This is a genomic window from Luteimonas rhizosphaericola, from assembly GCF_029888045.1.
Classification (GTDB): domain Bacteria; phylum Pseudomonadota; class Gammaproteobacteria; order Xanthomonadales; family Xanthomonadaceae; genus Luteimonas; species Luteimonas rhizosphaericola.
On record NZ_JARXRN010000020.1, the window covers coordinates 354,721 to 470,063 of the forward strand.

Consider the following 115,343-nt stretch of genomic DNA (forward strand, 5'->3'; position numbering starts at 1 on the left):
GCTGTGGGAGTCGCAGGGGTGCCAGGTCAGCCGGCTCAAGCGCATCCGCTACGGCCAGGTGTCGCTGCCGCAGACGCTGCTGCGCGGCCAGTCGCAGGAGCTTCCCGATGCGCAGGTCGAGGAACTGCGCAGGGAACTCAAGCTCGAGGAAGGTCCGCCGCCCGCGCTCACGCTGCTGCCGGTGATCGGCCAGCGCAAGGCGTCCAAGTCCACGGTGCACCTGACCGGCGACCGCCGCCCGCAGGGCTACGTCAACGGCCACAACACCGCCGACGAAGGCCGCGAACTGCGCCGGTTCGACCACGTGCGCGAGGATCGTCGCGGCCGCGGCGGCAAGAAGCCGCACGGCGGGCTCACCGTCAGCGGCGAGCAGGCGGCGAACCAGTCGCAGAAGCCGTTCAAGCAGCGCAAGACCAAGGGCCCCAAGCCGCTGCCAGACGGCAACCCGGCCGCGTTCCGCACCTGGTATGTGCCCGAGGGCGTGGACACCGGCCCGTCCGGGCATCGCAACGCCGATGGCCGCGGCCCGAAGAAGCCGTTCAACAAGGCAGGGAAGCGCGGCCCCGGCCAGGGCGCGGGCGGCCAGGGACAGGGTCAGGGCCGCAACCGCAGCGCACACCCCTACGGGCATCCGGCCGGCGCGCCGAGCTTTCCTTCGGACCACGCCTCGCCCGGCGCCTACAAGCCGGCCGGTGCACGGCCGCGCGGTCCACGCCCAGCCGGTCCACGCCCGGCCGGTCCGCGTCCGGGCGGCAACCAGCGGCCGAAGGGTCCGCGCCCCGGCGGTGGCAACCGCGGTCCCCGTGGCGGTGGTGGCGCCGGTCGCTGAGTCCATCGGCGCGACCGCGGGCGCGAATGCGCCCGCTTCCCGGCGTCGTGCAGAGCGCACGCGGCACACGTCGGCATGGCGCACACCCGAAGCCGGCGGCGACGCAGCGCAGGCGTCGGGTATCGTGGCGAGTCGCGCGCGCCACGACGCGCGCTCCCTTTGCGAGGCCACTGCCCCATGCCCCTTCGCCGTGACGTCCTGCGCCTGCTCGGCCTGACCGCCGCCCTTCCCGCGCTGCCGGCTGCCGGCGCGGCGCAAGCGTCACCCGGCGAACTGCCGGTCGTGGTGTCCACCTGGGACTTCGGCGACGCGGCGAATGCCGCGGCGTGGAACGTGCTTGCCGGCGAAGGCAGCGCGCTCGACGCGGTCGAGGCCGGTGCGAAGGTGCCCGAGGCCGATCCGGACAACCACACCGTCGGCCTGGGCGGCTATCCCGATCGCGATGGCCACGTGACCCTCGACGCCTGCATCATGGATCACGGCGGCCGCCTCGGCGCGGTCGCGTGCCTGGAAGACATCGTGCATGCGGTGTCGGTCGCGCGAAGGGTCATGGAGCACACGCCGCACGTGCTGCTGGTGGGCGAAGGCGCCCTGCAGTTCGCGCTGGCGCAGGGATTCCCGCGCCAGAACCTGCTGACCCCGGTGGCCGAACAGGCCTGGCGGGAATGGCTCAAGACGGCCGAGTACCGGCCGCAACCCAACATCGAACGCAGCAACCGGTACCGCATGCCGGACGAGCTGCCGGGCGGCGCCAGCAACCACGACACCATCGGCATCCTCGCGCTCGACGCGGGCGGCCAGCTGGCGGGCGCCTGCACCACCAGCGGCATGGCCTTCAAGATGCGCGGCCGGGTCGGCGACTCGCCGATCAGCGGCGCGGGGCTGTTCGTCGATGGCGAGGTCGGCGCCGCCACCGCCACCGGCGTGGGCGAAGAGTGCCTGCGGATCTGCGGTTCGCACACCGTGGTGGAGCTGATGCGCCATGGACGCTCGCCCGAGCAGGCCTGCCGCGAAGCGGTGGAGCGAATCGCGCGCCGCCATCCGGCGGGGCGCGACGATCTGCAGATGGCTTTCGTCGCCTTGCGCAGCGATGGCGCGGTGGGCGCGTATTCGCTGCAGCCCGGCTTCAACTACGCGATCCGCACCGCCACCGGTTCGCGCGTGGTGGAGGCGCCCAGCCTCCGCTGAGGCCCCATCCCGTCCGGCCGGGAACGCCCCGGCCGCGAACACCGTGCAGGGATCAGCGCGCGCGGCGCCCGGGCGGCGCCGCGCCGGACGCGATTCACGCGGGCCGTTCGCCCGACACGCTGGCGGCGGAGCCGCGGCGCGCGCTCACCAGCGCAGCGTGTCCGGATCCGTGGCGCATGCCGCGGGCGGAAGATCCTCGGCCCGGGCACCCCAGGCCGCGGCGGGCGCATCGCCGGTGAGCGAGAACGCGAGCTCGCCACCCTCGCGCAGCTGCTCCCAGTCCAGCCACACCCGCGACTGCGGCTGGCCGTCGAAGCTCGCGGACGCGACGAACCGCAGCTTTCCGTCTCCGGCGCCAGGGGCCTGGATGCGCAGCGTGCGGCCTTCGCCCAGGTCCAGTTCGACGCGTTCGAACCGCGGCGCGTGCAGCACGAACTGGCCCGTGCCCGGCGTCACCGGATACAGCCCGAGCGCGCTGAACAGGTACCAGGCGGACATCGTGCCGAGGTCGTCGTTCCCGGTCACGCCGTTGGGCGCGTTGGTGAACAGCGTCTGCGCCGCGTGCACCACGGTCGCGGTCTTCGCCGGCTCGCCGAGCAGGGTGTAGATCCACGGCGCATGCAGGTCGGGCTCGTTGTTGGGGTTGTAGCGGAACTGGTTGTAGTAGCTGTACGGGCCGACCACCCAGTCCTTGCGTGCGGCGGCAGCGGGGTCGGCGCGCAGCGCGTCGATCGCGAAGAACGCGTCGAGCCGGCGCAGCGCCTGTTCGCGGCCGTGCATCGCCTGCGCCAGGCCCGGCACGTCCTGCTGCACCAGCCACTGGTACTGCCAGGCCGTGCCCTCGTGGAAGCCGTGGTGCGAACGCGGGCTGTAGTGGTCGTCGGCCGGCTGGTACCAGCTGCCGTCGTCGATGCGCGGGCGCGGGAAACCGGTGAAGCCCGTCTCCGCATCGCGCACGTCGGGGTCCCACACCTTGCGCCAGTTGCCGCCACGCTGCAACAGCACCCGCGCATCCTCCGGTTTGCCCAACGCCTTGGCCATCTGCGCCAGTGAGCAGTCGGCGAGCGCGTACTCGAGCGTGGCCGAACCGCCGTGGTGTGGGTCGACGTCCATGCCCTTCGACGGCACCGTGCGGTCGTATTGCACGAAACCGTCGGCGAGATAGCGCGCGTTGCCCGAGCGGCCGGCGTGCCGCGAGTTCAGCGGCGGCTCGCCGAAGGCATTCTCGCGCAGGGCCGCGTACGCCTGCGACTCGCGCCCCTCCAGCGCGCCCAGGCGCCACAGGTCGACCAGGAACGGAGTGACCGGGTCGCCGGTCATGATGTTGGTCTCGAAGTTCGCATAGCCCCAGCGCGGCAGCCAGCCGCCCTGCTCGTGGACGGCGAGCACGGAGCGCGCGATGTCGCGCGCCTGCCGCGGGCGCAGCAGGGCGAGCAGCTGGTTCTGGCTGCGGTAGGTGTCCCACAGCGACAGGTACTCGTGGTAGGTCCAGCCGTCGGCGCGATGGATGCGGTTGTCGTAGCCGCGGTAGCGGCCGTCGGCGTCGCTGCCGGTCATCGGCTGCAGCAGCGCGTGGTAGAGCGCGGTGTAGAACACCGTGGCGTCGTCGTCGCTGGCGCCGGTGACGCGCACGCTGGCGAGTTCCTCGTTCCATGTCCGCGTGGCGCGCTCGTGCATCGCGTCAAAACCGAGCAGGCGACCGTCGTCCATGCCTTCGCTGCGCAGGTTGTTGCGCGCGCCCTCGGCGTCGACGTGCGAGATCGCCGACACCAGCGTGACCGCGCGTCCGGCAGCGGTATCGAAGCTGAGCCAGGCGCCGTTCGGCTTGGCCTCGCCCTCCATGTTGTGGCGCGCGCCCGGCAGCCCGCCGGCCTCGCCCCAGACCCCGTGGGCCTGGAACGGGCGGTCGAACTCCAGCCGGAACCAGGTCGTGTACTGGTGCCCGCCGCAGAAACTCTTGGTGGTGACGCGGCTTTCCACGGTCCGGTCGCCGACGATCTCGATCGCGCTGCCGATCACCGCGTGGCGCTCGTTCGCCTGGCCGACGTTGACCAGCACATGGCCCTGCCGCACGCCGGCGGGGAAGGTGTAGCGCTCGGCCGCCGCACGCACGCCCGCGGTGGCTTCGGCATCGATGCCGCCGTAATCGGTCAGGCGCACGCGGTAGTAGCCGGCCTGCCCGACCTCGCCCTCGTGGGTGTAGCGCGCGCCGTACTCGCGGTGGTCGAAGGCCTTCGGATTGCGGGTGTCGAAATCGCCTCCGGGCCCGATCGTGCCCGTCACCGGCAGCACCGACACCTGCCCGCCCTGCTCCCAGCAGCCGGCGCCGGAGATGAAGGAGTGGCCGAAGCCGCGGATCTTCGGGTCGTCGTAGCGCCAGCCCGAATAGTGCGATCCGATCGGACTGACCTGGATCTTGCCGAACGGCGCGGACGCGCCGGGGAAGGTGTTGCCGTCGTCCTTCGTGCCGATGAAGGTGTTCACCAGCGCGGCGCGGTCGGGCTCGTCCGCCCTGGCGACGCCCGTCGACAACGCGCCCATGAGCGCGACCGCCGCGGCGGCGAGGGCGACGGCCCGCTGGAAGAAAGAAGGCCCGGCGGGGACCGGGCCAAGAACGCCGCACGCACGCGCGGCGGCTGCCCCGGGAGAACCGGAACGGGGCGGCGGGAGAAGGGCGGAACGCGGTGCTGCAGTCATCGGTGCATCCCCTGAAACTGGATTTGGATCGATTGAATGCGCTGCATTCACGATTTGGAACGATCTAAATTGAACATATCCACGATTGGATTTCATGCTGCCCTGCAGCATCGAGCCGCCCCTTGCAGGGGTCCGGCGGATGCCGCAGGATGCCGTGCTTGGATCGATCTAAACGCAGTGGGGAGCGGTTTGGACAAGCGTCGTCGGATCACCCTGAACGACATCGCGCGCGCCTGCGGCGTCTCACGCGCCACGGTGTCGCTGGTGCTGCGCGGCAGTCCGCTGGTGCATGCCGACACGCGTCGCCTGGTCGAGGCCGAGATGCAGCGGCAGGGCTATGTCTACAACCGGGCCGCGGCCAACCTGCGGCAGCGCGTGTCCAGCGCCGTGGCGCTGGTGATCAACGACCTGTCCAACCCGTTCTTCGCCGAATTCGCCACCGGGGTGGACGAGGCGCTCGGCGCCAAGGGCTATGTGACCCTCCTCGGCAGCAGCAACGAATCCCCCGCGCGGCAACGGCAGGTGCTCGCCTCGCTGATGGAACACCATCCGGCGGGCATCATCCTCTCGCCCGCCGAATCGAGCATGGCCAGCGACGTGGCGCTCGCGATCGGCCGGCATACCCCGCTGCTGGTGTTCAACCGGCAGCTGACGGGCGATCCGGAGCCCGGCTTCGAATACGACTTCCTCGGCCTGGACAACCGCGCCGGCGCGCGTGCCGCCACCGCGCGCCTGATCGCGCTGGGCCATCGCCGGATCGCGTTCTACGGCGGACATGCCGGGTCGAGCTCCTGCCGCGAGCGGCGGATCGGCTACCAGGAGGCGCTGCGCGAGGCCGGCCTCGCGCCCGACGAGCGCTGGCTGATCGAGACCGCGCCCACGCGACTGGAGGCGAACGCCCGTGCGGACGCGCTGCTCGCGCTCGAACCCGCGCCAACCGCCGCGGTCTGCTACAACGATGCCGTCGCGCTCGGCCTGATGCTGGGCCTGGTGCGGCTCGGCCGCCGCCCCGGCGAGGACTTCGCCGTCACCGGCTTCGACGACATCCCCGAGGCCGCGGTCGGCATCCCGCCGCTGACCACGGTGAGCGTGGCACCGCGCGAACGCGGCCGCCAGGCCGCCGAACTGCTGCTGCAGCGCGCCGCCTCGCCCACCCTCCCCGGGCGCTCGGTGATCGCCGAGGTGCACCTCACCGAACGCGACAGCGCGCCGGCGCCCGCGCCCTGACCGGCCGACACCATGCCCGACCCGCTTCCTCCTGCACGGACCCTCCCCTTGACCCACGGACACACCGTCGTCTGCTTCGGCGAAGCGCTGATCGATTTCCTCGCCGCCCCCCTCGTCGAAGGCGAGGCTCGCGCCTTCCGCCAGTTCGCGGGCGGCGCGCCGGCCAACGCCGCGGTCGCGGTGGCCAGGCTCGGGGGACGCAGCGAATTCGTCGGCATGCTGGGCGAGGACATGTTCGGCGACTTCCTGCTCGACAGCCTGCGCGCCGCCGGCGCCGGCGTGCGCTACGTGCGTCGCACCGCGGCGGCGAAGACGGCGCTGGCGTTCGTGTCGCTCGACGCGGATGGCGAGCGCAGTTTCAGCTTCTACCGGCCGCCGGCGGCGGACCTGCTGTTCCGCAGCAGCGACTTCGACCCGCTGTGCCTGTCCGAATGCAGCATCTTCCACGCCTGCAGCAACAGCCTGACCGATCCCGACATCGCCGCCGCCACGCTGGCCGGCATGGCGCTGGCGCGCGCGGCCGGCGCGCTGGTGAGCATCGACCTCAACCTGCGCCCGGCCCTGTGGCCGCGCGCCACGCCGTTGCTGCCGCTGCTGTGGCAGGCCCTGGAAGCGGCCGACCTGGTGAAGCTGGCGCGCGAGGAACTGGAGTACCTCGAACAGGGACGGCGCAGCGGCGACCAGGACATCGTCGCGCGGCTGCTGCGTACCGCGCGCCTGGTGGTCGTGACCGACGGCAGCGCGCCGGTGCGCTGGTGGACGCGCCACGACCGCGGCGAACTCGCGGCGATCGCGGTGCAGGCGGTGGACACCACCGCCGCGGGCGACGCCTTCATCGGCGGCCTGCTGTCGCGCCTGCAGCAGGCGGAGGTGGATGCGCGCCGCTTCGATGATGTCCTCGGCGATCGCGACGCCCTTGCCCGCTGCCTGCGCTACGCCTCGGCCTGCGGCGCACTGGCGGTGACCCGGCACGGCGCGTTCGCGGCGTTGCCGACGCATGCCGAAGCGTGCGCGCTGCTGGAAGCCTCGGCCGCGAACGCATCGCCGCGCGCGATGGCATGAGCGCGTGGGCCTGACCCCGTCACCGGGGAAGACGTCAGGGACACCGCGCCCAGCGCAGCCGGAACGCTAGCCGCGCTGCAGGAACCAGCTTGCCGCGCCGATCAGTCCGACCGCAGGATCCTCGATCAACCGTACCGGGATTCGCTCGAGCACCGGACGCATCACGTCCTTGTCGACCATCCGCCGGCCGAAGCTGCTGTCGAGCAGCCAGCTGCGTACCTTCGATGGCACGCCGCCGGCCACGAACACGCGCGTGGAAGCCGTCATCATCGCGAGGTCGCCGACGATGCTGCCGAGCAGCCCGCAGAACATGCCGATGGCCTCGACCGCATGCGCATCCGCGTGTGCGTCGGCACCCGCCACCACCTCGTCCGCGGACGTCCAGCGTGGCGTCGCGCCGTCGATCGCGCACAGCGCACGGTAGAGGTTCACGAGTCCCGGCCCGGACACCGCGTGGCCGACGCCGACGTGGCTCGCACCGCCGCGCATCCAGTGGCCGAGCACGGCCAGCTCGCGCAGGTTGCCCGGCGCGAGCGAGACCTGCTGCGGCTCGCACGGCAGCACCAGCGCACGGCCCTCGCGGACCACGCGCAGCGCGCCGCCCAGTCCCGTGCCGGGACCGAGCAGCAGGCTGGTGCCCGGCTCGGGCGGCGCGTCCACGCCCGGCGTGAGCAGCGTCGTGACGGTGTCGTCCATGCACTGCCAGGCGTGCGCCACCGCGACGAAGTCGTTGACCGCCGCCACCTCGGCGACCCCGGCCGCGCGCAGGTCCGCGATGTCGACCGGCCACGGCAGGTTGCGGCTGATGATGCGATCGCCCTCGACGATCCCGGCCACCGCCAGCGCCAGCGCTGGCGCGCCCCGGGCAGCGCCCATGAAGTCCGCCAGGATCGAGCCCAGCGAGGGATGCTCGGCGCACAGGTAGCGCCGCTGCTCGAGCACTTCGATACGGCGATCGATGCGCGCCCGCACCCAGGCCAGGCGTGCGTTGGTGCCGCCGATGTCGGCGGCGAGAAAGGCATCCTTCATGCGCTGACGGCCGTACGCAGGGAGGCGACCATCGCGCGGATGCGTTCGCCATCCGCGCGCAGTTCGCCCTCGGCCATTCCCAGCTCCGGGTCGACCTGGATCCGCATGCGCGTGGCCAGCGGAACCTTGGCGGACGCGTGGAATTCGCGCGCGCGTGTGCGGGCCGCCAGCAGGGCGATGTTGTCCGGCGAGACGCCGGCCCCGGGCATCACCACGAGGCGCCCGGCGGCCTGCTCGACCAGGCGGCGCAGCATGTCGGCGCCGGCCATGGCGTCGATCGCACCGCCGGAACTGAGCACCCGCCGGAACCCGAGCGCGATGACCGCCTCCAGCGCCGCGGGCATGTCGGGGCACAGGTCGATCGCGCGATGGAAGGTGGTGTCCATCGCGCCGGCCGCATCCACCAGCTCCCGGCAGCGTGCGGTATCGACCTTCCCGTCGGGCGTCAGCGCGCCGATCACCACGCCGTCGCAGCCGCTGGCGGCGCAATGCGCGATATCCGCGAGCATGGTCCGGTGCTCGGCATCGCTGTAGCAGAAGTCCCCCGCGCGCGGACGGATCAGCACGTGCACCGGCAGGGCGACCCGCTCGCGCACCCGCGCGATCATGCCGGCCGACGGCGTCAGGCCACTGGCCTCCAGCGCCGTGCACAGTTCCACCCGCGCCGCGCCGGCGGCCTGCGCGGCCTGGGCGGATTCCAGCGAATTCGCGGCGATCTCGAGCGTCAGGGTCATGGTCGCAGGGTTCTCGGGTCCAGGTCCCTGTCGCGCCGGCACGCGCACGATTCACGAAGCGCGCGGAACAGCGCCGGATGGGAGTGGCCGATCATGCAGGTGCGGGCCGACGACGTGGGCCGGCAACGATCCGCGGCCGGGCGCAGGCGGTCAAGCAAGCGCCTCCTGCGGCTTGGGGACGGGGAAAATTGGGGAAGATCGACACGGGCGAGATCTTTCCTTGTCCTTCAAACGGTTGCGTCGGACCGCAGTCCCAACGGAGGGAGTGGAAGGCGTTTCCTGCTGCAGGGCAGCATGCGTCCCGGAGCGCGGCATGTTACATCTTCGCCCGCCGAATTAGATCGATCCAAACCGGAATGTGGGACGTCCCGGGCTCCCGGCTTGAACGGCGGGGGACCTGTTGTCGCAGCTTCCAGCCCGTCGGCCGGGCCGTGTTTTGGATCGATCCAACCACATAGACGCGCATCGTCCATCCGTGCTTTGGAGAGGGAGACAGTGATGAAGTTGATGCCACACACACCGGGCCGGACCTCGCTGTCCGCCGCCATTGCGTTCGCCCTGACCGCGATGGCCGCCCTGCCTGCCACGTCGTTCGCGCAGGAGGCCGCCGGTACCCCCGTCGACACGGAGGAGGCGACACCCGCCACCCCCGATGCCGCCACCCTCGACACGGTCCAGGTCACCGGCTACCGCTACGCGATCGAGCAGAGCCTCGAGCAGAAGCGCAACGCCAACGCGATCGTCGAGGTGATCACGGCCGAGGACGTGAGCAAGTTTCCCGACAAGAACGTCGCAGACGCATTGCAGCGGGTGCCCGGCGTCGTCATCGAGCGCAGCGGCGGCGAAGGCAAGACCGTCAGCGTACGTGGGCTGCAACCCGGCCTCACCCTGACCCAGTTGAACGGCAACTACATCGCGTCTTCGGAGACCAATAACGAAGCCACGCGCGCATTCAACTTCGTGCTCATGCCGTCCAACCTGCTGGCCAGTTCAGAACTGTACAAGACGCCCGAAGCGCGGCTCGAAGAGGGTGGAATCGGCGGCACGGTGATTCTGAATACGCGCCGGCCGCTCGACCTACCGTCCGATACGGGCTTCATGTCGATCGAGTACACACGCTCCGACGCAAGCGATACCACCGATCCCCAGGCTTCGGCGATGTATTCCTGGCACAGCGAGGACGAGCGTTTCGGACTTCTCGTCGGCGTAACGCAGCAGAACCGTACCAACCGCGCGATGGACGTCAGCACGGAAAGCTGGAACTGGTACGGCGACGACTACACCGCGAATCCTGCGACTGACGTCAACGGCACGCCCCTCGCCCAGGACGGCATCGGCTACTGGTGGGGCGAGTCAGGCCACTACGATCAGAACGGAAACTACTACACCGATTTCTTCCTGCCGACCTCGGTCAACTTCGGCATCCGCAACGAAAAGCGGGAGCGGACCGGCGCACAACTGACGGCCCAGTTCCGGCCGATCGATCAGCTGACGCTGACCGGCAACTACTTCCGCTTCGAGTTGCAGGGCGACTACGTCTACAACCAGCTCAAGATTCCGGAATGGAACATCGCCCGGTTCTCCGGAGACGGCAACTGGCCGACGGGCCGGCTGCTCAACGGTTACACGTTCGATGCGAGTGGGACGATCGTCACCGGAGCAGCCTTCGAGCGGCTCTCGGGGCGCGCCTATTATTGCAGCGAGGACGAAGCGGCAGCCGCTGGGCTCCCGCCAGGAGGGTGGGGTCCCGACGACTGTACGGTTCCGACGCCGCAGATCAGCGGTGGCTACAGCCGGGAGCAGGCGCTGTCCCAGAGCTTCGATTTGAGCGCCGACTGGGCGATCAGCGATCTTTGGAAGGCGACATTCCGCGGCGGACGAACCTGGTCGGAGGGCGGGCCCTCGATGAACTTCCGCGTCTCGGCCAAGCCCCGGCGCCGCGACGCTTCGGGCATCTGGATTCCGGGCAACACCTACAGCGCGTGGGATCTTACCGGGACGCCGTCGGCGACCTTCTCGCCGAATCTACAGGACGTGCTGATGGCCGGCATCGCGGAGATCGACACTGGCTCCACCGACTCGTCCTGGATGGAAACGGAAGTCGAACAGAAGTTTTTCCAGGCTGATGTCACCAAGCAGTTCCTCGAAGGCTGGCTCGACTCGATCCAGTTCGGCGCCAAGTACACGGATGGCAGCGTCCATCGCAACACGGGCAATACCTATTGGGTCTGCCAGGGCGCTGATCCGGCGGATTACGACCAGCGCTACCAAGCCGGTTGTGATCCTCAGGCCGGCGTGGCACAGCCAGGGTTCTTCTACGCGCAGCCTCTGGACAATATCGCCGGTGGCTTCAACGCCAATGTGTTTCCCGGGATCGATTTCCCCGCGTACATCGACTATCTGAACGATCGTTACGGTGCAATGCAGAATCGGCGCGAGCCTGATTTCATCTACAACGTCGGCGAGAAGGTTTCGGCCGGCTACATGCAGGTGAATTTCCGTACCGATCGCCTGCGTGGGAACGTCGGCGTGCGTGTCGCGCGTACGCGGCAGCGTGCCGAATCGACAGATGCGGTCGAGCGCTTCCTCGACTATTTCATGGATGGCCCCGACGGCAATCCGATGCCGTGTCCGGCTGATGGGGTGCCCGCGGGCACCACCTGCGAATCGGGGTTCGTGCGGCTGCCCGACAGCGACCCGACGGTGCGGGAGAAGACCTTCGCCCTGGCCGTCCTGGATCGTAGCTACACCGACGTGCTCCCCAGCTTCAACATCGCCTGGGACTTGACGGATACGCTCGTGCTACGCGGAGCGGCGTCGAAAGTGATATCCCGTCCTGCGTATACCCAGATCGCCTATCCCGGTGCGCTGAACTTCATCTCGGAGGAGTACAGCAACGACCGGCGTGTCGCCGGCGGAACCACTGAGCCGGGCTGGTACGGCAGCGGCAGCAACAAGTCACTGGAACCCTTCGAAGCGACGCAGTACGACATGGGGCTGGAATGGTATTACCAACCTGGTTCGGTCCTGGGCGTGGGGCTGTTTCGCAAGAACATCGAGAACTTCGTGATTCCCGTCGTGCAGGATCAGCAGATCGAGGTGGGGGGAGAACTGGTGACGGTCCAGGATTACAGCACCAATGCCAACGGCCGCGACGGCGTATCGCAGGGTGCTGAACTTTACGCCCAGCACAGCTTCGACAGTGGCTTCGGTTTCCAGGCCAACTACACCTACAACGACACCAATCTGGCTTCGGTCGTCATCGATGGCGAGGAACTCGCCGAATCGCCCTTGGTGGGAAGTGCAAAGAACCAGGCCAACCTGACGTTCTTCTACGAGAACGAGCAGTTCCTGGCACGGGCATCCTACAACCGGCGTGGCGAAATGGTGGGCGGTCTTGTCAACGGGTTCAACGTGTACTCGGAGCCCTATGATCAGGTCGACGTCAACCTGGGCTACAACTTCAGCAATGGCCTGACGCTCACCGGATCCGTGCTCAACCTGACGCGGTCGGAACAGCGCGTTCACCTGGGCAATGACACCAGGGACCGGTTTTATTCCAACGCGTACGCAGGACGGCAGTACTACCTCGGCCTGACCTACAAGTTCTAGCCTCGCCGCCCCGCGCTTCGGCGCGGGGGCTTCCATCCGCGCCGCCGGCCCNCGTGTGCCGGGCCGGCGGCGCGGCTTTTCCAGCGGCTGCGCGCCGCGTCGGCGCATCGCTGCCAGACGGTCCCCGGATGAACCAGCCCTTCCCTGCCCGCCCATGCCTGTCGCGCCGCACGGAGAAGTGACCGGCCACGACGCCCGCATCCGCCGCATCGTCGTCGTCGGCGGCGGCAGCGCCGGCTGGATGGCCGCCGCCACGCTCGCGACCTACCTCGGACGCGGTTCGTCGGTGCGACTGGTGGAATCGGAAGAGATCGGCATCGTCGGCGTGGGCGAGGCCAGCGTGCCCCACCTGAAGACCTTCAACGGCGAGGTCCTCGGGATCGACGAGGCCGAATTCCTCACCGCCACGCAGGGCACGTTCAAGCTCGGGATCGAATTCCGCGACTGGGGACGCATCGGCGACGCGTACATGCACGGCTTCGGGCGGATCGGCCGCTCGATGGGGCCGCTGCCGTTCCACCAGTTCTGGCTGAAGCGGTTCCTCGCGGGCCACGCGCCCGGCATCGGCGCATATACGCTGCAGACGGTCGCCGCGCCGCAGGGCCGGTTCACGGTTGGCGGATCCGATGCGTCCGCCGGCTCGCCGCTGGCGGACTTCGCCTACGCCTACCATTTCGATGCCGGTCGCTATGCACGCTTCCTGCGCACGCTGGCGGAGCGGCGCGGCGCAACCAGGACCGAAGGCCGCATCGTCGATGTGGTACGGCGGGCCGCGGACGGCTTCGTCGAAGCCGTGGTACTGGAAAGCGGCGAGCGCATCGAGGGAGATCTGTTCATCGACTGCTCGGGCTTCCGGGCGCTGCTGATCGGACAGGCGCTGGAGATCGACTACGTCGATTGGCGCCAGTGGCTGCCCTGCGATCGCGCGATGGCGGTGCCCAGCGCCAACGCCGGGCCGCCGACGCCGTATACGCGAGCCACGGCGCGTGCCGCGGGCTGGCAGTGGCGCATTCCGCTGCAGCACCGCACCGGCAACGGCTACGTCTACGCCAGCGAGCACCTGAGCGACGACGAAGCCGCCGCCACGCTGCTCGCCCACCTCGATGGCGAAGCCCTCGCCGAGCCGCGAGCGCTGCGTTTCACCACCGGCATGCGGCGCGAGTTCTGGAGCGCGAACGTCGTGGCGCTCGGCCTGGCCAGCGGATTCATGGAGCCGCTGGAGTCGACCAGCATCTACCTCGTGCAGTCGGGGCTGCAGCGCCTGCTCGGGCTGTTCCCCGACCTCGGCTTCGAGCCGCAGCTGGCCAGGCGCTACAACGCCGACACCACGTTCGAATACGAGCGTATCCGCGACTTCCTCGTGCTGCACTACCACGCCACCGCGCGCGACGACAGCCCGTTCTGGACCCACTGCCGCACGATGCCGGTTCCCGAGGCCTTGCGCGAGACGATCACGATGTTCCAGCGCGACGGGCGCTACTTCCGCCACGGCGACGACTTCTTCGCCCTGCCCAGCTGGGTGCAGGTCATGCTGGGGCAAGGCATCGTGCCGGCGGGCTACCATCCGGTCGTGGACGAGATGCCCGAAGCGCACCTGGACGCGTTCCTGGCCCGCGTGCGCGAAGACATCGCCCGCGCGGCCGCGGCCATGCCGACGCACCAGCAGTTCATCGACCGCTATTGCAAGGCGCCGCCGGCATGAGCGCTGCCCCCACCCTGTCCGATACAAGCCTCCCGACCCGATGAATTTCCAGTCCTCCCCGACGCCCGACGCCCCCGCGCATGCCGACTTCCGCAGCGAAGCCTTCCTGCGCGAGCACATCCGCCACACCATGGCCTTCTACCATCCGCGCTGCATCGACCCGGCCGGCGGCTTCTTCCACTACTTCAAGGACGACGGGCGCGTCTACGACGCCTCGCACCGGCACCTGGTCAGCAGCACCCGCTTCGTCTTCAACTACGCCACCGCCGCACTCGAGTTCGGGGGCGAGGATCCGGCGCTGCGCGAGGCGTACATGGCCGCGGTCCGCCACGGCCTGGCGTTCCTGCGCGAGCGCCATTTCGATCCCGCCAGCGGCGGCTACGCCTGGACCCTGCGCGACGGCGTGGCCGAGGACACCACCCAGCACTGCTACGGCGCGGCCTTCGTGCTGCTCGCGTATTCGATCGCGCTGAAGGCCGGCGTCGAAGAGTGCCGCGGCTGGATGGATGCGCACTGGAACCTGCTGGAGACGCGCTACTGGGAGCCGAAGCACGGCCTGTATCGCGACGAGGCCACGCGCGACTGGCGGTTCAGCGACTATCGCGGCCAGAACGCCAACATGCACATGTGCGAGGCGATGCTGGCGGCGTTCGAGGCCAGCCGCGAGCCGCGCTACCTGGAGCGCGCACTGACCCTGGCCGACCACATGACCCGGCGCCAGGCCGCCCAGTGCGACGGCCTGGTGTGGGAACACTACGACGCCGACTGGCAGGTGGACACCGACTACCACCGCGACGATCCGAAGCACCTGTTCCGCCCCTGGGGCTTCCAGCCGGGGCACCAGACCGAATGGTCCAAGCTGCTGCTGATCCTCGATGGCCACCTGCGCGACGCCGGCACGCCGCAGACGTGGTTGGTGCCGCGCGCGCGGGAGCTGTTCGACCGCTCGGTGCAGGCGGCGTGGGATCCGGAGTTCGGCGGCCTGATGTACGGCTTCGCGCCGGAGTCGCTGCGCAGGGACGTGCCCGGGCCGTCGCTGCCCGACGGCCGCCACTTCATCTGCGACGACGACAAGTACTTCTGGGTGCAGGCCGAGTCGCTGGCGTGCGCGGCGCGTCTGGCGTCGGCCACCGGCGACGCGCGCTACTGGGAGTGGTACGACCGCCTCTGGGATTACGCATGGCGACACATGGTGGACCACCGGTACGGCGCCTGGTTCCGCATCCTCGATCGGGAGAACCGCAAGCATGACGACGACAAGAGCCCGGCCGGCAAGACCGACTACCACACGATGGGCGCCTGCCACGACGTGCTCGCGGTGCTGCGCGGCCGTGGCTGAGCGCATGCGCGATCTTCCCGCCCTCCTGGCGCTGCCGCTGCTGGCGCTCGCGACCGCCGCATCGATCGCAGGCGAGCCGGCCTTCTCCACGTCGTTCGAACGCGACGACCCCGCGCCGGTCCAGCGCGGCGACGACGGGGCGCGGGTGCGCCTCGGCACCGGTCCCGAGACGCCCTACGCCGCCCGCGCCGGCATGGGCTACAGCGGCCTGGCCGCGCTGCGCTTCGAGGGCACGGGGGGGCGCGCGCGATTGTTCGAGGTCGACATCCCGGTGCGGGCCGACACCCGCCTGTCGTGGCTGGTGCTGCCGGAGATCGTCGGCGAGGACACGGTCGCCTCCACCGGTGTCTCGCTCGATCTGGTCTTCGACGACGGCCGCCGCCTGTCGGAGACCGGCGCACGCGACCACCACGGCGCCGCCATCGGCGCGCAGGCGCAGGCCGACTCGGAGACGCTCTACCCGCAGCAGTGGGCGCGCAAGGAGGTCCGGCTCGGCGACGTGGCCGGCCTGTCCGGCCGCCGCATCCGCGCGATCGAGATCGAACTGGCGCCGGGCGAGGGCGCCGTGGCCCGCGGCTGGATCGACGACATCGCAATCGACGCGGCAACGCCCGCCGGCGAGCTTCGGCCCAGCGATCGCGTGCCCACCACCCGCGGCACCCAGTCCAACGGCACCTTCTCGCGCGGCAACAACATCCCGGCCACCGCGATGCCGCACGGCTTCAACTTCTGGGTGCCGGTGACCGACGCCGGCACCCTGTCGTGGCTGTACCGCTGGAACGAGCACAACGGCGACGACAACCGCCCGCGCCTGCAGGCGCTGTCGATCAGCCACCAGCCCAGCCCCTGGATGGGCGACCGGCAGACGTTCCAGGTGATGCCGTCCGCGGCCGCCGGCGTACCCGACGCCGATCGCGAGCGGCGTGCGCTGTCGTTCTCGCACGATCGCGAACTCGCCCGCCCGCACACCTACCGCGTCGACTTCGACAACGGCATCCGCGCCGAACTCGCGCCCAGCGGACGCGCGGCGATCTTCCGCTTCCGCTTTCCGCAGGGCGCCGACGCCAACCTGCTGTTCGACAACGTCGACGACCGCGGCGGGCTGACGCTCGACGCGCAGGCGCAGGCGCTGCACGGCTACACCGACACCCGCAGCGGCCTGTCCAACGGCGCCACCCGGATGTTCGTCTACGCGCGCTTCGACCAGCCCTGGCGCGACAGCGGCATGCTCGACACCGGCCGGCCTACCGGCTACGTGAAGTTCGCGCCCGGCGCGGACGGCGAGGTGCGCATGCGCATCGCCACCTCGCTGGTCTCGGTCGACCAGGCGCGGCGCAACCTCGAGCTGGAGATCGGCGACGACGGCTTCGAAGCCGTGCGCGCCCGGGCGCAGGACGCCTGGGACGCCCTGCTCGGCCGCGTGCAGGTGGCAGGCGCCAGCGACGACGAGCTGACGACCGTCTATTCCAACCTGTACCGGCTGTTCCTGTATCCGAACGTCGCGCACGAGAACTTCGGGACGAACGAGCGCCCGGACTGGCAGCACGCCGACCAGAGCAGCTGGTCGGAGGACGTGCCAGGCGGCGATGCCACGCGCACGTCCGCGCGGATCCTGCCCGGCAAGGTTTACGTCAACAACGGGTTCTGGGACACCTTCCGCACCAGCTGGCCGGCCTACGCGCTGTTCGCGCCCACCCGCGCGGGCGAGATGGTCGACGGCTTCCTGCAGCAGTACCGCGACGGCGGCTGGGTGGCGCGTTGGTCGTCTCCCGGCTATGCGGACCTGATGGTGGGCACCAGTTCCGACGTCGCCTTCGCCGACGCCTGGCACAAGGGCGTGCGCGGATTCGATCCGCACGAGGCCTACGAGGCCGCGCTGCGCAACGCCACCGTCGTGCCGCCGGTCTCCAATGTCGGTCGCAAGGGGCTGGCGCAGTCGATGTACCGCGGCTACGCCGACGCCTCGGTGCACGAGGGGATGTCGTGGACGCTGGAGGGCGCGCTCAACGACTATGGCCTCGCCACGCTGGCCGAGGCGCTGGCCGCCGAGGACGGGGACTCCGACCGGGCCAGGCGCTACCGCGAGGAAGCCGCGTACTTCCGCGCCCGCGCCACGGACTACGTGCACGTCTACGACGCCGGCACCGGCTTCTTCCGCGGCCGCGATGCCGACGGCGACTGGCGCGAGCCGGCGTCCCGCTTCGATCCGCGCGTCTGGGGCCACGACTACACCGAATCCAATGCCTGGACCTTCGCCTTCACCGCACCGCACGACGCCGAAGGCCTGGCGGCCCTGATGGGCGGGCGCGCGGCGCTGGCGCAGCGGCTGGACGCGTTCTTCGCCACCCCGGAAACCGCGCACGCGCGCTTCGCGGGCAGCTACGGCCGCGTGATCCACGAGATGACCGAGGCGCGCGACGTGCGCATGGGCATGTACGCGCACAGCAACCAGCCCTCGCACCACATCCCGTGGATGTACGTGGCCGCCGGTCAGCCGTGGAAGGCACAGCGGATCTCGCGCGAGGTGATGCGGCGCCTGTACCTGGGCAGCGAGATCGGCCAGGGCTATCCCGGCGACGAGGACAACGGCGAGATGTCGGCCTGGTACCTGTTCTCGATGATGGGCCTGTACCCGCTGCGCATGGGCGCCCCGGAATACGTGATCGGCTCGCCCGCGTTCGATCGCGTCGACCTGCGGCTCGACAACGGCCGCACGCTCAGCGTGGTCGCGCGCGACAACGGCCCCGGCAACGTCTACGTGCAGTCGCTGACGCTGAACGGCCGCCAGTGGGACAAGGCCTGGCTGCGGCACGCGGATATCGCCGGGGGCGGTACGCTCGAGTTCACCATGGGTCCGGAGCCGTCCGCCTGGGGCAGCGGCGAGGATGCGCTGCCGCCGTCGCTGACGCGGGCGGGCGCGAGGCCGGAGCAACGCGTCGATCACGGCGGTGACGCACGCGTGCGCATCGAGGGCGTGGACACGCGCGCCGACGCACTCGTCGACGACGATGCCGCGACCTCGCTGCAGCTGCCGGCCGGCGCAGCGGTGGTCGCGCGCTTCGATGCGCCCACTCGCATCGCCCATTACACGCTCACGAGCGGGGACGATTCGCTCCCGCCCATCGGCTGGGTGCTCGAGGGTCGCAGCGGATCCGGCCCGTGGACGGCGCTGGACGAGCGCCGCGACGAGGCGTTCCGCTGGGCGCGCCAGTTGCGCCCGTTCGATATCGCCTCGCCGGGCGCCTACAGCGAATACCGCCTGCGCTTCACCCCGGACACCCCGGTGGAGCTGGCGGAGCTCGAACTGCAGCGGTCGCGGCCGGCGGAGGTGGGTGCAGCCGCGTCGGCGCGGTGATCCGGATGCGGTCCGGGCGCGCCGCGCGGGCGCCTGGACCGGCTTCAGGCGGGTGCGGGCGCCGTGCGGACGCCGGGTCCAGGCCATGGGCGTGGACGCGGCGCAGGGAGGTGCGCGCTGCAGCGCGTCCCTCTCGCACTGCGCACCGGGATCGGCTCAGACCGCGTCGCGCGCCACTTCGCGCAGCTTGCCTTCGTGCAGTTCGACCACGCGGTCGAGCCGTCGCGCCAGGCGGCGGTCGTGCGTCACCAGCACCAGGCTGGTGCGCTGCGCGCGGTTGAGGTCGAGCATCAGCGCGAACACCGTCTCGGCGGTCTTCTCGTCGAGGTTGCCGGTGGGCTCGTCGCCCAGCACGCAGGCCGGCCGGTTGACCAGCGCCCGCGCCACCGCCGCGCGCTGGCGTTCGCCGCCCGACAGCTCGCCCGGCTTGTGTTCGAGCCGGTGGCCCAGCCCGACCGATTCGAGCAGCGCGCGCGCGCGCGCGGACGCATCGTCCATCGCGCAGCCACCCAGCAGCACCGGCAGCATCACGTTTTCCAGCGCCGTGAACTCCGGCAGCAGGTGGTGGAACTGGTACACGAAGCCCAGCGCGCGGTTGCGCAGCTGCCCGCGCGCGGCATCGGACAGCGCGCTCATCTTCTGCCCGGCGACGTAGACCTCGCCGGCGGTCGGCGTGTCCAGGCCGCCGAGCAGGTGCAGCAGCGTGCTCTTGCCCGCGCCCGACGCGCCGAGGATCGCCACCGTCTCGCCAGGCGCGACCGCGAAGTCCAGCCCGTCGAACACCGGCGTGTGCATCTTGCCTTCGGCGTAGGTCTTGCCCAGCGCGTCGGCACGGATGACGGGCTCGGGCGGCGCGCCGTCCGTCGCGACCGCCGGCCGCGGATGCATCGACTCACTCATAGCGCAACGCCTCCGCCGGCGCGGTGCGCGCCGCGCGCCAGGCCGGGTAGATGGTGGCCATCAATGCCAGCAGCAGCGCCACCAGCGCGATCACCACCACGTCGCCGGGCTGCAGGTCGATCGGCAGGCCGGTCACGTAGTACACGTCCTCGGGCATCAGCACCACGTCGAAGGCGCGTTCGATCGCGCGCAGGATGTGCTCGAGGTTGAAGGTCAGCAGCAGCCCGCCCACCACGCCCAGCACCGTGCCGATCACGCCGATCAGGGTGCCCTGCACCACGAACACCGCCATCACTCCGCGCGGGGTGAGGCCCAGCGTGCGCAGGATGGCGATGTCGGCAAGCTTGTCGGTCACCAGCATCACCTGCGAGTTGAGCAGCGAGAACGCGCCCATCAGGATGATCAGCGACAGCAGGATGCCGATCATCGTCTTCTCGAGCTTGAGCGCGCGGAACATGTTCGCGTTCTCCATGCTCCAGTCGCTGACCAGGTAGTAGCTGCGGTTCTCGCGCGCCAGCGCCTCGGCCAGGTCGCGGGCGACGTTCCAGGCCTGGTCCATGTCGTGCAGCTTCAGGCGCACGCCGGTCACGCCCTCGCCCATGCGCATCACGCGCTGGGCGTCGGCCATGTGCACGACGGCCAGGCGCCGGTCGAAATCCTGGTAACCCGCCTCGAAGATGCCGCTGACGGTGAAGCGCTTGAGCTGCGGCACCGCGCCCATGGGCGTGACCTGGAAGTCGGTGGTGACGACCACCTTGTCGCCCACGCGCGCCCCCAGCCACTGCGCCAGCTCCTTGCCGAGCACGATGTTGAACTCGCCCGGCCGCAGGTCCGACAGCTGGCCCTGCACCATCCACGCCGCCAGTTCCGACACCTGCGATTCGTCCTCCGGCACCACGCCGCGGATCGCCGCCGGCTCCTGCCGGCTCGCGCGCAGCAGCGCCTGGGTATCGATGTAGGGCGCGGCCCCGGAAACGCGCGCATCGCGCTTGGCGACGTCGATCGCGTGCTCCCAGCCGATCATCGCCTCGCCCTGCGCGGTGACGGTGGCGTGGGCCACCATGCCCAGCATGCGGTCCTTGATTTCGCGCTGGAACCCGCTCATCACCGCCAGCGTGGTGATCAGGACCATCACGCCGATGGCGATGCCCAGGATCGAGGCCAGCGACACGAAGGAGATGAAGCCGTTGCGGCGCTTCGCGCGCAGGTAGCGCAGGCCGATGGCGACGGGAACCGGTTTGAACATGGGCCGCGGCGCTCAGCGTGCGCGCGGGGCGCGGAGGGCATGCGGCGCGCACGTCGGCGCGGACATGCCTCGCGGGAAACGCAGGAGTGTCGCCATGGGCGGCATCGGACCGGTCGTCGGGAGCGGGCTATGGTGCCATCGAAGGCCCCCGGCGCGCAGCCCGAGGGGTCGGCGCGGCCAGTCGCAGTTCACGTCGTCGCGCCGGCGGCAGCGTGTCGGGCCACCAGGCCAGGCGCTGCCGACGGCCGCGTGCATCGCGCCAGGCCGCGAACGCCAGCGGCCCGCGCCACTGCAGCGAGAAGTCCGTGACCGGTTCGCCATCCGCCTCCACCCGGTCCGCGTCGCCGGCCAGCACCAGGCTGCGGACCGGTCGCCCGACCTCGCGACGCGCCAGCCACGGCCCGTAGCCTGCCGCCGCCAGCGCGAGCGGCCACGCCGCCGGCGCCGGCATTTCCGAAGCGAGCACGGCGGCGGCCGCCAGCGGTCCGGACACCGCCAGCCAGCCGCACAGCCAGCGCGACGGCCGCCAGTCGATGCGGACGACGGTGGCCTCAGCGCGGCGGGAGTGCGCGGATGCGCTGGACGAGTGCGTCGAGTTCGGCATCGGTGGCGGCCTCGTGCCCCATGAACCAGTGCCAGAGCCTATCGTCCTCGCAGTCCAGCAGGCGTAGGAAAACCCCGCGCTCGGCGTCGGACGCCTGCGGCCATGCGTGGTCGAGCCAGCGTTCGAACAGCTGGTCGAGTTCGCGCATGCCGCGCCGGCAGCGCCAGCGCAGACGCCGTAGTTCGGTCTCATCGGTGTCGCTCATCGCCCCGCTCCCGTCGCCGCCCGGCGACCCGTGTGCACCGCCAGCGATGGCGGTTCGCCGGGAGGTCGTTCTCCAGGTCCATGGATCTCCGCCTTCGCGGGCATTGGGATCCTGCCGCGCCCTTGCCGCGACTCGCAGCTGTGCAGGAGATCCGGCCGACCGGTCAGGACGGCCAGCCCGGCCTCGTGTCGCGGATCAGCCCCGGCGCGCCAGCATCAGCTGCTTGATCTGCCCGATCGCCTTCGCCGGGTTCAGGCCCTTGGGGCAGGTGCGCGCGCAGTTCATGATCGTGTGGCAGCGGTAGAGCCGGAACGGATCTTCCAGATCGTCCAGGCGCGTGCCGGTGTCCTCGTCGCGGCTGTCGACGATCCAGCGGTAGGCCTGCAGCAGCACCGCCGGGCCCAGGTAGCGCTCGCCGTTCCACCAGTAACTCGGGCAGCTGGTGGTGCAGCAGGCGCACAGGATGCACTCGTACAGGCCGTCGAGCTTGGCGCGGTCCTCCTTCGACTGCAGGCGCTCGCGGTCCGGCGGCGCCGCGCTCTGGGTGCGGATCCAGGGCTGGATCGACGCGTACTGCGCGTAGAAGTGGGTCAGGTCCGGCACCAGGTCCTTCACCACCGGCATGTGCGGCAGCGGGTAGATCGGCACCTCGTCCTTCTCGCAGTCCTCGATCGCGCGCGTGCAGGCCAGCGTATTGGTGCCGTCGATGTTCATCGCGCACGAGCCGCAGATGCCCTCGCGGCAGGACCGGCGGAAGGTCAGCGTCGGATCGATCTCGTTCTTGATCTTGATCAGCGCGTCCAGGACCATCGGCCCGCACTTGTCCAGGTCCACCTCGTAGGTGTCGGTGCGCGGATTCTCGGTGTCGTCCGGGCTCCAGCGGTACACCTTGAAGGTGCGCACGCGCTTGCCGCCCGGGGGCGCGGAGAAATGCCGGCCCTTGTGGACCTTGGAGTTCTTGGGAAGGGTGAATTCGGCCATCTCTCGGATTCCTGCGTGTAGGAGCGGGTCGTGCCCGCGACGCCTGCCGCGCCCGTGGGCGCTCCTACAGGGTCAGTAGACGCGTGCCTTGGGCGGCACGACCTCGACCTCGTCGTCGAGGGTGTACATGTGCACCGGGCGGTAGTCGATCCGGGTGTTGCCCGCGTCGTCCGCCCAGCACAGGGTGTGCTTGTGCCAGGTGGCGTCGTCGCGGTCCGGGAAGTCCTCGCGCGCGTGGGCGCCGCGCGATTCCTTGCGGTTCTCGGCCGACACGATCGTGGTCAGCGCCTGGCCCAGCAGGTTCTGCAGTTCCAGGGTCTCGATCAGGTCCGAGTTCCACACCAGCGAACGGTCGCTGACCTTCACGTCGGCGAACGAGGCGTGGATCTCGCGCACCTGCCGTACGCCCTCTTCCAGCGTTTCCCGGGTGCGGAACACCGCGGCGTGGTCCTGCATCGAGCGCTGCATGCGGTCGCGGATCACGGCCGTCGGGGTGCTGCCGTTGGAATGACGCAGGCGGTCGAGGTTGGCGACGGCGCGGTCGGTGGCATCGGACGGCAGCCGCTTGTGGCCCTGGCCCGGCCGGATGGTCTCGGCGCAGCGGTTGGCCACCGCGCGGCCGAACACCACCAGGTCGAGCAGCGAGTTCGAGCCCAGGCGGTTGGCGCCGTGCACAGACACGCAGGCCGCCTCGCCGATGGCGTACAGGCCCGGCACCACGGCATCGGGGTTGCCGTCCTTCAGCTGCACCACTTCGCCGTGGTAGTTGGTCGGGATGCCGCCCATGTTGTAGTGCACGGTCGGCAGCACCGGGATCGGCTCCTTCTCCACGTCCACGCCGGCGAAGATCCGCGCGCTCTCGGCGATGCCGGGGAGCTTCTCGTGGATGTCCTTGGGGTCGAGATGGGTCAGGTCGAGGTGGATGTGGTCCTTGTGCTCGCCCACGCCGCGGCCTTCGCGGATCTCGATCGTCATCGAGCGGCTGACCACGTCGCGCGAGGCCAGGTCCTTCGCATTGGGCGCGTAGCGCTCCATGAAGCGCTCGCCGGCGCTGTTGCGCAGGATGCCGCCTTCGCCGCGCACGCCCTCGGTGATCAGGCAGCCCGCGCCGTAGATGCCGGTCGGATGGAACTGCACGAACTCCATGTCCTGCAGGCCCAGCCCGGCGCGCAGCGCCATGCCGCCGCCGTCGCCGGTGCAGGTGTGCGCCGAAGTCGCGGAGAAATACGCGCGGCCGTAGCCGCCGGTGGCCAGCACCACGCCGTGGGCGCGGAACAGGTGCAGCGTGCCCTCGGCCATGTCGATCGCCAGCACGCCGCGGCAGGCGCCGTCGGCGTCCATGATCAGGTCGAGCGCGAAGTACTCGATGAAGAAGCGCGCGTCGTGCTTGAGCGACTGCTGGTACAGCGTGTGCAGGATCGCGTGGCCGGTGCGGTCGGCCGCGGCGCAGGTGCGCTGGGCGATGCCCTTGCCGTAGTGGGTGGTCATGCCGCCGAACGGGCGCTGGTAGATCTTGCCCTCGTCGGTGCGCGAGAACGGCACGCCCTGGTGCTCGAGCTCGATGATCGCCGGGATCGCCTCGCGGCACATGTACTGGATCGCGTCCTGGTCGCCCAGCCAGTCCGACCCCTTGATGGTGTCGTAGAAGTGGAAGCGCCAGTCGTCCTCGCCCATGTTGCCCAGCGCCGCCGAAATGCCGCCCTGGGCGGCGACGGTATGCGAGCGGGTCGGGAAGACCTTCGTCAGGCATGCGGTCTGCAGGCCCTTGTGCGCGAGGCCGAAGGTGGCCCGCAGGCCGGCGCCGCCGGCGCCGACGACGATCATGTCGTAGTGGTGTTCGGTGATCTTGTAGGCGGTGGTCATGGAAGGCTCGTTGGGAGGCGGCTCAGCCCAGCATCGCGATGCGGGCGATCGCGTACAGCGACGCGAGGGCGCCGACGGCGCAGGCGAAGGTCACGAGCAGTTGCAGCGCGATCTCGAGCGCGCGCTCGTGCACGTAGTCCTCGATGATCACCTGCAGGCCCAGCTTGGCGTGCCAGAACATCGCGATGGCGAAGACCGCGAACAGGATCGCCGTCCACGGCCGCGACAGCGTCGCGTACACGGTGGCCAGGTCGGCGCCGACCAGCGACAGCACGGTGCCGATGAACCAGGCCACCAGCGGCACCAGCGCCACGGCGGTGACGCGCTGCCACCAGAAATGCCCGGTGCCGGTCTTGCCCGAGCCCAGGCCGCGCGCGCGCGCGATCGGCGTGCGGTAGTCGGGCGGGGTGGAGGCGTTGGGATCGCTGCTCATGCCCCACCCCACAGTGCGACGAACCAGATCAGCGCGGTCAGCGCCACCGACAGCGCCGCCACGGCATAGCCGGAGCGGTAGACGTCGGGAATCTCGAAGCCCATGCCCGCGTCCCACGCCAGGTGGCGGATGCCGTTGAGCAGGTGGTAGACCAGCGACAGCGACACCAGGAACAGCCCGAGCTTGCCCAGCGGCGAGGCCAGGCATTCGGCGGCGCGCAGGTAGGCCTCGCCGCCCTGCGCGACGGCGAGCAGCCACCACGCCAGCACGAAGGCGCCGATCGAGGCGACGATGCCGGTGGCGCGATGCAGGAACGACATTACCGAGGTGATCTGGAAGCGGTAGGTCTGCCCCAGCATGAACGGCGACAGGGGTCTTTCTTGGCGTGCCATCGCTGGTCAGCTCTCCTCGCTGGCGGCCCGGGCCGCGTGGCTGGAACATGGCCGGACGCAGCCGGCCGCGCAATCATTCAGAAGTCGATGCAGCGACCGTTCTTTTCCCAGTCGCCGTAGCGTGTCGGATCGGGGCCTTCGCGGCCCCCGACTTCGGCGACGGGCGCGCCATCGGCAGCGCCTGCAACAGGGCTTTCCGCCTGCGACGGGACCGGCTGCGGGGATGTGTCGCCTATCATGTCGCGATCTTTCACGAACGAAAGTTTAGTTCCGGGGCCCATGTCCGACAAGCAGCCAGGGCCGCAAGGCCGCTATTCCGCCCTTCCCAGCATCGCCTCGGTGACCCTGGAGGGCCGCGATGCGCTCGCCTTCGCGCAGGCGCAGTTCATGAGCGACGTGGCCGCGCTGACGCCCGGACACTGGCACTGGAGCGGCTGGCTGACGCCCAAGGGCCGCGTGATCGCGCTGTTCGCGCTGCTGCGGCACTCCGAGCAGCACCTGCAGGCACTGGTGCTGGACGCGGACGCCGCCGAATTCGCCGCACGGCTGCAACGCTTCGTCTTCCGCAGCAAGGTGACGCTGCGGGTGGACGGGGAGGCTGCGGCCGTGTCCGGCGCCTTCTCGGCCCCGACCGGGGCCGCCGCTGCCCGTTTCGCGATCCTGGGCGACGGCACGCTCGAGTGCGACATGGGCACGCCCGACGCGCCGCGTACGCTGCGCGTCGGCACGCCGGGCGAACCGGACGACGCGGCCGCGCTGGCCTGGCGCCTGGCCGACCTGGCCCACGGCCTGCCGCGCCTGCCGGCGACACAGGCGGAGGCATGGACGCCGCAGCAGCTGTCGCTGGAGCGCCTGAAGGCCTACAGCGTGAAGAAGGGCTGCTACCCCGGGCAGGAAATCGTGGCGCGCACCCACTTCCTCGGCCAGGCCAAGCGCGGCCTGGTCCGCCTGGTCGCCGACGCGGACATGTCCGAAGGCGACGTGTTCGCAGCCGCGGCGCCCGATCGCGCACTTGGGCAGGTGGTGAGCCGCGCCGGACGCGAGGCGCTGGCGGTGATGCCGCTGGATGCCGGCGAAGGCCCGTTCGAAGTCTCCGGCGTGTCGTGCACGTCCCTGTCGCTGCTGGATGGGCTGGCACGCTGAGACCTTCGCACCCGCTCCCCCGCCTGGCATGTCATCAACGCGCCCCTTGCCAATTGCTATGATCGGCACGCACGTGGCGTTCCGCGGAATCCGGCGGTTGCGCCGGCACAGGGAAAGCAGGAACTTGTTCGTGATTCCACTCGCACGCTTTCACGGGGATGCCATGAACAGAATTGTCCGCGCGCCGGTCGTCGGCCTCGTCGTGGTCGCTCTCACGTTGCTGCTCGGCGGTTGCGCGACCACCCGGCCGCCGCCATCGCCCGAACCCGCGGCAGAGGCGACGCTTCCGCCGCGTGCGTATATCGAGAAGCTGTCCGCGGACGGCCTGTTCGGCTTCGGCAGCGCCAGTCTGGGCGACGCCGCCGGCAGCGAGGCGCTTGCCGGACTCGACGCCCTAGCCGCGAAACTCTCTGACGGCCGCAGCCTGCGCGCGGTTCACGTGATCGGACACAGTGACCGCATCGGCAGCGACCAGGCCAACTTGGCCCTCTCCACGCGCCGCGCGGAGGCCGTGCGCGACTACCTGATCGAGCGCGGGGTCACGGCCGGACGGATCACCGCGGTCGGGCGCGGCAGCGTCGAACCCGTGGTCGTGTGTGCAACCGAGCGGGGGGATGCCTTGGTCGAGTGCCTGGCGCCCAATCGTCGGGTCGAGGTGCGGGTCAGCTACGGCGACTGAGGTCGTCAGCTGCTTCCAGGCGGCGATCGGTCCACAACGTCAGCCGGTGCCCCTCCTTGCGATGGGCCCGCCCGCGGCGCGTGTTTACGAAACGTGGCGTCCGAGCGCGTCGGGACTTCATCGCGCCTGCGATTCCTCTGCAAGCGCATCCGCCGCGGCCACGATCTGCTCGTCCGACGGAATCACCAGGAACGCCGCCCCCGCGAGCGGCGTGAACGTATCGGCGCCGACCACGCGCCGGAACGGACGGCCGCGGTAGCCGGCCTCGGCGATCGCGGTGATGATGCCCTCGCCCACGCCGGCGCTGCGGCGCCCCTCGTCGACCACCAGGATGCGCTCGCACTCGCCGGCGTGGAGCGCGATCGCCGCCTCGTTGAGCGGCGCCAGCCAGCGCAGGTCCACCACCCGCACCTTCCACCCGTGCGCGGCCTCGATCGCCCGCGCCGCGCGCAGGCTCATCGGCACGCCGTTGCCGAAGGTGAACACCACCAGGTCGGTCGCCTCAGGGTGGTAGACGCGCTCCTCGCCCAGCGGCATCGCCTCGTGCGGCGCGGGATACGTGGTCAGCCAGCCACCATCGCCCGGTTCGTGCAGGTCCTTGGCCATGTACAGCGCGATCGGTTCGAGGAAGGCGCACACGCGCCCGTCCACCTTCGCCAGCGCGACCAGGGTGCGCAGCATGGTGGCGGCATCGTCGCCACGGCTGGGGCAGCCCACCACCAGGCCGGGAATATCGCGCAGCGCGGTGATCGAATTGTCGTTGTGGAAGTGGCCACCGAAGCCGCGCTGGTAGCCCAGCGAGGCGATGCGCATCACCATCGGGTTGCGGTACTGGCCGTTGCTGAAGAACTGCAGGCTGGCCGCCTCGCCGCGGATCTGGTCGCAGGCATTGTGGAAATAGGCCAGGTACTGGATCTCCGGCAGCGGCAGGAACCCCATGTTGGCGTAACCCTGCGCCAGCCCGAGGATGATCGTCTCGTCGAGCAGCGTGTTGAACACGCGACGCGGGCCGAACGCCTTCTGCAGCCCCTTGGTCACCGTGTACACGCCGCCCTTCTGCGCCACGTCCTCGCCGAACAGCAGGGCCTCGGGATACTTGGCGAACAGGTCGTGCAGGGCGGCGTTGATCTGGATCGCCAGGTGCTTGGGGCCTGCGCGCTCGGGCAACCGCGCGTCGCCTCCGAACACGTCGACGCGACGCTGCGCGTAGTCGGCGCGCGTGGCCTCGGCGGCCACCGTGTCGGGCGTGTACGGCGCCAGCGGCGCCATCACCTCTTCCAGTGACGACAGCCGCGGCCGGCGGTCGGCGTCCTCGGCGGCGGCGAAGCATTTCGCGCGCGTGGCCTCGTAGAGCGCCAGGATCTCCTCCTTCGACATCGCGCCCGATTCCAGCGCGATCGCCGCGCTGCGCAGCAGCGGGTCGCCCGCCTCCACCGCGCACAGCTCCTCGATGCTGCGCCACTCGATCTCGAAGTCGGTGCCGGCGTGGCCCATGATCCGCGTGGTGCGCAGGTGCAGGAACGTGGGCCGGCGCGTGCGCCTGCAGTGCTCCACGGCGCGCTGCACGTCGCCGTAGCCCGAGGCCAGGTCGAGGCCGTCGGCGTAGAAGTAGTCCAGGTCCGGGCGGTGGCGGAAATTGCGCGCCACCCAGCCGTCGGGCGTGCGCACCGAGATGCCGATGCCGTTGTCCTCGCACACGAACAGCACCGGTGCCGGCAGCTTCTGGTAGGCGGTCCAGGCGGCGGCATTGAACGCGGTCTGCGCGGTGGCGTGGTTGCTGGAGGCGTCGCCGAACGAACACACCACGATGCTGTCGCCCGGGACCGGCAGCGCGTGCCCGCTGCGACGCGCCTGCTCGATCGCCACCGCGGTGCCGAAGGCCTTGGGCAGGTGCGAGGCGATGGTCGAGGTCTGCGGCAGCACCCACAGCGGCTTGCTGCCCCAGACCTTGTGCCGCCCGCCACTGGCCGGATCGTCCTTGCTGGCCGCGAACGACAGCGCCGAATCCATGACCGGGTCCATGCCGGGCAGCTTGCGGAAGCGCTCGGCCATGAAGCCGCCGCTGCGGTAGTGCAGGAAGGCCGGATCGGTGTGCCGCGTGAGCCGCGCCACCATCGCGTTGCCCTCGTGCCCGCTCGAGCCGATGGTGTAGAAGACCTTGTTCTGCACCCGCAGCACGCGCGCCATCAGGTCGAGGTGGCGGCTGATCAGCTGCGACTCGAACAGTTCGCGGAAACTCCGCGCATCCAGAGCGCTGCCGTCGAGGATGGCCTCGTCGTCGGCGGGCGCCGCATCGGCGCGCCCGTCCCAGCCACGCACGAATTCCTGGAAGTTGACGTCGCAGATCTCGGCGCGGTTGAGGCCCTTCATGCGGGCCGGGATGGGAGTCGGAACTGTCGCGAACATGCGGGATCTCGTTGGTGCGGGCCGCGGCCCGCCGGGTCGGGGCGGACGGCTCAGTGGCCGCGCGCCTGCGAAGCGGAGCCGGGATGCGCCGCGGAAGCGGCGAGCAGGGCGAGGTTCCCGGGGGCGGGGGCCGGCATCTCTGCGAAGCCCGGCGTGGCACGCACCCGGGCGAGCCAGGCGCGCAGCGCGGGATACGGCGCGAGGTCGAAGCCGCCATCTCCGGCGACGCCGGTGTAGGCGAACAGCGCGATGTCGGCGATGCCGTAGCGCTCGCCGGTGAACCAGGGCTTGGCCGAGAGGTGGCGCTCCATCACCGTGAACGCCGCGTGGCCGCGCTCGCGCAGGCGCGGAAGGTCGGCGCGGCGCGGCGAGTCCAGCGGCGTCCAGCCGCAGATGAAACGCGGCACGGCGACGTACGGCTCGTGGCTGTACTGCTCGAAGCACATCCAGCTCAGCGCCTGCGCCCGCTGCCACGGATCCTGCGGCAGAAACGGCGTGCCGTCGGCCAGCCAGTACAGGATCGCGTTCGACTCGACCAGCACCTGGCCGTCCTCGCGCTCGAGCATCGGCACCTTGCCGTTCGGGTTCTTCGCCAGGTAGGCGGGCGTCCGTGTACCGCCGTTGGCGCTGTCGACCTCGATCCAGCGGTAGGGGCGTTCCAGCTGCTCCAGCAGCAGCCGCACCTTGTGGCAATTGCCCGAACTGGACATGCCGTGCACGGCGATCATGCGATGCGATTCCGGTTGTGTGCCCACTGCGCGCGGGTCTGGCCCCAGATATCCACGCGCGCCTCGTCGAACGGCGCCGGCAGGCGGCCCGGGCCACGCAACGTGGAGCCCAGCCGTGCGGCCACTTTCTGGGAGGCCGCGTTCTCCGGATCGATGCAGTGGATGATCTCTTCCCAGCCCAGCTGCGCGAAAGCCCAGTCGATCGCCGCCACCGCCGACTCGACCGCGTAGCCGCGGCCCCAGGCGTCCGGATGGAAGGCGTAACCGATCTCGTGCCCCGGCCAGCCGTCCGGCTGCCACGGCCCCATCTGCCCCACCCAGCGCCCGCTGTCCTTCTCGATCACCGAGAACATGGCGAAGCCCTGCAGCGCCCAGGCCCCCGGCATCTGCAGGAACCGGCGCCACGCGCCGCCACGTGGCTGGTGGCCGCCGATGTAGCGGCAGGCGTCCTCGTCGGCCAGCATCTGCGCGTAGCGGTCGAAATCCTCGATCCGCGGCGGGCGCAGCACCAGGCGCTCGGTCTCGAGTCGCGGTTGCGTGGGCAGCATGTCGGCAATCCACCTCGCATCGTCTGGCCCGCGCATGCGGGCGGCCGGTGTCGTGTCGCGGGCGCCGCGGTGGGCGCCGCCTCGCGACGCCCGCCACGGCGCCGCAGGTCAGAACGCGTTGATGCCGGTCAGCTCGCGGCCGACCACCAGCTGGTGCACGGTCTCCGTGCCCTCGTAGGTGATGACCGATTCCAGGTTGAGCGCGTGCCGGATCGGGCAATGCTCGGTGGTGATGCCGGCGCCGCCGAGCAGGTCGCGCGCTTCGCGCGCGATGTCGATGGCCATGCGGCAGTTGTTCCACTTCGCCAGCGAGACCTGGGTGGGCTGCATCTTCCCGGCATCCTTGAGCCGGCCGAGCTGCAGCGACAGCAGCTGCGCGGCGGTGATGCGGCGCGCCCAGTCGGCCATCTTCAGCTGCGCGCTCTGGGTGGCGGCCACCGGGCGACCGAACAGGATGCGTTCCTTGGAATAGCCCAGCGCCTCGTCCAGGCACGCGATCGCCGCGCCGATCGGGCCCCAGGTGATGCCGTAGCGCGCCTGCGTCAGGCAGCCGAGCGGACCCTTCAGGCCTTTCACGTTCGGCAGGCGATTGGCCTCGGGCACGCGCACGTTGTCGAGGAACAGCGCGCTGGTCACGGATGCGCGCAGGCTCATCTTGTGCTTGACCAGCTGCGCGCTGAAGCCGGCGAATTCCTTCTCGACCACGAAGCCCTGGATGCCGTCGTCGGTCTGCGCCCAGACGATCGCGATGTGGGCCAGGTTGCCGTTGGTGATCCACATCTTGGCGCCGTTGATCACCCAGTCGTCGCCGTCGCGCTTCGCATGGGTCTTCATGTTGGCCGGGTCGGAGCCGCCGTGCGGCTCGGTCAGGCCGAAGCAGCCGATGACCTTGCCCGCCGCCATGTCGGGCAGCCAGCGCTGCTTCTGTTCCTCGGTGCCGTAGGAGTAGATCGGGTACATGCACAGCGAGGACTGCACGCTGGCGAAGCTGCGCAGACCGCTGTCGCCGCGTTCGAGCTCCTGGCAGATCAGGCCGTAGCTGACGTAGTTGAGCTCCGAACCGCCGTACTCCGCCGGCAGGGTCGCGCCCAGGAGGCCGAGCCCGGCGATCTCGGGGATCAGTTCCGCCGGGAAGCGGCCCTCGTCGAAACAGCCGCCGATGATCGGCAGCACGCGTTCGTCGGTGAAGCGCGCGACGGTGTCCTGGACCGCCTGCTCTTCCTCGGTGAGCAGGGATCGGACGTCGTAGAGGTCGTACGGGTGCAGGGCCATGTGGGCGGGGTCGGGCGGAAAGGTTTCATATTGTACGGTCAGCGACCGCCCGATCCGGAAGCCCGCAACGCAGGACGGGCCGGCAGTGCCGGCCCGTCAAGAAGGTCCTCCGGAGGCCCGCCAACGGGCCGCCGTTCTCAGCGCAGTGCGCTTCTCTGGCCGCCCTGCTCGTTGCCGGCGACCATCCGCGTCATCACCTCGCCGTCCACCACCGGCAGCCGCTCGCCCGGATCCTGGTCCATGCGCACGGTGTTCTCGATCCCGTCGTACCGGTAGGTCACGTCGTACGCGACGGTCCGGTCCTCGGTGCCGAGCGAGATGCGCTCGCCCGGCTTCTCGTCGGTGCGCATCGTCCCGGTGGTGCCGTCGGGGTTGCGGTAGGTCACGTTGTACGCGACCACGCGCGAGGACTGCGAGCTGTCCTGGACCGTGCGGCACTGGCGGTCGACGCGCTCGACGACACGCCCACCGACGTGGTTGCGGTCGACCCGGTTGCCGATCATGCCGCCCGCGGTCGCACCGGCCGCGGTCGCCAGCTTGCGTCCGTTGCCCGAGCCGACCTGGTTGCCCACCAGGCCGCCGATCAGCGCGCCCGCCACCGTGCCGCCGACGTTGCCGTCGCGCTCGGGGAGGCGCTCCTGCACGACCACGTCCTCGCACACCTGGCGCGGCGAGGTCGACGTGGTGGTTTCGCGCACCGGGTCGGTGCCGATCACCGTCGCGTACAGCTCGGCCTCCTCGGTCACGGGCGTGACCGCGACGACCGGCGCATATTCGAGCCTGCCCTCCTCCTGGACGGCGCTGTCGCCCGCAAGCGGGCCGTTCGCATCGCGGCTGTTGTGATAGGCGCCGACGGCGACGCCGCCCACCAGCAGCGAGCCCAGGGCAATGGCCAAGGTATTGCTCTTCATTTGATTCCTCCTGCGGGCGGGGCCCGTGTCGAACGTGCAGAGAGATTCCATCATTTCCAAGCTGAACAAGACCCCCGGCGAGTTCCCCGGAACCTGACGCGGCGGTGAACCGGGCAGTCGGCGGGCGCGCGTGATAGCGTGGCGCAACCACATGCCGGAGCCGGGCCGATGCCCAACCCGTTGCTGCTTCCACTGCTCAACTGGGCGCGCGGATTGCGCTATCCCACGCTGTTCAAGGTGACCGCGATCGCGTTCGCCATCAGCGTCCTGTGGCCGTTCGACCCGATCCCCTTCATCGACGAGATCGTGCTCGGGCTGGGCACCCTGCTGCTGGCGAACTGGAAGGACCGCAAGCCCAGGCCTGGAGAACCCTTGCGGGGGGATGGCGCGCGCCGCCGCTGACCTGCGCGTCGCGCACGTCGTTCGAGCAGCCGCGCGTCGCCGGGCGCCGCCGACATGGACCTGATCGACAGCCACTGCCATCTGGACGCGCCGGAGTTCGATCGCGATCGGGATGCGGTCGTCGTGCGGGCGCGCGCAGCGGGTGTGCGCATCCAGGTGCTGCCCGCGGTGGAAGCCGCGGCCTGGCCCAAGCTGCGCGACATCTGCAGTGGAGACGATGGCCTGCATCCGGCCTACGGCCTGCATCCGATGTACCTGTCCGCGCATCGCGAGGAGCATCTTCGACTACTGCGCGAGTGGCTCGGGCGCGAGCGTGCGGTGGCGGTCGGGGAATGCGGCCTGGACTACTACGTCGAAGGGCTGGACCACAACGCCCAGCAGGACTTCTTCGAAGGCCAGCTCGGGATCGCGCGCGACCTGGACCTGCCGGTGATCGTGCACGCGCGCCGCGCGGTGGACGCGGTGATCGCCACCCTGCGTCGCATCGGAGGGCTGCGCGGCGTGGTCCACAGCTGGTCGGGCAGCGAGCAGCAGGCGCGGCAGCTGTGGGAGATGGGCTTCATGCTCGGCATCGGCGGGCCGGTGACCTACGAGCGCGCGCGGCGGCTGCGGCGGACGGTCGCGGGCATGCCGCTCGAATACCTGCTGCTGGAAACCGACGCCCCCGACCAGCCCGATGCCGGCATCCGCGGCCAGCGCAACGAGCCCGCGCGGCTGACGCACGTGCTCGAGACGGTGGCCAGCCTGCGCGACGAATCGCCCGAGGCGATCGCGCACGCGACTCGCGACAACGCGATCCGCCTGTTCGGGTTGCCTCGGCCGCTAGCGGAGGCGCCGCGCTAGTCACCCAGGCACGCGTGTCGACCGAACCGGCGCCTCGAGCAACATCTCCAGCCCCTTGCCCGCGGCCGCGAACGCGAACGCACCGGTGATGTGCGTCGCCGCGCCGAGCCCGACGCCGCAGTCGAGCTTGAGCGCCGCGTCGGGACCGGCCACCGGACGGGTGCCGCACACCGAGCCGTCGGCCTGCGGATAGCGCACGTTCTCGAGCGAGTAGACGGCGGGCACGCCGAAGTACCTGTCGCGGTTCTTCGGGAAATTGAACTCGCCGCGCAGCTTCTTGCGGATCAGCGCCAGCATCGCATCGTGCTCGGTGCGCGAGAGGTCGCGTACGCGTACGAGCGTGGGATCGGTGCGGCCGCCCGCTGCGCCAACGGTCAGCACCGGCCGCTTGCGGCGTCGGCACCAGGCGATCAGTTCAACCTTGCTGCGGAAGCTGTCGCAGGCATCGACCACCAAGTCGAAGTCCCGGTCGAGCAGTTCGGCGACGTTGCCGGGCGTGAGGAACGCAGGCACCACGTCGAGCGAGATCGCGGGACTGATCGCGCGGCAGCGCTCGGCCATCGCCTCGGCCTTGTTGCGTCCGTACTGCCCCGCGAGCGCGGGCAGCTGGCGGCTGGTGTTGGACAGGCACAGGTCGTCCGCATCCACCAGGCTCAGGTGCCCGATGGCGCTGCGCGCCAGCGCTTCCACCACCCACGATCCCACGCCGCCGAGGCCGATCACGGCCACGCGCCGCGTGCGCAGGCGCTCGACCGCACCGCGGCCGTAGAGCCGGTCGATGCCGGCGAAGCGTTCGTTCCAGACCGAGTCCATGCCGCCAGTCTACCGGCGCACGCGCGTGCTATCGTCGCCGCGCCCGTTCCCCGCTGCGTCCGCTCCGGAGCCCGCCATGTCGACCACGCCGCCGCCCAGCCCGGAGTCCAGCCGCGCACGCAAGCCGCCGTCGGCTGCCGGCCGTTACCTGTTCGTGTTCCTGCTGGGACTGGTGCTGGGCATCGTGGCGGTGGTGATGCTGCTGCGCACGCTCGACGCCCGCAAGACCTGGCACGACCGCTATCCCGAGGCGCTGATGCATGTGCTGTCCGCGCAGTCCGCGCAGCTGCGCGAGAACGCCGAGGCCAACCGCTGCAGCCCGACCGACACCCTGCCCCACCTGCAGTCGCTGCGCAGCCTGGGCAACGACTTCGAACGCGCGTTCCCGGACCTGCGCGAAGACCGCCGCTTCGTCTCGCACGCGGCCCAGTTCCGCGGCACGCTCGACGCGGCGCTGGCGACGCCGGCGGTCGGCTGCGAGGGTGTCACCCGCGCCGCCGACGCGGTAGGCGAAGCCTGCAAGGCCTGCCACCAGGACTTCCGCTGAACCCCGCAACGGTCGCGGTCGCCTGAACCGCGACTGCACTGGAAGGCGGCCCGCGTCGTCATCCGCATCCGGATTGCCGCCGCGTTCACCGCGGCGGGCCTAGTGTCCGCTCCGTGCCGCGCAAGGCGGCCATCGTCCACTAGCGAGGAGTCACGATGAACATCCGCATGCGCATGACCTGTGTCGCCACCGTTGCCACGCTGGCCCTGGCCGGCTGCGCCAGCACCTCTCCCGGTTACGGGCCTGGCTACGGCAGCACCACCCCCGCGCCCGCCTCGGGCCGCTGCTACGACTGCGGCACCGTGGTCGCCATCGAAACCGCGGCCGCCAGCGACGGCAAGGCCAACGTGGCCGGCCCGGTCCTCGGCGGTATCGTCGGCGCGGTCGCGGCCAAGGAGCTGGCGCGCCGCAACACCGACAGCGAAGGGCGTCGCAACGTCGCGATCGCGGCCGGTGCCGCCGGTGGCGCCGTCGCCGGCAATGCGATCCAGAACCGGGTCGAAGGCGGTCGCGGCGGCTACACCGTCCACATCCGCATGGACGATGGCCGCACCACGGCCGTGCACCAGGCGGATCTTGGGGGCATCCGCGAAGGCTCCTACGTGCGCGTGCAGAACGGGCGCGCCTGGGTGTACTGAGTCTCGAAGCCCTCGCACATCGACCCGCGGGCCAGCGCCCGCGCTGGCCAAGACCGCGACGCCGCCGGTGCACACCGGCGGCGTCTCCGTTTGAGCGGCTGCCGCAGCGCCTTTCTCGGCGGCCGCCATTTGTCCGGCCTGGGCCTTGGGCGGTCCCGCTTCCGGTCCCGCCCGCTCCGGCCTGGATGGTCTGGTGCAGTCGTCGCCGACGGGCGACCGGCGATCGAGCCCCGATCAGGCGCCCGTGCTTCCGCTGCCGCCAGTCGGCTGGTGCCAGGCCTCGTCCAGGCGCGCGATGCCGGGATCCCCGTCGTCGACCAGGAAACTGATCTGCTGGCCGACATACGGTGCCGGTCCGCCGGCCGCGCCGAAGGCCTGGCTTCCGAAGGCCAGATCGCCCCACCCCTCGTGGCCGACGGTGACCTGCCCCGATCCCGCGTTGATGGACTTGACCGTTCCTGTCTGGCGTTCGGACGACATCCCGTTTCTCCCACTGCGCGGCACGGCCAGGCGGACGCCCGATGCGCCCGCTGCCGGCCGGCCCGCTGCAGACAACGGGGCCGCCCGGCCCATGCGGCCAGGATTCGCGCGCCGGCACGGCGTTTTGACAGAATGCGCCGACGGACGGAGTCCCACCCGTCGCGGAGCCGTCCATGGAAGCGCAGTCGATCTACTACGCCATCGCCATCCTGCTGGTGCTCGTCGGCCTGGCAGGCATCGTGCTGCCCGCCCTGCCCGGCCTTCCGCTGGTGTTCGCCGGCATGCTGCTGGCCGCATGGGCCGGCGGATTCGAGCAGATCGGCGGCTGGACGGTGCTGGCGCTGGCGGTGCTGACCCTGGTGTCGATCGGTGTCGATTTCCTGGCCTCGGCCGCGGGCGCCAAGCGCGTGGGCGCGAGCCGGCTGGCGGTGATCGGGGCACTCGTCGGCACCGTGGTCGGGCTGTTCTTCGGACTGATCGGCGTGTTCGTCGGCCCGTTCGCGGGCGCGGTGATCGGTGAACTGGTGGCGCGCAAGGGGCTGGGTCATCGCGACCTGGGCCAGGCGACACGGGTCGGCATCGGGACCTGGTTCGGCCTGTTCGTCGGCATCGTGCTGAAGCTGACCCTCGCGTTCGCGATGGTCGGGATCTTCGCGCTGGCCTGGTGGACCGATTGAGCGCAACCGGCCGCGGAAGCGCGACATCGCGCCCGGTCGCCAGGCGTCCGCGGGTCGCGGCGCACTGGCGTGCCGGCGTGGCGTGGATCCTGCTGGCGATGGCGATGGTGCTGCCCGTCGCCATGGCGCAGGAGCACGCGCATGCTGCCGACGCGACGCCGGCGGCTGCGTCCACCGCGTCCGGTCAGGCGGCCGCCCCGGCCAGCGCATCGCCTGCGGACGCCGGCGCACCGGACGCGCTCGCGCCCGCGCCGCCGGACTCCGACATCCGCGCACGCTTCGACTTCACCTTCGACCGGGTCGTGGCCAAGCTCGCCGGCCTGGTCGCCAGCCTGCCGCTGCTGCTGGCCGCACTGGTGATCGTGCTCATCGCCGGTTGGCTCGGCGGCTTCGTCTCGCGCCGCCTGCACCTGCTCCGGCTGCGCACCGACAACCCGTACATGAACGGGCTGATCCGCAACGTGGTACGCGTGCTGATCGTGCTGTCCGGTGTGCTGCTGGCGCTGGACCTGCTCAACGCCACCGCCCTGGTGACCGCCGTGCTCGGTTCGGCGGGCGTGGTCGGCCTGGTGCTGGGCTTCGCGTTCAAGGACATCGCCGAGAACTACGTCGCCGGCATCCTGCTCAGCCTGCGGCAGCCGTTCTCGCCCGGCGACCTGGTGGTGATCGACGGCAACGAGGGTCGCGTGGTCGCACTGCACTCGCGCTCGACCGTGCTGATGACCCTCGACGGCAACGAGCTGCGCCTGCCCAATGCGCTGGTCTTCAAGGCGATCGTGCTCAACTACACCCGCAATCCCAAGCGCCGCTTCGACTTCACCGTCACCATCGATCCGGCACAGTCGATACAGCGGGCGCAGGAACTTGCGCTTGCGCAGGTGGCGACGATCGACGGCCTGCTCACCGACCCCGGCCCCTCCTGGGCCGTGCAGGAGTTCGGGCCGGCCGGCATCGTGCTGCGCTTCTTCGGCTGGGTCGACCAGCGCCGCAGCGACCTGGGCAAGGTGCGCAGCGAAGCGATCCGGCTGGTGAAGGCGGCCTACGCGCAGGCCGGAGTCGAGTCGCCGCGCACCGTCTATCACCTGCGCATGGCGCGCGAGGCCGGCGACGAAACAAGTCCGCGACCGCACCCCGAACCCGCGCACAGCGTGGGCGCCGACACTTCGGTCAACCGCGACATCGACGAGCAGCTGGCGGATGCGCAGCACGCCGCCGATGCCGGCACCAACCTCCTCGAACCCGGACCCGACGCCCGATGACGATCTTCCCGATGCGCTCCACCCTCGCGCTTGCGCTGGCGTCGATCGTCGCGCCCGCCTTCGCGCAATCCGCGGCCGTCGGCCCTTCGCTGGAGACCTGCGCCGCGATCGAGACCGACGCGATGCGCCTGGCCTGTTACGACGGCCTCGCCCAGCGCACCTCACCCGGCCCGCTCGAGGCCGACTTGGCCGCCGCCCGCGCCCGGGCCGAACGCGAGGCCGAGGCGACCGACCATTCCGGTGCCCGGACCGCTGCGCCCGCCCCCCGCGCCGACGACCTGTTCCGCCACGACGAGGCGCTCGGCCGCGCGCTGGCCAACGCCGGGCGCGGCTCGCTGCTCGACAGCCGCTGGGAGCTGGCGCGCGATTCCAAGCTCGGCGTCTTCAACTTCCGCGTCTACAAGCCGGTGTACCTGATGCCGGCGTTCTGGACCTCGAACGTCAACGAACGGCCGACCTCGCTCAATCCCGACAACACCGTCACCGATCCGATCGCGCTGGACTCGGTGGAGACCAAGTTCCAGCTCAGCTTCAAGACCAAGGCGGTGGAGAACCTGTTCGGCGACAACGGCGACATCTGGATGGGCTACACCCAGTCGTCCCGCTGGCAGGTCTACAACAGCGAGGAATCGCGCCCATTCCGCGAAACCAACTACGAACCGGAAGTGCTGCTGGTGTTCCGCAACGCCTACAGCCTGGGCGGCTGGAAGGGCCGCATGGCGGCGGTGGGCATCAACCACCAGTCCAACGGTCGCGGCGACCCGCTCTCGCGCAGCTGGAACCGGGTCATGTTCAACATCGGCCTGGACCGCGACAACTGGGCACTGATGCTGCGGCCCTGGATCCGGGTGTCCGATGGCAGCGACGACGACAACCCGCAGATGGAGGACTACATCGGCCGCGGCGACGCCACCCTCACCCACGTACGCGGTCGCAACGAATTCTCGCTGATGGCGCGCCATTCGCTGCGCGGCGGCGACCGCTCGCGCGGCGCGGTGCAGTTCGACTGGGGATTCCCGGTCCATCCGTCGATTCCCATGCGCGGCCGGCTGCAGTTGTTCCATGGCTATGGCGAGAGCCTGATCGACTACAACCACAAGGCGACCTACGTCGGGCTGGGCGTGTCGCTGCAGGAGTGGTTCGAGCCGAGCATCGACTGAGTCGCATGCCGCGGCTTCACGCCACCGCGGTGCCGCCGCCGCTACAGTGGCGCCCGCGTTTCCGCCCCCTTCCCATCCCGATGCCGGAGCCCGTCGCCGCATGACCTGGACCATCGTGGTGACGATCGCGCTGACGATTCTCGGGGTCGCGGTCGCGATGAACTTCGCGACGTCCGAGAAGAAGATCGACAAGAAGGTCGAGCACCGGCACGCGATCGCGGACCCCCAGTTCCGCCGCGAGATGTCTGTGCTGCTCGGCCCCGCGATCGTGGCCGGCAACCGGGTCGAGGCGTTCCAGAACGGCGATGCGATCTTTCCCGCCATGCTCGAGGCGATCTGCAAGGCCGAGCGCACGGTGAACCTGGAAACGTACATCTACTGGTCCGGGGACATCGGGCGGAAGTTCGCCGAGGCGCTGTCCGAGCGCGCCCGCGAGGGCATCGCCGTGCACCTGGTGATCGACTGGGCCGGCAGCATCAAGATGGACGACGACCTGCTGTCGATGATGAAGGACGCGGGCGTGCGGATCGAGCACTACCGTCCCCTGCGCTGGTACAACATCGGGCGGCTCAACAACCGCACCCACCGCAAGCTGCTGGTGGTCGACGGCCGGATCGGCTTCACAGGCGGGGTCGGGATCGCCGACCAGTGGACCGGCCGTGCGCAGGATCCGGATCACTGGCGCGATACGCATTTCCGGGTCGAGGGGCCGGTCGTGGCGCAGATGCAGGCGGCGTTCAACGACAACTGGATCAAGACCACCGGCGAACTCCTGCACGGACCGGATCATTTCCCCGAGCTGCAGCCTGCGGGCGACATGGACGCGCACCTGTTCATCGCCTCCCCGGCGAGCGGTAGCGAGAGCATGCACCTGATGTACCTGTCCTCGATCGCGGCCGCGATCCGCAGCATCGACCTGTGCGCGGCGTATTTCGTGCCCGACCGGCTGATCGCCGACGCGCTGCTCGCCGCGTGCCGGCGCGGGGTGCGGGTGCGGGTGCTGCTGCCGGGCGAACACATCGACTCGGAGACGGTGCGCGTGGCGTCCAAGGCCTCGTGGGGCGAGCTGATGGCCGGCGGCATCCACATCCACGTCTACCGCCCCACCATGATCCACGCCAAGCTGCTGGTGGTGGACGGCGAGCTGGTGTCCGTGGGCTCGACCAACTTCGACATCCGCTCCTTCCGCCTCAACGACGAAGCGAGCCTGAATGTCTACGACCGCGGGTTCGCCGCGACCATGACCGCCGTGTTCGAGCACGACCTGGAGCAGGCGGAGCAGTACGACCTGGCGACCTGGATGAAGCGCCCGCTGTCGGAGAAGATCGCCGAGAAGCTGATCCGGCCGCTGCGCTCCCAGGTCTGAGCGCAGCGGCAGCCACGGCGCTCAGGTCCAGTCGGTGATGCCCTCGCGGCGGTAGACCTCGGCGAACGACGGCAGCGCCTTCATCCGCGCGGCGTGGGCGGCGAGCGCCGGCCAGCGGTCGCTGGGCGCGGGCATGTTGCGCGACCAGCGCATGAGCATCGTCAGCACGAAATCCACCGCGCTGCGGCGCTCCCCGAGCAGGTACGGCCCGCCGGCGGCAAGGTGGTCGGCCACCTGTTGCCAGGCCCGCTCCAGCACCTGCGCGGCGCTGGCCTTCACCCGCTCCACCTGCGCCGGACCGGCCGGCTCGTGGGGATAGAACCAGGCGCGGTAGGCCGGCATCAGGGTGTAGGCGCAGAACGCCATCCAGCGGTAGTAGTCGCCGCGCGCGGGCGTGCCGACCGCCGGCGCCAGGCCGGCGTCCGGATAGAGGTCGGCCAGCTGCATGGCGATCGCGATGGATTCGGTGAGCACCTGGTCGTCGATCACCAGCGTCGGCACGCGGCCCTGCGGGTTGATCGCCAGGTAGTCGGGCGATGTCTGTTCGCCGCGCCCGAAATCGAGCATGCGCACCTCGTGTTCGATCCCGAGCTCGATCAGCAGCCAGTGGACCACGAGCGAAGCGGTGCTGGGCGAGCCGTACAGGACGATCGACATGGCGCGTTCCGGACAGGGGCGGAGCGCGATTATCGCGCGCCGCGCCTCCGGGCCGGTATCAGGCGATCTCCACCACCGGGATCTTGCCGATGCGCGCCTGCCATTGCTTCGGTCCGGTCTGGTGCACCGACTCGCCGGTCGAATCCACCGCCACGGTGACCGGCATGTCCTTGACCTCGAACTCGTAGATCGCCTCCATGCCGAGGTCGGCGAAGCCCACGACCCTTGCTGCGCGGATCGCCTTGGACACCAGGTACGCCGAACCGCCGACCGCCATCAGGTAGACCGACCTGTGCCTGCGGATCGCCTCCAGCGCCGCCGGGCCGCGCTCGGCCTTGCCGATCATGCCCAGCAGGCCGGTCTGGGCCAGGACCTGCTCGGTGAACTTGTCCATGCGCGTGGCTGTGGTCGGGCCCGCCGGGCCCACCACTTCATCGCGCACCGGATCGACCGGGCCGACGTAGTAGATGAAACGGCCCTCGAGGTCGACCGGCAGCGGCTCGCCCTTGTCGAGCATGTCGACCATGCGCTTGTGGGCGGCATCGCGCCCGGTGAGCATCTTCCCGTTGAGCAACAGCACCTCGCCCGGCCTGAAGGTCGCGACCTCCTCGCGGGTGATCGTGTCGAGATCCACGCGGCGCGCGTTCTGCGGGTTGTAGGTCAGCTTCGGCCAGTCCTCCAGCGAGGGCGGGTCCAGCGCGACCGGGCCGCTGCCGTCGAGGGTGAAGTGCGCGTGGCGCGTCGCCGCGCAGTTCGGGATCATCGCCACCGGCAGGTTGGCCGCGTGGGTCGGGTAGTCCCTGACCTTGATGTCGAGCACCGTGGTCAGGCCGCCCAGGCCCTGCGCGCCGATGCCCAGCGCGTTGACCTTCTCGTACAGCTCCAGTCGCAGCTCCTCGGCGCGGCTGGACGGACCGCGCGCGATCAGGTCCTGGATGTCGATCGGCTCCATCAGCGCTTCCTTGGCCAGCAGCATCGCCTTCTCGGCGGTGCCGCCGATGCCGATGCCGAGCATGCCCGGCGGGCACCAGCCGGCGCCCATGGTGGGCACGGTCTTCAGCACCCAGTCGACGATCGAATCGGACGGATTGAGCATGGCGAACTTGCTCTTCGCCTCGGAACCGCCGCCCTTGGCCGCGACGATCACGTCGACGGTGTTGCCGGCGACGATCTTCATGTTGACCACGGCCGGGGTGTTGTCCTTCGTGTTCTGGCGCCTGCCGGCCGGATCGGCCAGCACCGAAGCGCGCAGCTTGTTGTCCGGGTGGTTGTAGGCGCGGCGCACGCCCTCGTTGACGGCGTCTTCCAGGGAGCCGGTGAAGCCCTCCCAGCGCACGTCCATGCCCACTTCCAGGAACACGGTGACGATGCCGGTGTCCTGGCAGATCGGTCGGTGCCCTTCGGCGCACATGCGCGAGTTGATCAGGATCTGCGCCATCGCGTCCTTGGCCGCGGGCGATTCCTCGCGCTCGTACGCGGCGGCGAGGCCGCGGATGTAGTCGACCGGATGGTAGTAGCTGATGTACTGGAGGGCGTCGGCGATCGACTGGATCAGATCGTCCTGCTTGATCGTGCTGACGGGAGCGTGGGTCACGGCTGGCTCGGTGGCGGGCGGAAAACGCCCCATTTTAGCCGCGCGAAGCGCGGCCGGCCTGCGCCCTCCGAGGCCGATGCGCGCATCGATCCTTTCCGCGAACGGCGCGAAGCATCGCGCCCACGCGTCCTGCGCCTGCCGCCACCGGCGGAGCGGTCGGGCGCAGCTGGCCACCTGTGGCCGATCGCGACGCGTCAGAGGCCCCGCGGCGGCGCGGCGGTCGACCCGCGCAGCATCAGGCGGAAGTCGAGGGTCTGCTGGTGCGGCACCTCCACCCCCTCGATGATGGCCAGAAGGAGCCTGGCCGCGCGGACGCCGATCTCCCGCATCGGCTGGCTGATCGTCGTCAGCGGCGGGCTCAGGTAGCGCGAGGACGCCAGGTCGTCGAACCCGACCACCGAGAATTCCTCCGGCACGCGGATGCCCAGGTCCCGACACGCCGCGAGCACCCCCAGCGCCATCTGGTCGCTGAAACAGAAGGCGGCAGTGGGCGCCGGCGCCTGGGCCAGGAACCGCGTCGCGGCCGCGTGGCCGGATTCCACCGAGAAGTCGCCGGGGACCGTCGCCAGCACGTCCACACGGCCGTGCGCCCTGGCCGCGGCCAGGGCGCCTTCCAGCCGCTGCCGATGCAGCGGGTTGTCGGGGGGGCCACCCACCACGGCGATTCGCTCGTGCCCCAGCGCGTACAGGTGCTCCATCGCGGTGCGCGCCGCGGCTGCGTTGTCGATGTGGACGCTGGGAATCCCCAGGGTCGGGTCGAACTCGCAGCCGTTGACCACCGGCGCCTTCGCGCCAAGGTGCCGGACGATCTCGCGCGCGGTCGGCGGCAGCCGGTGACCGAGGACGATCATGCCGTCGGCCTGGTTGCGCGGCAGCATCTGCGCGTAGCGCTCCTCGCGTTCGGCCTGGTGCTCGGTATCGCCCAGCAGGACCGCGTACCCAGCGGCCTGCGCCGCCTCCTCCGCGCCCTTGAGGATCTGCGCGAAGAACGGGTTGCCGATGTCCGGCACCGTGATCAGGATCTTGCCGCTGCGCTGGGTCTTGAGGGTCCGGGCCGAGGCGTTGGGGACGTAGCCCAGCGCGGCGGCGGCCTGCTCGATGCGCCTGCGCGTGTCCGGCAGCACCTTCTCCGGCCGCGAGAGCGCGCGCGAGACGGTGCCTGCCGAAACGCCGACGTGCCTGGCGATGTCGTAGATGGTGGCCATGTCCCCGTCCCGGATGCGCGCGATGCACTGCACAACGCGTGCCCCGATCATCGCATGCTAGGATCGGATGCAATCGATTGCATCAGGTCATTCGGCATGCGGACACTGCAGGGCCCGGCGCTGTTCCTGGCCCAGTTCATTGGCGACGAGGCGCCGTTCGATCGCCTCGACAGCCTGGCTCGCTGGGCCGCGGGGCTGGGCTATCGCGGGGTCCAGGTGCCGACCAGCACGCCCCACATCTTCGATCTCGCCCAGGCCGCGCAGAGCCAGGCCTACTGCGACGACCTCGCCGGCATGCTGGCCGGGCACGGGATCCGGATCACCGAGCTGTCCACCCACCTGCAGGGCCAGCTGGTGGCCGTGCACCCGGCCTATGACGCGCTGTTCGACGGCTTCGCCCCGGAAGACCGGCGCGGCAACCCGGCCGCGCGCCAGGCCTGGGCGGTGGACCAGCTGAAGCTGGCGGCGCAGGCCAGCCAGCGCCTGGGCCTCACCGCGCACGCCACCTTCTCCGGCGCACTGGCCTGGCCGTACTTCTATCCCTGGCCGCAGCGCCCGCCCGGCCTGGTGGACGAGGCCTTCGCCGAACTGGCCCGCCGCTGGCGCCCGATCCTCGATGCCTTCGACGCGTGCGGCGTGGACCTGTGCTACGAGATCCATCCCGGTGAGGACCTGCACGATGGCGCGACCTTCGAGCGCTTCCTCGATGCGGTCGACCACCATCCGCGCGCGAAGATCCTCTACGACCCCAGCCACCTGCTGCTGCAGCAGATGGACTACCTGGGCTTCATCGACCGCTACCACGCGCGCATCGGCATGTTCCACGCCAAGGACGCCGAGTACCGCGCCGACGCGCGCAGCGGCGTGTATGGCGGATACCAGGGCTGGATCGACCGCCCGGGCCGGTTCCGCTCGCTCGGCGACGGGCAGGTCGACTTCAAGGCGATCTTCTCGAAGCTGGCCCAGTACGATTTCCCCGGATGGGCGGTCGTGGAGTGGGAGTGCTGCCTGAAGCACCCGGAGGACGGCGCGCGCGAGGGCGCGGCCTTCATCCGCGAGCACCTGATCCGCGTGACCGAACGCGCGTTCGACGACTTTGCCGATGGCGGTGCCGACCCGAAGGCGCTGCGCGGCATGCTGGGGCTTTGAATCCATACCGCTTGATGCGGGCACCACCCTGGGAGGGGATGCAATGACGGCCACGATGTCGCGCCTTGGCGTGATGATGTTCCTGCAGTTCTTCATCTGGGGCGCCTGGTTCGTGACCCTGGGCACGTACCTGGTCAATGGCCCCCTGCAGGCCAGCGCCAGCCAGGTGGCGACGGCGTTCCTCAGCCAGTCGGTCGGCGCGATCGTCGCGCCGTTCCTGGTCGGGCTGATCGCCGACCGCTACTTCGCCGCGCAGCGCATCCTCGCCCTGCTGCACCTGGCCGGCGCGGCGCTGATGTGGGGCGCATCGACGGCCACCAGCTTCAACACGTTCTCCGGGTTCGTGTTCGGCTACATGCTGCTGTTCATGCCGACCCTGGCGCTGGCCACCAGCATCGCGATGCGGCACATGCAGTCGCCGGAGAAGCAGTTCCCGCCGGTCCGCGTGGCCGGCAGCATCGGCTGGATCGTCGCCGGCGTGCTGATCGGCTGGCTGGGCTGGGAGCAGACCCAGCGCCTGGACTTCACCTTCAGGATGGCCGCGATCGCTTCGGCAGTGCTGGGCCTGTACGCGCTGACCCTGCCGCACACGCCGCCGCTGGCGCGCGAGCGGGGTGCGAAGCTGGGCGAGATCCTCGGGCTGGATGCGGCGCTGCACCTGCTCAAGTCGCGCGCCTACCTGGTGTTCTTCCTGGCCTCGATCGCGATCTGCATCCCGCTGTCGTTCTACTACAACTTCACCAACCCCTTCCTCAACGACGTGGGCGTTCGCGGCGCGGCCGGGCTGCAGTCGCTGGGCCAGGTGTCGGAAGTGCTGCTGATGCTGGCCATGCCGTTCCTGTTCGTGCGGCTGGGGGTGAAGGTGATGCTGGCGGTGGGCATGGCGGCGTGGGTGCTGCGCTACGTGATGTTCGCCTTCGGCGACGCGGACGCGGGCTTCGCGCTGCTGGTGATCGGCATCGTGCTGCACGGCATCTGCTACGACTTCTTCTTCGTCACCGGCCAGATCTACACCGACGCGCACGCCGGGCAGAAATTCCGCAGCAGCGCGCAGGGCTTCATCACCCTGGCCACCTATGGCGTGGGCATGCTGATCGGCACCTTCCTGTCGGGCGCGGTCGTGGAGCACTACACCACCGAGGCCGGCCCGGACTGGGAGCGGATCTGGCTGTTCCCGGCCGGGGTCGCGTTCGTGGTGCTGGTGGCCTTCCTGTTCCTGTTCCGCGAAGGGCGGGCGGCCACGCCTGCCGCTTCGCCCGCTCACTGAGGGCCGCGCCATGGGTACGCTGGGAGTTGCCATCGTCGGCACCGGGATGATCGGCGCGGTGCATCGCCGCGCGGCGGTGCTCGCCGGCGCCACGGTGCGCGGCGTGGCCGCGTCCTCGCCCGCACGTGCGCAGGACGTGGCGCAGGCCTGGGGCGTGCCCCGGGGCTATGGCGGAATCGAGGACGTGATCGCCGATCCGCAGGTGCAGGTCGTGCATGTGTGCACGCCCAACCACCTGCACCGGTCGATGGCGCAGGCGGCGCTGGAAGCGGGCAAGCACGTGGTCTGCGAGAAGCCGCTGGCGACCACCCTGGAAGACGCGCGCGCCCTGGCCGCGCTGGCCTCCTCCACCGGGCAGGTGGCCACGGTGCCCTTCGTCTACCGCTACCACCCGGTGGTGCGCGAGGCGCGTGCACGCATCGCCGCGGGCGAGCTGGGACCGCTGCGCCTGATCCACGGCAGCTATCTGCAGGACTGGCTGCTGGATCCGGCCAGCAACAACTGGCGCGTGGACCCGGCGCTCGGCGGCGCATCGCGCGTGTTCGCCGACATCGGCTCGCACTGGTGCGACCTGGTGGAATGGGTCGGCGGCGAGCGCTTCGCGGAAACCAGCGCCGTGTTCGAGACGGTGATCGCCGAGCGCGGCGTGGCCACCGGCAAGAGCTTCACCACGCCCGCGGCCGGCGGCGACACCCAGGCGGTGTCCAGCGAGGACGTGGCCGCGGCCATGTTCAGGACCGGCAACGGCACGCTGGCGACCGTCACCGTCAGCCAGGTCTCGGCCGGGCGCCGCAACCGCCTGTGGTTCGAGATCGACGGGGCGAAGGCCAGCGTGGCGTTCGACCAGGAGGACTGCGAGCGGCTGTGGATGGGCTATCCGGACCAGCGCGAGGAAGTCTTCGTGCGCGGGCCGGGCGCCGGCAGCGCCGAGCAACGGCGGCTGTCGGTGCTGCCCGCCGGTCATGCGCAGGGCTACGCCAACTGTTTCGAGGCGTTCGTGGCCGACACCTACCGGGCGATCGCGCGCGAGCAACCGGAGGGATTGCCGACCTTCGAGGACGGCCTGCGTTCGGCGCTGATCGTCGATCGCGTCATCGCTTCAGCCAGGTCGCGCGCATGGACGCCGATCGCCTGAGTCACCGCGGCGCGCGGGGGCCCGCCCCCGACCGCGCCGGTTCCGTCCGCCTGCAGCGCGACATGCGCGAGGCGGAATCCATCCGCCGTCACCCCGATTCCCGGAGGACACCATGACGACCCGTACCTTGCGCAGGATCGCGGCCGCCGCACTCGCGCTCTGCACCGCCCTGCCCGCCTGGGCGCAACCGGACGATGCCACCGCCAGGCCCATCGCCGTGCAGATGTACACGCTCCGCAACGCAGGCTCGCTCGAAGACCAGCTGAAGATCGTCCACGACGCCGGCGTCCGCGCGGTGGAGACGGTCGGCACGCAGAACGTCCCCGCCGCGGAGCTGAAACGGCTCCTGGACAAGTACGGGATCGAGCCGATCGCGGCGCACGTGGCGCTGTCCGACCTGCGCGGCGACCTCGAGGAGATGGCGGCGTCCCACCGCGCCATCGGCAACCGCATGCTGGTGGTGCCCTGGCTGCAGGAAGAGCAGCGGCCGACCGACGCGGACGGCTGGCGCGCCCTGGGCAGGGAACTGGGCGCCCTGGCCGGACGCCTGCAGCGGCTGGGCATGCGGCTGGCGTACCACAACCACGAGTTCGAGCTGGTCGACTTCGACGGCAGGACGGGGCTCGAGCTGCTGTTCGAAGCCGCGGGGCCGGCGCTCGCCGTCGAACTGGACCTGGCCTGGGTGGCGCGCGCCGGCCACGACCCGGCTGAGTTCCTCGGCAGATTCCCCGGGCGCGTGTACGCGGTCCACGCCAAGGACAACGCGCCGGAGGGCCAGGCGCAGGACGAACAGGGCTTCACCGCCCTGGGCCAGGGCGTGCTCGACTGGAATGCGATCCTGCCCGCCGCGGCGGACGCCGGCGTGCAGTGGTACATCATCGAGCACGACCTTCCGCGCGACGCCGCCGCCGTCGTGCGGACGGGCGCGGCCTTCCTCGCCGAGCGCCTTCCCGCCGACAACCAGCTGAGCAGGCAGGAACAGGCCGAGGGCTGGCAACTCCTGTTCGACGGCAAGGACCTGTCGCAGTGGCGCACCTTCAAGCAGGAGGGGCTGAGCGAGCAGTGGGTGATCGAGGATGGCGCCATCAAGCTGACGGCTGCCGGCGGCGGCGACATCCTGACCCGGGCCCGTTACCAGGATTTCGACCTCCGGCTGGACTGGAAGATCTCGGAAGTCGGCAACAGCGGCATCTTCATCCTGGCGGATGAAACCGGCGAGCACATCTACTCGCACGCGCCGGAAATCCAGATCCTTGACAACGAGCGCCATCCGGACAACAAGCTCGACACCCACCTGTCCGGCTCCCTGTACGACATGATCGCCTCGCCCAAGGCCTCGCACCGGCTCGCCGGCGAGTGGAACCGGGTGCGCATCCTGCTCGACCAGGGCCAGCTGACCATCTGGCAGAACGGCGTGCAGACCGCATCGGTGGAGATCGGCAGCGCGGAGTGGAAGCGGCTGGTGGCGGCCAGCAAGTTCGCCGACTGGGCGGGGTTCGCCGCCAACAGCAGCGGCCACATCGGCCTGCAGGACCACGGCGACGTGGTGTGGTTCAAGAACCTCAAGATCAAAGAACTGAAGCGATGAACGATTTCGCCCACACCGTGCTGGTCGTCGGCTCCGGCGCCGGCGGCGCCATGGCCGCGTACGAACTGACCCGCCAGGGCCACAAGGTGCTGCTGCTCGAAGCCGGCCGCCACTACGATCCGACCACGGAAACGCCGATGTTCCGGCCCAATGGCGACGCACCGCTGATGGGCGCGTCCACGCCGGACAAGGACTTCGGCTTCTACGATTCCACGGTGGGCGGCGGCTGGGAGGTGCCGGACGAGCCCTACACCACCGCCGAAGGCACCGAGTTCCTGTGGTGGCGTGCACGCATGCTGGGCGGCCGCACCAACCACTGGGGCCGGTACGCGCTGCGTTTCAGCGAACACGACTTCAAGGGAAAGAGCCGGGACGGCCTCGGCGCCGACTGGCCGTTCGAGTACGACGAGATCGCGCCCTGGTACGACAAGACCGAAGCGCTGGTGGGCGTGTGCGGCACCAATACCGGCCTGGACGACATGCCGCCGTCGTCGGACGGGGTCCTGCAGCCGGCCCCCACGCCACGGATACCGGAACTGCTGATCGCCGCCGCGGCGAAGAAGCACGGCATCGAGGCAGCGCCGATGCACCGGGCCATCCTGACCCGGGCGCTGGACCAGCGGGCGCCCTGCTTCTGGGCCACTCCGTGCGGTTACGGCTGCTCGATCGGCGCCGCGTTCCAGACCACCACCTCGCTGCTGCCGATGGCGCAGGCAACGGGCAACCTGCGGGTCATCACCGATGCCATGGTCAAGACCGTGACCACCGATGCCGGCGGCAAGGTCACGGGGGTCACCTACGTCGACAAGACGGCAGGCACCGAACGGCAGGTGGACGCGAAGGTGGTGGTCCTGGCCGCCAGCGCCTGCGAGACGGCGCGCATCCTGCTCAACTCGAAGACAGAACGCCACCCGGCCGGACTCGCCAATTCCAGCGGCCAGGTCGGCCGGAACCTGATGGACTCCACCGGCGCGGGCCTCTCGGCGCTGGTCCCCGCCCTGATGGACCGGCCGCGTTACAACGAGGACGGCCACACCGCCAACCACCTGTTCATTCCGTGGTGGGGCCACCAGGCGCATGCCGACAAGGAACTGGATTTCCCGCGCGGCTACCACTTCGAACTGGGCGGCCGCTTCGCCGAGCCGGGCGCCTATATCAGCGGCGACCTGCAAGGCTACGGCGCCGCGCTGAAACAGCAGGTGCGCGCGCACTACGGCGCCTACGTGCACTTTGCGCTCCGCGGCGAGATGCTGCCGAACGACGACTGCTACATGGACATCGACCCGAGCGTCACGGACAAATGGGGCATCCCGGTGCCGCGTTTCCACTGGAAATGGTCCGAGCACGAACTCAAGCAGGTCGAGCACGGCCTCAAGACCGCGAAGGCCATCCTGGAAACCATGGGCGCGACCGTCGGCGAGTTGCCCGCCGCGGAAGAGGCGATCAAGAAGGGCGGCGAGATCATCCACGAGGTGGGCACCACCCGGATGGGCGACTCGCCCGGGGACTCGGTGACCAACCAGTGGGGCCAGACCTGGGACTGCCCGAACCTGTTCGTGATGGACGGCGGCGTGTTCGCCTCCAACCCGCACAAGAACTGCACGCTGACCATCATGACGCTGGCGATGCGCAACAGCGCCTGGCTGGCCGACCAACTCAAGACGGGGGCGCTGTGATGCGGAACCCAGACGACCAGGGCATTGCCGCCCGAACCGACAGCGACGCCCCTGCGTACGCGAACAAGCTGACCCGGCGCGATTCGCTCAAGCTGCTGGCCGCACTGGCGGCAAGCGCCATGCTGCCTGCACTGTCCGCCTGCGGGTCGCCATCGACGGGAGATGCCCCCGACGGCCTCGCAGATGCGGGACACTGGCCCGAGTTGGACCTGCAGCCGGTGACGGCCAGCGGTTACGGCAAGGATCCGGACCTGATCACGCCGCCTGAAGCGCCCTGGCCGCTGACGTTGACGCCGGCCCAGCTGTCACTGCTGGCATTGCTGTCGGACATCATCGTCCCGGCAGAAGGCAAGTCGCCGTCGGCGTCCGCCGTGCAGGTGCCGACGGTGATCGACGAATGGGTGAGTGCGCCCTACCCCGACCAGCAGCAGGACCGGCTGACCGTGCTGTCGGCCCTCGCCTGGCTCGACGACGAAGCCGCCCTGCGCTTCTCTCAGCCGTTCACGGCGCTGGCCACGGCGCAGCAGCTGGCCATCATCGACGACATCGCCTACCGCAACGACCAGACCCCGCGGCAGTTCCAGCGCATGGCCGAGGCCTTCGCCCGGCTGCGCAACCTGGTCCTGGCGGCCTACTTCTGCACGCCGGACGGCATGGAAGACATCGGCTACATGGGCAACGTGGCGATCGCCGGGGACTACCCCGGGCCGACGCCGGAGGCCTACCGTCATCTGGAGACGGTGCTGGCGGACCTCGGGCTGAGCGAGTTCGCGTATCCCGTGGGCTGACCGTCGTGCCCCGCACCCGGGCAGCGCGCGACCGTGCCCGGGTCGCCGCATGCTGCCCCGATCGCACCCGGCGCCCGCGCGTAGCTAGAGTTCCCGCACCCAGATGTTGCGGAAGCTGACCTCGGAGTCGTGGTCCTGCAGATAGATCGGGGCGCAGCCGTGCGGGGCGTAGCTGGGCGGACCACGGTATTCGGTGGTGCCGGCGATGACGGTGTCGTCCTGCACCAGCACGCCGTTGTGCAGCACGGTGATGCGCGCGGGCGCCAGCAGGCCGCCGCCTTCGGAAAAGCGCGGGGCCTTCCAGATCACGTCGTAGGACTGCCACTCGGCCGGCGGGCGCGAGGCGTTCACCAGCGGGATGGCCTGCTTGTAGATCGAGGCCGCCTGGCCGTTGGGATAGGTGGGGTTGTCGTGGCTGTCGAGTACCTGCAGTTCGTACAGCTCCTGCAGGAACACGCCGCTGTTGCCGCGGTTCTGGCCGTCGACCCCTCGGGTCTGCGCCGGGCTGCGCCACTCGATGTGCAGCTGGATGTCGCAGAAGCGCTGGCGGGTGCGGATGCCCTTGCTGCCGGGCACCACGGTGAGCGCGCCATCGGCCACCGTCCACGGCGCATCGCCGCCCTGCTCGGACTCCCACGCCGCCAGCCCGCTGCCGTCGAACAGCACCACCGCGTCCGACGGCGCCGCCCCCACGGGCGTGGCCACGACCGCCGGTACCGGGGTCCAGGCTTCGGTCTTCGCCGGATCGGCCGAGGGATCGTGGGCAAGCGCAGCGGCACTGGCCAACATGCCGCCGGTGAGCAGGAGCGCGTGTGCGGCCATGCGGTCGCGCCGCGCGGGCAGGCAGCGGCCGGGCATCATCGCGTCGCCCATGCCGGCGTGCCCGGCTCGTAGGGCAGGTCGCCCTCGTAGCCCCCGGGCACCGGGTCGTAGCGCAGCACTTCGGTGGCGCCCACCTGCGAGGTGAAGAAGCTGAAGAGCACCAGCTGCTTGATCATCGTGAACCAGTGCACCCCGCTCGCGCTGCCCGATCCGTCGGCGGCCACCCACGCCCGCCGGGCCCGTTCGCCGGCCTCCCGGTCGAGCCTGGTCAGCAGCTGCAGGCGGTCTGCCGGCGACAGGGACATGAAGCTTCCGGAAGCGTGCTTGTCGAGATCCAACAGCCCGGCGCGGAAGGCGGCCTGGTCCTCGGCGCTGTAGCAGTCGGTGACGAAGCGCGCCATGAACGCGCCCACCTCCGCGTCCTTCGCGCCGGGCGTATCGGTGCGCGGGATGATCGATTCGGCGATCTCGTCCAGCAACGCGATGTCTTCGGCGGTGAAGTCCGCGCCCGCCTGCGGGACCGGCGCCTGCCCGAGCACGAAGGCTGGCATGCCGACCATCGCCACGCCGGTAGCGGACGCGATCATCTTCAGCAGTTCGCGACGATCCATCAGAGGTTCCCCGCCTTGAGTTCGCGCACCGCATGGTCGGCGGCGCGCGCGGTCAGCGCCATGTAGGTCAGCGACGGATTCACGCAGCTGGCCGAGGTCATGCAGGCACCGTCGGTCACGTACACGTTGGGCGCGTCCCAGACCTGGTTGTGCCCGTTGAGCACCGAGCTCTTCGGGTCGCGGCCCATGCGCGCGGTGCCCATCTCGTGGATCGCCCGGCCGGGGGCGGGTTCGGCTTCGTAGGTCCGCACGTCGCGAACGCCCGCCGCCTCCAGCATCTCGGCGGCATCGGCGGCCATGTCCTTGCGCATGGCCCGCTCGTTGTCGCGGATCGACACGTCCATCGCCAGCACCGGCAGGCCCCACTTGTCCTTGGTGTCGTGGTCCAGGCGGATGGTGTTGTCGTGGTAGGGCAGCATCTCGCCGAATGCGGTCATGCCGATGCTCCAGTCGCCCGGCACGCTCGCGGCCTGCTTCAGGCCCGCGCCGATGCCCATTTCGGCGACGCTGCGCGACCAGTCCTGGCGGCTCGCGCCGCCCTGGTAGCCGAAGCCGCGCAGGTACTCCCGGCGGTCGTCGCCGACGTTGCGGAAGCGCGGAATGTAGAAGCCGCAGGGGCGGCGCCCGGAGTAGTACCTGTCTTCGAAACCGTCCACGACGCCCTGGGCACCGGCCTCGAAATGATGGTCCATGACGTTGTGGCCCAGCTCGCCGGACGAGGAGCCCAGCCCGCCTTCCCACACGTCGGTGGCCGAGTTCATCAGCACCCAGGTCGAATTGAACGCCGAGGCGTTGAGGAAGATCACCTTGGCCGTGTACTCGTAGGTCTGGCCGGTCTCGGCGTCCACGATCTCGACGCCGCGCGCGCGCTTGCGATCCTTGTCGTAGAGCACCTGCCGCACGATCGAGAACGGGCGCAGGGTGAGGTTGCCGGTCTGCATCGCCGCCGGCAGGGTGGCCGACTGGGTCGAGAAGTAGGCGCCGTAGGGGCAGCCCAGGATGCACTTGTTGCGGTACTGGCAGTTGGCCCGCCCCTGTTCGGGTCGCGGTTCGGTGATGTTGGCGGTGCGCGAGTGGATCATGTGGCGGCTGCCGCCGAAGGCCTTGCGGATGCGCGCGGCCACGTCCTTCTCGACCACGTTCAGCGGCACCGGCGGCAGGAACTTGCCATCGGGCAGCACGTCCAGGCCCTCGACCGTGCCGGCGATGCCGGCGAACGTCTCGACGTGGTCGTACCAGGGCGCGAGGTCCTCGTAGCGGATCGGCCAGTCGATGGCGATACCCTCGCGCGCGTTGGCCTCGAAGTCCATCTGCGAGAAGCGGTAGCTCTGCCGGCCCCACATCAGCGAGCGGCCGCCGACGTGGTAGCCGCGGAACCAGTCGAAGCGCTTGGTCTCGGTGTACGGACAGTCCTTCTCGTCGGCCCACATCCCGTAGGTGCTCTCGGACAGCGGGTAGTCGCGGCGCAGGACCGGGTGCGCTTCCTTCATCGCCTGGGTGGGCACGTTGCGGTGCGGGTAGTCCCAGGCCTCCTTGTGCGCGTTGACGTAGTCCTTGATGTGCTCGATGTTGCGCCCGCGCTCGAGCATCAGCACCTTGAGCCCCTTCTCGGCCAGTTCCTTGGCGGCCCAGCCGCCGCTGATGCCCGAGCCGACGACGATCGCGTCGTAATCATTGTTCGCCATTGAGACTGCGTTCCTGGTTGAGGCGGGGGGGTTACACGTCGCACAGGCGGATGGCCTCGCGCAGCGAGACGACCGGGTCCGGCGCCGACGGCATGAATTCCTGGGCGACGTACCCGTCGAACCCGGTGTCGCGGATCGCGCGGCAGATGGCCGGGTAGTTCAGCTCCTGGTCCGCGCCGATCTCGTGCCGGCCCGGCACGCCCGCGGTGTGGTAATGCACGAACCAGCGGTGGTTCCGGCGGATGGTGGCGATGATGTCGCCCTCCATGATCTGCATGTGGTAGATGTCGTAGAGCAGGCCGAAGTGGTCCGACCCGAGCGTCTCGCACAGTTCGACGCCCCAGGCGGAGCGGTCGCACAGGTAGTCGGGGTGGTCGACGCGCGAGTTCAGCAGTTCCATCACCAGCCTGACGCCGCGCTTCTCCGCATGGCCGAGGATGCGCTTGAGGCCGGCGGCCGAATTGGCCAGGCCTTCGGCCGGGTCCATGCCGTCGCGGTTGCCGGAAAAGCAGATCAGGTTGCGGTACCCGGCATCGGCCACCAGGTCGATGTGGCGGGTGTAGCGCGCCACCAGTTCGTCGTGGAAGCGGGTGTCGGCGAAGCCCTGCTCCAGGCCCAGTTCGGCGCCGTTGCACATCGAGCTGTCCACGTCGTGCGCCCTCAGCGTGGCCCAGTCGTCCGGGCCGACCAGGTCGATGGCGGAAAAGCCGATCTGCCTGACCGTCCGGCACAGCTCGGCGATCGGCGTCTGTCCGAACGTCCAGCGCGCCACCGAGTGCTTGAGGCTGGATGTCAGCGGTTGCGCAGCGGCATCGGCGGCCGGGACGAGGCCCGACGCCGCCAGCCCCAGCCCGCCTACCATCGTGGCGCGCAGCGCGTCGCGCCGGGTGAATGTGTGCTTCAAGTCAGGCCTCCCCGGGTTTGCCCACGCGGCGGTGCCGGCATTGCGCCCGACCCGGCGGAACGGACGCCGGCCTGCCGATACCGAGGCATGGAAGATACGTCGCGCGGCCACCGGGGCAAGCGCGCACAGACAGGTTCATGAATCGTGGCGGCCGGGATGCGCGCGACAGGCGCGCCAGCCGCATGCGGCCTGGTCGACGAAATGCCCATGCTCCACCGGCCTCCCAACCGGTACAGACACGCGAATCCGCTCGGATGCAATCGATTGCACGATAACAACAGCGCGCCCGATTGCAAGCGCCCCGCGGGGATCCGTCTTCCGCCATCCGGCGTCTCCGCATCCGGGCAATCGGCGCGGATGACCCGCGCCATCGACGCCTGGAACGGGTCCGCGGCACTCCAGGGCCCCGGCAGGCCGGTCGGGCGCGACTCCGCGCCTGCCGCTCTCGGGCGAGACCGGACCGGCTTAAACCCTGGCCCGCGCGCCCGCATCGGACTGGATATGCTGATGGCGACGATGAGTGCATCCCTGGACGAGACAGACTCCGCGACCGACGTGGACCACGCGCTGGCGCGGGCATCGGCCGGCGGGGATGTCGCCGCGTTCGAGGCGCTGTACCGCCGGCATGCGGGACGCGTCCACGGCGTGATCCTGCGGCTGGTGGGCCACCAGCACAGCCGCGCCGAGGACCTGACCCAGGAAGCCTTCGTCCGCGCCTGGCAGGCGCTTCCCGGATTCCGGTTCGAGAGCGCGGTCGGCACCTGGCTGCACCGGCTGGCCGCCAATACCGCGCTGATGGAACTGCGCAGCCGCCGCAGCGCGCCGGGCATGGACGGCGACGAGGCTGCGCTGGACGCGATCGGCAGCGTGGATTCGGCCGGACACGCCACCGCGCTGTCGCTGGACCTGCAGCAGGCGGTGGACAGCCTGCCGCCCCGCGCCCGCGCGGTCCTGGTGCTGTACGACATCGAAGGCTGGACGCACGAGGAAATCGCCACCGCCCTCGACATGGCGGTCGGCACGTCCAAGGCACAGTTGCATCGCGCCCGCAGACTGCTGCGCGCGAAGCTGGGAGACCACGCATGACCCACGACGCTTCCAACCACGACCTGCCTGCCGCACTGCGGCTGCAGCTGCGCGGCCTGCGGCGCGACACGCCGCCGGCGCGCGACCTGTGGCCGGACCTGTCCTCGCGCCTGGCCGCGCTGCCGGTGGAGCCCGCACAGGAGGCGCCCGCCCGTGCGCCCACCCGCCTCCGCCCGCTGCCCGCGCTGGCCGCCGCGGCGGTGCTGGCGCTGGCGCTCGGCCTCGGCTGGCAGCTGCGGCCCGACACCGCGGTGCCCGTCGCCGTCGATGCGGCCCCGGCGACAGCCACGCCCGCCGCCAAACCTGCGCCGGTCGCGCGTACGCCCGCTCCACTGGTGGTCCAGGCCGATGCCATGGCGCGCGAATACGAGGGCGCGCTGCGCGAACTGACCGCGGCGCGCCCGCCGGTCGCCGGCCACCCGGCCCTGATCGAACTCGACCGCAGCGCGGACGACGTCCGCGAGGCCATCGCGCACGATCCCGACGCGGTCTTCCTGCTCCAGCGGCTGCAGCGCGTGTACGCGCAGCGGCTGTCGCTGACCCAACGCCTGGCCCGGGCCTGATGCCCCGGCCGCGACGCTCCCATTCGAGGACATCCCGATGAAAGCCCTGACCCTGACCGCCGCCCTGCTCGCCTGCCTCGGCACCGCGCCCGCCTTCGCCGCCACCCCGATCGACGAGACCCGGCCGCTGGACGCGCGCGGCCAGCTGGAGATCTCCAACGTGAAGGGCCGCATCGAGGTGCGCGCCTGGGACCGCGAGGAAGTCCATATCACCGGCAGCCTCGGCGACGGCGTCGAGCGGCTGCAGGTCGAGGGCGACCGCAAGTCGCTCGAGGTGAAGGTGCGCTATCCGCGCAACAGCCGCGACACCGAGCCCACCACGCTGGTGCTGCAGGTGCCGCGCCAGGTCGAACTGGAAGTGGACGGCGTCGCGGTCGAGATCGACGTCAACGGCGTCGCCGGCCGCAGCCTGGACATCGAGAGCGTGAGCGGCGACGTGGTGGCCGTGGGCGCGCCGCGCGAGGCTGATATCAGCAGCGTCAGCGGCAACCTGCAGCTGAACCTCAATTCGAACAACGTCGAGGCGGAAAGCGTGAGCGGCAACATCGCGCTTCGCGGGCGCATCGAGGGCGAGATCTCGGCCGAGACCGTCTCGGGCGACATCCGCATCGACACCCGCGGCCAGGCCGCGCGCCGCCTGTCCACCAGCACCGTGTCGGGCAGCGCCAGCTACACCGGCGGCCTGGCGCCGGGCGGGCGCATCAGCGCCGAATCGGTCAGTGGCGACATCCGCCTCGCGCTGCCGGCCTCGGTCTCGGCCCGCGTCAGCGCCGAGAGCTTCAGCGGCGACCTGCGCGCCCCCGGCGTGCGGATCGACAAGCCGAAGTACGGCCCGGGCTCGAGCTTCGAACACACCTTCGGCGATGGCGCCGGCGAGATCCGGATGGAGACCTTCTCGGGCAGCGCGGAGCTGGTGCTGGAGTGAGTGCGCGCGCCGCCGGCCCCTGAGCCGGCCCATGCCGGGAGGCGAGGCGGCACAATGGGCGCATGTCCATGCGCCCCGCCCCACCCGTGTCCGCCCTGACCATCGCCGGTTCCGACTCCGGCGGCGGCGCCGGCATCCAGGCCGACCTGCGCACCTTCGCCGCGCACCGCGTGCACGGCCTGTCGGCGATCACCGCGCTCACCGCCCAGCACACGCGCGGCGTCACCGCGGTCCACGTGCCGCCGGTGGCGTTCCTGCGCGCGCAGATCGACGCCTGCTTCGATGATTTCCGGATCGGGGCGGTCAAGCTCGGCATGCTCGCCAATGCCGGGGTGATCCACGCCGTGGCCGACGCGCTGGAGGCGCATCGGCCGCCCTTCCTGGTGCTGGACCCGGTGATGGTGGCCACGTCGGGCGCCAAGCTGCTGGAGGACGACGCCCTCGAGGCGCTGCGAACTCGCCTGATCCCGCGCGCCGACCTGCTCACCCCCAACATTCCCGAGGCCGAGCTGCTCACGGGCGAGCGGATCGTCGACGCGGACGGCGCGGCCCGCGCGCTGGAACGCCTGCTCGCCATGGGCTGCGGCGCGGTCCTGCTCAAGGGTGGTCACCTGGACGAAGGCGCGCAGGTGGTCGACCGCTACCGCGACGCCGCCGGCGACGCCGGCTTCGTGCACGAGCGGCTCCCGGTGGAGGGCCACGGCACCGGCTGCACCCTGGCATCGGCGGCCGCGGCACGGCTGTGCCTCGGCATGCCGGTGGCGCAGGCCGCCGCGGCGGCCATCGATTACGTGGGCCTGGCGCTGCGCCAGGGCCATCGGCCTGGCCGCGGGGACGTCCGCGCGCTGGACCACTTCGGCGCGGCGCCGCGCGCGTGAGCGCTGCGGGGAACGCCCTGGAAACCGACGTCCGGGCCGACGATGGCCACCGCTGGCGCCTGCTCGCACGGATCCCGCAGGCCCCGCGCCAGGCGCTGCTGTGGCTGCCGGCGCTGGGCGTGGCCGCGCGTCACTACCTGCCGTTCGCCGAGGCGCTCGCGCAGCGCGGGGTCGCGGTGTTCGTGCACGAGTGGCGCGGCCACGGCTCCAGCGACGTGCGCGCCGGCGGCGGCCGCGACTGGGGCTACCGCGAACTCCTGCTCTCGGACATCCCGGCCAGCCAGGCCGCCATTGACGGCCTGCTGCCCGAGGCCCGCACGCGCGTGATCGGCGGCCACAGCCTGGGCGGACAGCTGGCCTGCTGCCGCCTGGCGCTGGCGCCCGGATCGGCTGCGGCGCTGTGGCTGGTCGCCAGCGGCGCGCCGTACTGGCGCGCGTTCCCGATGCCGCAACGGCTGGCGCTGCCGCTCGCCTACCGCTTCCTGCCGTGGCTGGCGCGCAGGCACGGGTCCCTGCCCGGGCGCCGCATCGGTTTCGGCGGCAACGAGGCCGCTGGCGTGATCGAGGACTGGGCCCGCACCGCGCTCAGCGGCCGCTATGCGGCCCGTGGCCTGGATGGCGACCTCGAGGGCGGGCTGGCCCGCGTGACGCGGCCGGTACGCGCCGTGCGGCTGGCCGAGGACTGGCTCGCGCCGCGCGGCTCGCTCGACTTCCTGCTGGGCAAGCTGCCGGCAGCGGCGGCGGCGGTCGCCTGCCTGGACGCCCGCGCCGCCGGCACGCGCGCCGACCACTATGCGTGGATGAGGGCGCCCGACGCGGTCGCGGACTGGCTGGTTCAGCCCGCGTCGGCGTAGCCGGACGGATTCATCGACTGCCAGCGCCACGCGTCCCGGCACATGGCATCGACGTCGAGCTCCGCGCGCCAGCCCAGCAGCGCCTCGGCAAGGGACGGGTCGGCATAGACCTCGGCCACGTCGCCGGCGCGCCGGCCGACGATCTCGTAGGGCACCGGGCGCCCCGAGGCCCGTTCGAAGGCCTGCACCAGCTGCAGCACGCTCACCCCCGTGCCGGTGCCGAGGTTGACGGTGAAGCCCGCTCCGGTGCGCTCCAGCGTGTCCAGCGCATCGGCATGGGCGCGGGCCAGGTCCAGCACGTGGATGTAGTCGCGCACGCCGGTGCCGTCGACCGTGGGCCAGTCGCCGCCGTAGATGCTCAGCGCCGGTCGCCGTCCGACGGCCACCTGGCAGATGTAGGGCATCAGGTTGTTCGGCACCCCGCCCGGATCCTCGCCGATCAGGCCCGAGCCGTGCGCGCCGACCGGGTTGAAATACCGCAGCACCCCGGCCCGGAAGCCCGGGTCGGCCGCGCACAGGTCGGCGATCAGCTGTTCCATCACCAGCTTGGTGCGGCCGTAGGGATTGGTGACGCGCAGCGGCGCGTCCTCGGTGACCGGCACCCGGTCGGGGTCGCCGTAGACCGTGGCCGAGGAACTGAACACCAGCCGCGACACCCCTCCCTCGCGCATCGCCTGCAGCAGGTTCAGGGTGCCGGTGATGTTGTTGTCGAAGTAGTCCAGCGGACGCTCGCAGGATTCGCCGACCGCCTTGAGCGCGGCGAAGTGCAGCACCGCGTCGAACCCGCCGCCGGCCAGCAGCGCGCGCGTGGCGTCGCGGTCGCGCAGATCCACGTTGTGGAACGCGACCGGCGCGCCGATGATCGCCTGCAGGCGGTCGAGCACGCGCGGCGAACTGTTGCTGAGGTTGTCGGCGACCACCAGTTCGTGCCCGCGCGCGGCCAGTTCGACGCAGGTGTGGCTGCCGATGTAGCCGGTGCCGCCGAAGACCAGGATGCGCATGCGCGGGTGCCCGACTCGTGTCCGGCGCGCATTATCCACCACCGCCGGCGGATTCCGGGCAGGGCGTACGCTGGCCTGTCGCCGCCGCATCCCGCGTTGTGCATTGGCGCATGCGTGGATCCGTACACGCCGGCGGCCGACCGGTCGCGCGGGCGCGGTCCGCTAGACTGCGCCCGCCCACCCAACGACAGCCGACCGGATGACCGCCACCCTTCCCGACCGCAACGACGTGCGCATCGCCATCATCGGCCTGGGCTACGTGGGGTTGCCGCTGGCCGCCGCCTTCGGCCGCCAGTACCCCACGCTCGGCTTCGACATCGACGCCGCCCGCATCGACGAGCTGCGCCGGCACCACGACCACACCCTGGAGATGTCGCCCGAAGAGCTGCAGGCCTCCACCCGGCTGACGTGCTCGTCGGATCCGGCCGACTTGGCCGGCTGCAACGTGTTCATCGTCACCGTGCCCACGCCGATCGACGAGTACAAGCGCCCGGACCTGCGCCCGCTGGAATCGGCAAGCCGCACCGTGGGCCGCGCGATCGCGCGCGGCGGCATCGCGGTCTTCGAGTCCACCGTGTATCCGGGTGCGACCGAGGAAGTGTGCGTGCCGATCATCGAGCGCGAGTCCGGGCTGGCGTTCAACCGCGACTTCTACGCCGGCTACAGCCCAGAGCGCATCAACCCGGGCGACAAGGAGCACCGGCTGGAGACGATCCTCAAGGTCACCTCGGGCTCGACACCCGAGGTCGCCGACTTCGTCGATGCGCTGTACGCCAGCGTGGTCACCGCCGGCACCCACAAGGCCTCGAGCATCCGCGTGGCCGAGGCGGCGAAGGTGATCGAGAACACCCAGCGCGACGTCAACATCGCCCTGATCAACGAGCTGGCGCTGATCTTCGGCCGGCTCGGCATCGATACCCACGAGGTGCTCGAGGCCGCGGGCACGAAGTGGAACTTCCTGCCGTTCCGACCCGGGCTGGTGGGCGGCCACTGCATCGGCGTGGATCCGTACTACCTGACCCACAAGGCGCAGCAGATCGGCTACCACCCCGAGGTGATCCTGGCCGGGCGCCGGATCAACGACGCCATGGGTGGCCATGTCGCCCAGCGCGTGGTCAAGCTGATGCAGCAGCGCGGCCTTCGCACGGCCGGCGCCAAGGTGCTGGTGCTGGGCCTGGCGTTCAAGGAGAACTGCCCCGACCTGCGCAACACCCGGGTGACCGACATCATCGACGAGCTGCGCACCTACAGCGTGGACGTCGACGTGCACGACCCGTGGGTGTCGCCAGCGCAGGCGCGCCACGAGTACGGGATTTCGCCGGTCGCCGAGCCGGCAGCGGGCAGCTACGACGCGGTGGTGCTGGCGGTGGCGCATCGCGAGTTCGTGGCCCTGGGCGCGGACGGCGTGCGCGCGCTGTGCAAGCCCGATGCGATCGTGTTCGACGTCAAGCGCGCGCTGCCGCGCGATCGCGTCGACGGCTGCCTCTGACCCTTCCACGGAGTCTTCCATGCGTGTCCTGGTCACCGGCGCCGCCGGTTTCATCGGTTCCCACCTCAGCCATCGCCTGGTCGAACGCGGCGACGAGGTCCTGGGGTTCGACAACCTCAACAACTACTACGACCCGGCGCTCAAGCAGGCCCGGCTGGACCGGCTCCTGCCGAAGCCCGGCTTCTCCTTCGTCAAGGGCGCGCTGGAGGACCGCGGCACGCTCGAGCGCGCCTTCGCCAACTTCCGCCCGCAGCGGGTGGTCAACCTGGCCGCGCAGGCCGGCGTGCGCTATTCGCTCGAGAACCCGCACGCCTACATCGACAGCAACATCACCGGCTTCACCAACGTGCTCGAGGCCTGCCGCCACGGCGGCGTGGAACACCTGGTCTATGCCTCGTCGAGCTCGGTCTACGGCGCCAACCGCAAGCTGCCGTTCGCGGTCGAGGACAGCGTCGACCATCCGGTGAGCCTGTACGCGGCCACCAAGAAGGCCAACGAACTGATGGCGCACACCTACAGCCACCTGTTCGCGCTGCCGACCACGGGCCTGCGCTTCTTCACCGTGTACGGCCCCTGGGGCCGGCCGGACATGGCGCTGTTCCTGTTCACCAGGAACATCCTCGAGGGCCGGCCGATCGACGTGTTCAACCACGGCCGCCACACCCGCGACTTCACCTACGTCGACGACATCGTCGAGGGCGTGATCCGCACCCTCGACCGCGTGCCCGGGCCGGACCCCGACTACGATCCGCTGCTGCCCAACCCGGGCTCGTCGAGCGCGCCGTACCGGGTCTACAACATCGGCAACCACAGCCCGGTGCAGCTGATGCGCTACATCGAGGTGCTGGAGGACTGCCTGGGCCGCAAGGCCGAGAAAAACCTGCTGCCGATGCAGCCGGGCGACGTGCCCGACACCGAGGCCGACGTCTCGGCCCTGCAGCGCGACACCGGCTACACGCCGGCCACGCCGATCGAAACCGGCGTGCGCAACTTCGTGGAGTGGTACCGGGCGTTCTACGGCGCCTGAACGCGCGCGTCCGCGGGCCGGGCGCCGGCGTGTCCGCGACAGGAGTGTTTTCGCGTTTGTCTTCGTATCGGAAACACCACGGGGACACACCAATGCGCATGCTCCGCCTCGTCGCGGCCCTCCTGTTCCTGCCCCTGCTCGGGGCCTGCGCGTCCAGCGTGCAGCAATCGACCACGCCGCCGCCGGCGGTCCAGGCCCTGGTCGACGACTACCTGATCGGCGTCGACGACGAAGTGCAGGTCACGGTCTGGCGCAACCCCGAGCTCGGCATCACCGTGCCCGTGCGTCCGGACGGCCGGATCTCCGTGCCGCTGGTCGGCGACGTGGTCGCCGGTGGTCGCACGCCGGGCCAGGTCGCGGCCGACATCCAGGACAAGCTCGGCGCCTATGTGCGCGATCCGCAGGTGGCCGTGATCCTGACCCAGCTGCGCAGCCACGAGTACCTCTCGCGGGTGCGGGTGACCGGCGCGGTGCGCCAGCCCATCTCGATCCCCTACCGTCAGGGCATGACCGTGCTCGACGCGGTGCTGGCGGCCGGAGGCGTGACCGAATTCGCCGCCGCCGACCGCGCCGACCTGTTCCGCCGCAACGAGGACGCGACCACCACGTCCTACGCCGTGCGCCTGGACCGGATCCTCAACCGCGGCGAGCTGGACACCAACTACCCGGTCGCGCCGGGTGACGTGATCACCATCCCGGAGCGCACGTTCTGATGGCGTCCTCATCGCTCCCGGCCGCGCGCCTGCCGAACCAGGCCCGCAAGGCCGACGACCTCAAGCCGGACGAACTGCTGGTCGTGCTCTACAAGGAAGCGCGCAAGCGCATCGTCGCCATCGCCGCCACCTTCGCCGTGGTGATGCTGCTGACGCTGATCGTCGGCATGATGGTCATCCCGCGCAACTACACCTCCTCGACCACGATCCTGGCGCAGGAAAGCGACATCATCCAGCCCCTGCTGGAAGGCCGCGCGGTCCCGACCGGCGTGTCCGACCGCGCCGGCCGCGCGCGCCAGATCGTGTACAGCAGCCGGGTACTCGAGCGCATCCTCGAAGTCGGCGGCTGGACCGAGCGCGAACTCACGCCGCTCCAGCGCGACAAGCTGATGGAGGACATCCGCAACAACACCTCCGTCAGCGCGCCGCGTGGCGACCTGGTGCAGATCGACTACCGCGACACCGATCCGGAGCGCGCGTACCGCGTGACCAATGCCTTCAGCACCCTGTTCATCGAGGAAACGCTGGCGACCAAGGCGCGCGAGAGCCGGGACGCCTACGAGTTCATCGACAAGCAGGTCAAGGAATACCACGCCAAGCTCACCGGCGCCGAGCAGAACCTGCAGGACTACCGCTCGCGCAACGCCGACGCCCAGCCCGGCAGCGCCACCGACACCACCACCCGCATCACCTCGCTGCGCAGCCAGGTCGAACAGTCCCGCATGCAGCTGCTGGAGCAGGAGTCGCGCGAGGCGGCGATCGCCGCGCAGCTGTCGGGCGAGTCGGCGGTGACCGCCGTGCACACGCGCGAGAACCTGTTCAACACCCAGCTGATCGAGCTGCGCGCGGAACTCGACCGGCTGATGCTCACGTACACCGAGCGCCACCCGGACGTGGTGCGCGTGCGCCACCAGATCGAGGACCTGCAGCGCGCGCTTGCCGCCGAGCAGCAACGGCGCGCCCAGGGCGGCGGCACGACCGGCGGCGAGGAAGCCCAGCTCAACCCGCTGTACAACGAGCTGCGCAGCCAGCAGGCGGCGGCCCGCCGCGAAGCCGCCGGCATCCGCTCACGGATGGGCGTGGCGCAGACGCTGCTCGACCAGGAGCTGGACCGCAGCCGCCGCATCGCAGCCTCCGAAAGCGCGCTGGCCGAACTGACCCGCGACTACGAGGTCAACCGCGAGATCTACCAGGACCTGCTGCGCCGGCGCGAGAACGCGCGCGTGTCGATGGGACTGGACGAGGAGAACCGCGGCCTGACCCTGCGCGTGCAGGATCCGGCGACCGTGCCGCTGCGGCCCAGCGGGCTGCGCTTCATGCACATCGCCGCGGCCGGCGCCGTGCTCGCGATCGGTCTGCCCCTGGGGCTGCTGTTCCTGCTCGCCCGCTTCGACCCGCGGGTCCGCTCGCCGCGCCAGATCCAGACGCGCACGCCCTACACCCTGCTCACCGTGATCCCGCCCTACCCGACGCCGCGCGAGCGCCGGCGCCAGTCGCTCAGGCTCGCCATGAGCGCGGCGATGGTCTGCAGCGTGTTCGTGGTCTACGGCCTGGTGTTCGCCCTCAAGCTCGCCACCGCCTGAGTGCCTGCCATGCAACTCAACACCCGCCAGGACAGCCAGATGAATGCGTATCCGAACGATGCGGCCGACGCCCCCGACGGCGGGACGTCGCGCTCGATCGTCCGTGCCACCGAGCCGCAGGCGCTCACCACCCGCGCGCTCGAGGAGCGCCGGCTGATCCACCGCAACGATTCGGCGCGGGTGCAGGCCGACGCGTTCCGCGACCTGCGTACACGCCTGCTCGCCCTGCGCGGCGACACCAACTTCGTCACCCTGGTGGCGCCGGTGGTGCCCGGCTGCGGTGCGAGCTTCGTCGCCCGCAACCTGGCCGCCGCGTTCGCGTTCGACGAGACCAAGGTCGCGACCCTGGTCGACTGCGACGCGCTTCACCCCGCGCAGCATGCCGCGCTGGACATCGACGCCCCGACCGGCGGCCTGATGGACTACATCGAGGGCAACGTCGGCGAACTGCAGCAGGTGCACTACCGCACCGGGCTGCCGCGGCTGTACCTGGTGCCGGCCGGCAGCGTGCGCGAGATCGCGGGCGAATCGTTCTCGTCGCTGCGCATGCGCACCCTGGTGGACTCGCTGCGCAGCAGCCATTCCAACCGCTACGTGGTGCTCGACAGCCCGCCGGTGCTGCGCTCGCCCGACGCGCGCATCCTGTCCGACCTGGCCGACCTGATCGTACTGGTGGCCGGCTACGGCCGCGTCACCACCGACCAGATCGAGAAGGCCGCGGCCAACTTCGATCCGGACAAGCTCGCCGGCGTCGTCTTCAACGACATCCATTGAACCGCGACGGACTGCACGCCATGACTTCCCGCCGGATCCCGACCACCCTCATCGCCGTCGCCATGGCGGGCGCCGTGCCGGGCGCCGCGCACGCGGTCCGGATCGACTACACCATCGACGCCGGCTACGAACACGACGACAACGTCACGCTGAGTGCGGAAGACCCGATCGAGCAGGACATCGCCCGGGTCGGGTTCGGCTTCGCGCTCGAGCAGGCCTCGTCCACGGTGCAGGCGAGCATGGTCGGCCGCGTCGACCACCGACGCTACGAGGACGTGTACGGCAACCTGACCGACCGCATGTTCGAGGGCCGGCTGAACTGGATGGTCGTCCCCGACCGCCTGGCGCTGGTGGTCGAGGACAGCTACGGCGTGCAGACGATCAACCGCACCGCCCCCGGCTCGCCCGACAACCGCCAGCAGGTGAACGTGCTCTCGGTCGGTCCCGACCTGCATTTCGGCTTCGGCCCGGCGCGCCGCGGCGTGGCCGAACTGCGCTACATCAACAGCGACGCCGAGGTCACCGAGGAATTCAACTCCGACCGCGTGCTGGCCGCGCTGCGGATCCTGCAGGAACTCGACGCCACCCGCACGCTGTCGTGGAACGTGCAGGGCCAGCAGGTCGACTTCGACAACGACGAGTTCGCGCGCGACCACCGCCGCTACGAGGCGTTCGTGGGCTACCGCCACCTGTTCCGCCGCTTCGACATGACCGTCGACGCCGGCTATGCCTACCTCGACTACGAGGACGGCCAGACCCGTGGCGATCCGCTGCTGCGCGCGGCCTTCGGCTGGGAGCCGACCGAGCGCAGCCGGTTCTCGGTGGCACTGGCCAACCAGTTCTCCGATGCCGCGGTGAATGCGCTCGACCAGATCGACACCGCCTCCGGCGTGCCGGCCTCGGTGCTCACCGGCAACACCACGATCACCGCCTACGCCTACGAGCAGCGCTCGGTCGGCGTGGACTACACCTACACCGGCACGCGCCTGACTGCCTCGCTCAACGGCACCGCGCAGGAACTCGACTACGTCGACGAAACCGCCTCCGGCGAGGAAAGCCGCGGCGGCGGCGCGACGCTCCGCTACCGCCTGCGCCCGACCCTGGTGCTGAGCGGCTCGGCCTACACCAACCGCAGCGAATTCGGCGCGCCGGAAGGCCGCACCGAGACCGACCGCCTGTACGCGATCGGATTGGCGAAAGAGTGGTCGCGGCACTGGAGCTCGAACCTGAGCGTGACCCGCTACGAGCGGCGGAGTTCGGCCACGGTCGGCGATTTCGAGCAGAACGTGGTCTACCTCAACCTGACCTACCGCAACCGATGAGCGGGTCCGCGACACCCGCGCGTCCGTCCCCGCGCCAGTGGCTGGCCGGTTCGCCGCATCCGGTCGCCGCGACGCTGCGCACGCTGCGTCGCGGCCTGCGCGGCTTCACCCTGCCTGCGCCGCGGGTGCTGGTCCGCCCCTACCTGTGGCTGTTCCTGGGGCTGCGCGGACTGGTGTTCGGCGCGCGCCGGCTGCTGGTCGCCGAGCCGCTGTTCAAGGCCTACTGCACGCGCCTGGGCCGGGGCGTCACCACCGGCATCTACGTGCCATGGATCCAGGGCAAGGGCGACCTGGAAGTGGGCGACCACGTCCACATCAGCGGCAAGCTGTCGGTGACCTTCGCCGCGCGCTTCGTCGCCCGCCCGCGCCTGCGGATCGGCGCACGCACCGACATCGCCCACGACTGCAGGATCGTCGTCGGCAAGGAGGTCACCATCGGCGAGGGCGTGGAAATCGCCGGCGGGGTGACGATCCGCGATTCCGGCGGCCATCCCGCCGATCCGGCCCGCCGCGCCGCGGGCGCCCCGCCCGACGAGGCGGACGTGAAGCCGGTCGCGATCCACGACAACGCCTGGATCGGCTCGCAGGTGCTGATCCTGCCGGGCAGCGTGATCGGCGAAGGCAGCATCATCTCGGCATATTCGGTCGTGGGCGGCACGGTCGCGCCCTACACGATCGTCGCCGGCAATCCGGCACGGCGCATCGGCACGTTGACGCCGCCGCCCGATCGCGCCCATCTGGTCGCGACCCCGCCCGCACGCACAGCCGCGGGTTCCGCCACGGCCACGGCCACTACGGATGCGACCCCAGCCGCTGCGCCCACGACGTCCGCTGCGGAGAACACCGCCGGCTGAGCTGCACGGCGGGCGATGACGATCGGCGCAGCGCGCGCCTCGCGCCGTCGCGCTCGTGCACGGCGGGCGCGACGCGTGAGCGGCCGCGCTCCCCGCTGCGCCACCCCGTCACACCAGCGCTTCGGCCGCCTCGGGATGGCTCAGGAACGCGCGCGGGCTGGCGCTGCGCCCGTAGGCGCCGGACTGGAACACCACCACCAGGTCGCCGCGCTCGGCGCGGTCGAGTTCCATGCGATCCGCCAGCAGGTCCAGCGGCGTGCACAGCGGACCGACGACGCTGGCGGTTTCCCTGCCCAGGTCGGTGCGGTTGACCGCGACCGGGTAGTTGCGCCGGATCACCTGGCCGAAGTTGCCGGTGGCGGCGAGGTGGTGGTGCATGCCGCCGTCCACCACCAGGAACACCTGCCCGCGCGAGACCTTGCGGTCGATCACCCGGCTCACGTACAGGCCCGCCTCGCCCACCAGGTAGCGGCCGAGCTCGATCACGATGTGGCCGCCCGGCCAGTCGCCCTGCATCCGCTGCGACAGTTCACCGAGGTTGTCGAGCACCGGGGCGAGGTCGAGCGCGGCCTCGCCGGGGGTGTACGGGATGCCGAAGCCGCCGCCGAGGTTCAGGCTGCGCACCGGCGCCGGCAGCAGCGACTGCCATTCCAGCGCCTGCTCGTAGCACTTGCGCTGCGCCTCGACGATCGAAGCGTGTCGCAGGTTCTGCGAGCCGGCGAACATGTGGAACCCCTCGAAGCCGAGCTCGGCGCCGGCGACCTCGCGCAGCAGTTCGGGCACCGATTCGGCATCGACGCCGAACTGGCGCGCGCCGCCGCTCATCTTCATCCCCGAGGCCTTGAGCTCGAACGGCAGGTTGACCCGGATCGCCACCCGCGGGCGGCAGCCGAGGCGCTCTCCGGCGCGGGCGAGGATCGGGATCTCGCGGAACGATTCGACGTTCACCAGGATCCCGGCCGCGACCGCCTGGGCCAGTTCCGCATCCGACTTGCCCGGCCCGGCGAAGCTGATGTGCTCGGGCGCCATGCCGGTATCCAGCGCGACGCGCAGTTCGCCCGCCGAGGCCACGTCCAGTCCGTCGACCAGCCCGGCCACGTGACCGACCAGCGCCGGCATCGGGTTGGCCTTCATCGCATAGTGCAGCAGCACGTCCGGCGGCATGGCGCCGCGCAGTCCGCGCGCGCGCCGGGTGATCCGTGCGCGGTCGTACAGGTAGCACGGCGTCGATCCGACCGCCGCCACCACCCGCGACAGCGGCTGTCCCGCCACCAGCAGTTCGCCGCGCTCGTCGCGTTCCCACGCCGGCATCGCGGATTCCGTCTCGGCTTTCACGTCCACCACCACCACTCCCGTTGCAGGGCGCTTGCGCCCGTCTCGAATCCGTCGGGCCGCGTCAGCCCATCGCCAGCAGCACCTTGACCACCACGTACAGCGCCACCACCCCGGCCACCGCGATCACCGGCCAGCGCACCAGGTGCGCGCTCAGTGCGAATCCCGGCAGGTCCGGGTTGCGGTCCCGCACCACCGAAAAGTGGGCGACCACGAGTGCGGCCAGCAGGTACAACAGGATCACGTAGCTACGGCTGAGGAAGAAGGCCGCGGTGAAGAAGCCGACCAGGGCGACCAGCAGCGCCAGCGTGATCCGGCGGTCCTCGATCCAGTCCCATGCCTGCTCCTCCTCGCCTTCGACGAACCCGGGATCGTGTCGCAGGATGCGGACCATCATCCAGAAGCAGTAGCCGACGAACGCCAGCCAGATCGTGAAGCCGATGATGCCGTTCTCGGCCAGCACCAGCACCAGCGAATTGTGCGCGGTGAGGTAATGGTACTCGGTGAACCGGCCGGTGCCGACACCGAACAGCGGGTTGGCCTGGAACATGTGCAGGCCTTCGTACCAGGCCTCCACGCGGCCAGCCGCGGATTCCTCGCCCGCGTCGATCTGGCTGCCGCGCGAGGGCATCATCAGCAGCCCCGCGAGCGCCACCGCGCCCAGCGCGCCGGCGGCGAACCAGCCGCGCCGGAACAGCACGTACGTGCCGCCCATGGCCACCACCGACAGCAGCGCGCCGCGCGACTGGGTGAGGTAGACGCCGTACAGCAGCAGCGCGCACAGCGACCACCAGAACAGGCGGCGCAGCCCCATCAGGCCGCCGCGCGCGCCGAGGTACGCGGCCATCGGCATGCTCATGACGAACAGCATGCCCAGGTCGTTCGGATCGCTGAAGATGCCCACGTACTGGATGCGGCCGTCGTTGACCAGCTCCGCGCCGGTCCAGCCGGTGCCCAGGGCCACCTGCTCGACGCCATGCAGGGCCAGCACCGAGGCGCACAGGACGAACACGCCCATCGTCATCACCACGCGTGCGCGCGTGTCCAGGGCGTTGGCCAGCAGGAAGAACGAGACCACGATCGCGGCGAAGTTGGTGAACTGCTGCAGCGCGCCGCCGCTCCACCCGGTCAGCAGCACCGATACGCTGGTGGCCACCAGGAACAGCAGCAGCAGCAGGTACTGGGGCGCGTCGAAGCGCTTGTTGCGCGACAGCAGCCAGACCCCCAGCGCCAGCACCAGCGCGATCGGCAGCAGCGGCACGCTGGCGAGCGGCGAGTCCGGATACTCCTGCGGCCGGATCAGGACCAGGCCCAGGTAGAGCACGATGAAGACGTACAGCAGCATGGTCGTCAGTGTCCCCCGGCGCGGGCACCGGCACGATGCCGCATGCATCGTGGGGCGGCGCAGGCGCGCGCGAAGATCGTCGGTCCCGGCGCGCTCATTGCAGCCTCAGCGCCCAGCGCTGGAGGAAGCCCGCCGCGCGCCGGTGCACGAAGGGGTACCGCTCGAGGAATTCCAGCAGGTGGCCGACGTCCGAGGCGCGCCAGGCGTTGAACGCCACCGTGGTGGCCAGGAACAGCGCTGCGAACACCGCCCCGGCAACCAGTTCGGTCCAGATGCCCGGCACCGCCAGCACCAGCGCGCCGGCGAGCAGTCCCGACAGCAGCGCGCAGCCGACCAGGCGCAGAAACTCGCGGACCGGCAGCCGCAGCCGCATCATTCGGGTGATGCCCACCGCCACCAGCGCGAAGACCAGCAGCCGCGAGATCGCGTACGAGGCCACCGCCCCCAGCAGGCCCCAGGTCGGCACCAGCGCGAATGCGAACGCGGCGGTGATGCCCAGGGACAGGCACGCGTACACCACGCGCATGCGCTGGTTGTCGGTGGTCGACAGCAGCGCGTTGAACGCCGCTTCGCCCAGCGTCAGCCCGCCCACCAGGATCATCACCCGCAGCGGCAGCACCACCTCGCCGTAGCGATCGCCGTACATCAGCGCCACGCCCGGACGCGACACCAGCAGCCCCACGCCGATCAGCATCAGCCCCAGGAACAGGCAGTAGCGCAGCGAGTTGCTCATGATGGTGTTGGCGCGATCGAGTCCGCCCTCGCCGAAGGCGTGCCCCATGATCGGCATCATCACCGTCATCAGGCCCGACGCGAGCAGGTCGACGCCGCCGCGGCTGAGCGCGGCGGCGATCGCGAAGAAGCCGACCTCCGCCGGGCCGACGGTCGCGTTGAGCAGGTAGGTCTCGATCGACTTGTTGCTGAACGTGTAGGCCAGCACCAGCAGCACCGTCCACAGCAGGTGGCGGCGCACGCGCACGGCCATCGCCGGGTCGGGATCCTGCAGTTCGCTGACCATGCCGCCCCGCCGCAGCATCACGCGCGAGATCACCGCGTAGCCGATGCTGACCAGCGCGAAGGCGACCAGGTAGGCCAGCAGCGGGGCATCCATCGCCAGCAGCACCAGCACGAACGCGATGTTGGCCAGGCTCATCGTGACCGTGGCGCGGGCCTCGACGTCGAAGCGCCCGTAGCCCTTGGCCACCGACGCATCGAAGATGTACACCGCCTTGGCCAGGCCCGCGACCAGCGCCACGACCACGAACGCGGCCAGCGAGTTTTCCCAGCCGTCGGGCGCGAGCCAGCGGCTGCCCAGCATGAAGCCAACCGCCACCAGCGCCAGGCAGGCGACCTGGCGCCGCAGCAGCCAGCCATGCACCCGGCGCGCGTCGTCGGGCGACTTGCGGCCCAGCGATTCGGACACGAAGCGGATCGCGGTGGAGGTGATGCCGTTGTTACCCACCGCGAGCAGGATGCCGGCCATCCACACCACGTAGGAGTAGCGTCCGAAATCGGCCGGTCCCAGGTGGCGCGCGATGATGATGCTGACCAGCAGGCCGACCCCGTAGGTGACGTAGGTCGAGCCCATGATCATCACCGCGGCACGGATCGCCGCGGCACCACTGAACTGCTGACTCATGAAGCGCCCTGAATGGATGGATCAGCCCCCCGGTGGCGCAACGCGCCCGCGACCGCGGCCCACATGAAACAACGCAATCGGCACCCTGGAGAGGCCATCGGCGGCGCGCGTGGTGTCCGGCCGGCGCCGCGCTTGCCGTGGTATGTTCCGGCCGCCCAGCGTCGCAGCGCGACCGCCTCCAGCCCCGCGCGATGGTGCGCCTGCCGCTCCCGATTTGCACGCCTCTCCCATGGACCACACTTCCACGCGCGGCATCCTGCATGTCGTCAATTCGCTCGACTACGGCGGGCTCGAGCGCGTGGTCGCGGACCTTGCGATCGAACAGCGCGCCCGCGGCCACAGTGTGCGTGTGCTGAGCCTGTGCGAGACCGCCGGCTTCCGCGACGCCCTGGAGGGTGCCGGCGTGCCGGTGCTGGTCGCCGGCAAGCGGCGCACGCTGGACCTGCAGGTGCTGCGCATGCTGCGCGAGGCGGCGGTCGGCGCGCAGGTCGTGCATACCCACAACTTCGTTCCCAACTACTACGCGGCGCTGGCGATGACGGGCCTGCGCGGGAGGGCGCTGGTCAACACCTGCCACAACATGGGCACGCGCCTGGACAACCGGCGCCTGCGCCTGCTGTATCGCGGATCGCTGCACCGCACCGCTCGGGTGGCGATGGTGGGCGAGCAGGTGCGCCGGCGGTTCGTCGGCGACGGCCTCGTGCGCGATGCGCAGGCAGTCACCGTGCTCAACGGCATCCCGGTGCAGCGCTTCGGCCACGATGCGCGCGCGCGTGCCGATGCCCGCGAACGTCTCGGGATTCCCGCGACGGTGCCGGTGATCGGCTGCGTCGGGCGGCTGGTCGCGCTCAAGCACCACCGGCTGCTGCTCGCGCTGCTGCCGGCGCTTGCGCGGGCGCATCCCGACCTGCGCGTGGTGCTGGTCGGCGACGGCCCCGAGGAAGCGTCGCTGCGCGCGCAGGCCGCGTCGCTGGGGATGGCGGAGCGCGTGCTGTTCGCCGGCGCGCGTGACGATGTCGCGGCCCTGCTGCCGGCGTTCGACGTCTTCGCCCTGCCCTCGCGCACCGAAGGATTGTCGATCGCGCTGCTGGAAGCCTGCGCGGCCGGCGTGGCGGTGGTGGCCTCGGCGGTCGGCGGCAATCCGGAGATCGTGCGCGACGGGATCAACGGCCGGCTGTTTCCCGACGACGACGGCGACGCGCTGCGCAGCGTGCTGCTGGCGCTGCTGGCCGATGCCGGCGAACGCCGGCGTCTCAGCGCGGCCGCGCGGGACTGGGTGGCGACGCACGCCTCGGTCGAGGCCATGGCTGCGCGCTACGACGAGCTGTACCGGGACGCGCGGGGCGACTGAGCCCCGCACGGCCGTCGCCGCGACGGCGGTCGGCCGCACGCCCGCATCCGCGGGTTGCGTGTTCGACAATCCCGCCGCCCCCTCGGATCAGTGCGCGTTCCGCGCCCGCGACCGCTCGCGCTCGCCCCACCGGTCCGTCGGGTGTGCGCAATCGCCGGGCAGCACGCGCCCGGCGTCCATTGCGTCTCAGCCCGCCTCAGCCCGCCGCCGCCCGCCGCTGTGCTGCAGCGCCGATGCCGTAGCCCGGACGCGGGATGAGGTGGTCGCGGTACTGCCCGGGATCGCCCGCCAGCCCGGCCTCGGCGGCCTTGGCGATGTTGTAGGCCTCGCGCGCGCTGACGTAGTGCAGCTTCCAGTCGCGACCGTCGTTGTAGCGCGTCTCCAGATACGTGTGCGCCTCGTCCATCGCCTGGCCCAGCAGCGCGTCCATGTCCTGGTCCTCGGCGCCGTGGGTGTGGATCTTGACGAAGATCCATTCCGGGCGGCCCTCGACGTGGATGCCGGTGTCCACCCAGGCGTCGATGCGGTCGCGCGTGGCCGGGGCCACCGCGCGGATGTCGGAATTCTCGATCCGCGGCAGGATGCCCCACTTGCGGTGCTTCCAGCGGAAGCCCAGCGGGCCCTGGATGATCATCAGGTCGCCTTCGGTCGCGCCGCCCACCTTCACCCGTGGACCGGTGTCGTGCGATTTCGGCCGCGCCGGATCGTCCTTGGCGTAGTAGATGCGGTTCACCGCGCGCGTCTGGCAGGGATCGGGCGCCGACGGCAGGGTGAAGTCGGCATAGCAGCCGGTCTCGCGCAGCACGACCAGCTCGTTGTCCACGCCGCAGTGGCGGCCGTGCGGGTGGCTGTTGTCCAGCGCCCAGTTGCCGTGGATGAAGGCCCAGCGCGGCTGCCCGGTCACCGGATCGCGCGGCAGCGCGTCGTGTCGCGTGGCCAGCAGCTCGGTGAACCGGCTCAGGGTGGCGCGCAGGTTGGCTTCGGTGTCATTGTCGTGGTGCAGGTGGATCTCGATCTCGCCCAGCCCCTGGCGGCACAGTTCGACCAGCGCGTCGAGGTGCTCCTCGCGGTATTCCTCTTCCGGGTAGAAGAACGAATGCACCGGCGGGCGCCCGTCCGCATCGCGATGGTTCGCGCACAGCACCGGCAGGTCGCGGCGCCAGCGCGCCACGCGCGCACGCTCCTTCGCCAGGTCGGGCTTGCCCCAGGCCGGCTCGTAGTGGTCGACGAAGCAGAACATCAGGTGCCGCGTGGTGCCGGCGGCCACCGGCGCGCGCCAGTCCTGGCGCATCCAGGCCAGCAGCCATCCGGTCAGGTTGCGCCGGTTCGCCATCCACAGGGCGAACGCGAGCGTGGCAAGTCCCAGCAGGCCAAGGGCCAGCAGCAGCAGAGTCATCGGCGAAATCCAGTCGGCGGCACGGGGCCAGGCATGTTGCAGGCGGGCGAGGCCCGAACGCGCGACGACGGCGGTGTCGCCCGCGACTTCGCGCAGTCCGTCGCCCGTGGGGGTCGTGGTCGGCGGCCTGCGCGCGTCCAGCGCACCGATCGCGGCGCCGGCGGCGGCAGGTTTCTCGAAGGCGCCGATGGTCGGCTCAGCCTCGGAGCGCGGGTCGCCGGCGATGTCGGCGGGCACGTCGGGCAGCGGCGTGGCGGCCGCCAGCGCGGCGCTGCCGGCCAGCGGGCGTCCGCTGGCGTCGACCAGGAAGTGCGCCTGCACGCTGTGCGCGTCCACCCCCATCCCGGCGCGCCAGCCGTCGAAGCCGGTGACCGCCATCGCCAGCGGTGAATCCGGCCGCTGGTCCACGAACCGGCACGGGCGCCCGCCTTGGGGATAGCCGTTGAAGTCGATCCGCGGCGTTCCGGCCAGCGCCGACAGCCCGCCAAGCTCCGGCGACCAGCGGATCTCCACGCAGTGCCCGCCATCCTGCACGACCAGGTTGTTGAGCAGCGAGACGCCCGTGTTGGGCGGCCGCCCCGCCTCGCCGTACCAGTCCTGGAACACGATGCCGAAGAACAGCGCCGACTGTCCGTCGCGCGCGGCGTCGATGATCGTGTTGTGCGCCACCACGGTGTCGAGCGTGGCGTACAGGCCGATGCCGGCGTAGCGCGTGTTGCGCACCACGTTGTTGCGCACGATGCCGCGGATCGCCTCGTGGTAGCCGGGGTTGGCGTCGAGGTCGAAGAAGCCCACGCTGGTGTCGAAGCCGGCCAGGATGCCCGCATCGCCCGTGTTCTCGATCCGGTTGCGCTGGACCACCACGTCGCGCGCGCCGCCCTTGAAGTACAGCCCGGTGGTGGCGACGTCGTGGATGTAGCTGTCTTCCACCACCATGCCGTCGCCGTTGACGTTGTCGATGCCGTCGGCGTTCTCGGCGTCGCGGCGCCCGGTGCCGTGGATCTCGACCCGGCGGATGGTGGCGCGCCGGGAGCGCGGGGTGATCTTGATCCCGTCGCGGCCGGTGTCGCGGATCAGCAGGTCTTCCAGCACCACGTCCGACGCGCCGATGTCGCTGTCCGGCCCGTCCTGGTACCAGTTGGTCTGCAGCATCACGCCGTAGTAGTAGCCGCCGCTGATCTCCAGGTTCGTCAGCACGCTGCCGGAGGCATCCGGGTCGATCTGCACCGCGACCGAGTCCTGCGTCTGTGGATCGCAGTGGATGTGGGCGCGCCCCTCGGGCCCCGAACGCAGCGTGAGCCGGTTGCGCAGGCGCACGTCGCATTCGTCGTAGCGGTTGCGGCCCGGACGACCGTCGAGTTCGATCACGTCGCCGTCGGCGGCGAGCGCGCGCGAGGTGTCGAGCACGCGCATGATGCTGCGGAACGGCCGCTCGGCCGACCCGTCGCCGCGGGCATCGTCGCCCGCGCCCGAGACGTGCCAGGTCCGCGCCGCCGCCGGGGCCGGGGCCGCCGCGCACAGTGCCAACGCCATCGCCAGCGCGCAGAGCCCCCTGATGCTGTGTCCGGCCATGCCGCGCGCGATCTCCTGCCTCGTGTGGATCGGGCCGGCGCCCGCGAGGGCCCGGCACCGGTGAATCGATGGATATCTTCGAATACGCGCTTTGCGCGCCCGTGCGGCCACCCGCGTCCGCCCCTCCGTGCTTTCTGCGTAACCCTCGATCGGGAAGGCGCGACTTCCCGGCCGGTCATGGCCGGGGCGCCGCGGGGGATTGGAGCCGAGGGACGTGAAGAAGCGCATCGCCGCCAGGGTCTTGTCGCACACCGGGCTGGGCCGCCTGCTGGCGGCGCTGATGCCGCCGCAGGGCATCCTGATCCTCAACTACCACCGCATCGGCGACGGGCGCGATTCGCCCTACGACCGTGAACTGTGGAGCGCGGACGAGGAGGCCTTCGATGCGCAGATGGCCTGCCTGGCGCGCCACTGCGACGTGATCTCCCCGGGCGACATCGACACCATCGCCGGCCGCCGCGGCCGCCACGTGCTGGTGACCTTCGACGACGGCTACATCGACAACTACCAGGCGGCGTTCCCGATCCTGCGTGCGCGCGGCGTGCCGGCGACCTTCTTCATCGCCACCGGGTTCATCGACCGGCCACGGCTGCCGTGGTGGGATGAGATCGCCTGGCGCGTGCGCTCGACCGCGCAGACGCGCCTGGACCTGCGCCCCTGGCTGCCGGCGCCGCTGGCGCTGGGCGAGGCGCGAGAGGACGCGATCCACGCCATCCTGTGCGCCTTCAAATCGCTGCGGGCGGAGGACTCCGCGCATCTGATGGCGCGCCTGCGCGAGGCCACCGGCCAGGCCACGCCCGAGCGCGTCGACGGGCTGTGGATGGACTGGGACATGATCCGCGAGATGGGCGCGGCCGGGATGACCATCGGCGGCCACACGGTCGACCACCCGGTGCTCTCACGCCTGCCACCCGAGCGCCAGTGCGAGGAAGTCGAAGGCTGCGCGGCCCGCATCCGCGCCGAGACCGGTCGTCCGATGGAGTACTTCGCCTATCCGGTGGGCAGCCAGTGGGCGTTCGACGCCGATACCCGTGCCTGCATGGAAGCGGCCGGGGTGCGCCGCGCATTCTCCTACTACGGCGGGCACGCGCGTGCGGATTCCCCACGGTTCGACACGCCGCGCATGGCGGTCGAACCCGCGGTCGCCCTGCCCGACCTGGCCGCGATGCTGTGGCTGCCGCAGCTGTTCGCGCGGGTCGATCCGGCATGAGGACAGCGGTGCGGCGACACGCGGGCAGGCCATGACCCCGCAGACCGACTTCCTCGCCCTGTACCGCGAACTGGGCATCGATCCGGCGTGCTCGCCTGACGCCTTGAAGCGCGCCTACCGGCGCCGCGTCTCGGAGCTGCATCCCGACCGCGTCAGCGAGGACGCGGGCGGCGAGGAGGCGCTCAAGTCGCTCAACCTAGGCTATGCCGCTGCGCTGGAGTTCTTCCATGTGCACGGACGGTTCCCGGGGGCTCCGGCGGTGGCGGTTCCGCGCGCGCCTGCGCCGCCGCTCCGGCCCCTGACCGCAGCCGCGGCCGGCGAGGCGGCCGAGCTGCCGATGGCCCTGCCCGAGGCGCCGCCTCCTCGCGCCCGACGCTGGCTGAGCCTCACCCTCGCCGCACTGGCGGTGCTGGTGGTGGGCATGCAGTTCGCCGGTCGCGACCCCGTCCCGACCGAAGCGGCCACGACCGCGCGGGCGCAGCCGGATGCGCGTCCGCGGACCACAGCGGCCGCTCCGGCGCCGCAGGCGATGCTCGAGATCGGAATGCCTGCGCGCGACGCCCTCGATGCGCTGGGCGCGCCGACCGATACCGCCGAGGACGGCCGGCTGTGGCACTACGGCCCGTCCTGGGTACGCCTGGTCTGCCGCGAGGTGGTGGACTGGTACAGCTCGCCGCTCATGCCGCTGGGCCACTCCCCCATGCATCCGGACGCGCCGGCAGGCGACGCGCCGCCGCGTGGCTGTACCGAGCTCGATCCGCGGATGCCGCGGCGCGGCTGACGCCCGGCCTGGCGATGCCGGGCCCGTGGCCAATTTCACCGGTCCCGCGCATGTCCGCCTGCGACCGGCGGCACGGGCGTGCGGCGGCACGCCCGCCGGCGACTCAGGCCGCGGCTTCCTCGTCCGGCGCCGGGCGGCCCTCGGCCTCGGCCTGCAGCACGCTGCGGCGGATCTTGCCGGTGTTGGTCTTGGGCAGGGCGTCGCGGAATTCGACCGTGCGCGGGATCATGAACTCCTCCAGGTGCGCACGGCAGTGGGCCAGGATCGCGCGCGCGTCGAGGTCCTCGCGATCGCTGACCACGATCGCCTTCAGCGCATGGCCCATGATCGGATCGGGTACGCCCACCAGGGCGGCCTCACGGATGCCGGGCAGCGCGTAGAGCACGTTCTCGACCTCCTTGGGGCTGACCTTCTCGCCGCGCGACTTGAGGATGTCGTCCTTGCGCCCGACGAAGTACAGGAAGCCCTCGGCATCCATGCGGAACAGGTCGCCGGTGTGCAGCACCTTCTCCCAGGGATAGCGGCCGGGGCGCAGCGCCTTGGCGGTCGCCTCCTCGTTGCGCCAGTAGCCCTGCATCACGTGCCCGCCGCGCACCACCAGCTCGCCGACGGTGTCGGGCGGCAGCGGCCTGCCGTCGTCGTCGGCCACCCACACCTCGGTGCCCGGGATCGCGATACCGACGCTGTCCGGGCGCTTCGCGAGCTGGTCCGGCGGCAGCCAGGTGCAGCGCTTGGATTCGGTCATCCCGTACATCGAGAACACCTTCGCGTGCGGGAAGATCTCCTGCAGCTTGAGGATGTGCGCCGGCGGCAGCGCGGCCGCGGTGTTGGTGATGTAGCGCACGCCCTGCGCCCAGGCCGGGTCGAAGTTCCGGATCTGCACGATCAGCGCGGCCATCGTCGGCACCAGCGGGAAGCCGGTGACCTGCTCCGAAGCCAGCAGCGGCAGCACCTTCTGCGGGAACGCGAACGACTTCTCCAGCACCAGCGTGGCGCCCATCTTCACGCACATCAGCAGCTGGTACAGGCCGTAGTCGAACGACAGCGGCAGCACGCTCAGCACCACGTCGTCCTCATGGGACTCGAGGTAGGTGGTGATCGAGGACGCGGCGTGCTCGATGTTCTTGTGCGTCATCATGACGCCCTTGGGATTGCCGGTCGACCCCGAGGTGTAGACCAGCATCGCCAAGTCGATGTCCACGCCCGCCGGGCGCGCGGCGGCGCAGCCCGGCTCGGCGACCGTGGTGAAGGCGTCGTAGCCGACGACGTCGCCGCCCTCGGCCTCCGCGGACTCGTCCACCACCACCACGCGGCGCACGCTCGGCGCCTGCGCGGCGGCCGCCAGCGCCACCGGCGCCAGGCTGGCCTGGGTGAACAGCACCGCGGCCTCGCAGTTGTTCAGCACGAAGGCGAGCTTGTCGGCCTTGGTGGTGGCATTGACCACGCTGAACACGCCGCCGGCGCGCAGGGTGCCGAAGATCGCCACCGCGGTCTCGACCCGGTTGTCCAGGAACACCACGCAGCGGTCGCCATTGGCGAAGGCGGCATGTTGGACCAGGCCGTCGGCGAAGCGGTCGGCGGCGGCGTCGAGCTCGGCGTAGCTGGTGCGGCCCCCGGCGTGTACGATCGCCGGGTGCCCCGGCCGGCGCCGGGCCGCGAGGGTGAGGTGGTGCTCGTAGCGGTTCATGCCACGTTCCCGGCCTCGCGCTGCTTGCGCTCGGCATAGGCGGTGATGCCGGCGATGCTGCCGAGGTTCTCAGGCACCACGTCCTCGTCCTCGACCACGAAGCCGAACGTTTCCTCGAGCCAGGTCACGATCGTCAGCACGCCGATCGAGTCGATGATGCCGCCTTCCAGCAGGTCCATGTCCGCCGGCGGGTCACCGCCGTCGCTGGGAAAGGTGGTGGCGATGAAGTCGCGGACGGTCTGTTGCGTGGAAGCCATGCGGATGTCTGGGTCTCGGGAACGGGAAGGCGCGCCGGGGCACGCCCGCGGCGGGTGCGCCGCGGTCGGATTGGAACAGATTGCGGCGGTGGACGGAACCGCGGCGGCGCTCAGCGCGCGCCGCGCCTGAACAGGACGACCTCGACGGTCTGCAGCAGGATCATGAAGTCGAAGAACAGGCCGTGGTTCTTGACGTAGAACAGGTCGAACTTCAGCTTCTCGCGGGCGTCGTTCACCGAGGCGCCGTAGGGATAGCGCAGCTGCGCCCAGCCGGTCAGCCCCGGCTTCACCGAGTGCCGCACGTTGTAGTAGCGGATCTCCTCGTTGAGCTGGTCGACGAACTGCGGCCGCTCGGGGCGCGGGCCGACGAAGCTCATGTCGCCCGCCAGCACGTTGAACAGCTGCGGCAGCTCGTCCAGCCGCGTCGCGCGGATGAAGCGGCCCACGCGCGTGGTGCGGTCGTCGTTGGTGCTGGCCCAGCGCGCCACGCCGTCCTTCTCGGCGTCGGTGCGCATGCTGCGGAACTTGGTCAGGTCGAAGGTGCGGCCGCCCTCGCCCACCCGGGTCTGGCGGTAGAGGATCGGCGAACCGGACTCGGCCCACACGCACAGCGCCACCACCAGCATGAACGGCCACGCGACCAGCAGCAGCACCAGCGCCGCGGCGATGTCGAAGGCGCGCTTGCTGAGCCGGCGCGGGAACGAGTGGTCGAAGCCGCCGGAGAACACCAGGGTGGACGGATCGGCGATCTCGAGCTTGATCAGGCCCGCCTCGCGCTCGAAGAACGCCGGCAGATCCACGATCGCCACGCCCATCTGCGCGCACTGCAGGATCTGGTCCATCGGCAGGCCGCCGCGGCGCTCGTCCGGCGCCACCACGATCTCGTGCGCGTGCAGGTCCAGCGCCAGTTCGCGCAGGGTACGCCCGTTCGGATCGACCAGCAGGTCCTGCGCCACCACCTGGGCCTGGCCCTCGATCGGAAGGAAGCCGATCACGGTGAAGGCCTTGCGGTCGCTGCGGCGGCGCAGGCGGCGGTTGATCAGGTCGGCGTTGCTGCCGGCGCCCAGGATCAGGATCCGGCGCTTGAACGCCTCGACCCCGAACAGGCCGTAGACCAGCAACCGCAGCGTGCAGATGAGCACGAAGCCGATCAGCAGCGACAGCGCCAGCACGCCACGGCCGATGTAGGTCGACGGCACCGCGTAGTACAGCACCAGCAGGCCGACGCCGCCGAAGGCGAACCCCAGGCCGATGCGCAGCATCAGGTCGATGCGGTTGTGGCGCACGTGCGGCTGGTACAGGCCGAAGGCGGCCATGGCGCCGGTGACGAACACGGCCACCAGCAGCGAGCGGAACGGCGCGGTGTCGATGAAGAGCCCGCGGCTGGCGGGATCGTCGAGGAACCGCAGCCAGACCGCCAGGGTCACCGCCAGCAGCAGGACCGAGAGCTCGAGCAGCCACAGCACCCGGATGGTGCGGTTGGCGCGGCCGGCGAACGCGCCGATCACGATGCCCACCCGCGCGGGCGACACACGGGCGGCACCGCCGCCACATGCCCACGATGCAATGCGTACATGGTCCAAGCCCCCTGATGCCGTTGCGATCGGACGACCGCACCGGTTGGTCCGGTTCGCGGTCGCCTGATTCAACGCATTTCCCGCCGGGGGCAGGACAGGACGGACTGCGGCCGCTGGCCTGCGCTGGCCAGCGGCCGCACCCGGGGCACCGGCGTCGCCGCCGGTACCGCGGTCAGCGGATCAGCGCCGGACCTCGCGGGACGTCGCCGTGGCGGCGCCACGGTCCAGCCAGTCCCGCAGGCGCGTCCACAGCATCAGGGCGGGCGGCGCCACACGCACCGCAGACGTGGAGGCGACCGGCGCCTGGACCGCCCGGGCCGCGCCCGCGGCCGGCTCGGACGCAGGCACATCCGCCGGCCGTGACGCGGGGGCCGCGCCGGAGGTCGAGCGCATCGCCGCGACCGGCTGCGCGGACGCGCCGGCGACCGCCATGCCGCTCCCCGACGCACCACCGGCGCCCAGCGGCTGGCTGCCGCCACGGCGGACCCGGGTCGGCGGCGGCGGCGCCGAGGCGACTTCGTCCGCACCCAGGTCGTACGGCGCGGTGCGCGCCTGGCGGTCGATGTCGTCGGTCACCTGGGCGATCGTGGTGCCGGCGTTGATCGCGGGGCTGTTGGCCGGCAGGCGGCCGTTGGCGTCGACCGAATACGCGGCCTGCTTGCTGTTGGCGTCGACGTTGAGCGCGTTGCGCCACTGCGTCAGGCTGCCCTGGCTGAAGCCGCTGCCGGGACGGTTGTCGCGGAACACGCAGCCGGTGCCGTAGCCGTTCCAGTCGGTGCCGGGCGAGCCGCTCAGGCCCGACAGTCCGCCCAGTTCGCTCGAATGGCGGATCTCCACGCAGCGGTTGTTGGCCTGGATCACGAGGTTGTTGACGATCCTCGGGTTGACGTTCGCCGGGCGCTTGGCCGCCGGGTCGTAGTCCTGGAAGGTGACCCCGAAATAGAGCGCCGAATGCGCGCCGGTGGCGGTGTTGACCAGGGTGTTGTTCGCCACCACCGTGTCCTTCGACGCGTACAGGCCGATGCCGGCGTAGCGGGTGTTGCGCACCACGTTGTTGCGCACGATGCCGCCGATGGCCTCGTAGTAGTTCGGGTTCACCGACAGGTCGAAGAACTCCGGGCTGGTGTCGAAGCCGACGAGGATGCCGGCATCGCCCGTGTTCTCGATCCGGTTGCGCTGGATCACCACGTTGCGCGCGCCGCCCTTGAAGTACAGGCCGGTGGTCGCGGTGTCGTGGATGAAGCTGTCCTCGACCACCATGCCGTCGCCGTTGACGTTGTCGATGCCGTCGGCGTTGCCGCTGTCACGGGTGCCTGTGTTGCGGATCTCCACCCGGCGGATGATCGCGCGGTTGGACTTGGGCGTGATCTTGATCCCGTCGCGGCCCGAATCGCGGATCAGCAGGTCCTCCATCACCACGTCGGAGGCGCCCGTGTTCGACGACGGACCGCCCTGGTACCACGCGGTCTGCAGCATGATCCCGTAGTAGAAGCCGCCACTGATCTCCAGGTTGGCGATGCGGCTGCCCGAGGCGCCCGGATCGACCTGGATGGTGACGGAGTTCGACGTGGACGTGTTGCAGTGGATCAGGGCGCGTTCGCCCGCGGGCGAGCGCAGCGTGACCCGCTGGCGCAGGCGCACGTTGCATTCGTTGTAGGTGCGGTTGCCCGACGGCGCGCGCACGGTCACGGTGTCGCCGGCGCGCGCGGCCGACAGGCCCCGCTGGACCGTCCGGTAGGGACGCGACGAACTGCCGTTGCCGCTGGAATCGTTGCCGCTGGTGGAGACGAAATATTCGGCCGACCAGGCCGGTGCGGCGGCCAGCGCCAGGACCAGCGCGGCCATCAGGGTACTGCGGGGCATGCGGACTACCTCGGGTATCGGAATTGCGGTGTGGCCCCCTGATTGCCCGCGACAGGGAGGCCCGTCGCAAAGCCCGGCGAGGCTCTCACGCAATTGCTGAACCGTTGGTACATCTTTGCCAGATGGCGGCGGGAGGCGGATTCGGACGCGTTCGCCCGCGCAGGAGTGTGACCACGCGCACATACGCGCGCGGGCAACCGTCCGGGATTGCGCAGGATGGACGCCCTGGTCGCGCCCCCGATTCTCTAGAGGCGCTTGCCCACGGCCCGGGCGGCGTAATGGGCGAAATACCAGCCCGATCGCAGCACGCCCAGGCGCTCGCTCTCGCGGTAGATCCGCCACTGCCACCGGGCGGCACGCAGCTTGTTCGACGACAGCGACCCCTGCCGCACCAGGTAGGAGGCCAGCATCCGGTCCGGCTGCGCGCAGACCGCCTCGCCCGCCGCCCGCACCAGCCCGAGCCAGAACACGTAGTCCTCGTGTCCCATCGCGCCGAAGCGCGGATCTCCGAGCGAACGGTCGTAGAGCCCGGTCAGGTTGCCGATGCAGTTGCCCTTGAGCATCTCGGCATAGGTGGCACGCGCCGGCGGCCGCACCCGCGACAGCACCCGCCCCGCGGCATCCACGCGCTCGTAGGCGGTGTAGCCCACGCGTGCCCCGCTCTCGCGCAGCGCGGCCAGCTGCACCTCGAGCTTGTCCGGATACCAGGTGTCGTCGCTGTCGAGGAAGGCGACGTAGCGCCCGCTGGCGGCCTCGATCCCGGCGTTGCGCGCCGCCGCCACGCCGCCGTTGCGCGGCTGGCGGATCGGCACCACGCGCGGGTCGGCGTCCGCCTGGCGCTGGATCAGTTCCCAGCTGGCGTCGGTGGAGCGGTCGTCGACCACCAGCAGTTCCACCGCGGCGTGGGTCTGCGCGAGCGCGGAGCGCATGGACGCCTCCAGCGTCCCGGCCGCGTTGTAGGCGGGCATCACCACGCTCACCCGATCCATCCGGACTTCCCCTGCACGTCGTCCAGGCGGTAAACGCGAAAACGCGTCGCGGGCGGGCACGCGCCCGGCACGGCGGCCGGCCGCGGCCGGATATCATGCCGGCCTGCGTCCATCCGGGGATGCGCGTTCCGGCAGCGGCCGGCGGGGGAAGCATGCGGTTCGTCGACGACGTCAAGGCCAAGTCCCGCTGGTGCTACGGCGACGACCGTCCGCGCACCCTGCTCAAGACCCTGCTCACCGACGGCACCTTCGCGATGGCCTGCTACCGGGCGATGCAGTGGTCGCAGGCGCACCGGCTGGCGCCGCTGGCGATGGTGTTCAACAAGCTCAACGCGTTCTTCGGCCAGTGCATCATCGGCCGCGGCGCGGATTTCGGGCCGTGCTTCGTGCTGATCCACAGCCAGGGCGTGGTGATCAACGGCAGCGTGCGGGGCGGCGCGCATGTCTACATCGAGCACCAGGTGACGATCGGGGCCGAAAAGTACGTCTCGCCGCGGATCGGCGACCACGTGTTCATCGGCGCGGGTGCGAAGATCGTCGGCGCCGTCACCCTGGGCGACCACAGCCGGGTCGGCGCCAACGCGGTGGTGGTGCACGACGTGCCGGCGGGCGCGACCGTCGGCGGAATCCCCGCGCGCGTCCTGCGCCAGCGCGTTCCCGGAGAAGCTGCGGACGCCGGGGCCTGAAGCGGCTACCGCGCTGGAGCAGCCAGCGGCATCCCATCCCCTGAAAGCGGATCGACGCCCACCCTCGCATGCGGGGGACGCGCCGGGGCGACGCTGGCCTGTCGCGGGCGGAATTCGCGTGATCTGAAGACATCGCGCGGACGGGGACCGCGCCGTGCATGCAGCGGCGTGTCCCGCCGACTCTGCACCCGTGGTCCCGCCTGCCTCCCGGTTGCGCGCGGCTCCCACGCGGCCTGCATTCACGACGGAACGCATGAAGATCCTGGCGCTGACCAACCTGTACCCGAACCCGCTGCAGCCGCACCGCGCCGCGTTCAACCGCCACCGCTTCCGCTTCCTGGCCGGGCACCACGAGGTCCGGCTGATCGCGCCGGTGTCCTGGCGCGACGAATGGGCGCTGCGTGGCGCCGGCGCCCGGATTCCGCCCGGCCGACGCACCACCTGCGACGGCATCGCCGTCGAACATCCGCGCTACTGGTACACGCCCGGCGTGCTGCGGGGGCAGTACGGGCGCTTCTTCGAGGCCTCGGTGCGCGGCGCGTTCGATCGCGCCGTGCGCGAGCTGCAGCCCGACATCGTCCTGGCCACGTGGGCCTATCCCGACGGCTGGGCCGCGGTGCGGCTGGCGCGGCGCCACGGGCTGCCGGTCGCGGTGCTGGTGCACGGCAGCGACGTGCGCCGCATGGACGAATTCGCCGCGCGCCGCAACGGCACGCGCGAAGCGCTGTGCGAGGCCGATGGCGTGATCGCGGTGTCGGCCGACCTCGCCGCGCGCGTGGTCGCGCTCGGCGCGGCGCCCGACCGCGTCGCCACCGTGCTCGATGGCGTCGACCGCACCCTGTTCCATCCCGGCGAGCGCGCCGACGCGCGGCGGCGCCTCGGCCTGGGTGACGACCACCGCCACCTGCTCTACATCGGCAACCTGCTGCCGGTGAAGGGCGTCGACGTGCTGCTGCAGGCGTGCCAGGTGCTGGACGCGACGCGGCGGGACTGGTGCCTGCACCTGGTCGGCGACGGCGCCGAGCGCCCGCGACTGCAGGCCCAGGCGCAGGCCGCGGGACTCGCCGGGCGGGTGCTCTTCCACGGCGCGCAGCCGCATGCCGCCCTGCCCGACTGGCTGCGCGCGGCCGACCTGTTCGTGCTGCCCAGCCGTTCGGAAGGCATTCCCAACGTGCTGCTCGAGGCCTCCGCCTGCGCGACGCCGTATGTCGCCAGCCGGGTCGGCGGCATTCCCGAGATCGCCGCGCTCGGTGCGGGCGTGCTGGTGCCGCCCGAGCAGCCGCAGGCGCTGGCCGAAGCGATCGACCATGCCCTCGACGCGCCGCCCGCGCAGCCGGCGGACGGTCCGCGCGACCGGCGCGAGGCGGTCGGCGAGATCGCCGCCTTCCTCGCGCGCACCGCGGCGCGCACGCGCGAACCGCCGGCGCTGTCCCGATCCGCCGCCGTCTGACGTTCTCCATCAAAGACCCCTGCAGCGCGGCTCCACCGGCGGCGCGCCATCCGCGAGCACAGACCTCCATGCCAGACTCCAGCGGCCAGCCGCGCCTGAAGATCCTGTTCCTGCACAAGCAGATCCTGTTCCCGCGCGATACCGGCGGCAAGATCCGCGTGCTGAACCTGCTCAAGCACCTCGCGCGCTGGCACGACGTCACCTACGTGTGCAACCTGCGCCGTGGCGAGGAAGCGCTGCTGCCGCAGATGGAGGCGCTGGGGCTGAAGGTCGAGGCGGTGCCCGGCGAAGCCTCGCCGCACGGCAGCCCGCGGTTCCTCGCCAGCGCGGTGGCCAACCTGGCCTCGTCGCGCCCCTACGCCATCGACCGCAACTACGATCCCGCGCTGCGTCGCCGGATCGAGGCCCTCGTCGCGCGCGAGCGCTTCGACCTGGTGATCTGCGACACCGTGCAGATGGCCCGCCACACCATCGGCCTGGACCTGCCGCCGACGATCCTGTTCCAGCACAACGTCGAGGCGCAGATCCTGCAGCGCCACGCCGAGGTCAGCCGCGGCGCGGCGATGCGCGCCTACATGTTCAACCAGTACCGGCGCATGGCGGCGTTCGAGGGCGGCTGCGGCCGGCACTTCGACCACGTGATCGCGGTCAGCCGGCAGGATGCGGACATCTTCCGCGACCGCTACGGCTGGCAGCACGTGGACCCGATCGACACCGCGGTGGACACCGACTTCTTCCAGCCCGACCCCGCGCGCGAACGCGAGGGCCAGGTGATGTTCCTCGGTTCGATGGACTGGCTGCCCAACCAGGACGGCATGCGCTGGTTCTGCGACGAGGTCTGGCCCCGGGTGATCGCCCGGCGCCCGGACGCGCGCTTCCGCATCGTCGGCCGCAACCCGCCGCCGGCGATCCAGGCCCTGGCGCAGCGCCCCGGCATCGAGGTCACCGGCTCGGTCCCCGACGTGCGCCCGCACCTGGCCGATGCGGCGGTGGTGGTGGTGCCGCTGCTGGTCGGCGGCGGCACCCGGCTGAAGATCTACGAGGCGATGGCGATGGCCCGCGCCACGGTCAGCACCACGATCGGCGCCGAAGGACTGCCGGTCGAGCCCGGCACCCACTTCCTGCAGGCCGACACGCCCGAGCGCTTCGCCGACGACATCCTGCGCCTGCTCGACGACGCCCCGCTTCGGCACCGGATCGGCGACGCCGCCGATGCCTTCGTGCGCGCGCACTACTCCAGCGAGACGATCGCCCGCCAGTTCGAGGCGATCTGCCTCGGCGTCGCCGCCCGCGCGCCGGGCCATGCCGCCGCGCGCCCCGCGCGCGCGAGCACCCTCATTCCCTCAAGCGAGCCAGTCAAACCATGAGCAATGTTGCGGTATTCGGCCTGGGCTACGTCGGTTGCGTGACCGGCGCCTGCCTGGCCAAGGACGGTCACACCGTCATCGGCGTCGACATCGACCAGGACAAGGTGGCCGAGATCAACGCCGGCCAGGCCCCGATCCGCGAGAACGGGCTGGACGAACTGGTCGCGGCGCAGGTCGCCGCCGGACGCCTGCGCGCCACCACCGACACCGCGCTCGCGGTGGCCGGCTCGGACGTGGCGATGATCGCCGTCGGCACGCCCTCGATGGAGGACGGCAGCGTCACCACGCACGTGCTCGAGAGCGTGATCGCCGGCATCGGCACTGCCCTGCGCGCCGCGCCAAAGGCCTACCACGTGGTGATCCGCTCCACCCTGCTGCCCGGTCTGCTGGAAACGCAGATGCAGCCGATCCTGGACAAGGCGCTGGGCGCCGACTTCCCCGCCGACGTGGTGTTGTGCAACAACCCGGAATTCCTGCGCGAAGGCTCGGCGCTGAAGGACTACTACCACCCGCCGTACGTGCTGGTGGGCGCGGACGACGAGGCCCAGGCGCAGCCGGTGCTCGACCTGTACGCCGCGGTGGACGCGAAGAAGTTCGTCACCGACTCGCGCACCGCGGCGCTGGTGAAGTACGCCTGCAACAACTTCCACGCGGTCAAGGTCACTTTCGCCAACGAGATCGGCGCGGTCGCCAAGGCGATGGGCGCCGACGGCCACGCGGTGATGAAGCTGGTCTGCGAGGACACCAAGCTCAACATCTCGCCGGCGTACATGCGCCCGGGCTTCGCGTTCGGCGGCTCGTGCCTGCCCAAGGACCTGCGCGCGATCAGCCGCTTCGCCGAGCACGAGGCGCTGCGCCTGAACATGCTGTCCTCGGTGATGGCCTCCAACGAGAGCCAGCTCAAGCGCGCGCTGAAGCTGGTGCGCGACACCGGGCGCAAGCAGATCGGCCTGGTCGGCCTGAGCTTCAAGAACGGCACCGACGACCTGCGCGAGAGCCCGATGGTGGAACTGGTGGAGACGCTCACCGGCTGGGGCCACCAGGTGAAGATCTACGATCCGAACGTGACCCTCGGCCGCCTGCGCGGACGCAACCTGAGCTACATCGACCGTCACCTGCCGCACCTGGCGCAGATGCTGGTGTCCGAGCCGTCCGAGGTGCTGGACCACGCCGAGGTGCTGCTGCTGTGCACCGACGTGGCCGATGCGCACGACTGGCGCGCGGAGGCCAGCGGCCGGGTCTTCGACCTGCGTACGGACCTGGCGCGGCCGGTGTCCGACGCGAGCGAGGCCCTGGCCGAAGCGCGGGCCGCACGCGCGGCCTGATCGCCGCCGGCAGCGCGGCGACCGGATGAGGCCACCTGCGCGCCCGGTCCGGGCGCGCAGGCGCGCGACGCATGCCTCGATGCCGGCGCCGCCGGATGTTCGCGTCGCCCCGATATGGCCGCAAGCCTCATCCGGCGCGAGACGCGAATCACGTGATGATCGCCAAGCCCCGGGTGCGCTTCGCTTACCCGGGCTACGCGAGATCGTTCCGTAGCCCGGATAAGGCCGCAGGCCGCATCCGGGGCGGGACGCGAAACACGCGACAATCGCCGAGCCCCGGGTGCGCTTCGCTTACCCGGGCTACGCGAGATCGTTCCGTAGCCCGGATAAGGCCGCAGGCCGCATCCGGGGCGACACGCAAATCACGCGACAAACGCCGAGCTCCAGGTGCGCTTCGCTTACCCGGGCTACGCGAGATCGTTCCGTAGCCCGGATAAGGCCGCAGGCCGCATCCGGGGCGACACGCGAATCACGCGGAAAACGCCGAGCCCCGGGTGCGCTTTGCTTACCCGGGCTACGTGGGCCGCAAGACCTCGCGTTCGGTCGCCCTACTCCGCGAACCGCGAGGCCATCCAGTCCCGCAGGTAGGCGAAGAGCTTTTCGCGATGCGCGCGCACGTAGAAGGTGTGGTCGCATTCGGGCCAGTACTCGCTGGCCATGTTCGGTGAGTCCATCACGCGGCCGAACGCTTCCCGCGCCTGGCGGCGGTGGTTGTGGTAGGAGGCCACGCCGCCGGTGTAGAGCATCAGCACCTGGGTGCCGCGCGCGTCGAGCGCGTGCAACCGGCCGACCGCTTCCTCGCGCCTCGGAAAATCGCGCAGGTCGTCGTTGCCGACCGCGCGCGGTTCGCCATCGGCCTTGCGCAGCCGGCGGCGCAGTGCGCGCCACACCCGCGCGGGATTGAACAGGCGCGGCAGGTAGTGGCGGATCCGGTGGCCACGGGTGGCATAGCCGACGCCGTCGAGCAGCACCACGCCCGCCACCCGCGCCTCCTGCGGCGCGAGGTTGAAGGCGTCGTCCGCGCCCGAGCACACGCCGCCGAGCACGAAGCGCCCGACGCCGGTCTCGCAGGTCACGACGTCCATTGCCGCGCCGATCTCGTCGCGCTTGCGGCTGTCGCTGAGGCGGGTCGACAGCTGGCTGTCGCCGAGCCCGGACTGGTCGAAACGCAGCACCACGTACCCCTCGGCCGCCAGCCGCCGCGCCAGCTGCACGTACAGCCGGAACGGGCCCATGCGGTGCACGAGCCCCGCGTTGAGCAGGACCACCGCGGTCCGCCGCGGCGGCCGCCCGGTCGGCACGCTCAGCACGCCGACCAGCCCGTCGCCGAAGCCGACGACGCGTTCGTCCAGCACCGTCGCCGGCGCGGACGGCGCCCCCTGGTCGACCGGTGTTCCGGCGCGCACGGCGCCTTGCATGCTCATGGGGTGTTGTCCTGGATCAGGGAAGCGACCTCGGCTACGGCCCGTCGCGGAAAGACCTGCGCCTCGAATCGCGAGGCATCGCGCCAGTCGGGCCGGTCGTTGGCCTGCAGCACGCAGTGGTCGACGTCGATCCCGGCCTCGCGCTGCGCGGCGACGAACTCCTCCGCCACGGCCGCGTCTTCCCCCCACGACAGAACCCGCACGCGGCTCCCGCGCGGCAGCGCGACGCTGCTGTAATCGAGCGCGTCGAGCTCCGCGAGCAGCGCCGGCGCCACGTCGAAACCGTGCAGTTCGTCCTCGCGCGCGAGCGCGCGGCCCTCGCGCAGGTAGCGGCCGGCGGCGGTCAGCTGCACGCGATGCTGCGCGCGCCATTCCGCAAGCATGAGCGCTCCGGACAACACCGGGTCCCACAGCACCAGGTCGACCGGCGCGTCCTGCGACGCCACCGCGGCCAGCACCGGCAGGCACGCGCTGCGCAGCGCGAGCACGCGCACGCGTCCGCCGCCCAGGCGCGCCTGCGCCTGGCGCAGGTCGTCGCGCATCCCGGCGAGCGACAGGTCCAGCCCGTCACCCGCCGATTCGCCGCTGCCGTACCAGTCGAAGCGCAGCGCGCGACCGCCGGCCGCGGCCAGCGTGTCGCACAGCGTCCACAGCGCGCGCTGGCAGACGACCCCTTCCTGCAGCAGCGGCGCCGGCACCAGCAGCGCGGGCATCGCGGAAGCGCCGTTGCCATCGCCGTGCAGCATGCCGAACAGCCGGTGCTCGTCGCGGCCGAAGAAACCGGGGCGGTCGCGCGCCGACAGGGCCGTTGCAGACACGGCGCGCTCCGCTGCGGGTGCCGCGGCGGTCTCCGGCGGCGGACCGTGCGCCGCATCGGGAAGCGACTGCAGCGGGATCTCGACCGCGAGATGGGCGAGCGTCTGGGTCGCCAGCGGCATCAGCCGGATGCGGTGGCCGGTCTCGCGCGAGACGCGGCTGGCCATCTTCGCCGCGAGCATCGAATGCCCGCCGAGATCGAAGAAGTTGTCCTGCGGCGCGACCTCCACGTCGAGCAGCTCGGCCCACAGGTCGGCCAGGTAGCGCACGCGCGCGTCCTCGTGACGGCTGCGCGCGCGCCCGGTCGCGTCCGCGGGCGCGGCGCGCAACGCGGACGGTGCGGGCAGCGCCTTGCGGTCGACCTTGCCGTTGGGCAGCAGCGGCAGCGCGTCGAGCACCAGGACGTGCTGCGGCACCATGTAGGCCGGCAGCGCCTGGCGCAGTGCCGCCAGCAACGCGGCTTCCGCCGGCGGAGCGCCGGTGGCGACCACGTAGGCCACCAGCCGCTGGTCGCCCGGCTGGTCCTCGCGCACCACGGCGACCGCGCGGCCCACCTGCGGCTGCGACTCGAGCACCGACTCGATCTCGCCCAGCTCGATGCGGTGGCCGCGGATCTTGACCTGGAAATCCATCCGCCCCTGGTGCTCGAGCACGCCGTCGTGGCGCCAGCGGGCGCGATCCCCGGTCCGGTACAGCCGCGGCGGCAGGCCGGTGCCGTGGTCCTGCGGCGCGATCGCATCGGCGATGAACTTCTCCGCCGTCAGCGCTTCGCGCGCGTGGTAGCCAAGGGTCACGCCGGCGCCGCCGATGCACAGTTCGCCCGACACGCCCGGCGGGCATGGCTGACCGCGCGGATCGAGGATCCACACCGTAGTGTTGGCGATCGGCCGCCCGACGTGGATGTCCGGCGCCTGCCCGTCGCGCGCGTGGATGCGCGCGCAGGTCGACCACACCGTGGTCTCGGTGGGCCCGTACATGTTCCACAGTTCGACGCCGCGTTCGAGCAGGCGCGCGGCCAGGTCCGGCGACATCGGCTCGCCGCCGCACAGCGCGCGCAGGCCCGGCGCCGGCCGCCAGTCGGCTTCGAGCAGCAGGTGCCAGGTCGACGGCGTGGCCTGCAGCACGGTCACCGCCTCGCGCGTGGCCAGCGCCGCAAGCTCCACGCCGTCGGCGGCCTGCTCGCGGCTGGCGAGCACGATCGTCGCGCCGGTGGCCAGCGGCAGGAACAGCTCCAGCACCGAGATGTCGAACGAGGTGGTGGTGACCGCCAGCAGGCGGTCGCCTGCGCCGAGCCCAGGCGCCTCGCGCATGGCGTCGAGGAAGTTGATCACCGCGCCGTGGGGCACCACCACCCCCTTCGGCTTGCCGGTGGAGCCGGAGGTGTAGATCACGTACGCCGGCGCGTCGCGGCCGATCGCATCGGCGCCCGGAGGCAGGTCGGGTGCGCGCGCGATCTCGTCGGCATCGTCGTCGAGCAGCAGCAGGCGCTCGCGCGCCAGCGACAGCGGATCGGCGAGCGCGCCTTCGGCGACGACCTGGGCCAGTCCCGCATCCTCGACCATGTAGGCGAGGCGGTCGGCGGGATACGCCGGATCGAGCGGCACGTAGGCCGCGCCGGCGCGCCACACCGCCAGCAGCGTCGCCACCAGGTCCGGGGTGCGCTCCAGGCACACGCCGACGCGGTCGCGCGGGCCGACGCCGCGCGCCTGCAGCGCGGCGGCGATGCGGTCCGCCCGCGCATGCAGCGCGGCGTAGCCGAGCTCGACGCCGTCGGCGCGCAGCGCCACGGCGCCGGGCGCCTGCGCGGCGCGCGCCTGCAGCATCGCGTCCAGGTTGGCGTATGGCGGCAACGCGCGCGTGGTCGAGTTCCATTCCGCGAGGCGGGCGCGGTCGGCTTCGGACAGCAGGTTGGCGTCGCCGATCGCCTGGGTCGGCTGCTGGCACAGCGATGCGAGCAGCGCGACGAAGCGGTCGCCGATCGCGCGCGCGCCCTCGGGGGTGATGATGTCGGCGTTGTAGCCCATCGCGCCCGACAGCCCGTGCGGGTGCTCCAGGAACCAGAGACCGAGGTCGCTGGCCATGCCCTTCTGGAACATCAGCAGGTGCTCGTGCCGCAGCGCGCCCCACGACAGGTTGCGCGCGCGGACGTCCTGGAACGAGAACACCGCCTGGTACACCGGCGAACGCGCCGGGTCGCGCGGGATCTTCAGCTCGCGCACCAGGTGCTCGAACGGCACGTCCGGGTACTCGAACGCCTCCACCACGCCCTTGCGCACTTCCTCGACCAGTTGCAGGAACGGCATCGCCGGGTCCAGCCTCCGGCGCAGCGGCAGCATGTTGACGAAGAAGCCCATCACCCGCTCCAGCGCCTCGGAGGGGCGGTTGCGGAACGGCAGTCCCACCACCAGGTCGCGCTGTCCGCCCAGCCGGTGCAGCAGCACGTAGTAGGCGGCCAGCAGGGTCATGAACAGCGTGGCGCCGGCGCGCGTGCCGATTTCCCGCAGCGCCTGCGTGGTGTCCGCGTCCACATGCACCCAGTCGGTGCCGCCGATGCCGCTGGCGCGTGCGGGCCGCGGCAGGTCCTCGGGCAGGTGCAGCGGTTCGGGCACGTCCTGGAGGTGCTGCGCCCAGTGCCGCAGCTGGCGCCCCATGGCGTCGCCGTCGAGCGCCTGCGCATGCCATGCGGCGTAGTCGCCGTAGCTGGTCTCCAGCGCCGGCAGCGGCGACGGGCGACCGGCGGCGAAGGCCTCGTACAGCGCCGACATCTCGGCGTAGAGGATGTCGAACGACCACCCGTCCCAGATGACGTGGTGGGTCATGAAGTACAGCACGTGGTCGTCGTGGCCGAGGCGGTACAGCCGCGCGCGGAACAGCGGCGCGCGATCGAGCGCGAACGGCTCGGCCGTCTGCGCCTCGAGGTCCGCCATCAGCGCGGCCATGCGCTCGGTTTCGGGCAGGTGCGACAGGTCGACCGGCGGCAGCAGTGGCGCATCGACGTCGTCGAGCACCTGCTGCACCGGGCCTTCGCCCTCCTCGACGATGACCGTGCGCAGCACGGCCTGGCGCCGCACCATCTCCGCGAAGGCACGCGCGAACGCGTCCTCGTCCATCGGCCCGCGCAGGCGGTGCGCCGAGGGCGTGTTCCAGGTCACCCCGCCCGGCTCCATCTGCTCGAGCACCCACAGGCGCTCCTGCATCGGCGTGAGCGGTGCGCGGGAGGCATCGGCGCGGCGCGGGATCACCGTGGCCGGCGCGCTGGCTGCAGCGCCCGCCGGAGCGCCGGTGCGCAGCACGTCCGCCAGCCGGCGTGCGCTGGGCGCCTCGAACAGCTGCCGCAGCGACAGCGGCGTGCCGGTCTCGCGGGTCAGGCGCGCGCACAGCTGCGCGGCCAGCAACGAATGCCCGCCGGCCTCGAAGAAGCCGTGGTCGAGCGCCAGGTCCGGCCGGCCCAGTACCTGCCGCATCGCGCCCAGCACCTGCGCCTGCAGCGCGTCTTCCGGCTCGGTGGCGACGACCGGCGCGGCGCGCGCATCATCGGCCGCCAGCGACGATGGCGCCGGCAGCGCCTTGCGGTCGACCTTGCCGTTGGGCAGCAGCGGGATGGCCGGCAGCCGCACCAGGTGCTGCGGCAGCATGTACTCGGGCAGGTGCTGGCGCAGGTGCGACAGCACGTCCGCGTCCGACGGCGCCTGGCCCGTCGCGGCGACCAGGTAGGCCACCAGGCGGACGTCGCCGGGCCGGTCCTCGCGCGCCATCGCCACTGCCCGCGCGATGCCGGGGTGCGACAGCAGCTGGCTCTCGATCTCGCCCAGCTCGATCCGGTAGCCGCGCACCTTGACCTGGAAATCCAGCCGTCCCTGGTGCTCGAGGTTGCCGTCCGCGCGCCAGCGCCCGCGGTCGCCGGTGCGGTACAGCAGCGGCGTGTCGATGCCGGTACCGAAGCCGCGCGCCGGATCGGCGAACGCGTCGCGCAGGAAGCGTTCGGCGGTGAGCTCCGGACGCGCCAGGTAGCCCAGGGTCACTCCTTCGCCGCCGATGCAGATCTCGCCCGGCACGCCGCGCGGGCACGGCTGGCCGTTCGCGTCCAGGATCCAGACCTGGGTATTGGCGATCGGGCGGCCGATGTGGATGTCCGGCGCTTCGCCCGCGCGCGCGGGCACGACGCGGGCCGCGGTTGACCACACCGTGGTCTCGGTCGGGCCGTAGAGGTTCCACAGCTCGCCGCAGCGCGGCAGCAGCTCGCGCGCCAGGTCGGCCGGCAGCGGTTCGCCGCCGCACATCGCCTTGAAGCCCGCACGCCCCTGCCAGCCCGCCTCCAGCAGCAGGCGCCAGCCGGCCGGCGTGGCCTGCATCGCGGTGGCACCGGACCTGTCGAGCAGCTCGAGCAGGGCGAAGCCCTCGACCACGGTGTCCTTGCCCGCCAGCACGATCGCCGCGCCGACCGACAGCGGCAGCATCAGCTCCAGCACCGCGATGTCGAACGACAGCGTGGTGACCGCCAGCAGGCGGTCGTCTTCGACGAGCCCGGGCTCGGCCTGCATCGAGGCGATGAAGTTCGATACCGCGCGGTGCGGCACCTGCACGCCCTTGGGGCGACCGGTCGAGCCGGAGGTGTAGATCACGTACGCGGGCGATTCCGGTGTGGCCGCACCGGCGTCGCGCCCCGGGCGCGTGGCCGGCAGCGCGTCGAGCGCCAGCGCCGGGTCGTCGAGCGCGAGCACCGGGCGCCCGCGCAGGTCGAACCGGTCCGCGTGCCCGCGCTGGGTGAGCAGCGCGGCCAGGCCCGCGTCGCCGGCCATGTAGGCCAGACGCTCGGCGGGGAACTGCGGGTCCAGCGGCACGTAGCCCCCGCCCGCCTTGAGGATGCCGAGCAGCGCGGCCAGCATGTCGGTGCCGCGGTCCAGCGCCAGACCCACCAGCGCGCCCGCCTGCACCCCGTGCCGGCGCAGCAGGTGCGCGATGCGGTTGGCGCGCGCGTCGAGGGTGGCGTAGTCGATGCGCGCCTGGCCGTCGTACAGCGCGATGCGCGCCGGCGCGCGGTCGCACTGCGCCTCGAAACGCTCGTGCATCAGGCAGTTGCGGTCGAACGGCACCGGCGGCGGCTGCAGCGCGGCGAGTTCCTCGAACCCCGCGCGGTCGAGCAGCGGCAGCCGCGACAGCGGCTCGTCGGGCGCCTCGCACGCGGCCCGCAGCAGGGTTTCGAACGCGGCCAGCCAGCGCCTCACGGTGGCGGCGTCGAACAGGTCGGTGTTGTACTGGGTCTCCAGCCGCAGCCGGCCGTCCACCTGCACCGCGTTGATCGACAGCTCGAAGTTCTCGAAGCTGCGCGGGTTGGTCGTGAAGTCCAGCGCCAGGCCGGGGAACCCGCTGCGCTCCTGGTCCAGGGCCTGGTCGATGTTGAACATCACGTTGACCAGCGGCGCGCGCGCCGGATCGCGCGGCACGTGCAGCTTCTTGAGCAGGGTGCCGAAGGTGTAGCGCTGGTGTTCGATCGCGTCGAGCAGCAGTGTCTGCGCGCCGTCGATCACGCGCGCGAAGCCTGCGTCCGGCGCCAGGTCGAACTTCAACGGCAGCAGGTTCACGCAGTGGCCGACCAGGTCCTCGTGGCCGTCCACCGACTGTCCGGCGGCGGGAATGCCGACCACCACCTGCTCCTGCCCGGCCAGGCGCGAAACCAGGCTCGCGAACGCGCCCAGCAGGGTCGCGAACAGGCTCGCGCCGCGGCGCGCGCCCAGGCGCCGGATCGCCGAGACCAGCGCCGCATCCAGCACGTGGTCCTCGCGCCGCGACGCGAACGTGCGGCGCGCAGGCCGCGGCCGGTCCGTCGGCAGTTCCAGCGCCGGCAGCGCACCGGCGAACTGCGACAGCCAGTAGGCCTCGTCGCGGCGGAACTCCGGGCCCTGCGGATGCAGCGCCTCGGCCAGGGCGTAGTCGGCGTAGCGCTCGGCCTCGGGCAGTGCGGCCGCGCCCTGGGCATAGGCGGTGCCGAGTTCGCGCACCAGTACCCACCACGACCAGCCGTCGCAGACGATGTGGTGCGCGTGCATCAGCAGGACGTGGTCCTGCGCGTCCAGGCGCAGCAGTTCGGCGCGGAACAGGCGACCCGTCCCCAGTGCGAACGGGGTCTCGACGCCCAGCCGGCGGCGCTCGGCGAGCGCGACCTCGCGCGCGTCGGCGGCGAGCGCGGACAGGTCGGTCAGCGGCAGCGCGACCGGCGCCGGTTCGAGCACGCAGAAGGTCTCGCCGTCGGGCCCGAAGCCGGCGCGCAACGCATCGTGGCGGCCGACCACGGCCTGCAGCGCCTGCTGGAGCCGGGCGACGTCGAGCGGCCCGCGCAGCTGCAGCGACACCGACTCGCTGTAGGCCAGCGAGGCGTCCTCGCCCAGCTGCGAGGCCAGCCACAGTTCGCGCTGCGGCTCGGTCGTCGGCGCCACCCGCGCCAGCGCACCGCCGGCGAAGGGATCGTAGTCGACCGGGGATGCCGCCGCGGGCCGTGCCTGGGCCGGTCCGCTCACGCCCCCACCTTGAGGTACTGCCCCGGCGTGGCCGGATCGGGCACGTACCACGCCGGGCGTCCCTCCGGATCGCGGCCCAGGCGCGCGCCGGGCACGGCCGGCGCCTGGGCGTCCATCACCGTGCGCGACGTGGCCGCGCTGCGCGGCAGGAAGCCTGCTTCCTGCAGTTCCAGCACCGAGGCCTTGTAGGCGTCGATGATCGCGCGGAAGTCGGCCTCGGTGTGCGCGGTGGTGAAGAAGCACGGGAAGTTGTCGAGGATGTGGATCCCGCGGCTGCGCATCATCGCGAACAGCAGGTCCTGCAGCGGATGGTCTTCCTCGAAGTGGGTGCGCCACAGCGAGGCGAACTGTCGCACGCGCACCGGCGCGCCGACCTCTTCGCAGAAGGCGTTGAGCTCGGCGGCCATCGCGGCGGTGCGCTCGTTGAGGCGCTGCTGCAGGGCCGCGCCGTGCTGCTTCATGTGCAGCAGCGAGGCCTTCGCCGCCGCCAGGGTGAGCGGATGGCGCACGAAGGTGCCGGCGAAATAGGTGACGCCGACGGTCGGGGTGGAGTCGTCGCCGTAGTCCCAGGCGCCGCCGTCGAGCGCATCCATGAAGGCGCGGCTGCCGGCCATCACGCCGATCGGGAAGCCGCCGCCGACCACCTTGCCGTAGGTGGCGAGGTCGGCGCGGATGCCGAACAGCGCCTGCGCGCCGCCCGGATGCGAACGGAAGCCGGTGATCACCTCGTCGAAGATCAGCGCGGCGCCGGCGTCCGCCGTGATCTTCCGCACTTCCTTCAGGAATTCGACCGGCTGGAAATCCGGGCGCCGGCTCTGCACCGGCTCCACCAGCACCGCCGCGAGTTCGTGCGCGCGTTCGCGGATGATCTCCAGCGTCTCGGGTGTGCCGTAGTCGAGCACCAGCACCTTCTCGGCGGTATTGCGCAGGATGCCGGGCGCGGCCGGCACCGCGCGCAGCTTCTTCGTGCCGCGCACGATCACTTCGTCGTTGATGCCGTGGTAGGAGCCGGAGAACACCACGATCGTCTCGCGCCCGGTCACCGTGCGCGCGATGCGCATCGCGCCCAGCACCGCCTCCGAGCCGGTGTTGCACAGCGCGGCGCGCTCGTGCCCCGTCAGCTCGCACACCAGCTGCGAGACCTCGCCGGCGAGCGGATGCATCGGGCCGATCTCGTAGCCCGACGCGACCTGCTGCTGCACCGCCTCGACCACGAAGTCGGGCTGCCAGCCGAACAGGCTGGTGCCGAAGCCGTTGAGCGCGTCGACGTATTCGTGGCCATCGATGTCCCACACCCGCGCGCCCTTCGACCGCTCCACCACGATCTGGTAGACGATCTCCTTGGTCAGCGGCCGGAAGCCGGTGACCACGCGCGGATCGGCCATGTGCGGGCGATGCTCGCGGGTGTAGGCCTTGGATTTCGGCGTGCGCCCGGTGTAGCGGCGCACGAACGCGTCCAGTCGCTCGCGCTGGTGCGGGGACAGCTCGATGCCGCCAGCCGCGTCGATGCGGGCGATGGCGCCGAAAGCCTTCTTCACGTCGTAGCGCGTGTGCGCCAGCGCGGCCTCGTCGTCGGCCGCGCCGGCGGCGTTCGCCGCAGGCACCCCGGAGGCCGATGCCTGCGCCGGAAGCATCGGCGGCGCCTGGACGTGGATCGCCGGGGCGGGCTGCGCGGCCACCGCCGGCGGCGCGGGTGCCGCCGGCACGGCCGCGGGCGCACCGCCCGCGAGCAGCGCGAGCTGCTGCGACATCAGCTGCATCTGCTGCGCGATCAGGCCCCGCAGCGCATCGCCATCGGCGACCGGCATCGGGGGCGCGGCCGCGAACATCGCAGGCGGCGGCACGTGGACGGCGGGCGCGGGTGCCGCTGCCGCCGCCATCCCTGCCACCGCCTCATGCGCGGCCGGCGTCGCGGCGGGCGCGGCGGGGGAAGTGGCCGTGGCCGGGTCCGGCGGAAGCTCGGCGTCGAGTCCCGCGACCAGGCGGTCCAGCGAGCCATACTCGCCCATCAGCTGGCGGAAGCTCACCTTGAGCGAGAAGGTCTTCTGCAACTGCAGCGCCACCTGGGTGAGCATCAGGCTGTCGAGGCCCAGCTCGATGAAGTTCGCTTCGCCGTCCGCGTCCGACAGGTCGAAGCCGGCGACATCCTCGAAGACGTCCCGGACGCCGGCCAGCAGGCGCGGTCGCCGGTCGGCGGCGGCGGGAGTGGACGCAGCGGGGGTGACGACGGACATCAGTGACTCCGGAGCCGCGCGCGCGGCCATGGCGGGATGGGGGACGACGTTGCTGGCGCCCGCGACGGGCGGCTCTACCCAGTAACGTCGTTTCTCGAACGGATAGGTCGGCAGGCGCACGCGCAGGCGCCGGGCGCGGCGGTCCAGGGCGGCCGGGTCCAGCCCGACGCCCTGCCCCCACAGCTGGCCGAAGGCGCCCAGCAGGGCCGCATGCTCGCCGTCGGGCGCGTCGCCCAGCGAGGCCACCGCGGCGATGCGCTGCTTCTGCAGCAGCGGCTGCTGCCGCGACAGCGCGGCCAGGGTATTGCGCGGCCCGACCTCGAGCAGCACCTGGTCGCCGCCGCGCTCGAGCACCCGCGCGATCGCGGCGGAGTAGCGCACCGGCTCGCGCAGGTGGCGCGCCCAGTAGTCGGCCGAGGTCGCCTCGGCCTCGCCCAGCCAGTCGCCGGTCGCGGTGGACACGATCGGGATCGACGGCGCGGCACGGCGCAGGGCCTCCACCTCCGCGCGGAACGGCGCCACCGCAGGTTCCATCATGGCCGAGTGGAACGCGTGCGAGGTCCTAAGCACGCGGCAGGCGACGTCCCCGGCTTCGAGCTGCGCGCGGAAGGCGTCGATGTCCGCATGCGATCCGGCGACCACGCAGGCGCCAGGGGCGTTCTCGGCCGCGAGCGACAGGGTCTCCGGCATCCGCGCGCGCAACGCGTCCAGCGGCAGGCGCACCGACAGCATCGCGCCCGTAGGCTGCGCCTGCATCAGCTGGCCGCGCCGCGCCACCAGCCGCAGCGCGTCCTCCAGCGCGAAGACCCCGGCCAGGGTCGCGGCGACGAACTCGCCGACGCTGTGGCCGACCATCGCCGCAGGCTGCAGCCCCTGCGCCATCCACCAGCGCGCCAGCGAATATTCGATCGCGAAGATCGTCGGCTGCATCACCGAGGTCGGCAGCAGCGCGTCGCCGTCCTCGCCGAACATTAGGGCAGGCAGGTCCAGCTCGCCCGCCAGCACCGCCGCGCAGGCGTCGAAGGCGTCGCGGAACGCGGGTTCGCGTGCATGCAGCTCGCGCCCCATGCCGGCGTACTGGCAGCCCTGCCCCGGGAACAGGAACACCACGCCGGCATCGCGCGCCGCGCGGCCCTTGAGCACCGCGGCGGCGAGTTCGGCGCCGCGCAGCTGCGCGATCGCCGCAGGCGCGTCCTCGACCGCCAGCGCGATCCGGTGCGCGAACGCCTTGCGCCCGGCCGCCAGCGTCCACGCCACGTCGGCGAGATTGAGGTCGGGCTCGGCCTCCAGGTGCGCGGCCAGGCGCGTGGCCGACTCGACCAGCGCCGCGGGCGTGCGCGCCGACAGCACCAGCAGGCTGGCGCCGTCCACCGTGTCGGAGGGAGCGATCTGCGGCGGCTGTTCCATCACCACGTGGGCGTTGGTGCCGCCCACGCCGAACGAACTCACGCCCGCGCGGCGCGGCGCATCGGCCGGCTGCGGCCATGGCAGCAGCTCGCCGCTGGGACGGAACGGCGTGGCGGCGAAATCGATCACCGGATTGGCGGTGCGGAAATGCGCCGTCGGCGGGATGCAGCCGTGGCGCAGCGCGTAGGCGGTCTTGATCACGCCCGCGGCGCCGGCCGCCATCAGGGTGTGGCCGAGGTTGCTCTTGACCGAGCCGAGCACGCAGAAGCCGGTGTCGGCGGTACCGAGCCGGAACGCGCGCGTGAGCCCCTCGACCTCGATCGGATCGCCCATCGGCGTCGCCGTGCCGTGCGCCTCGACGTAGCCGATGCTGCGCGGATCCACGCCCGCGTCGGCCTGCGCCATCGCGATCACCGCCGCCTGGCCTTCGCTGCTGGGCGCGGTGAAGCTGGCCTTGCCGGCGCCGTCGTTGTTGACCGCGGCGCCGCGGATCAGGGCGTGGATCGGATCGCCATCGGCCAGCGCGTCGGACAGGCGCTTGAGCAGCACCACCGCCGCGCCGTCGCTGAACACCGTGCCGGTGGCGGCGGCATCGAAGCTGCGCGTGCTGCCGTCCGCCGACAGCATCCCGCCCTCCTGGTAGACGTGGCCGCTGGCGACCGGGCAGGTGATCGCGATGCCGCCCGCCAGCGCCATGCCGCAGCGTCCCGCGCGCAGGCTGTCGACCGCCTGCACGATCGCCACCAGCGAGGTCGAGCACGCGGTGTGCACGCTGATCGCCGGGCCGGTCAGGTTGAGCCGGTGCGCCACACGCGTGGCGATGTAGTCCTTCTCGTTGCCGAGCATCACCTGGAACGCGCCCAGCTTCTCGACCAGGTCCGGATGCGCGGCCACGTTGCGCTGGAAGTAGCTGGCGTTGTACATGCCGGCGAACACCCCGACCGGCACGGCGGTGGCGTCCGGCACGTGCCCGGCGCGCTCGATGCATTCCCAGCACAGTTCCAGGAACACCCGCTGCTGCGGGTCCATCAGCTCCGCTTCCTTGGGCGAGATGCCGAAGAACGCGGCGTCGAAGCTGTCGTAGCCGTCGAACACGCCACGCGCCGGCACGTAGCCGGGCGCGCTGCGCAGCGACTCGGGGATGCTCGCGTCGAGCTCCCCCGGCGCGAAGCGGGTGACCCCGTCGCGCCCGGCGCACAGCGCCTCCCACAGCGCTTCCACCGAGGCCGCGCCGGGAAAGCGGCCGGCCATGGCGACGATCGCGATCGGCTCGTCGGCCGGGCCGCGCTGCGGCGCGATGCGCGCGGGGTCGAGTCCCGCGGCGGCATCGGACGCCATCTCCAGCGCCAGCAGCGCCGGAGTCGGCGAGCGGAACAGCGCCATCGGCGGAACGTCGCCTACGCGTTCGCGGCGCGCGGCTTCCAGTACCCGGATCGCGAGCAGCGAGGTGCCGCCGAGATCGAAGAAGCTGTCGTCGCGCCCGAGCTCCTCCAGGTCGAGCACGTCGGCGAAGATCCGGCACAGCGCCGCTTCCACCGGCGTGCGCGGCGGGGCGAACGCGCCGGCCCAGTCCGGCCGTCCCCGCCCGGGACGCGGCAGCGCCGCGCGGTCGAGCTTGCCGTTGGGCGAATGCGGCAGCGCATCGAGCTGGACGTACGCCGCCGGCACCATGTAGTCGGGCAGCTGCGCGACCAGCGCGCGGCGCAGCTGCTCCAGGTCCACCGGCGCGGCGGGGTCGACCGGCGAGAGGTAGGCCACCAGCCGCTTCAGTCCCGGCACGTCCTCGCGCGCCAGCACGCCGGCCTCGCGCACGCCGGGCACCGCCATCAGCCGCGCCTCGATCTCGCCCAGCTCCACCCGGAAGCCGCGGATCTTGACCTGGAAGTCCTGCCGGCCGAGGTATTCGATCTGGCCGTCGAGCAGCCGCCGGCCGAGGTCGCCGGTGCGGTACATCCGCGCTGCGCCGCCCACGAACGGATCCGGCACGAACCGCTCCGCGCTCAGCTCCGGGCGCGCGAGGTAGCCGCGCGCGACCACGGGGCCGGCCAGGAACAGCTCGCCGACCACGCCGTCGGGCACCGCCCTGCCCTGCGCGTCGAGCAGGTACACGCGCGCATTGGCGATCGGCCGGCCGATGCTCGGCAGCCGCGGCCAGGCGGCCGGATCGGCATCGAGCGTGAGCGCGGTGACCACGTGGGTCTCGGTCGGGCCGTAGTGGTTGTGCAGCCGGCAGCCGGGCAGGTGCTGGAAGAAGCGCACGATCTTCGGCTCGATGCGCAGCTGCTCGCCGGCGGTGATCACCTCGCGCAGCGCGCACTCCAGCGGTGCGCCGTCGGGCAGCGCCGCCAGATGTCCCTCCAGGCCCTCGGCCAGCATCTGCAGCGCGAAGTACGGCAGGAACATGCGCTCGATGCGGTGCCGCACGATGAACTCGAACAACCGGCCGGCCGACAGCCGCGTGTCCTGGTCGACCAGGTGCAGCTCGCCGCCGGTGGCGAGGGTGGCGAACACCTCCTGGAAGCAGACGTCGAAGCCGAGCGCGGCGAACTGCAGGGTGCGCAGCGGCGCATCGTTGCCCGGCTCGCGTGCCTGCCACTGCACCAGGTTCACCAGCGGACCGTGCGGCATCGCGACGCCCTTGGGCTTGCCGGTCGATCCGGAGGTGTAGAGGACGTAGGCCAGGTCGTCGTTGCCGACACGGCACTCGTCTTCGTCCAGCACGTGCGCCGGCAGGCCGGCCCAGGCCGGCGCGGGATCGGCGAGGTCGAGCACGGCGAGCGTGGACGGCAGCTCGCCGAGCACCGAACGCGCGTCGTGTTCCATGCCCGCCATCGTCAGCAGCACGCGCGGTGCGCTGTCGGCCAGGGTGTAGGCCAGGCGGTCGGCGGGATAGGTGGGATCGAGCGGCACGTAGGCGCCGCCGGCCTTGAGCACCGCCAGCAGGCCCAGCACCACCTCGACGCCGCGGTCGACGTAGATCGCCACGCGTTCGTCGGTCGTCACGCCCAGGCGGCGCAGGTGGCGCGCCAGGCGGTTGGCGGCGGCATCGAGTTCGGCGTAGGTCAGCCGGCGCGTGCCCTGCACCAGTGCGATCGCATCGGGCGTGCGCGCGGCCTGGGCTTCGAACAGGCGATGCACGCCGGCCTCGGGCGGAAAGTCCGTGGCGGTGTCGTTGCCGCGCGCGGCCGCGTCGAGCGCCTGCGCCGGATCCAGCAGGTCGGGGGAGTCGATGGACATGCGCGGGGCGTCCGCGTCGTCATGCGCAGCGGCATCGTCGACGATGGTCTGCAGCAGGCGGTGCCAGCCGTCGAGCCAGGAGGCTGCGCGCACGTCGTCCAGCAGGGCGCGATCGAAATGCAGCGCCACGCGCAGCTCGCCCCTGTCCGACGCCCCGCTCTCCAGCCCCAGCACGGTGGCTCCCGGCCGCGCCGCCAAAGGTGCGCCGTCGGAGAAAAGCGCCTGCCAGGGCAGCGTCGCAGCGGCGGCGTCGAGCGTGTCCGCATGCGCGCGCGCGTCGCGCAGCAGTTGCACCGCGGCGTCCACGCAGGTGGACAGCGCGCTCCCGTCCGGTAGCCCGAAGCGCAGCGGCAGCGCGCGATTCCCGGCAAGCGCGTATCCGACGACGAACTCGGCCTGTCCGGACACCCGGCGCAGCAGGGCCGCGAACGCGGCCAGCAGCACCTCTCCGGTCGCCAGGCCGCGCGCCGTGGCAAGCGCCGCCACCCGCGCGGCCAGCGCGGGATCCACCCTGCGCTCGATCCGGCCCATGCCGGCATCGCCCCCCGGGGGAAGCAACCCGATCGACTCCGGCGCACCCGCCAGCACCGTGTCCCAGTCACCGATCGACTCGCCCATGCCAGTGCCACCCCGCCCGGCTCCGTGCCGGCTCTGGGGCTGGAAACGCATTGCGCGCGGGCCGGCGGCCAGCCGGGCGCCACGCGGTGAAGGTCAGCGCGCCCCGGGCGGGCCCGGCATATGAAGCAGCGTGGCCGCGACCCCCGGCATGGCCGCCACCGCCATCACCCAGTCCGCGCCGCACGCGACGTGGTGGATCCGGACCGGTTGCCCGTGCAACCGTTCGCCCGGCAGCGGCAGCGTGACCCCCGGAGGCGCCACGAACTCATCCATCTCCAGCTCGAGCCCGATACCGGCGGCCTTGAGCAGGGCCTCCTTGCGCACCCACAGGTCCAGCAGCGCGCGGCCGCGTTGCGCGTCGGGAAGTTCGGCCAGCACGGCGCGCTCCTGCGGATGCGCCACGCGCTCCTCGATCCCGATCATGTCCATCGCCCGCAGCGACGGTTCCAGGTCGATGCCGACCGGGCCCGTCGCGCTCACCGCGACCGCGACCCGGTCGTCGGAGTGGCTGAGGCTGGTGTACAGAACGTCTTCCGGGAGCCGGGGGCAACCCTTGGCGTCCCGCAGCAGGTTCACCGCATCCGGCGCACGGCCCAGCGCCTGCGCCAGCAGCAGCCGGTGCAGCGCATAGCCCAGGCGCAGCGCGTCGCGATGCGCCGGCAGGCGCTGGCGTGCGGCACGGGCGGCGGCTTCCGGCCCGATCAGGGCGTCGCAGACGTCCAGGTGCGCGGACCAGGGCGCGAGGTCGAACACGGCGACCGCCACACCGGACGCCCCCGCCGCGCGCGTGGCGTCCGCGGGAAGCGCGCGCGCGAACGCCTCTGCCAGCCGATGCCACGCCGGCGGCTCCAGCCCCGCTGCGTCGGGCGACTCCATGGCGCCGCATCCTCGCAGCCGGTCGCTGCACACGCAATCGACCCCGGATCCGCGGGGACGCGGCCGACTCCGTCGCGGCAACCGCCGGATGCAGGCGCCCGGCCGCTTGCGCGGTGGCCACGGGCGGGATCGCAACGCTCCCCGGATCGGGCGAGAGACAAGGCCCGGCCGGGCGCGGCCAGATCCGCTGAAAGCCGACGACCCCGGCCTAACGCTCGCCCTCGAACCGGCGACCGACCCGGTCCCGCCACGCACGCCACAGCACGTCCATCGCAGGCGCCACGCGGATCCGGTCACGATGCACCGCGGACGCCGCGGGCGGGGACGTCGCCGTCCTCGCTGCGGTCCGGACAGGCATGGCATGCGACGCGCGCGGTTCGGCTGCGGCCACTGCAACGCCACCGGTCGCCGGGACCGCCCCGGTGCCCGCCGCCAGTGGCGCCGCACCATTGCGACGCAGGCGCTGGCCGCTGCCGGCACTCGCGCTTTCCAGCGCACCGATGTCGATCCTGGCCCCCGGCGTCCGTGCCACCTGGGCACCGATCGCGAGCTTCGCGCGCGGTGGCGGATCGAACTGCGGCAGCGCCAGCGGCGAGGGGAACGGGAATCCGCCCGGCGACGGCGGCTGCGGATTGCCCGAGGACACCAGCGCGCTGTTCGCGGACGGCCGCAATTGCCGTGCGGCGATGCCCGCCAGGCCCGGATCGGCGCCACGCAGCGTGCCGCTCCATTCCGCGGGCACCAGCGAGGCGGACGACTGCACCCAGTTGTTCGACCCGGCGACCTTGCGCCCGCTGCTCCAGGGTTCGCGGCTGGCCGGTCCGCACACCGGGGTCTCGACCTCGGAGGCCTCGTGCACGCGCAGGATGTTCGGCGCCGCGTTGGAACCGGTCTGGAACACAACGTTGTTGTGCATCTCCAGCGACTCGAGCCCCAGTTGCACCAGCAGCGCGTTGGCCGCGCCGGCGCGGTCGATCACGATGGTGTTGTTGACCATCCGCAGGCGGCCCTGGCTGCGGCCATTGAGGTCGCCGCCGGCACGGATGGCGTTGCGCCAGCTCGAGGTGTGCACGATCACGTTGCCCACCACGTCCGCGTCTTCCCGGCGCAGCGCCGCCGTCCAGCCCGGCTGCTGCGTCTCGCAGTCGGGGCCGATCAATTCGAGCGCCTGGTAGGCCGAGCCCTCGAACCAGTTGTAGTACACCAGCGAGCGCTCGTGGCGGCTCTTGAGCAGGTTGCCGCCGTTGCCGCTGTGCACGTAGTTGTAGCGCATCAGGAACACCGAACCCGGGTACGCGACCTCGTCCGACTGCATGTAGATCGGATGCCGCTGGCTGCCCGAGCCCGCGTTGCGGACCTCGCTGTATTCCAGGGTGAAGGAGCCGGAGTTGTTGTCGGCGCCGAGGATGCCGTGCGCCGGGCAGTCGCGCACGACGGCATCGCGCACGGTGACGTCGTGCGCCTCGCTGAAGATGCACGACGACGATCCGCCGCGCACTTCGAAGCCCTCGAACACCACGTGGTTGGACTGCTGGAACTTGATCGTATGGGTGCCGCCGCTGAGGACCGGCCGGGTCGCGCCCACCGCCCGGTTCCAGCGGAACGTGACCGGATTGCCGGCCGCGCCGCGATCGTTGCTGCCGACCACGACGTTCCCGGCGTACGTGGTGCCGCCATCGACCAGCACGATGTCGCCAGGGGCGAGGTCGACGCTGCCGACCAGGGTGGAGAGCTGGGTGTACTGGCGACCCGAGGGGCCCACGGTGTAGGTGGCCGCGAGCGCCTGCGCGCACGCCGCGCTGCATGCGACGGCCAGCACGGCGCGGCGCGCCGCGTGACGCGGAAGGAAGGACATGCGGGGACTCCGGCAGTTCAGGGCGGCCCCGGGCCTCTCGCGGAGCGCGGGGTGGTCCTGCATTCGGCGCCTCGCGGGACCGCGGTTCCGGTCCGGGCGATGAATGCAGTCCGAAATGGGAGCGCCCGTCCGATCCTCTTCATGCGTTGCGTCGCACCTCGGGGGTGACGCAGCGCCCTCCGGATCGCAGGGCCGCGCGAAACGCACTCGCGAAACTGCCGCACGCCACACGCAAAAAGGCCGATGGACATGGTCCACCGGCCTTCCTGATTTTTCCGCATGGCGCGCCCGGAAGGATTCGAACCTCCGACCCCCAAGTTCGTAGCCTGGTGCTCTATCCAGCTGAGCTACGGGCGCGTTGCAGAAGCGGAATTGTGCCCAACTCCATGCACCCCAGTCAATGCGGATGCGACGTCGCTCGGACGCTGGAACTGGCGGAGACTGAGGGATTCGAACCCTCGATGGAGCTTTTGACCCCATACTCCCTTAGCAGGGGAGCCCCTTCGGCCTCTCGGGCAAGTCTCCGGGAACATCGCGCCGGTGCAGTGCGCACCGCGCGACAGCCGCGAAGGATACCGGAGTCGTGACCGGTGCGGCAAATCAGCCGTTGCCGGCTTCCGGCTCGCGCGCGGGCTCGACCTCGTCGCCGCGACGGATGCGCTGGTAGATCTCCTCGCGGTGCACGGCCACGTCCTTGGGCGCGGTGATGCCGATGCGCACCTGGTTTCCCTTGACGCCGAGAACGGTCACGGTGACCGAATCGCCGATCATCAGGGTTTCGCCGACGCGGCGGGTCAGAATCAACATCTTGGGAATCTCCGTAGGCCGGGGGCCTGCTGTCGAAACGGGGCAACCGCGCCCGGAGCGGTCAATCCACCGTTTCAAACTGAACAAACGTGAAGAATGTCCGGGACGGGCCGCCCGGTCAACCGACGATGGTCATGGGGCGACTGGCTGGCGTCAGGCGGGACTCAGCTTCGCGGCCGTCCAGGACGGCACCTCCGCCAGCACCTGCTGCAGGGCCGGGCCATCCTCGCCCCCGCCCTGCGCCATGTCCGGGCGTCCGCCGCCTTTGCCCCCGATGCGACCGGCGACGAAGCCGACGAGTTCCCCCGCCCTGACCTGCCCGGCCGCGCGACCTGAGACCGCGGCCACCAGCGCGGCACGGCCGTCGCTGGTGCCGGCGAGCACGATCACCGCGTCACCGAGCTGTTGCCTGAGGCGATCCATCGCGTCCCGCAGCGCCCTGGCGTCCAGTCCTTCCACCCGCGCTGCCAATACCTTGATGCCTGCGATGTCGACGGCCTGGCTGCCCAGGTCCGCGGTGGCACCGCTGGCGGCCTTGGCCTTGTAGGCCTCGACCTCGCGCTCGAGCCGCTTCTGGCGCTCGAGCAACCCGCGCAGTCTATCAGCCAGCTCCTGGGTCGTGCCGCCGACCAGGCCCGCGGCCTCGCGCAGGCGCCGCTCCTCGCCCGCGACGTGGTCCAGCGCCGCCTGTCCGGTGAGGGCCTCGATCCGGCGCACGCCGGCCGACACGCCGCCCTCGGCCACCAGCTTGAACAGCCCGATCTCGCCGGTGCCGCCGACATGCGTGCCGCCGCACAGTTCGACCGACTCGCCCATCGCGACCACCCGCACGCGCTCGCCGTACTTCTCGCCGAACAGCGCGATGGCGCCGGCGTCGATGGCTTCCTGCATCCCCATCTCGCGGATCGACACGGGGTGGTTGGCGCGCACCTCGTGGTTCACCCGGCGCTCGATCTCGGCCAGTTCGGCCTCGGCCACGGGCTGGAAGTGGGAGAAGTCGAACCGCAGGCGCTCGGGCGCCACCAGCGAACCCTTCTGCGCCACGTGCGTGCCGAGCAGGCCACGCAACGCGCCGTGCAGCAGGTGGGTGGCGCTGTGGTTGAGCACGATGCTCGAGCGGCGCGCCTCGTCGACCGCGCCCGAGAGCGTGTCGCCGACCTTGAGGATGCCCGCCTCCAGCCGGCCGACGTGGCCGTGGAACTGCCCGGCCAGCTTCTGGGTGTCGGTCACGGTGAAGCGCGTGTCCAGCCCGTCGAGTTCGCCGGTGTCGCCGACCTGGCCGCCGGACTCGCCGTAGAACGGGGTGCGGTCCAGGATCACGATCGCCTCGTCGCCGGCCTCGATCGCCTGCACCGGGCGCCCGTCGCGCATCAGCGCCAGGACCGAGAGTCCCTCGGCGCGCTGCGCGTCGTAACCGACGAAACGGGTCGGCTGCAGCCGGGCGACCAGATCCGCCGGCAGCTGCACGCCACCGCCGAACTTGCCCGCCGCGCGCGCGGTCTCGCGCTGCTTCTCCATCGCCACCTCGAACCCGGCGACGTCCACCGTGAGGCCGCGCTCGCGCGCGATGTCCTGGGTGAGGTCGAGCGGGAAGCCGTAGGTGTCGTACAGGCGGAAGGCGTCCGCACCCGGGATGGTGGTGCCGCCCGACCGGTCGGCGACGTCGTCGAAGATCCTCATGCCGGCGTCGAGCGTTTCGGCGAAGCGCTCCTCCTCGGCCAGCAGGGCGCGCTCCACCAGCTCGCGCCGCGCGGGCAGCTCCGGGTACGCATCGCCCATCTGGGTGCAGAGCGTGCCGACCAGGCGATGGAAGAACGGCTCGCGCGTGCCGAGCATCCAGCCGTGGCGCAGGGCGCGACGAATGATCCGCCGCAGCACGTAGCCGCGGCCTTCGTTGGACGGCAGCACGCCGTCGACGATCAGGAAGCTGCAGGCGCGGATATGGTCGGCGATCACGCGCAGCGACTTGTTCGACAGGTCGGCGGTGCCGGTGAGCGCGGCGGCCTCCCGGATCAGCGCGTCGAACAGGTCGATCTCGTAGTTGCTGTGCACGTGCTGCAGCACCGCCGCCAGCCGCTCCAGGCCCATGCCGGTGTCCACGCAGGGCGCCGGCAGCGGCACCAGGGTGCCGTCGGGCTGCTTGTCGAACTGCATGAACACCAGGTTCCAGATCTCGATGTAGCGGTCGCCGTCCTCGTCGGGCGATCCCGGCGGACCGCCGAAGTGCTCCGGGCCGTGGTCGTAGAAGATCTCGGTGCAGGGTCCGCAGGGTCCGGTGTCGGCCATCTGCCAGAAATTGTCCGAGGCGTAGGGTGCACCCTTGTTGTCGCCGATGCGCACGATGCGTTCGGCCGGGATGCCGATCATCTCGTGCCACAGCGCGTAGGCTTCGTCGTCGGTGTGGTACACGGTGACCAGCAGGCGCTCGGCCGGCAGCTGCCACACGCCGGTCAGCAGTTCCCAGGCCCAGGCGATCGCGTCCTTCTTGAAGTAGTCGCCGAACGACCAGTTGCCCAGCATCTCGAAGAAGGTGTGGTGGCGCGCGGTGTAGCCGACCGAATCCAGGTCGTTGTGCTTGCCGCCGGCGCGCAGGCAGCGCTGCACGTCGGCCGCGCGCGGATTGGCGCGCTTCTCCGCGCCGAGGAAGACGTCCTTGAACTGCACCATTCCCGAGTTGGTGAACAGCAGGGTCGGATCGTTCGCGGGCACCAGCGGCGCCGAGGGCACGATCTCGTGGCCCTTGCCGCGGAAGAAGTCGAGGAAATCGCTGCGGATCCGCGCAGTCGTGAACGGAGATGGCGTGGTCATGGGCTGTCTGGTGGCGGGCGGGCGGCCTGGTTCCCCCCGCGATGCCCCACGATGGGGCCCAAAGGCTAGAGCAGACAACCCAGCAAAGCCGCCAGATTAGCAAACCGGCCGCGGCCGGTGTCCGCGTTCAGCCCGGATCGTCGTCCGGGTCGAACCGGGTGGCGGCGCGGATGCTGTCGCCGTCGAAGCCGCGGCGCGCCAGCAGGTCGGCGGCCTTGCGGCGCTGCGCCAGGTCGGACGGCCCGGCATCGCCGAAACGGCGGCGTAGCAGGTCGCGCGCCAGTTCGGTCCAGTCGCCCTCGAAGGTCGCCATCGCCGCCTCGACGGCCTCCCCGTCCAGCCCGTGCATGCCGAGCTCGGCGCGGATGTGCCTTGGCCCGTACCCGGAGCCCGCGCGTCCGCGCACCAGCGATTCGGCGAAACGCGCGTCGTCCTGCCAGCCGGCCTCGGCGAGCCGGTCGATCGCCGCGCGGGCGTCGTCGGCCTCGACCCCGCGCGCGGACAGCTTGCGGGTCAGTTCCCTGCGCGAGTGCTCGCGCCTCACCAGCAGGCCGAGTGCCCGCTGGGTGGGCGTCGGGGCCGGACGCTGGCGCCGGCGTGGCCGCTCCGGATCGCTCACGCCGGGGGCGGCAGCCCGTGGCCGCCGACGGGCCGGGTCTGGGTATGCTGGCCGAAGCCGGCGATCAGCGGCTTGGCGCGTGCGATCGCGTCGCGGACCCCGGGCAAGGCGAGCGACGCGCGATGGCTCTCGGCGCTGTCCCAGACCTCGGTGATCCAGATCGCATCCGCGTCTTCCGGATCCTCGGCCACCACATAGCTGTGGCAGCCGGGCATGGTCCCGACGTTCTCCAGCAGGATCGCCAGCAGCGCGTCGCGCTGGCCCGGCTGCGCCTTGAAACTCCCGATCAAACCGTACATGCGCCCTCCTCCGATGGTGGCCGTCGTTTCCGGGGCGGCGGCCGCCGCCATGACCAGGCCGGCCGCGGCCGAGACGATCACCGTGCGCCGGGTGGCCATCAGCGGCACGCGCGGCGCCGGAACGCGCACCCGGCCGGCGCGACTCCCGGACGAAAACGACCCGCCCCGTCGCCGGGGAGGGTCGCATGGAAAGGCCGTCCCTGGCCGCGAAGTCCTCGGCGCGGATCAGCCGTCCGCGCCCGCATCGTCGTCGCCGTCGCGTTTGGCCTCTGCGGGCTTGAACGTCTCGCGCAACTGCGCCTCCAGCCGCTTCGCCACCTCCGGGTTCTCCTTGAGGTAGTTGCGCGCGTTCTCCTTGCCCTGGCCGATGCGCTCGCTGCCGTAGCTGTACCAGGCGCCCGCCTTCTCCACCAGCTTGGCGTCCACGCCCATGTCGATCAGCTCGCCTTCGCGGCTGATGCCCTCGCCGTACAGGATCTCGGTGATGACCTGCTTGAACGGGGGCGCCATCTTGTTCTTGACGACCTTGATGCGGGTCTGGTTGCCGATGATCTCGTCGCCCTTCTTGATCGCGCCGATGC

Annotated in this window: 89 protein-coding genes, 2 tRNA genes and 1 pseudogene (2 of these 92 only partly in view); 44 read left to right on the top strand and 48 right to left on the bottom strand. The window is 71.2% G+C overall.

What is annotated here, in order from left to right:
* Both QFW80_RS05475 and QFW80_RS05480 read left to right on the top strand, forming a co-directional pair.
* A protein-coding gene (locus QFW80_RS05475) for a pseudouridine synthase (RefSeq protein WP_280600384.1) crosses the window boundary here: on the top strand, nucleotides 1–829 show its 3' portion. The gene continues 677 nt to the left of window position 1, outside the view; only the last 829 of its 1,506 coding nucleotides appear in the window; its start codon lies off the left edge, out of view; the stop codon is at nucleotides 827–829.
* A 177-nt stretch (nucleotides 830–1,006) separates the two neighbouring features.
* Entirely contained in the window at nucleotides 1,007–2,017 is a 1,011-nt protein-coding gene (locus QFW80_RS05480; RefSeq protein WP_280600386.1) for a glycosylasparaginase, read from the top strand.
* Between the two features lie 144 nt (nucleotides 2,018–2,161).
* Here QFW80_RS05480 and QFW80_RS05485 read toward each other — a convergent pair whose 3' ends face one another.
* Nucleotides 2,162–4,558, bottom strand: coding sequence for a GH92 family glycosyl hydrolase (locus QFW80_RS05485; RefSeq protein WP_425603502.1), 2,397 nt, complete (start codon nucleotides 4,556–4,558; stop codon nucleotides 2,162–2,164).
* 240 nt (nucleotides 4,559–4,798) lie between these two features.
* Between QFW80_RS05485 and QFW80_RS05490 the strand changes: the two genes are divergently transcribed.
* Together QFW80_RS05490 and QFW80_RS05495 are read left to right on the top strand one after the other, a co-directional pair.
* Nucleotides 4,799–5,941 carry a LacI family DNA-binding transcriptional regulator gene (locus QFW80_RS05490; protein WP_425603509.1) on the top strand — a complete coding sequence of 381 codons (1,143 nt, stop codon included), beginning with the start codon at nucleotides 4,799–4,801 and terminating at the stop codon, nucleotides 5,939–5,941.
* 48 nt (nucleotides 5,942–5,989) lie between these two features.
* Entirely contained in the window at nucleotides 5,990–7,003 is a 1,014-nt protein-coding gene (locus QFW80_RS05495; protein ID WP_280600387.1) for a carbohydrate kinase family protein, read from the top strand.
* Nucleotides 7,004–7,069: 66 nt separating this feature from the next.
* Here QFW80_RS05495 and QFW80_RS05500 read toward each other — a convergent pair whose 3' ends face one another.
* Nucleotides 7,070–8,032: a glucokinase gene (locus QFW80_RS05500; protein ID WP_280600389.1), complete on the bottom strand. Its 963-nt coding sequence runs from the start codon at nucleotides 8,030–8,032 to the stop codon at nucleotides 7,070–7,072.
* The gene (locus QFW80_RS05505; RefSeq protein ID WP_331488480.1) at nucleotides 8,029–8,766 is read right to left on the bottom strand and encodes a copper homeostasis protein CutC; all 738 of its coding nucleotides are present in this window, start codon (nucleotides 8,764–8,766) and stop codon (nucleotides 8,029–8,031) included. Before QFW80_RS05505 ends, QFW80_RS05500 begins: the two co-directional genes overlap by 4 nt.
* A gap of 444 nt (nucleotides 8,767–9,210) precedes the next feature.
* On the opposite strand from QFW80_RS05505, the gene QFW80_RS05510 reads away from it, so the two are divergent.
* The 4 genes from QFW80_RS05510 to QFW80_RS05525 all read left to right on the top strand — a co-directional run bounded on the left by QFW80_RS05510 (nucleotide 9,211) and on the right by QFW80_RS05525 (nucleotide 18,774).
* Nucleotides 9,211–12,378 carry a TonB-dependent receptor gene (locus QFW80_RS05510; protein WP_425603510.1) on the top strand — a complete coding sequence of 1,056 codons (3,168 nt, stop codon included), beginning with the start codon at nucleotides 9,211–9,213 and terminating at the stop codon, nucleotides 12,376–12,378.
* 154 nt (nucleotides 12,379–12,532) lie between these two features.
* The gene (locus tag QFW80_RS05515) at nucleotides 12,533–14,080 is read left to right on the top strand and encodes a tryptophan halogenase family protein (protein WP_425603503.1); all 1,548 of its coding nucleotides are present in this window, start codon (nucleotides 12,533–12,535) and stop codon (nucleotides 14,078–14,080) included.
* Nucleotides 14,081–14,120: 40 nt separating this feature from the next.
* Nucleotides 14,121–15,419, top strand: coding sequence for an AGE family epimerase/isomerase (locus tag QFW80_RS05520; protein ID WP_280600395.1), 1,299 nt, complete (start codon nucleotides 14,121–14,123; stop codon nucleotides 15,417–15,419).
* 4 nt (nucleotides 15,420–15,423) lie between these two features.
* Complete coding sequence (locus QFW80_RS05525) at nucleotides 15,424–18,774, top strand: GH92 family glycosyl hydrolase (protein WP_280600397.1); 3,351 nt, start codon at nucleotides 15,424–15,426, stop codon at nucleotides 18,772–18,774.
* A gap of 156 nt (nucleotides 18,775–18,930) precedes the next feature.
* On the opposite strand, the gene lolD is transcribed toward QFW80_RS05525, so the two are convergent.
* From lolD to QFW80_RS05570, 9 genes are all read right to left on the bottom strand, one after another.
* Nucleotides 18,931–19,662: a lipoprotein-releasing ABC transporter ATP-binding protein LolD gene (gene lolD / locus QFW80_RS05530; RefSeq protein WP_280600632.1), complete on the bottom strand. Its 732-nt coding sequence runs from the start codon at nucleotides 19,660–19,662 to the stop codon at nucleotides 18,931–18,933.
* Nucleotides 19,663–19,666: 4 nt separating this feature from the next.
* Nucleotides 19,667–20,920 (bottom strand): lipoprotein-releasing ABC transporter permease subunit, encoded by a 1,254-nt coding sequence (locus tag QFW80_RS05535; RefSeq protein WP_280600399.1) that lies wholly within the window; start codon nucleotides 20,918–20,920, stop codon nucleotides 19,667–19,669.
* A 127-nt stretch (nucleotides 20,921–21,047) separates the two neighbouring features.
* Nucleotides 21,048–21,524, bottom strand: coding sequence for a hypothetical protein (locus QFW80_RS05540; RefSeq protein ID WP_280600401.1), 477 nt, complete (start codon nucleotides 21,522–21,524; stop codon nucleotides 21,048–21,050).
* Nucleotides 21,472–21,729 (bottom strand): FAD assembly factor SdhE, encoded by a 258-nt coding sequence (locus tag QFW80_RS05545; protein ID WP_280600403.1) that lies wholly within the window; start codon nucleotides 21,727–21,729, stop codon nucleotides 21,472–21,474. Before QFW80_RS05545 ends, QFW80_RS05540 begins: the two co-directional genes overlap by 53 nt.
* A gap of 195 nt (nucleotides 21,730–21,924) precedes the next feature.
* On the bottom strand, nucleotides 21,925–22,710 hold the full coding sequence (locus tag QFW80_RS05550) for a succinate dehydrogenase iron-sulfur subunit (protein WP_280600405.1): 786 nt from the start codon (nucleotides 22,708–22,710) through the stop codon (nucleotides 21,925–21,927).
* Nucleotides 22,711–22,782: 72 nt separating this feature from the next.
* Nucleotides 22,783–24,573, bottom strand: a complete 1,791-nt coding sequence (gene sdhA, locus QFW80_RS05555) for a succinate dehydrogenase flavoprotein subunit (RefSeq protein WP_280600407.1) — start codon at nucleotides 24,571–24,573, stop codon at nucleotides 22,783–22,785.
* 22 nt (nucleotides 24,574–24,595) lie between these two features.
* Nucleotides 24,596–25,006 (bottom strand): succinate dehydrogenase, hydrophobic membrane anchor protein, encoded by a 411-nt coding sequence (gene sdhD / locus QFW80_RS05560; protein ID WP_280600409.1) that lies wholly within the window; start codon nucleotides 25,004–25,006, stop codon nucleotides 24,596–24,598.
* The gene (gene sdhC, locus QFW80_RS05565; protein ID WP_280600411.1) at nucleotides 25,003–25,398 is read right to left on the bottom strand and encodes a succinate dehydrogenase, cytochrome b556 subunit; all 396 of its coding nucleotides are present in this window, start codon (nucleotides 25,396–25,398) and stop codon (nucleotides 25,003–25,005) included. Before sdhC ends, sdhD begins: the two co-directional genes overlap by 4 nt.
* A 77-nt stretch (nucleotides 25,399–25,475) precedes the next feature.
* Nucleotides 25,476–25,652: a DUF1674 domain-containing protein gene (locus QFW80_RS05570; RefSeq protein ID WP_280600413.1), complete on the bottom strand. Its 177-nt coding sequence runs from the start codon at nucleotides 25,650–25,652 to the stop codon at nucleotides 25,476–25,478.
* A 25-nt stretch (nucleotides 25,653–25,677) separates the two neighbouring features.
* Here QFW80_RS05570 and ygfZ point away from each other — a divergent pair, with 25 nt between their 5' ends.
* On the top strand, nucleotides 25,678–26,541 hold the full coding sequence (gene ygfZ, locus QFW80_RS05575; protein WP_280600414.1) for a CAF17-like 4Fe-4S cluster assembly/insertion protein YgfZ: 864 nt from the start codon (nucleotides 25,678–25,680) through the stop codon (nucleotides 26,539–26,541).
* Nucleotides 26,542–26,599: 58 nt separating this feature from the next.
* Complete coding sequence (locus QFW80_RS05580; RefSeq protein WP_280600415.1) at nucleotides 26,600–27,220, top strand: OmpA family protein; 621 nt, start codon at nucleotides 26,600–26,602, stop codon at nucleotides 27,218–27,220.
* Nucleotides 27,221–27,337: 117 nt separating this feature from the next.
* Here the strand turns inward: QFW80_RS05580 and QFW80_RS05585 are convergent, their stop codons facing one another.
* The 5 genes from QFW80_RS05585 to QFW80_RS05605 all read right to left on the bottom strand — a co-directional run bounded on the left by QFW80_RS05585 (nucleotide 27,338) and on the right by QFW80_RS05605 (nucleotide 33,085).
* Entirely contained in the window at nucleotides 27,338–29,626 is a 2,289-nt protein-coding gene (locus QFW80_RS05585) for a thiamine pyrophosphate-dependent enzyme (RefSeq protein WP_280600417.1), read from the bottom strand.
* A 50-nt stretch (nucleotides 29,627–29,676) separates the two neighbouring features.
* Nucleotides 29,677–30,354, bottom strand: coding sequence for a glutathione S-transferase family protein (locus QFW80_RS05590; RefSeq protein ID WP_280600419.1), 678 nt, complete (start codon nucleotides 30,352–30,354; stop codon nucleotides 29,677–29,679).
* Complete coding sequence (locus tag QFW80_RS05595) at nucleotides 30,351–30,902, bottom strand: GNAT family N-acetyltransferase (protein ID WP_280600421.1); 552 nt, start codon at nucleotides 30,900–30,902, stop codon at nucleotides 30,351–30,353. Before QFW80_RS05595 ends, QFW80_RS05590 begins: the two co-directional genes overlap by 4 nt.
* A 108-nt stretch (nucleotides 30,903–31,010) precedes the next feature.
* Nucleotides 31,011–32,174 carry an acyl-CoA dehydrogenase family protein gene (locus QFW80_RS05600; protein WP_280600422.1) on the bottom strand — a complete coding sequence of 388 codons (1,164 nt, stop codon included), beginning with the start codon at nucleotides 32,172–32,174 and terminating at the stop codon, nucleotides 31,011–31,013.
* A gap of 137 nt (nucleotides 32,175–32,311) precedes the next feature.
* On the bottom strand, nucleotides 32,312–33,085 hold the full coding sequence (locus QFW80_RS05605) for a glycine zipper 2TM domain-containing protein (protein WP_280600423.1): 774 nt from the start codon (nucleotides 33,083–33,085) through the stop codon (nucleotides 32,312–32,314).
* Nucleotides 33,086–33,253: 168 nt separating this feature from the next.
* Between QFW80_RS05605 and QFW80_RS05610 the strand changes: the two genes are divergently transcribed.
* Both QFW80_RS05610 and QFW80_RS05615 read left to right on the top strand, forming a co-directional pair.
* Nucleotides 33,254–33,487, top strand: coding sequence for a DUF6116 family protein (locus QFW80_RS05610; protein ID WP_280600424.1), 234 nt, complete (start codon nucleotides 33,254–33,256; stop codon nucleotides 33,485–33,487).
* Between the two features lie 54 nt (nucleotides 33,488–33,541).
* Entirely contained in the window at nucleotides 33,542–34,330 is a 789-nt protein-coding gene (locus QFW80_RS05615) for a TatD family hydrolase (protein ID WP_280600425.1), read from the top strand.
* On the opposite strand, the gene QFW80_RS05620 is transcribed toward QFW80_RS05615, so the two are convergent.
* Nucleotides 34,331–35,143, bottom strand: coding sequence for a tRNA threonylcarbamoyladenosine dehydratase (locus QFW80_RS05620; RefSeq protein ID WP_280600427.1), 813 nt, complete (start codon nucleotides 35,141–35,143; stop codon nucleotides 34,331–34,333).
* 76 nt (nucleotides 35,144–35,219) lie between these two features.
* Here QFW80_RS05620 and QFW80_RS05625 point away from each other — a divergent pair, with 76 nt between their 5' ends.
* The gene (locus QFW80_RS05625) at nucleotides 35,220–35,690 is read left to right on the top strand and encodes a hypothetical protein (protein WP_280600428.1); all 471 of its coding nucleotides are present in this window, start codon (nucleotides 35,220–35,222) and stop codon (nucleotides 35,688–35,690) included.
* A gap of 155 nt (nucleotides 35,691–35,845) precedes the next feature.
* A complete protein-coding gene (locus tag QFW80_RS05630; protein WP_486624498.1) occupies nucleotides 35,846–36,328 on the top strand; it encodes a glycine zipper 2TM domain-containing protein in 483 nt (160 codons plus the stop codon).
* A 234-nt stretch (nucleotides 36,329–36,562) separates the two neighbouring features.
* Here QFW80_RS05630 and QFW80_RS05635 read toward each other — a convergent pair whose 3' ends face one another.
* Entirely contained in the window at nucleotides 36,563–36,808 is a 246-nt protein-coding gene (locus QFW80_RS05635; RefSeq protein WP_280600430.1) for a hypothetical protein, read from the bottom strand.
* A 173-nt stretch (nucleotides 36,809–36,981) separates the two neighbouring features.
* Here QFW80_RS05635 and QFW80_RS05640 point away from each other — a divergent pair, with 173 nt between their 5' ends.
* The 4 genes from QFW80_RS05640 to QFW80_RS05655 all read left to right on the top strand — a co-directional run bounded on the left by QFW80_RS05640 (nucleotide 36,982) and on the right by QFW80_RS05655 (nucleotide 41,270).
* Nucleotides 36,982–37,485, top strand: a complete 504-nt coding sequence (locus QFW80_RS05640) for a DUF456 domain-containing protein (protein ID WP_280600432.1) — start codon at nucleotides 36,982–36,984, stop codon at nucleotides 37,483–37,485.
* Between the two features lie 77 nt (nucleotides 37,486–37,562).
* Nucleotides 37,563–38,744 (top strand): mechanosensitive ion channel family protein, encoded by a 1,182-nt coding sequence (locus QFW80_RS05645; protein WP_280600434.1) that lies wholly within the window; start codon nucleotides 37,563–37,565, stop codon nucleotides 38,742–38,744.
* Nucleotides 38,741–39,904: a phospholipase A gene (locus QFW80_RS05650; protein WP_425603504.1), complete on the top strand. Its 1,164-nt coding sequence runs from the start codon at nucleotides 38,741–38,743 to the stop codon at nucleotides 39,902–39,904. Before QFW80_RS05645 ends, QFW80_RS05650 begins: the two co-directional genes overlap by 4 nt.
* Before the next feature lie 100 nt (nucleotides 39,905–40,004).
* A complete protein-coding gene (locus tag QFW80_RS05655; RefSeq protein ID WP_280600437.1) occupies nucleotides 40,005–41,270 on the top strand; it encodes a phospholipase D-like domain-containing protein in 1,266 nt (421 codons plus the stop codon).
* 21 nt (nucleotides 41,271–41,291) lie between these two features.
* On the opposite strand, the gene QFW80_RS05660 is transcribed toward QFW80_RS05655, so the two are convergent.
* The 3 genes from QFW80_RS05660 to QFW80_RS05670 all read right to left on the bottom strand — a co-directional run bounded on the left by QFW80_RS05660 (nucleotide 41,292) and on the right by QFW80_RS05670 (nucleotide 44,726).
* Entirely contained in the window at nucleotides 41,292–41,927 is a 636-nt protein-coding gene (locus tag QFW80_RS05660; protein ID WP_280600439.1) for a glutathione S-transferase family protein, read from the bottom strand.
* A 58-nt stretch (nucleotides 41,928–41,985) separates the two neighbouring features.
* Entirely contained in the window at nucleotides 41,986–43,521 is a 1,536-nt protein-coding gene (locus QFW80_RS05665) for a fumarate hydratase (protein WP_280600441.1), read from the bottom strand.
* A gap of 194 nt (nucleotides 43,522–43,715) precedes the next feature.
* A complete protein-coding gene (locus tag QFW80_RS05670; RefSeq protein WP_280600443.1) occupies nucleotides 43,716–44,726 on the bottom strand; it encodes a LacI family DNA-binding transcriptional regulator in 1,011 nt (336 codons plus the stop codon).
* A 96-nt stretch (nucleotides 44,727–44,822) separates the two neighbouring features.
* Between QFW80_RS05670 and QFW80_RS05675 the strand changes: the two genes are divergently transcribed.
* From QFW80_RS05675 to QFW80_RS05705, 7 genes and pseudogenes are all read left to right on the top strand, one after another.
* Nucleotides 44,823–45,875 (top strand): sugar phosphate isomerase/epimerase family protein, encoded by a 1,053-nt coding sequence (locus QFW80_RS05675; RefSeq protein ID WP_280600444.1) that lies wholly within the window; start codon nucleotides 44,823–44,825, stop codon nucleotides 45,873–45,875.
* Between the two features lie 43 nt (nucleotides 45,876–45,918).
* Nucleotides 45,919–47,142: an MFS transporter gene (locus tag QFW80_RS05680; RefSeq protein ID WP_280600446.1), complete on the top strand. Its 1,224-nt coding sequence runs from the start codon at nucleotides 45,919–45,921 to the stop codon at nucleotides 47,140–47,142.
* A 10-nt stretch (nucleotides 47,143–47,152) separates the two neighbouring features.
* Nucleotides 47,153–48,277: a Gfo/Idh/MocA family protein gene (locus QFW80_RS05685; protein WP_280600447.1), complete on the top strand. Its 1,125-nt coding sequence runs from the start codon at nucleotides 47,153–47,155 to the stop codon at nucleotides 48,275–48,277.
* A gap of 112 nt (nucleotides 48,278–48,389) precedes the next feature.
* Nucleotides 48,390–49,226 (top strand): annotated as a pseudogene (locus QFW80_RS05690) (sugar phosphate isomerase/epimerase family protein); the annotation flags it as partial.
* A 51-nt stretch (nucleotides 49,227–49,277) separates the two neighbouring features.
* A complete protein-coding gene (locus QFW80_RS05695) occupies nucleotides 49,278–49,865 on the top strand; it encodes a 3-keto-disaccharide hydrolase (protein WP_280600634.1) in 588 nt (195 codons plus the stop codon).
* Nucleotides 49,862–51,541: a GMC family oxidoreductase gene (locus tag QFW80_RS05700; RefSeq protein WP_280600449.1), complete on the top strand. Its 1,680-nt coding sequence runs from the start codon at nucleotides 49,862–49,864 to the stop codon at nucleotides 51,539–51,541. Before QFW80_RS05695 ends, QFW80_RS05700 begins: the two co-directional genes overlap by 4 nt.
* The gene (locus QFW80_RS05705) at nucleotides 51,541–52,329 is read left to right on the top strand and encodes a gluconate 2-dehydrogenase subunit 3 family protein (protein WP_280600450.1); all 789 of its coding nucleotides are present in this window, start codon (nucleotides 51,541–51,543) and stop codon (nucleotides 52,327–52,329) included. The genes QFW80_RS05700 and QFW80_RS05705 overlap by 1 nt, the downstream gene beginning before the upstream one ends.
* 84 nt (nucleotides 52,330–52,413) lie before the next feature.
* Here the strand turns inward: QFW80_RS05705 and QFW80_RS05710 are convergent, their stop codons facing one another.
* From QFW80_RS05710 to QFW80_RS05725, 4 genes are read right to left on the bottom strand one after another with little or no spacing between them, the layout of a single operon-like run.
* Nucleotides 52,414–53,151 (bottom strand): 3-keto-disaccharide hydrolase, encoded by a 738-nt coding sequence (locus tag QFW80_RS05710; protein WP_425603505.1) that lies wholly within the window; start codon nucleotides 53,149–53,151, stop codon nucleotides 52,414–52,416.
* A 35-nt stretch (nucleotides 53,152–53,186) separates the two neighbouring features.
* The gene (locus QFW80_RS05715; RefSeq protein WP_280600451.1) at nucleotides 53,187–53,762 is read right to left on the bottom strand and encodes a gluconate 2-dehydrogenase subunit 3 family protein; all 576 of its coding nucleotides are present in this window, start codon (nucleotides 53,760–53,762) and stop codon (nucleotides 53,187–53,189) included.
* A complete protein-coding gene (locus tag QFW80_RS05720; protein WP_280600452.1) occupies nucleotides 53,762–55,447 on the bottom strand; it encodes a GMC oxidoreductase in 1,686 nt (561 codons plus the stop codon). The genes QFW80_RS05715 and QFW80_RS05720 overlap by 1 nt, the downstream gene beginning before the upstream one ends.
* 31 nt (nucleotides 55,448–55,478) lie before the next feature.
* Nucleotides 55,479–56,309: a hydroxypyruvate isomerase family protein gene (locus QFW80_RS05725; protein ID WP_280600636.1), complete on the bottom strand. Its 831-nt coding sequence runs from the start codon at nucleotides 56,307–56,309 to the stop codon at nucleotides 55,479–55,481.
* 558 nt (nucleotides 56,310–56,867) lie between these two features.
* Between QFW80_RS05725 and QFW80_RS05730 the strand changes: the two genes are divergently transcribed.
* From QFW80_RS05730 to QFW80_RS05750, 5 genes are all read left to right on the top strand, one after another.
* On the top strand, nucleotides 56,868–57,437 hold the full coding sequence (locus QFW80_RS05730) for an RNA polymerase sigma factor (RefSeq protein ID WP_280600456.1): 570 nt from the start codon (nucleotides 56,868–56,870) through the stop codon (nucleotides 57,435–57,437).
* Nucleotides 57,434–58,000, top strand: coding sequence for a hypothetical protein (locus tag QFW80_RS05735; RefSeq protein ID WP_280600458.1), 567 nt, complete (start codon nucleotides 57,434–57,436; stop codon nucleotides 57,998–58,000). The genes QFW80_RS05730 and QFW80_RS05735 overlap by 4 nt, the downstream gene beginning before the upstream one ends.
* A 37-nt stretch (nucleotides 58,001–58,037) precedes the next feature.
* Nucleotides 58,038–58,925: a DUF4097 family beta strand repeat-containing protein gene (locus QFW80_RS05740; protein ID WP_280600460.1), complete on the top strand. Its 888-nt coding sequence runs from the start codon at nucleotides 58,038–58,040 to the stop codon at nucleotides 58,923–58,925.
* A gap of 68 nt (nucleotides 58,926–58,993) precedes the next feature.
* On the top strand, nucleotides 58,994–59,803 hold the full coding sequence (thiD, locus tag QFW80_RS05745) for a bifunctional hydroxymethylpyrimidine kinase/phosphomethylpyrimidine kinase (RefSeq protein WP_280600638.1): 810 nt from the start codon (nucleotides 58,994–58,996) through the stop codon (nucleotides 59,801–59,803).
* A complete protein-coding gene (locus tag QFW80_RS05750) occupies nucleotides 59,800–60,657 on the top strand; it encodes an alpha/beta hydrolase family protein (RefSeq protein ID WP_280600461.1) in 858 nt (285 codons plus the stop codon). The genes thiD and QFW80_RS05750 overlap by 4 nt, the downstream gene beginning before the upstream one ends.
* Here the strand turns inward: QFW80_RS05750 and galE are convergent.
* Complete coding sequence (gene galE, locus QFW80_RS05755) at nucleotides 60,639–61,658, bottom strand: UDP-glucose 4-epimerase GalE (protein ID WP_280600463.1); 1,020 nt, start codon at nucleotides 61,656–61,658, stop codon at nucleotides 60,639–60,641. The two genes, QFW80_RS05750 and galE, sit on opposite strands and share 19 nt — an antisense overlap.
* A 199-nt stretch (nucleotides 61,659–61,857) precedes the next feature.
* On the opposite strand from galE, the gene QFW80_RS05760 reads away from it, so the two are divergent.
* The 7 genes from QFW80_RS05760 (at nucleotide 61,858) to QFW80_RS05790 (ending at nucleotide 69,420) form a co-directional block, all read left to right on the top strand.
* Nucleotides 61,858–63,147, top strand: coding sequence for a nucleotide sugar dehydrogenase (locus tag QFW80_RS05760; RefSeq protein WP_280600465.1), 1,290 nt, complete (start codon nucleotides 61,858–61,860; stop codon nucleotides 63,145–63,147).
* A 19-nt stretch (nucleotides 63,148–63,166) separates the two neighbouring features.
* Nucleotides 63,167–64,174 carry an NAD-dependent epimerase gene (locus QFW80_RS05765; protein WP_280600466.1) on the top strand — a complete coding sequence of 336 codons (1,008 nt, stop codon included), beginning with the start codon at nucleotides 63,167–63,169 and terminating at the stop codon, nucleotides 64,172–64,174.
* Between the two features lie 98 nt (nucleotides 64,175–64,272).
* Complete coding sequence (locus QFW80_RS05770; protein WP_280600468.1) at nucleotides 64,273–64,887, top strand: XrtA/PEP-CTERM system exopolysaccharide export protein; 615 nt, start codon at nucleotides 64,273–64,275, stop codon at nucleotides 64,885–64,887.
* Nucleotides 64,887–66,470, top strand: a complete 1,584-nt coding sequence (locus QFW80_RS05775) for an XrtA system polysaccharide chain length determinant (protein ID WP_280600469.1) — start codon at nucleotides 64,887–64,889, stop codon at nucleotides 66,468–66,470. The genes QFW80_RS05770 and QFW80_RS05775 overlap by 1 nt, the downstream gene beginning before the upstream one ends.
* A 9-nt stretch (nucleotides 66,471–66,479) precedes the next feature.
* On the top strand, nucleotides 66,480–67,244 hold the full coding sequence (locus QFW80_RS05780) for a P-loop NTPase family protein (RefSeq protein WP_280600471.1): 765 nt from the start codon (nucleotides 66,480–66,482) through the stop codon (nucleotides 67,242–67,244).
* A gap of 20 nt (nucleotides 67,245–67,264) precedes the next feature.
* Nucleotides 67,265–68,566 (top strand): hypothetical protein, encoded by a 1,302-nt coding sequence (locus QFW80_RS05785; protein ID WP_280600473.1) that lies wholly within the window; start codon nucleotides 67,265–67,267, stop codon nucleotides 68,564–68,566.
* Entirely contained in the window at nucleotides 68,563–69,420 is an 858-nt protein-coding gene (locus tag QFW80_RS05790) for an acyltransferase (protein WP_280600474.1), read from the top strand. Before QFW80_RS05785 ends, QFW80_RS05790 begins: the two co-directional genes overlap by 4 nt.
* A gap of 108 nt (nucleotides 69,421–69,528) precedes the next feature.
* Here the strand turns inward: QFW80_RS05790 and QFW80_RS05795 are convergent, their stop codons facing one another.
* The 3 genes from QFW80_RS05795 to QFW80_RS05805 form a co-directional block, all read right to left on the bottom strand.
* Entirely contained in the window at nucleotides 69,529–70,755 is a 1,227-nt protein-coding gene (locus QFW80_RS05795) for a pyridoxal-dependent decarboxylase, exosortase A system-associated (protein WP_280600476.1), read from the bottom strand.
* A gap of 61 nt (nucleotides 70,756–70,816) precedes the next feature.
* Complete coding sequence (locus tag QFW80_RS05800) at nucleotides 70,817–72,097, bottom strand: O-antigen ligase family protein (RefSeq protein WP_280600478.1); 1,281 nt, start codon at nucleotides 72,095–72,097, stop codon at nucleotides 70,817–70,819.
* Between the two features lie 94 nt (nucleotides 72,098–72,191).
* Nucleotides 72,192–73,736 carry a lipopolysaccharide biosynthesis protein gene (locus tag QFW80_RS05805; protein ID WP_280600480.1) on the bottom strand — a complete coding sequence of 515 codons (1,545 nt, stop codon included), beginning with the start codon at nucleotides 73,734–73,736 and terminating at the stop codon, nucleotides 72,192–72,194.
* 229 nt (nucleotides 73,737–73,965) lie between these two features.
* Between QFW80_RS05805 and QFW80_RS05810 the strand changes: the two genes are divergently transcribed.
* Complete coding sequence (locus tag QFW80_RS05810; RefSeq protein ID WP_280600482.1) at nucleotides 73,966–75,087, top strand: glycosyltransferase; 1,122 nt, start codon at nucleotides 73,966–73,968, stop codon at nucleotides 75,085–75,087.
* A 196-nt stretch (nucleotides 75,088–75,283) separates the two neighbouring features.
* Here the strand turns inward: QFW80_RS05810 and QFW80_RS05815 are convergent, their stop codons facing one another.
* A complete protein-coding gene (locus QFW80_RS05815) occupies nucleotides 75,284–78,055 on the bottom strand; it encodes a right-handed parallel beta-helix repeat-containing protein (RefSeq protein WP_280600484.1) in 2,772 nt (923 codons plus the stop codon).
* A gap of 214 nt (nucleotides 78,056–78,269) precedes the next feature.
* On the opposite strand from QFW80_RS05815, the gene QFW80_RS05820 reads away from it, so the two are divergent.
* Complete coding sequence (locus QFW80_RS05820) at nucleotides 78,270–79,265, top strand: polysaccharide deacetylase family protein (RefSeq protein ID WP_280600486.1); 996 nt, start codon at nucleotides 78,270–78,272, stop codon at nucleotides 79,263–79,265.
* Nucleotides 79,266–79,296: 31 nt separating this feature from the next.
* Nucleotides 79,297–80,046, top strand: coding sequence for a J domain-containing protein (locus QFW80_RS05825; protein WP_280600487.1), 750 nt, complete (start codon nucleotides 79,297–79,299; stop codon nucleotides 80,044–80,046).
* Nucleotides 80,047–80,149: 103 nt separating this feature from the next.
* Here QFW80_RS05825 and QFW80_RS05830 read toward each other — a convergent pair whose 3' ends face one another.
* The 5 genes from QFW80_RS05830 to QFW80_RS05850 form a co-directional block, all read right to left on the bottom strand.
* Entirely contained in the window at nucleotides 80,150–81,733 is a 1,584-nt protein-coding gene (locus QFW80_RS05830) for a class I adenylate-forming enzyme family protein (protein ID WP_280600488.1), read from the bottom strand.
* Entirely contained in the window at nucleotides 81,730–81,990 is a 261-nt protein-coding gene (locus tag QFW80_RS05835; protein WP_280600490.1) for an acyl carrier protein, read from the bottom strand. Before QFW80_RS05835 ends, QFW80_RS05830 begins: the two co-directional genes overlap by 4 nt.
* Nucleotides 81,991–82,100: 110 nt before the next feature.
* On the bottom strand, nucleotides 82,101–83,522 hold the full coding sequence (locus QFW80_RS05840) for a TIGR03013 family XrtA/PEP-CTERM system glycosyltransferase (protein WP_280600491.1): 1,422 nt from the start codon (nucleotides 83,520–83,522) through the stop codon (nucleotides 82,101–82,103).
* Between the two features lie 225 nt (nucleotides 83,523–83,747).
* Nucleotides 83,748–85,430, bottom strand: coding sequence for a right-handed parallel beta-helix repeat-containing protein (locus tag QFW80_RS05845; RefSeq protein WP_280600492.1), 1,683 nt, complete (start codon nucleotides 85,428–85,430; stop codon nucleotides 83,748–83,750).
* 245 nt (nucleotides 85,431–85,675) lie between these two features.
* Nucleotides 85,676–86,419, bottom strand: coding sequence for a glycosyltransferase family 2 protein (locus QFW80_RS05850; RefSeq protein WP_280600494.1), 744 nt, complete (start codon nucleotides 86,417–86,419; stop codon nucleotides 85,676–85,678).
* Between the two features lie 152 nt (nucleotides 86,420–86,571).
* Between QFW80_RS05850 and QFW80_RS05855 the strand changes: the two genes are divergently transcribed.
* From QFW80_RS05855 to QFW80_RS05870, 4 genes are all read left to right on the top strand, one after another.
* A complete protein-coding gene (locus tag QFW80_RS05855; protein ID WP_280600495.1) occupies nucleotides 86,572–87,105 on the top strand; it encodes a serine O-acetyltransferase in 534 nt (177 codons plus the stop codon).
* 253 nt (nucleotides 87,106–87,358) lie between these two features.
* Nucleotides 87,359–88,555 (top strand): glycosyltransferase, encoded by a 1,197-nt coding sequence (locus QFW80_RS05860; RefSeq protein ID WP_280600496.1) that lies wholly within the window; start codon nucleotides 87,359–87,361, stop codon nucleotides 88,553–88,555.
* Nucleotides 88,556–88,623: 68 nt separating this feature from the next.
* Complete coding sequence (locus tag QFW80_RS05865; RefSeq protein ID WP_280600498.1) at nucleotides 88,624–89,922, top strand: glycosyltransferase; 1,299 nt, start codon at nucleotides 88,624–88,626, stop codon at nucleotides 89,920–89,922.
* Complete coding sequence (locus QFW80_RS05870; RefSeq protein WP_280600499.1) at nucleotides 89,919–91,247, top strand: nucleotide sugar dehydrogenase; 1,329 nt, start codon at nucleotides 89,919–89,921, stop codon at nucleotides 91,245–91,247. The genes QFW80_RS05865 and QFW80_RS05870 overlap by 4 nt, the downstream gene beginning before the upstream one ends.
* Before the next feature lie 548 nt (nucleotides 91,248–91,795).
* Here the strand turns inward: QFW80_RS05870 and QFW80_RS05875 are convergent.
* The 12 genes from QFW80_RS05875 to recA form a co-directional block, all read right to left on the bottom strand.
* A complete protein-coding gene (locus QFW80_RS05875; RefSeq protein WP_280600500.1) occupies nucleotides 91,796–92,671 on the bottom strand; it encodes an alpha/beta hydrolase family protein in 876 nt (291 codons plus the stop codon).
* On the bottom strand, nucleotides 92,668–100,002 hold the full coding sequence (locus QFW80_RS05880; RefSeq protein ID WP_280600501.1) for a non-ribosomal peptide synthetase: 7,335 nt from the start codon (nucleotides 100,000–100,002) through the stop codon (nucleotides 92,668–92,670). The genes QFW80_RS05875 and QFW80_RS05880 overlap by 4 nt, the downstream gene beginning before the upstream one ends.
* Entirely contained in the window at nucleotides 99,999–107,498 is a 7,500-nt protein-coding gene (locus tag QFW80_RS05885) for a polyketide synthase (RefSeq protein WP_280600502.1), read from the bottom strand. The genes QFW80_RS05880 and QFW80_RS05885 overlap by 4 nt, the downstream gene beginning before the upstream one ends.
* Before the next feature lie 93 nt (nucleotides 107,499–107,591).
* Nucleotides 107,592–108,374, bottom strand: coding sequence for a 4'-phosphopantetheinyl transferase family protein (locus QFW80_RS05890; protein ID WP_280600504.1), 783 nt, complete (start codon nucleotides 108,372–108,374; stop codon nucleotides 107,592–107,594).
* Nucleotides 108,375–108,582: 208 nt separating this feature from the next.
* Complete coding sequence (locus QFW80_RS05895) at nucleotides 108,583–110,229, bottom strand: right-handed parallel beta-helix repeat-containing protein (RefSeq protein WP_280600505.1); 1,647 nt, start codon at nucleotides 110,227–110,229, stop codon at nucleotides 108,583–108,585.
* 280 nt (nucleotides 110,230–110,509) lie between these two features.
* A tRNA-Arg gene (locus QFW80_RS05900) sits at nucleotides 110,510–110,586 on the bottom strand.
* Nucleotides 110,587–110,661: 75 nt separating this feature from the next.
* A tRNA-Ser gene (locus tag QFW80_RS05905) sits at nucleotides 110,662–110,754 on the bottom strand.
* 75 nt (nucleotides 110,755–110,829) lie between these two features.
* Nucleotides 110,830–111,036 (bottom strand): carbon storage regulator CsrA, encoded by a 207-nt coding sequence (csrA, locus tag QFW80_RS05910; RefSeq protein ID WP_280600507.1) that lies wholly within the window; start codon nucleotides 111,034–111,036, stop codon nucleotides 110,830–110,832.
* Nucleotides 111,037–111,189: 153 nt separating this feature from the next.
* Nucleotides 111,190–113,844, bottom strand: a complete 2,655-nt coding sequence (alaS, locus tag QFW80_RS05915) for an alanine--tRNA ligase (RefSeq protein ID WP_280600509.1) — start codon at nucleotides 113,842–113,844, stop codon at nucleotides 111,190–111,192.
* Between the two features lie 127 nt (nucleotides 113,845–113,971).
* Complete coding sequence (gene recX, locus QFW80_RS05920) at nucleotides 113,972–114,463, bottom strand: recombination regulator RecX (RefSeq protein WP_280600511.1); 492 nt, start codon at nucleotides 114,461–114,463, stop codon at nucleotides 113,972–113,974.
* Nucleotides 114,460–114,861: a putative quinol monooxygenase gene (locus tag QFW80_RS05925; RefSeq protein WP_280600640.1), complete on the bottom strand. Its 402-nt coding sequence runs from the start codon at nucleotides 114,859–114,861 to the stop codon at nucleotides 114,460–114,462. Before QFW80_RS05925 ends, recX begins: the two co-directional genes overlap by 4 nt.
* 126 nt (nucleotides 114,862–114,987) lie before the next feature.
* A protein-coding gene (recA, locus tag QFW80_RS05930) for a recombinase RecA (protein ID WP_280600641.1) crosses the window boundary here: on the bottom strand, nucleotides 114,988–115,343 show its 3' portion. Its footprint extends 682 nt past the window's final position; the window shows 356 of its 1,038 coding nt (coding positions 683–1,038); the start codon falls outside the window, past its right edge; the stop codon is at nucleotides 114,988–114,990.

Coding starts and splice junctions, on each gene's coding strand:
- QFW80_RS05480 (WP_280600386.1), top strand. CDS start 1,007: ATGCCCCTTCGCCGTGACGTCCTGCGCCTGCTCGGCCTGACCGCCGCC.
- QFW80_RS05485 (WP_425603502.1), bottom strand. CDS start 4,558: ATGGGCGCGTTGTCGACGGGCGTCGCCAGGGCGGACGAGCCCGACCGC.
- QFW80_RS05500 (WP_280600389.1), bottom strand. CDS start 8,032: ATGAAGGATGCCTTTCTCGCCGCCGACATCGGCGGCACCAACGCACGC.
- QFW80_RS05505 (WP_331488480.1), bottom strand. CDS start 8,766: ATGACCCTGACGCTCGAGATCGCCGCGAATTCGCTGGAATCCGCCCAG.
- QFW80_RS05515 (WP_425603503.1), top strand. CDS start 12,533: ATGCCTGTCGCGCCGCACGGAGAAGTGACCGGCCACGACGCCCGCATC.
- QFW80_RS05520 (WP_280600395.1), top strand. CDS start 14,121: ATGAATTTCCAGTCCTCCCCGACGCCCGACGCCCCCGCGCATGCCGAC.
- QFW80_RS05525 (WP_280600397.1), top strand. CDS start 15,424: ATGCGCGATCTTCCCGCCCTCCTGGCGCTGCCGCTGCTGGCGCTCGCG.
- lolD (WP_280600632.1), bottom strand. CDS start 19,662: ATGCATCCGCGGCCGGCGGTCGCGACGGACGGCGCGCCGCCCGAGCCC.
- QFW80_RS05535 (WP_280600399.1), bottom strand. CDS start 20,920: ATGTTCAAACCGGTTCCCGTCGCCATCGGCCTGCGCTACCTGCGCGCG.
- QFW80_RS05540 (WP_280600401.1), bottom strand. CDS start 21,524: ATGCCGAACTCGACGCACTCGTCCAGCGCATCCGCGCACTCCCGCCGC.
- QFW80_RS05545 (WP_280600403.1), bottom strand. CDS start 21,729: ATGAGCGACACCGATGAGACCGAACTACGGCGTCTGCGCTGGCGCTGC.
- QFW80_RS05550 (WP_280600405.1), bottom strand. CDS start 22,710: ATGGCCGAATTCACCCTTCCCAAGAACTCCAAGGTCCACAAGGGCCGG.
- sdhA (WP_280600407.1), bottom strand. CDS start 24,573: ATGACCACCGCCTACAAGATCACCGAACACCACTACGACATGATCGTC.
- sdhD (WP_280600409.1), bottom strand. CDS start 25,006: ATGAGCAGCGATCCCAACGCCTCCACCCCGCCCGACTACCGCACGCCG.
- sdhC (WP_280600411.1), bottom strand. CDS start 25,398: ATGGCACGCCAAGAAAGACCCCTGTCGCCGTTCATGCTGGGGCAGACC.
- ygfZ (WP_280600414.1), top strand. CDS start 25,678: ATGTCCGACAAGCAGCCAGGGCCGCAAGGCCGCTATTCCGCCCTTCCC.
- QFW80_RS05580 (WP_280600415.1), top strand. CDS start 26,600: ATGATCGGCACGCACGTGGCGTTCCGCGGAATCCGGCGGTTGCGCCGG.
- QFW80_RS05585 (WP_280600417.1), bottom strand. CDS start 29,626: ATGTTCGCGACAGTTCCGACTCCCATCCCGGCCCGCATGAAGGGCCTC.
- QFW80_RS05590 (WP_280600419.1), bottom strand. CDS start 30,354: ATGATCGCCGTGCACGGCATGTCCAGTTCGGGCAATTGCCACAAGGTG.
- QFW80_RS05595 (WP_280600421.1), bottom strand. CDS start 30,902: ATGCTGCCCACGCAACCGCGACTCGAGACCGAGCGCCTGGTGCTGCGC.
- QFW80_RS05600 (WP_280600422.1), bottom strand. CDS start 32,174: ATGGCCCTGCACCCGTACGACCTCTACGACGTCCGATCCCTGCTCACC.
- QFW80_RS05605 (WP_280600423.1), bottom strand. CDS start 33,085: ATGAAGAGCAATACCTTGGCCATTGCCCTGGGCTCGCTGCTGGTGGGC.
- QFW80_RS05610 (WP_280600424.1), top strand. CDS start 33,254: ATGCCCAACCCGTTGCTGCTTCCACTGCTCAACTGGGCGCGCGGATTG.
- QFW80_RS05615 (WP_280600425.1), top strand. CDS start 33,542: ATGGACCTGATCGACAGCCACTGCCATCTGGACGCGCCGGAGTTCGAT.
- QFW80_RS05620 (WP_280600427.1), bottom strand. CDS start 35,143: ATGGACTCGGTCTGGAACGAACGCTTCGCCGGCATCGACCGGCTCTAC.
- QFW80_RS05625 (WP_280600428.1), top strand. CDS start 35,220: ATGTCGACCACGCCGCCGCCCAGCCCGGAGTCCAGCCGCGCACGCAAG.
- QFW80_RS05630 (WP_486624498.1), top strand. CDS start 35,846: ATGAACATCCGCATGCGCATGACCTGTGTCGCCACCGTTGCCACGCTG.
- QFW80_RS05635 (WP_280600430.1), bottom strand. CDS start 36,808: ATGTCGTCCGAACGCCAGACAGGAACGGTCAAGTCCATCAACGCGGGA.
- QFW80_RS05640 (WP_280600432.1), top strand. CDS start 36,982: ATGGAAGCGCAGTCGATCTACTACGCCATCGCCATCCTGCTGGTGCTC.
- QFW80_RS05650 (WP_425603504.1), top strand. CDS start 38,741: ATGACGATCTTCCCGATGCGCTCCACCCTCGCGCTTGCGCTGGCGTCG.
- QFW80_RS05655 (WP_280600437.1), top strand. CDS start 40,005: ATGACCTGGACCATCGTGGTGACGATCGCGCTGACGATTCTCGGGGTC.
- QFW80_RS05660 (WP_280600439.1), bottom strand. CDS start 41,927: ATGTCGATCGTCCTGTACGGCTCGCCCAGCACCGCTTCGCTCGTGGTC.
- QFW80_RS05670 (WP_280600443.1), bottom strand. CDS start 44,726: ATGGCCACCATCTACGACATCGCCAGGCACGTCGGCGTTTCGGCAGGC.
- QFW80_RS05675 (WP_280600444.1), top strand. CDS start 44,823: ATGCGGACACTGCAGGGCCCGGCGCTGTTCCTGGCCCAGTTCATTGGC.
- QFW80_RS05680 (WP_280600446.1), top strand. CDS start 45,919: ATGACGGCCACGATGTCGCGCCTTGGCGTGATGATGTTCCTGCAGTTC.
- QFW80_RS05685 (WP_280600447.1), top strand. CDS start 47,153: ATGGGTACGCTGGGAGTTGCCATCGTCGGCACCGGGATGATCGGCGCG.
- QFW80_RS05700 (WP_280600449.1), top strand. CDS start 49,862: ATGAACGATTTCGCCCACACCGTGCTGGTCGTCGGCTCCGGCGCCGGC.
- QFW80_RS05705 (WP_280600450.1), top strand. CDS start 51,541: ATGCGGAACCCAGACGACCAGGGCATTGCCGCCCGAACCGACAGCGAC.
- QFW80_RS05710 (WP_425603505.1), bottom strand. CDS start 53,151: ATGGCCGCACACGCGCTCCTGCTCACCGGCGGCATGTTGGCCAGTGCC.
- QFW80_RS05715 (WP_280600451.1), bottom strand. CDS start 53,762: ATGGATCGTCGCGAACTGCTGAAGATGATCGCGTCCGCTACCGGCGTG.
- QFW80_RS05720 (WP_280600452.1), bottom strand. CDS start 55,447: ATGGCGAACAATGATTACGACGCGATCGTCGTCGGCTCGGGCATCAGC.
- QFW80_RS05725 (WP_280600636.1), bottom strand. CDS start 56,309: ATGGTAGGCGGGCTGGGGCTGGCGGCGTCGGGCCTCGTCCCGGCCGCC.
- QFW80_RS05730 (WP_280600456.1), top strand. CDS start 56,868: ATGAGTGCATCCCTGGACGAGACAGACTCCGCGACCGACGTGGACCAC.
- QFW80_RS05735 (WP_280600458.1), top strand. CDS start 57,434: ATGACCCACGACGCTTCCAACCACGACCTGCCTGCCGCACTGCGGCTG.
- QFW80_RS05740 (WP_280600460.1), top strand. CDS start 58,038: ATGAAAGCCCTGACCCTGACCGCCGCCCTGCTCGCCTGCCTCGGCACC.
- thiD (WP_280600638.1), top strand. CDS start 58,994: ATGCGCCCCGCCCCACCCGTGTCCGCCCTGACCATCGCCGGTTCCGAC.
- galE (WP_280600463.1), bottom strand. CDS start 61,658: ATGCGCATCCTGGTCTTCGGCGGCACCGGCTACATCGGCAGCCACACC.
- QFW80_RS05760 (WP_280600465.1), top strand. CDS start 61,858: ATGACCGCCACCCTTCCCGACCGCAACGACGTGCGCATCGCCATCATC.
- QFW80_RS05765 (WP_280600466.1), top strand. CDS start 63,167: ATGCGTGTCCTGGTCACCGGCGCCGCCGGTTTCATCGGTTCCCACCTC.
- QFW80_RS05770 (WP_280600468.1), top strand. CDS start 64,273: ATGCTCCGCCTCGTCGCGGCCCTCCTGTTCCTGCCCCTGCTCGGGGCC.
- QFW80_RS05775 (WP_280600469.1), top strand. CDS start 64,887: ATGGCGTCCTCATCGCTCCCGGCCGCGCGCCTGCCGAACCAGGCCCGC.
- QFW80_RS05780 (WP_280600471.1), top strand. CDS start 66,480: ATGCAACTCAACACCCGCCAGGACAGCCAGATGAATGCGTATCCGAAC.
- QFW80_RS05785 (WP_280600473.1), top strand. CDS start 67,265: ATGACTTCCCGCCGGATCCCGACCACCCTCATCGCCGTCGCCATGGCG.
- QFW80_RS05790 (WP_280600474.1), top strand. CDS start 68,563: ATGAGCGGGTCCGCGACACCCGCGCGTCCGTCCCCGCGCCAGTGGCTG.
- QFW80_RS05800 (WP_280600478.1), bottom strand. CDS start 72,097: ATGCTGCTGTACGTCTTCATCGTGCTCTACCTGGGCCTGGTCCTGATC.
- QFW80_RS05805 (WP_280600480.1), bottom strand. CDS start 73,736: ATGAGTCAGCAGTTCAGTGGTGCCGCGGCGATCCGTGCCGCGGTGATG.
- QFW80_RS05810 (WP_280600482.1), top strand. CDS start 73,966: ATGGACCACACTTCCACGCGCGGCATCCTGCATGTCGTCAATTCGCTC.
- QFW80_RS05815 (WP_280600484.1), bottom strand. CDS start 78,055: ATGGCCGGACACAGCATCAGGGGGCTCTGCGCGCTGGCGATGGCGTTG.
- QFW80_RS05825 (WP_280600487.1), top strand. CDS start 79,297: ATGACCCCGCAGACCGACTTCCTCGCCCTGTACCGCGAACTGGGCATC.
- QFW80_RS05830 (WP_280600488.1), bottom strand. CDS start 81,733: ATGAACCGCTACGAGCACCACCTCACCCTCGCGGCCCGGCGCCGGCCG.
- QFW80_RS05835 (WP_280600490.1), bottom strand. CDS start 81,990: ATGGCTTCCACGCAACAGACCGTCCGCGACTTCATCGCCACCACCTTT.
- QFW80_RS05845 (WP_280600492.1), bottom strand. CDS start 85,430: ATGCCCCGCAGTACCCTGATGGCCGCGCTGGTCCTGGCGCTGGCCGCC.
- QFW80_RS05850 (WP_280600494.1), bottom strand. CDS start 86,419: ATGGATCGGGTGAGCGTGGTGATGCCCGCCTACAACGCGGCCGGGACG.
- QFW80_RS05855 (WP_280600495.1), top strand. CDS start 86,572: ATGCGGTTCGTCGACGACGTCAAGGCCAAGTCCCGCTGGTGCTACGGC.
- QFW80_RS05860 (WP_280600496.1), top strand. CDS start 87,359: ATGAAGATCCTGGCGCTGACCAACCTGTACCCGAACCCGCTGCAGCCG.
- QFW80_RS05865 (WP_280600498.1), top strand. CDS start 88,624: ATGCCAGACTCCAGCGGCCAGCCGCGCCTGAAGATCCTGTTCCTGCAC.
- QFW80_RS05870 (WP_280600499.1), top strand. CDS start 89,919: ATGAGCAATGTTGCGGTATTCGGCCTGGGCTACGTCGGTTGCGTGACC.
- QFW80_RS05875 (WP_280600500.1), bottom strand. CDS start 92,671: ATGAGCATGCAAGGCGCCGTGCGCGCCGGAACACCGGTCGACCAGGGG.
- QFW80_RS05885 (WP_280600502.1), bottom strand. CDS start 107,498: ATGGGCGAGTCGATCGGTGACTGGGACACGGTGCTGGCGGGTGCGCCG.
- QFW80_RS05890 (WP_280600504.1), bottom strand. CDS start 108,374: ATGGAGTCGCCCGACGCAGCGGGGCTGGAGCCGCCGGCGTGGCATCGG.
- QFW80_RS05895 (WP_280600505.1), bottom strand. CDS start 110,229: ATGTCCTTCCTTCCGCGTCACGCGGCGCGCCGCGCCGTGCTGGCCGTC.
- csrA (WP_280600507.1), bottom strand. CDS start 111,036: ATGTTGATTCTGACCCGCCGCGTCGGCGAAACCCTGATGATCGGCGAT.
- alaS (WP_280600509.1), bottom strand. CDS start 113,844: ATGACCACGCCATCTCCGTTCACGACTGCGCGGATCCGCAGCGATTTC.
- QFW80_RS05925 (WP_280600640.1), bottom strand. CDS start 114,861: ATGGCCACCCGGCGCACGGTGATCGTCTCGGCCGCGGCCGGCCTGGTC.